Annotated in this window: 112 protein-coding genes (2 of these 112 only partly in view); 55 read left to right on the top strand and 57 right to left on the bottom strand. The window is 53.9% G+C overall.

The features are described from left to right. The 16 genes from CSC3H3_RS23135 to CSC3H3_RS23065 form a co-directional block, all read right to left on the bottom strand. On the bottom strand, positions 1 to 122 hold the beginning of the coding sequence (locus CSC3H3_RS23135; protein ID WP_217351150.1) for a cell wall hydrolase. Its footprint begins 391 nt before the window's first position; only the first 122 of its 513 coding nucleotides appear in the window; it begins with the start codon at positions 120 to 122; its stop codon lies beyond the left edge, outside the window. After that, entirely contained in the window at positions 115 to 390 is a 276-nt protein-coding gene (locus tag CSC3H3_RS23130; RefSeq protein ID WP_101267069.1) for a hypothetical protein, read from the bottom strand. Before CSC3H3_RS23130 ends, CSC3H3_RS23135 begins: the two co-directional genes overlap by 8 nt. Next, positions 390 to 1151, bottom strand: a complete 762-nt coding sequence (locus tag CSC3H3_RS23125) for a hypothetical protein (protein WP_101267071.1) — start codon at positions 1149 to 1151, stop codon at positions 390 to 392. The genes CSC3H3_RS23130 and CSC3H3_RS23125 overlap by 1 nt, the downstream gene beginning before the upstream one ends. Positions 1152 to 1159: 8 nt before the next feature. Beyond that, positions 1160 to 1528, bottom strand: coding sequence for a hypothetical protein (locus CSC3H3_RS23120; protein WP_101267072.1), 369 nt, complete (start codon positions 1526 to 1528; stop codon positions 1160 to 1162). Continuing rightward, complete coding sequence (locus CSC3H3_RS23115) at positions 1525 to 1941, bottom strand: hypothetical protein (protein WP_101267074.1); 417 nt, start codon at positions 1939 to 1941, stop codon at positions 1525 to 1527. Before CSC3H3_RS23115 ends, CSC3H3_RS23120 begins: the two co-directional genes overlap by 4 nt. Next, the gene (locus CSC3H3_RS23110) at positions 1920 to 2159 is read right to left on the bottom strand and encodes a hypothetical protein (protein ID WP_133125813.1); all 240 of its coding nucleotides are present in this window, start codon (positions 2157 to 2159) and stop codon (positions 1920 to 1922) included. The genes CSC3H3_RS23115 and CSC3H3_RS23110 overlap by 22 nt, the downstream gene beginning before the upstream one ends. A 9-nt stretch (positions 2160 to 2168) precedes the next feature. Then, positions 2169 to 2465 carry a hypothetical protein gene (locus CSC3H3_RS23105; RefSeq protein ID WP_101267078.1) on the bottom strand — a complete coding sequence of 99 codons (297 nt, stop codon included), beginning with the start codon at positions 2463 to 2465 and terminating at the stop codon, positions 2169 to 2171. Between the two features lie 50 nt (positions 2466 to 2515). Continuing rightward, the gene (locus tag CSC3H3_RS23100; protein WP_101267080.1) at positions 2516 to 3334 is read right to left on the bottom strand and encodes a major capsid protein P2; all 819 of its coding nucleotides are present in this window, start codon (positions 3332 to 3334) and stop codon (positions 2516 to 2518) included. 48 nt (positions 3335 to 3382) lie between these two features. Beyond that, complete coding sequence (locus tag CSC3H3_RS25125; RefSeq protein ID WP_256359944.1) at positions 3383 to 3505, bottom strand: hypothetical protein; 123 nt, start codon at positions 3503 to 3505, stop codon at positions 3383 to 3385. A 234-nt stretch (positions 3506 to 3739) separates the two neighbouring features. Then, the gene (locus CSC3H3_RS23095; protein WP_101267082.1) at positions 3740 to 4381 is read right to left on the bottom strand and encodes a helicase HerA domain-containing protein; all 642 of its coding nucleotides are present in this window, start codon (positions 4379 to 4381) and stop codon (positions 3740 to 3742) included. Continuing rightward, on the bottom strand, positions 4381 to 5088 hold the full coding sequence (locus CSC3H3_RS23090) for a hypothetical protein (RefSeq protein WP_157831997.1): 708 nt from the start codon (positions 5086 to 5088) through the stop codon (positions 4381 to 4383). Before CSC3H3_RS23090 ends, CSC3H3_RS23095 begins: the two co-directional genes overlap by 1 nt. A 294-nt stretch (positions 5089 to 5382) precedes the next feature. Continuing rightward, complete coding sequence (locus CSC3H3_RS23085) at positions 5383 to 6591, bottom strand: hypothetical protein (protein WP_101267085.1); 1209 nt, start codon at positions 6589 to 6591, stop codon at positions 5383 to 5385. A gap of 68 nt (positions 6592 to 6659) precedes the next feature. After that, positions 6660 to 7004, bottom strand: a complete 345-nt coding sequence (locus tag CSC3H3_RS23080) for a transcriptional regulator (protein ID WP_133125814.1) — start codon at positions 7002 to 7004, stop codon at positions 6660 to 6662. A gap of 8 nt (positions 7005 to 7012) precedes the next feature. Continuing rightward, on the bottom strand, positions 7013 to 7384 hold the full coding sequence (locus CSC3H3_RS23075) for a hypothetical protein (protein ID WP_101267089.1): 372 nt from the start codon (positions 7382 to 7384) through the stop codon (positions 7013 to 7015). Then, a complete protein-coding gene (locus CSC3H3_RS23070; RefSeq protein ID WP_101267091.1) occupies positions 7371 to 7751 on the bottom strand; it encodes a DUF736 family protein in 381 nt (126 codons plus the stop codon). Before CSC3H3_RS23070 ends, CSC3H3_RS23075 begins: the two co-directional genes overlap by 14 nt. A gap of 212 nt (positions 7752 to 7963) precedes the next feature. Further along, a complete protein-coding gene (locus tag CSC3H3_RS23065; RefSeq protein WP_101267093.1) occupies positions 7964 to 8170 on the bottom strand; it encodes a hypothetical protein in 207 nt (68 codons plus the stop codon). Between the two features lie 205 nt (positions 8171 to 8375). On the opposite strand from CSC3H3_RS23065, the gene CSC3H3_RS23060 reads away from it, so the two are divergent. Beyond that, positions 8376 to 8669: a hypothetical protein gene (locus CSC3H3_RS23060; RefSeq protein ID WP_101267094.1), complete on the top strand. Its 294-nt coding sequence runs from the start codon at positions 8376 to 8378 to the stop codon at positions 8667 to 8669. A gap of 227 nt (positions 8670 to 8896) precedes the next feature. Here CSC3H3_RS23060 and folD read toward each other — a convergent pair whose 3' ends face one another. From folD to CSC3H3_RS23035, 5 genes are read right to left on the bottom strand one after another with little or no spacing between them, the layout of a single operon-like run. Further along, positions 8897 to 9838 (bottom strand): bifunctional methylenetetrahydrofolate dehydrogenase/methenyltetrahydrofolate cyclohydrolase FolD, encoded by a 942-nt coding sequence (folD, locus tag CSC3H3_RS23055; RefSeq protein ID WP_101286703.1) that lies wholly within the window; start codon positions 9836 to 9838, stop codon positions 8897 to 8899. 2 nt (positions 9839 to 9840) lie between these two features. After that, positions 9841 to 10590 (bottom strand): amino acid ABC transporter ATP-binding protein, encoded by a 750-nt coding sequence (locus CSC3H3_RS23050; RefSeq protein WP_101267098.1) that lies wholly within the window; start codon positions 10588 to 10590, stop codon positions 9841 to 9843. A gap of 9 nt (positions 10591 to 10599) precedes the next feature. Next, positions 10600 to 11286, bottom strand: a complete 687-nt coding sequence (locus CSC3H3_RS23045) for an amino acid ABC transporter permease (RefSeq protein WP_101286702.1) — start codon at positions 11284 to 11286, stop codon at positions 10600 to 10602. After that, positions 11283 to 12041, bottom strand: coding sequence for an amino acid ABC transporter permease (locus CSC3H3_RS23040; RefSeq protein ID WP_101286701.1), 759 nt, complete (start codon positions 12039 to 12041; stop codon positions 11283 to 11285). The genes CSC3H3_RS23045 and CSC3H3_RS23040 overlap by 4 nt, the downstream gene beginning before the upstream one ends. 57 nt (positions 12042 to 12098) lie before the next feature. After that, positions 12099 to 12935 carry a transporter substrate-binding domain-containing protein gene (locus CSC3H3_RS23035; RefSeq protein ID WP_101286700.1) on the bottom strand — a complete coding sequence of 279 codons (837 nt, stop codon included), beginning with the start codon at positions 12933 to 12935 and terminating at the stop codon, positions 12099 to 12101. A gap of 195 nt (positions 12936 to 13130) precedes the next feature. Here CSC3H3_RS23035 and CSC3H3_RS23030 point away from each other — a divergent pair, with 195 nt between their 5' ends. The 7 genes from CSC3H3_RS23030 to purU all read left to right on the top strand — a co-directional run bounded on the left by CSC3H3_RS23030 (position 13131) and on the right by purU (position 21856). After that, positions 13131 to 14198 carry a LysR family transcriptional regulator gene (locus CSC3H3_RS23030; RefSeq protein WP_217351151.1) on the top strand — a complete coding sequence of 356 codons (1068 nt, stop codon included), beginning with the start codon at positions 13131 to 13133 and terminating at the stop codon, positions 14196 to 14198. Positions 14199 to 14510: 312 nt separating this feature from the next. Then, positions 14511 to 15911, top strand: coding sequence for an aspartate ammonia-lyase (locus CSC3H3_RS23025; protein ID WP_101286699.1), 1401 nt, complete (start codon positions 14511 to 14513; stop codon positions 15909 to 15911). After that, positions 15908 to 17164, top strand: coding sequence for a sarcosine oxidase subunit beta family protein (locus tag CSC3H3_RS23020; RefSeq protein WP_085594867.1), 1257 nt, complete (start codon positions 15908 to 15910; stop codon positions 17162 to 17164). The genes CSC3H3_RS23025 and CSC3H3_RS23020 overlap by 4 nt, the downstream gene beginning before the upstream one ends. Before the next feature lie 9 nt (positions 17165 to 17173). Continuing rightward, positions 17174 to 17440, top strand: coding sequence for a sarcosine oxidase subunit delta (locus CSC3H3_RS23015; RefSeq protein ID WP_172963485.1), 267 nt, complete (start codon positions 17174 to 17176; stop codon positions 17438 to 17440). Then, on the top strand, positions 17437 to 20400 hold the full coding sequence (locus CSC3H3_RS23010; protein WP_101286698.1) for a sarcosine oxidase subunit alpha family protein: 2964 nt from the start codon (positions 17437 to 17439) through the stop codon (positions 20398 to 20400). The genes CSC3H3_RS23015 and CSC3H3_RS23010 overlap by 4 nt, the downstream gene beginning before the upstream one ends. Beyond that, positions 20393 to 20926, top strand: a complete 534-nt coding sequence (locus CSC3H3_RS23005) for a sarcosine oxidase subunit gamma (RefSeq protein ID WP_101286697.1) — start codon at positions 20393 to 20395, stop codon at positions 20924 to 20926. Before CSC3H3_RS23010 ends, CSC3H3_RS23005 begins: the two co-directional genes overlap by 8 nt. A gap of 45 nt (positions 20927 to 20971) precedes the next feature. Next, on the top strand, positions 20972 to 21856 hold the full coding sequence (purU, locus tag CSC3H3_RS23000) for a formyltetrahydrofolate deformylase (protein WP_101286696.1): 885 nt from the start codon (positions 20972 to 20974) through the stop codon (positions 21854 to 21856). 86 nt (positions 21857 to 21942) lie between these two features. On the opposite strand, the gene CSC3H3_RS22995 is transcribed toward purU, so the two are convergent. The 9 genes from CSC3H3_RS22995 to CSC3H3_RS22955 form a co-directional block, all read right to left on the bottom strand. Beyond that, entirely contained in the window at positions 21943 to 22893 is a 951-nt protein-coding gene (locus tag CSC3H3_RS22995) for a bile acid:sodium symporter family protein (RefSeq protein WP_101286695.1), read from the bottom strand. 187 nt (positions 22894 to 23080) lie between these two features. Beyond that, a complete protein-coding gene (locus CSC3H3_RS22990) occupies positions 23081 to 23287 on the bottom strand; it encodes a hypothetical protein (RefSeq protein WP_101286694.1) in 207 nt (68 codons plus the stop codon). Positions 23288 to 23479: 192 nt separating this feature from the next. After that, entirely contained in the window at positions 23480 to 24994 is a 1515-nt protein-coding gene (locus CSC3H3_RS22985; RefSeq protein WP_101286693.1) for a GMC oxidoreductase, read from the bottom strand. 11 nt (positions 24995 to 25005) lie between these two features. Next, a complete protein-coding gene (locus tag CSC3H3_RS22980) occupies positions 25006 to 26103 on the bottom strand; it encodes an ABC transporter ATP-binding protein (RefSeq protein ID WP_101286692.1) in 1098 nt (365 codons plus the stop codon). A gap of 7 nt (positions 26104 to 26110) precedes the next feature. After that, positions 26111 to 26989 carry a carbohydrate ABC transporter permease gene (locus tag CSC3H3_RS22975; RefSeq protein WP_101267120.1) on the bottom strand — a complete coding sequence of 293 codons (879 nt, stop codon included), beginning with the start codon at positions 26987 to 26989 and terminating at the stop codon, positions 26111 to 26113. Beyond that, entirely contained in the window at positions 26979 to 27875 is an 897-nt protein-coding gene (locus CSC3H3_RS22970; RefSeq protein ID WP_085590192.1) for a carbohydrate ABC transporter permease, read from the bottom strand. The genes CSC3H3_RS22975 and CSC3H3_RS22970 overlap by 11 nt, the downstream gene beginning before the upstream one ends. A gap of 89 nt (positions 27876 to 27964) precedes the next feature. Continuing rightward, on the bottom strand, positions 27965 to 29218 hold the full coding sequence (locus CSC3H3_RS22965; protein ID WP_101286691.1) for an ABC transporter substrate-binding protein: 1254 nt from the start codon (positions 29216 to 29218) through the stop codon (positions 27965 to 27967). A gap of 85 nt (positions 29219 to 29303) precedes the next feature. Next, on the bottom strand, positions 29304 to 30611 hold the full coding sequence (hisD, locus tag CSC3H3_RS22960; RefSeq protein WP_101286690.1) for a histidinol dehydrogenase: 1308 nt from the start codon (positions 30609 to 30611) through the stop codon (positions 29304 to 29306). 135 nt (positions 30612 to 30746) lie between these two features. Next, positions 30747 to 32549 carry a thiamine pyrophosphate-binding protein gene (locus tag CSC3H3_RS22955; protein ID WP_101286689.1) on the bottom strand — a complete coding sequence of 601 codons (1803 nt, stop codon included), beginning with the start codon at positions 32547 to 32549 and terminating at the stop codon, positions 30747 to 30749. Positions 32550 to 32713: 164 nt separating this feature from the next. Here CSC3H3_RS22955 and CSC3H3_RS22950 point away from each other — a divergent pair, with 164 nt between their 5' ends. The 5 genes from CSC3H3_RS22950 (at position 32714) to CSC3H3_RS22930 (ending at position 37216) form a co-directional block, all read left to right on the top strand. Then, positions 32714 to 33547, top strand: a complete 834-nt coding sequence (locus CSC3H3_RS22950) for a helix-turn-helix domain-containing protein (RefSeq protein WP_085590184.1) — start codon at positions 32714 to 32716, stop codon at positions 33545 to 33547. 127 nt (positions 33548 to 33674) lie between these two features. Next, on the top strand, positions 33675 to 34370 hold the full coding sequence (locus CSC3H3_RS22945; protein ID WP_101286688.1) for a hypothetical protein: 696 nt from the start codon (positions 33675 to 33677) through the stop codon (positions 34368 to 34370). 66 nt (positions 34371 to 34436) lie between these two features. Further along, the gene (locus CSC3H3_RS22940) at positions 34437 to 35798 is read left to right on the top strand and encodes an aspartate ammonia-lyase (RefSeq protein WP_157831996.1); all 1362 of its coding nucleotides are present in this window, start codon (positions 34437 to 34439) and stop codon (positions 35796 to 35798) included. A gap of 12 nt (positions 35799 to 35810) precedes the next feature. Next, entirely contained in the window at positions 35811 to 36830 is a 1020-nt protein-coding gene (locus tag CSC3H3_RS22935) for a glycoside hydrolase family 3 N-terminal domain-containing protein (RefSeq protein WP_101286686.1), read from the top strand. Between the two features lie 2 nt (positions 36831 to 36832). After that, positions 36833 to 37216, top strand: coding sequence for a VOC family protein (locus tag CSC3H3_RS22930; RefSeq protein WP_101286685.1), 384 nt, complete (start codon positions 36833 to 36835; stop codon positions 37214 to 37216). Between the two features lie 56 nt (positions 37217 to 37272). On the opposite strand, the gene CSC3H3_RS22925 is transcribed toward CSC3H3_RS22930, so the two are convergent. Beyond that, a complete protein-coding gene (locus tag CSC3H3_RS22925; protein ID WP_101286883.1) occupies positions 37273 to 38865 on the bottom strand; it encodes a GMC family oxidoreductase in 1593 nt (530 codons plus the stop codon). Positions 38866 to 39229: 364 nt separating this feature from the next. Between CSC3H3_RS22925 and CSC3H3_RS22920 the strand changes: the two genes are divergently transcribed. Next, positions 39230 to 40111 (top strand): sugar phosphate isomerase/epimerase family protein, encoded by an 882-nt coding sequence (locus CSC3H3_RS22920; protein ID WP_101286684.1) that lies wholly within the window; start codon positions 39230 to 39232, stop codon positions 40109 to 40111. Here CSC3H3_RS22920 and CSC3H3_RS22915 read toward each other — a convergent pair whose 3' ends face one another. Together CSC3H3_RS22915 and CSC3H3_RS22910 are read right to left on the bottom strand one after the other, a co-directional pair. Next, positions 40112 to 40594: an Lrp/AsnC family transcriptional regulator gene (locus CSC3H3_RS22915; protein WP_101286683.1), complete on the bottom strand. Its 483-nt coding sequence runs from the start codon at positions 40592 to 40594 to the stop codon at positions 40112 to 40114. It lies immediately after the preceding gene. Between the two features lie 101 nt (positions 40595 to 40695). Further along, the gene (locus CSC3H3_RS22910) at positions 40696 to 41271 is read right to left on the bottom strand and encodes an amino acid synthesis family protein (protein WP_101286682.1); all 576 of its coding nucleotides are present in this window, start codon (positions 41269 to 41271) and stop codon (positions 40696 to 40698) included. 169 nt (positions 41272 to 41440) lie between these two features. Here CSC3H3_RS22910 and CSC3H3_RS22905 point away from each other — a divergent pair, with 169 nt between their 5' ends. From CSC3H3_RS22905 to CSC3H3_RS22865, 9 genes are all read left to right on the top strand, one after another. Further along, the gene (locus CSC3H3_RS22905) at positions 41441 to 43237 is read left to right on the top strand and encodes a helix-turn-helix domain-containing protein (RefSeq protein ID WP_101286882.1); all 1797 of its coding nucleotides are present in this window, start codon (positions 41441 to 41443) and stop codon (positions 43235 to 43237) included. 243 nt (positions 43238 to 43480) lie between these two features. Further along, a complete protein-coding gene (locus CSC3H3_RS22900) occupies positions 43481 to 44443 on the top strand; it encodes a flavin reductase (protein WP_101267142.1) in 963 nt (320 codons plus the stop codon). 31 nt (positions 44444 to 44474) lie between these two features. Further along, a complete protein-coding gene (locus tag CSC3H3_RS22895; protein ID WP_101286681.1) occupies positions 44475 to 45986 on the top strand; it encodes an aldehyde dehydrogenase in 1512 nt (503 codons plus the stop codon). 29 nt (positions 45987 to 46015) lie between these two features. Further along, a complete protein-coding gene (locus tag CSC3H3_RS22890; RefSeq protein ID WP_101286680.1) occupies positions 46016 to 47092 on the top strand; it encodes an LLM class flavin-dependent oxidoreductase in 1077 nt (358 codons plus the stop codon). A 2-nt stretch (positions 47093 to 47094) separates the two neighbouring features. Beyond that, complete coding sequence (locus tag CSC3H3_RS22885; protein ID WP_101286679.1) at positions 47095 to 47910, top strand: alpha/beta fold hydrolase; 816 nt, start codon at positions 47095 to 47097, stop codon at positions 47908 to 47910. Then, positions 47903 to 48295 carry a carboxymuconolactone decarboxylase family protein gene (locus CSC3H3_RS22880; RefSeq protein ID WP_101286678.1) on the top strand — a complete coding sequence of 131 codons (393 nt, stop codon included), beginning with the start codon at positions 47903 to 47905 and terminating at the stop codon, positions 48293 to 48295. The genes CSC3H3_RS22885 and CSC3H3_RS22880 overlap by 8 nt, the downstream gene beginning before the upstream one ends. Before the next feature lie 141 nt (positions 48296 to 48436). Next, entirely contained in the window at positions 48437 to 49270 is an 834-nt protein-coding gene (locus tag CSC3H3_RS22875; protein WP_101286677.1) for a transporter substrate-binding domain-containing protein, read from the top strand. Positions 49271 to 49330: 60 nt separating this feature from the next. Beyond that, on the top strand, positions 49331 to 50305 hold the full coding sequence (locus CSC3H3_RS22870; protein WP_101267152.1) for an amino acid ABC transporter permease: 975 nt from the start codon (positions 49331 to 49333) through the stop codon (positions 50303 to 50305). Next, on the top strand, positions 50302 to 51045 hold the full coding sequence (locus CSC3H3_RS22865) for an amino acid ABC transporter ATP-binding protein (protein ID WP_101286676.1): 744 nt from the start codon (positions 50302 to 50304) through the stop codon (positions 51043 to 51045). Before CSC3H3_RS22870 ends, CSC3H3_RS22865 begins: the two co-directional genes overlap by 4 nt. A gap of 235 nt (positions 51046 to 51280) precedes the next feature. Here the strand turns inward: CSC3H3_RS22865 and CSC3H3_RS22860 are convergent, their stop codons facing one another. Next, a complete protein-coding gene (locus CSC3H3_RS22860; RefSeq protein ID WP_101286675.1) occupies positions 51281 to 52261 on the bottom strand; it encodes an asparaginase in 981 nt (326 codons plus the stop codon). Positions 52262 to 52496: 235 nt separating this feature from the next. Between CSC3H3_RS22860 and CSC3H3_RS22855 the strand changes: the two genes are divergently transcribed. The 6 genes from CSC3H3_RS22855 to CSC3H3_RS22830 all read left to right on the top strand — a co-directional run bounded on the left by CSC3H3_RS22855 (position 52497) and on the right by CSC3H3_RS22830 (position 57658). Then, positions 52497 to 53126: a helix-turn-helix transcriptional regulator gene (locus CSC3H3_RS22855; protein ID WP_101286674.1), complete on the top strand. Its 630-nt coding sequence runs from the start codon at positions 52497 to 52499 to the stop codon at positions 53124 to 53126. A 223-nt stretch (positions 53127 to 53349) separates the two neighbouring features. Further along, the gene (locus CSC3H3_RS22850; protein WP_101286673.1) at positions 53350 to 54312 is read left to right on the top strand and encodes a threo-3-hydroxy-L-aspartate ammonia-lyase; all 963 of its coding nucleotides are present in this window, start codon (positions 53350 to 53352) and stop codon (positions 54310 to 54312) included. 108 nt (positions 54313 to 54420) lie between these two features. Further along, a complete protein-coding gene (locus CSC3H3_RS22845; RefSeq protein WP_101286672.1) occupies positions 54421 to 54852 on the top strand; it encodes a RidA family protein in 432 nt (143 codons plus the stop codon). Between the two features lie 232 nt (positions 54853 to 55084). Next, positions 55085 to 56416, top strand: a complete 1332-nt coding sequence (locus tag CSC3H3_RS22840; protein WP_245881406.1) for a dicarboxylate/amino acid:cation symporter — start codon at positions 55085 to 55087, stop codon at positions 56414 to 56416. An 82-nt stretch (positions 56417 to 56498) separates the two neighbouring features. Beyond that, complete coding sequence (locus CSC3H3_RS22835) at positions 56499 to 56966, top strand: YbaK/prolyl-tRNA synthetase associated domain-containing protein (protein WP_101286670.1); 468 nt, start codon at positions 56499 to 56501, stop codon at positions 56964 to 56966. Further along, the gene (locus CSC3H3_RS22830) at positions 56957 to 57658 is read left to right on the top strand and encodes an HAD family hydrolase (RefSeq protein WP_101286669.1); all 702 of its coding nucleotides are present in this window, start codon (positions 56957 to 56959) and stop codon (positions 57656 to 57658) included. Before CSC3H3_RS22835 ends, CSC3H3_RS22830 begins: the two co-directional genes overlap by 10 nt. A gap of 72 nt (positions 57659 to 57730) precedes the next feature. Here the strand turns inward: CSC3H3_RS22830 and CSC3H3_RS22825 are convergent, their stop codons facing one another. From CSC3H3_RS22825 to CSC3H3_RS22805, 5 genes are all read right to left on the bottom strand, one after another. After that, on the bottom strand, positions 57731 to 59140 hold the full coding sequence (locus tag CSC3H3_RS22825; protein ID WP_101284347.1) for a TRAP transporter large permease: 1410 nt from the start codon (positions 59138 to 59140) through the stop codon (positions 57731 to 57733). Positions 59141 to 59164: 24 nt separating this feature from the next. Continuing rightward, positions 59165 to 59737, bottom strand: coding sequence for a TRAP transporter small permease (locus CSC3H3_RS22820; protein WP_101271806.1), 573 nt, complete (start codon positions 59735 to 59737; stop codon positions 59165 to 59167). 37 nt (positions 59738 to 59774) lie between these two features. Then, positions 59775 to 60770 (bottom strand): TRAP transporter substrate-binding protein, encoded by a 996-nt coding sequence (locus CSC3H3_RS22815; protein ID WP_172963484.1) that lies wholly within the window; start codon positions 60768 to 60770, stop codon positions 59775 to 59777. A 195-nt stretch (positions 60771 to 60965) separates the two neighbouring features. Next, positions 60966 to 62327 (bottom strand): 3-carboxy-cis,cis-muconate cycloisomerase, encoded by a 1362-nt coding sequence (pcaB, locus tag CSC3H3_RS22810; protein ID WP_101286881.1) that lies wholly within the window; start codon positions 62325 to 62327, stop codon positions 60966 to 60968. Between the two features lie 2 nt (positions 62328 to 62329). Beyond that, positions 62330 to 63811 carry a class II fumarate hydratase gene (locus CSC3H3_RS22805; protein WP_157831995.1) on the bottom strand — a complete coding sequence of 494 codons (1482 nt, stop codon included), beginning with the start codon at positions 63809 to 63811 and terminating at the stop codon, positions 62330 to 62332. 174 nt (positions 63812 to 63985) lie between these two features. On the opposite strand from CSC3H3_RS22805, the gene CSC3H3_RS22800 reads away from it, so the two are divergent. Then, entirely contained in the window at positions 63986 to 64726 is a 741-nt protein-coding gene (locus tag CSC3H3_RS22800) for a GntR family transcriptional regulator (RefSeq protein ID WP_101286666.1), read from the top strand. Positions 64727 to 64850: 124 nt separating this feature from the next. Here the strand turns inward: CSC3H3_RS22800 and CSC3H3_RS22795 are convergent, their stop codons facing one another. After that, entirely contained in the window at positions 64851 to 65606 is a 756-nt protein-coding gene (locus CSC3H3_RS22795) for an SDR family oxidoreductase (protein WP_101286665.1), read from the bottom strand. A gap of 136 nt (positions 65607 to 65742) precedes the next feature. On the opposite strand from CSC3H3_RS22795, the gene CSC3H3_RS22790 reads away from it, so the two are divergent. After that, positions 65743 to 66636 carry an AraC family transcriptional regulator gene (locus tag CSC3H3_RS22790; RefSeq protein ID WP_101286664.1) on the top strand — a complete coding sequence of 298 codons (894 nt, stop codon included), beginning with the start codon at positions 65743 to 65745 and terminating at the stop codon, positions 66634 to 66636. A gap of 55 nt (positions 66637 to 66691) precedes the next feature. Here the strand turns inward: CSC3H3_RS22790 and CSC3H3_RS22785 are convergent, their stop codons facing one another. Then, positions 66692 to 67696 (bottom strand): GntR family transcriptional regulator, encoded by a 1005-nt coding sequence (locus CSC3H3_RS22785; protein WP_172963483.1) that lies wholly within the window; start codon positions 67694 to 67696, stop codon positions 66692 to 66694. 153 nt (positions 67697 to 67849) lie between these two features. On the opposite strand from CSC3H3_RS22785, the gene CSC3H3_RS22780 reads away from it, so the two are divergent. The 6 genes from CSC3H3_RS22780 to CSC3H3_RS22755 all read left to right on the top strand — a co-directional run bounded on the left by CSC3H3_RS22780 (position 67850) and on the right by CSC3H3_RS22755 (position 73696). Then, on the top strand, positions 67850 to 68839 hold the full coding sequence (locus CSC3H3_RS22780) for a sialic acid TRAP transporter substrate-binding protein SiaP (protein ID WP_101286662.1): 990 nt from the start codon (positions 67850 to 67852) through the stop codon (positions 68837 to 68839). Positions 68840 to 68908: 69 nt separating this feature from the next. After that, positions 68909 to 69436 carry a TRAP transporter small permease gene (locus CSC3H3_RS22775; RefSeq protein ID WP_101286661.1) on the top strand — a complete coding sequence of 176 codons (528 nt, stop codon included), beginning with the start codon at positions 68909 to 68911 and terminating at the stop codon, positions 69434 to 69436. Then, positions 69433 to 70710, top strand: coding sequence for a TRAP transporter large permease (locus CSC3H3_RS22770; RefSeq protein ID WP_101286660.1), 1278 nt, complete (start codon positions 69433 to 69435; stop codon positions 70708 to 70710). The genes CSC3H3_RS22775 and CSC3H3_RS22770 overlap by 4 nt, the downstream gene beginning before the upstream one ends. Positions 70711 to 70749: 39 nt before the next feature. Beyond that, a complete protein-coding gene (locus CSC3H3_RS22765) occupies positions 70750 to 71859 on the top strand; it encodes a mandelate racemase/muconate lactonizing enzyme family protein (RefSeq protein WP_101286659.1) in 1110 nt (369 codons plus the stop codon). Positions 71860 to 71873: 14 nt separating this feature from the next. Continuing rightward, on the top strand, positions 71874 to 72935 hold the full coding sequence (locus tag CSC3H3_RS22760) for a zinc-binding alcohol dehydrogenase family protein (RefSeq protein WP_245881405.1): 1062 nt from the start codon (positions 71874 to 71876) through the stop codon (positions 72933 to 72935). Continuing rightward, a complete protein-coding gene (locus CSC3H3_RS22755) occupies positions 72932 to 73696 on the top strand; it encodes an SDR family NAD(P)-dependent oxidoreductase (protein WP_101286658.1) in 765 nt (254 codons plus the stop codon). Before CSC3H3_RS22760 ends, CSC3H3_RS22755 begins: the two co-directional genes overlap by 4 nt. Before the next feature lie 56 nt (positions 73697 to 73752). On the opposite strand, the gene CSC3H3_RS22750 is transcribed toward CSC3H3_RS22755, so the two are convergent. Further along, positions 73753 to 74694, bottom strand: a complete 942-nt coding sequence (locus CSC3H3_RS22750; protein WP_101271584.1) for a LysR substrate-binding domain-containing protein — start codon at positions 74692 to 74694, stop codon at positions 73753 to 73755. A gap of 130 nt (positions 74695 to 74824) precedes the next feature. Here CSC3H3_RS22750 and CSC3H3_RS22745 point away from each other — a divergent pair, with 130 nt between their 5' ends. Then, complete coding sequence (locus CSC3H3_RS22745; RefSeq protein WP_101286657.1) at positions 74825 to 75853, top strand: zinc-dependent alcohol dehydrogenase family protein; 1029 nt, start codon at positions 74825 to 74827, stop codon at positions 75851 to 75853. An 82-nt stretch (positions 75854 to 75935) separates the two neighbouring features. Here CSC3H3_RS22745 and CSC3H3_RS22740 read toward each other — a convergent pair whose 3' ends face one another. Together CSC3H3_RS22740 and CSC3H3_RS22730 are read right to left on the bottom strand one after the other, a co-directional pair. After that, positions 75936 to 78098, bottom strand: a complete 2163-nt coding sequence (locus tag CSC3H3_RS22740; RefSeq protein ID WP_101286656.1) for a dihydroxy-acid dehydratase domain-containing protein — start codon at positions 78096 to 78098, stop codon at positions 75936 to 75938. A gap of 360 nt (positions 78099 to 78458) precedes the next feature. Further along, positions 78459 to 78845 carry a DUF983 domain-containing protein gene (locus CSC3H3_RS22730; RefSeq protein ID WP_101286654.1) on the bottom strand — a complete coding sequence of 129 codons (387 nt, stop codon included), beginning with the start codon at positions 78843 to 78845 and terminating at the stop codon, positions 78459 to 78461. A 265-nt stretch (positions 78846 to 79110) separates the two neighbouring features. On the opposite strand from CSC3H3_RS22730, the gene CSC3H3_RS22725 reads away from it, so the two are divergent. Further along, positions 79111 to 80490, top strand: a complete 1380-nt coding sequence (locus CSC3H3_RS22725; protein WP_101286653.1) for an aminotransferase-like domain-containing protein — start codon at positions 79111 to 79113, stop codon at positions 80488 to 80490. Between the two features lie 209 nt (positions 80491 to 80699). On the opposite strand, the gene CSC3H3_RS22720 is transcribed toward CSC3H3_RS22725, so the two are convergent. The 4 genes from CSC3H3_RS22720 to CSC3H3_RS22705 form a co-directional block, all read right to left on the bottom strand. Further along, positions 80700 to 81284: a nucleotidyltransferase family protein gene (locus CSC3H3_RS22720; protein WP_245881404.1), complete on the bottom strand. Its 585-nt coding sequence runs from the start codon at positions 81282 to 81284 to the stop codon at positions 80700 to 80702. Continuing rightward, a complete protein-coding gene (locus tag CSC3H3_RS22715; RefSeq protein ID WP_101286651.1) occupies positions 81284 to 82279 on the bottom strand; it encodes an XdhC family protein in 996 nt (331 codons plus the stop codon). The genes CSC3H3_RS22720 and CSC3H3_RS22715 overlap by 1 nt, the downstream gene beginning before the upstream one ends. A 68-nt stretch (positions 82280 to 82347) precedes the next feature. Beyond that, complete coding sequence (locus tag CSC3H3_RS22710; RefSeq protein ID WP_101286650.1) at positions 82348 to 84519, bottom strand: xanthine dehydrogenase family protein molybdopterin-binding subunit; 2172 nt, start codon at positions 84517 to 84519, stop codon at positions 82348 to 82350. A gap of 3 nt (positions 84520 to 84522) precedes the next feature. After that, a complete protein-coding gene (locus CSC3H3_RS22705; protein WP_101271599.1) occupies positions 84523 to 84984 on the bottom strand; it encodes a (2Fe-2S)-binding protein in 462 nt (153 codons plus the stop codon). A gap of 733 nt (positions 84985 to 85717) precedes the next feature. On the opposite strand from CSC3H3_RS22705, the gene CSC3H3_RS22695 reads away from it, so the two are divergent. Then, a complete protein-coding gene (locus tag CSC3H3_RS22695; protein WP_157831994.1) occupies positions 85718 to 87148 on the top strand; it encodes a GntR family transcriptional regulator in 1431 nt (476 codons plus the stop codon). 141 nt (positions 87149 to 87289) lie between these two features. Here CSC3H3_RS22695 and CSC3H3_RS22690 read toward each other — a convergent pair whose 3' ends face one another. Beyond that, positions 87290 to 88009, bottom strand: coding sequence for a DJ-1/PfpI family protein (locus tag CSC3H3_RS22690; RefSeq protein WP_101286647.1), 720 nt, complete (start codon positions 88007 to 88009; stop codon positions 87290 to 87292). A gap of 228 nt (positions 88010 to 88237) precedes the next feature. On the opposite strand from CSC3H3_RS22690, the gene CSC3H3_RS22685 reads away from it, so the two are divergent. Beyond that, positions 88238 to 88936, top strand: a complete 699-nt coding sequence (locus tag CSC3H3_RS22685) for a metal-dependent hydrolase (RefSeq protein WP_101271605.1) — start codon at positions 88238 to 88240, stop codon at positions 88934 to 88936. Between the two features lie 275 nt (positions 88937 to 89211). Here CSC3H3_RS22685 and CSC3H3_RS22680 read toward each other — a convergent pair whose 3' ends face one another. After that, positions 89212 to 89856, bottom strand: a complete 645-nt coding sequence (locus tag CSC3H3_RS22680) for a gamma-glutamylcyclotransferase (RefSeq protein WP_157831993.1) — start codon at positions 89854 to 89856, stop codon at positions 89212 to 89214. A 375-nt stretch (positions 89857 to 90231) separates the two neighbouring features. On the opposite strand from CSC3H3_RS22680, the gene CSC3H3_RS22675 reads away from it, so the two are divergent. The 3 genes from CSC3H3_RS22675 to CSC3H3_RS22665 all read left to right on the top strand — a co-directional run bounded on the left by CSC3H3_RS22675 (position 90232) and on the right by CSC3H3_RS22665 (position 93076). Beyond that, positions 90232 to 90909: a flavin reductase family protein gene (locus tag CSC3H3_RS22675; protein WP_101286645.1), complete on the top strand. Its 678-nt coding sequence runs from the start codon at positions 90232 to 90234 to the stop codon at positions 90907 to 90909. 180 nt (positions 90910 to 91089) lie between these two features. After that, positions 91090 to 92172 (top strand): bifunctional DNA-binding transcriptional regulator/O6-methylguanine-DNA methyltransferase Ada, encoded by a 1083-nt coding sequence (ada, locus tag CSC3H3_RS22670; RefSeq protein ID WP_101286644.1) that lies wholly within the window; start codon positions 91090 to 91092, stop codon positions 92170 to 92172. Between the two features lie 151 nt (positions 92173 to 92323). Next, the gene (locus CSC3H3_RS22665; protein ID WP_245881403.1) at positions 92324 to 93076 is read left to right on the top strand and encodes a 2OG-Fe(II) oxygenase; all 753 of its coding nucleotides are present in this window, start codon (positions 92324 to 92326) and stop codon (positions 93074 to 93076) included. Between the two features lie 119 nt (positions 93077 to 93195). On the opposite strand, the gene CSC3H3_RS22660 is transcribed toward CSC3H3_RS22665, so the two are convergent. From CSC3H3_RS22660 to CSC3H3_RS22640, 5 genes are read right to left on the bottom strand one after another with little or no spacing between them, the layout of a single operon-like run. Further along, positions 93196 to 93933, bottom strand: coding sequence for an amino acid ABC transporter ATP-binding protein (locus CSC3H3_RS22660; RefSeq protein ID WP_101286643.1), 738 nt, complete (start codon positions 93931 to 93933; stop codon positions 93196 to 93198). Then, entirely contained in the window at positions 93930 to 95027 is a 1098-nt protein-coding gene (locus CSC3H3_RS22655) for an amino acid ABC transporter permease (protein ID WP_101286642.1), read from the bottom strand. The genes CSC3H3_RS22660 and CSC3H3_RS22655 overlap by 4 nt, the downstream gene beginning before the upstream one ends. Before the next feature lie 4 nt (positions 95028 to 95031). Then, positions 95032 to 96174, bottom strand: a complete 1143-nt coding sequence (locus CSC3H3_RS22650; protein WP_101286641.1) for an amino acid ABC transporter permease — start codon at positions 96172 to 96174, stop codon at positions 95032 to 95034. Between the two features lie 3 nt (positions 96175 to 96177). Then, a complete protein-coding gene (locus CSC3H3_RS22645) occupies positions 96178 to 97203 on the bottom strand; it encodes an amino acid ABC transporter substrate-binding protein (RefSeq protein WP_101271628.1) in 1026 nt (341 codons plus the stop codon). Positions 97204 to 97256: 53 nt separating this feature from the next. Then, positions 97257 to 98420: a trans-sulfuration enzyme family protein gene (locus tag CSC3H3_RS22640; protein ID WP_101286640.1), complete on the bottom strand. Its 1164-nt coding sequence runs from the start codon at positions 98418 to 98420 to the stop codon at positions 97257 to 97259. A gap of 90 nt (positions 98421 to 98510) precedes the next feature. Between CSC3H3_RS22640 and CSC3H3_RS22635 the strand changes: the two genes are divergently transcribed. Further along, on the top strand, positions 98511 to 99386 hold the full coding sequence (locus CSC3H3_RS22635; protein ID WP_101286639.1) for a LysR substrate-binding domain-containing protein: 876 nt from the start codon (positions 98511 to 98513) through the stop codon (positions 99384 to 99386). A 22-nt stretch (positions 99387 to 99408) separates the two neighbouring features. Here CSC3H3_RS22635 and CSC3H3_RS22630 read toward each other — a convergent pair whose 3' ends face one another. Beyond that, complete coding sequence (locus tag CSC3H3_RS22630) at positions 99409 to 100260, bottom strand: LysR family transcriptional regulator (protein ID WP_101286638.1); 852 nt, start codon at positions 100258 to 100260, stop codon at positions 99409 to 99411. A gap of 104 nt (positions 100261 to 100364) precedes the next feature. Between CSC3H3_RS22630 and CSC3H3_RS22625 the strand changes: the two genes are divergently transcribed. From CSC3H3_RS22625 to CSC3H3_RS22615, 3 genes are all read left to right on the top strand, one after another. Beyond that, the gene (locus CSC3H3_RS22625; RefSeq protein ID WP_101286637.1) at positions 100365 to 101687 is read left to right on the top strand and encodes an aspartate aminotransferase family protein; all 1323 of its coding nucleotides are present in this window, start codon (positions 100365 to 100367) and stop codon (positions 101685 to 101687) included. Positions 101688 to 102318: 631 nt separating this feature from the next. Continuing rightward, positions 102319 to 104502 (top strand): catalase/peroxidase HPI, encoded by a 2184-nt coding sequence (gene katG / locus CSC3H3_RS22620; RefSeq protein WP_101286636.1) that lies wholly within the window; start codon positions 102319 to 102321, stop codon positions 104500 to 104502. A gap of 276 nt (positions 104503 to 104778) precedes the next feature. Further along, entirely contained in the window at positions 104779 to 105633 is an 855-nt protein-coding gene (locus tag CSC3H3_RS22615) for a DJ-1/PfpI family protein (RefSeq protein WP_101286635.1), read from the top strand. Between the two features lie 93 nt (positions 105634 to 105726). Here CSC3H3_RS22615 and CSC3H3_RS22610 read toward each other — a convergent pair whose 3' ends face one another. Beyond that, positions 105727 to 106785 (bottom strand): LacI family DNA-binding transcriptional regulator, encoded by a 1059-nt coding sequence (locus CSC3H3_RS22610; RefSeq protein ID WP_101286634.1) that lies wholly within the window; start codon positions 106783 to 106785, stop codon positions 105727 to 105729. A gap of 255 nt (positions 106786 to 107040) precedes the next feature. Here CSC3H3_RS22610 and CSC3H3_RS22605 point away from each other — a divergent pair, with 255 nt between their 5' ends. The 7 genes from CSC3H3_RS22605 to CSC3H3_RS22575 form a co-directional block, all read left to right on the top strand. Beyond that, positions 107041 to 108030 (top strand): autoinducer 2 ABC transporter substrate-binding protein, encoded by a 990-nt coding sequence (locus tag CSC3H3_RS22605; RefSeq protein WP_172963482.1) that lies wholly within the window; start codon positions 107041 to 107043, stop codon positions 108028 to 108030. 95 nt (positions 108031 to 108125) lie between these two features. Beyond that, positions 108126 to 109643, top strand: a complete 1518-nt coding sequence (locus CSC3H3_RS22600; protein ID WP_172963481.1) for a sugar ABC transporter ATP-binding protein — start codon at positions 108126 to 108128, stop codon at positions 109641 to 109643. Further along, positions 109636 to 110637 (top strand): ABC transporter permease, encoded by a 1002-nt coding sequence (locus CSC3H3_RS22595; protein ID WP_101286631.1) that lies wholly within the window; start codon positions 109636 to 109638, stop codon positions 110635 to 110637. Before CSC3H3_RS22600 ends, CSC3H3_RS22595 begins: the two co-directional genes overlap by 8 nt. Further along, on the top strand, positions 110634 to 111638 hold the full coding sequence (locus CSC3H3_RS22590) for an ABC transporter permease (RefSeq protein WP_101286630.1): 1005 nt from the start codon (positions 110634 to 110636) through the stop codon (positions 111636 to 111638). Before CSC3H3_RS22595 ends, CSC3H3_RS22590 begins: the two co-directional genes overlap by 4 nt. 4 nt (positions 111639 to 111642) lie before the next feature. Then, entirely contained in the window at positions 111643 to 112491 is an 849-nt protein-coding gene (locus CSC3H3_RS22585) for a sugar phosphate isomerase/epimerase family protein (RefSeq protein WP_101286629.1), read from the top strand. A 118-nt stretch (positions 112492 to 112609) separates the two neighbouring features. After that, positions 112610 to 114082, top strand: coding sequence for an FGGY family carbohydrate kinase (locus CSC3H3_RS22580; RefSeq protein WP_101286628.1), 1473 nt, complete (start codon positions 112610 to 112612; stop codon positions 114080 to 114082). Between the two features lie 33 nt (positions 114083 to 114115). After that, positions 114116 to 114494: the 5' portion of a class II aldolase/adducin family protein gene (locus CSC3H3_RS22575; protein WP_101286627.1), read on the top strand. It continues 320 nt past the right edge of the window; only the first 379 of its 699 coding nucleotides appear in the window; it begins with the start codon at positions 114116 to 114118; the stop codon falls past the right edge of the window.

Here is a 114494-nt window from a genome sequence, read left to right as displayed (position 1 = left end):
GCCACCCGTGACGGGCTTCCTACGTCATATTCAGACTGTTCGGTTGCGCCCGATCGGGCAGCCATGAAAGCCGCATAGGCCAGACCACCGGCACCGATCAGCAAAAGTGCATCCTTATTCATTGGGTGCGGCCTCCGGTTCGGGTTTTGGCAGGTCGATCATTTCGGTTTTGATGACCTTTTCAGTCCCATCGCCCAAGATTTCGGTTGTGACCTTGCGACCGTCGGGGAACTGATCAACACGGCCCCCGACCACATCGCCGGGACCGGGTGCGGCTGGCTCGAATACGGCCATGTCAGCTTTGACGCTGGCAACAATATCGGCAAGCGGGCGGTCATCGCCCTGCCCGCGCAACTGATAAGCCAACTGCATGATTTCAAAATTGGTCATTACAGGTAATCCCATGTAACACTCAAGCTGGCTGATCCACCTTGATTACCGAGGAAATACAGCCCATCGCCAGCGGGCAGATGAATAGGATCGCAGTGGTTGTAGCACTGCGTATAACTTGAATAAAAACTGTAGATTTGCCGCTTTGTTGCGTCCACCCAGCTTGCAGGCGCGGACGGCCCTGCAAAAATGCTGGCTCCGTTCCCCGCGCCGTTGTTTGCAACGACTGTTCTGATAATGACGCCAGACGTATTTACAGCCGGATCAATTAAGGTAACAGGAGACGATCCAACACCCTGAACGTACATAAAGGACGTGCCGATTTTGTGCTTGGGGGCATACAACATAAACATATTGCTGCCCTGCATAGCTTCATTAGCGCGTTTACTTAATTCACCAACTGCGTTCGCTACATCGACAGCGGCGGCACGCACAGCGCTAAAACTTGCACCACTATCAGGATCAGCAACGCGCAAAATGCCGGATGCTGTCAGGCGGTTATCGTTCACCTTTCCCATGGCCGTGGCGACTTGAAACGTCACCGGCGTATCGTTCGGGTTCAGCAACTGAATGCGTTTGAACTCGTAATCAAAATCGACACTGACCCCGGCGAAGAACGCTGAACTTGAGCCGTCATCAATGACGATTTCAAGGCCCGCGCTGGCTTCAAAACAGGTAACTGACCGCCCTGCCCGGTTAATGGTAAACAGTTCGCCCGGCTGGATCGTGCCTGTATAAGTCTGATAACGGCTAATGGTCATGTCTAAACCTATTTCTTAAAGATCGCGGGCAGGATGAAAGCCGCGCCAAGCACTGGCACACCGATTTTAATCAACAGTTCCAGCGTATTTGCAGTGTCGGACGTGTTTGCTTTGCGGACCGCTTCCAAGGCCGCGCCGACGGTCTTATTTGCATCGGAAAGCGCCCCGAAGGTGCCACCCACAACAACGCTGGTCAGGTCGATCACATCGGCGGCCACGTCTCCGGCAAAATCGAAGGCTTCCGGGCTGGTTGCGTCAATTGTGACCGTTGCGCCGCCACTGGCGGCAATCGACCCGTTGTCAGCCCCGGCCCGCTGGTCATAGTTCTGGCTGGTCGTGCTGCTTTTGCTGCTTGAATGACTTAGGCCCGCACTCATGTCAGAACCTTTCGCAATACCGTTTTAACAACGGTGTAATCCTGTTTTTTCATCTTATGCACCAAGCCGGGGCGGTGCGTTGGCACGTCCAAGGCCCGGCAGCCCAGCTTGCGCGCCCATGCTTCAAGGGCCGGCATACAGGTTTTGACCAGATCAACCCCGGCCAAATGGCTGTTCGCGCATTCGATGATAAAATATTTGCCGTCTCCACCCTGTTCGACCCGCACAAGCAGGGTGCCAATGCGTTCGCCGCGTGCCTGGACGGCAAGAACAGCGGCGCGACCGTTGGCAACATCATCGCGCAGACCATCAAGGCCAAGCGGGCTTTCGGGCAGGACAACGGGGCGGATATGCTCCGCCGCCGTTTGATCCCACTGTGACAGGCCGATTTTTATTTTTTCAGCAGCAGCCATGCCACTCCCCCCATAACAACCCAAGGCACGATGGATGCAATCATATTGACCGGCGTTTGTGCGGCCCCACCAACGGAAAACGGCGCATTATTGTAGGAATAAATATGCCCGCTTTCCGATGTGCTGCCCGCCGTGGCATGGCTGGTCGTGTCGATAAACGAACCGCCAGAACCGCCACCCACGCCGCCGCCGAACATGCTCATAAGTCCCTGAAACATGTTCGCCCCCTATTTTCGGGTGATTAAAATCATACCCGCCAGCAGTGCCACGCCAACGCCGATGTAAAGCCCAAGATTGGGATTACTGGTTTGCACTGGCGCAGCCGGATTTGACCAACCACTGTCATAGTTTTCACCACTGGCGTAGTTACTGGAATTGCTGGCGCTGTTCTCGCCACCAAAGGTATTTTGCCAATCGGAATAGGTCGAAAAGACCGCATCTTTTGCCTGTCCAAAATATTTAAACAGGTTGTCTAATGCGCCTTCCCAGCCCCCCGGACTGGTCTGATTGTCTTGTTCTGCCATGTGATCCCCCCAAGGCAAGCCGGAGTGCATTGCACCCCGGCCCATTCCGATTAGGCAGCGACAGTACCGCGCACTTCTTCGGTGTACAGATTGAAGTTACCCGTTGCCTCCATTTCCAAACGCAGCAGGAAAGATTCCAAAAGCATCGGCAGCATGTCGGAAAGCCGATCACTTTCCACCATGTCGATGTGGGTAAAGCCCGGCTGCCAGACCTTGCCGGTCTGGATGGCGGTTGCCTCGCCTACCACCCGGTCAAAATCGCGGATAATGCGCTGATTTGCTTCAAGCTGGACGCTCGAAATCTGATCCGTGCTGATATGCATTGCCAGCAGGTTGTAGGACGTACGCGGCAATTCCTGTAACTGGCGCGTGCCAAGGTTGCCCACGTTAAACGGATATTTCTTGATTGCGTAAAACTGACCCAGCGGCGTATTTGGCCCCATGCGGCCATAGACCACCAGACTGGGAGACGTCACACCGTCCTTGATGTCAATTTCAAGCGAAAGCGATTGAAGAAATTGAGTGCCAATGGCCGGAGCATCCTCGCCCGCCGCCGTGCGCTGTGACGGATTGGCAAACATCAGCGGCAAGGCACCGGCCTTAACCGTCTGGCCTTTATAGGCAAGGATCACGGCCAAATCAGCGGCGTCAACGCGGATGGTTTCCTGTCCGTCGATATACATGCGAATTTCGCCGATCACGTCGCCCAAGCTGGCAACCGGCACGTCAACAATGCCGCTGCCAAGGTCCGCACGGATGCGTAGCATAAGCTGATAGTAGGTAATGCCAAGCGGCAGATTGAAAGTGGCCGTCTGGCCCGCACCAATGCCCGAACCGTTCGGCATTTTCTTGAAAATTCGTGTGGTCATCGCCTTGCGGCTCCCCCTGTTTTCTTTTCGTTATCTGGCCTTGCCAGATCACATGTCGAAGCCGTCGGACGCCTGCTTAACAACAGAAATGCCGTAACCGACATTCATGATGTAACCGGCAACCAGAACCCCAAGGGCAACAAGGCCCACCGTCTTGATGTCTTTGGTCATTTTTCCCCCGAAAAGCCTTACACGTTGGCTTTGATGAATTTGTCGTAAATGACCATTGCAAGCACCGAAGTCGCAACAGTCACAGCGATTGATTTAACGTTCACGAGAACCCCCAACTTTGCGCCGAAAACAAAAAAGCCCGGCCGCCTGTTGACAACCGGGTTACGCCCAATTTTTCGGGAACTCAAATCTAGGTAACGTTACGTTACCTTACGTAGGAAAATTCATGGTTTTTCAGTTTTTTCCACGTGTTACTTTTCCATCCTTCCGCAACATAAAGTTATGAGGCTGTAACGCCTGCACTTCCTCTGGTTTTACAAACCCCAGTTGCTTTGCGGCTAATTTAATGTCCACATAGTCTTGTTGCGGTAAAATATATAATTCCGAACAATTTCCCCGAAATCTTTTATTTACCTCCGCAATTCTTTGCGATGCGCCAATCAATTCGACACCGTAATGCCGACCTTTTGAACACAACGTACCGAACCCCGATAAGTTTTTAGGCATAGTCGTAACAGGAAAGCATTCATGCATTTCCTCAACAACCAATGTTAGTTGACGATTATCAACACCTTCAAAAAAACGAATTTGGGCGAGCTTTGCCAGCTTCGACAATCTGTCCAGCGCTTCCATTTCATTATTGGCAGGTGGCACATAAGCCACTTTAAAAGATTTGCGCCAATTTCGAGCTATATATGCCCGCACATCGTCGATACGGCGCACCGTAAAAACCCCTTTGACCTCCTTATATTCGTCTTGAGGGTCAAAAATGATAACGCGCTTACGTTTCGCAATCAGCTTTTTAACCAAAGTTGATTTGCCGGACCCGGATCGACCAAACACGCCGATCCGTCCCGCATCTGACATAGCAACCATTACGCGGCGGGTGCCCAATCCACAGGATCACTGGCACCGGCCTGTTTTTCGCCCGCTGGCGCGTCATTGGCTGGTTTGGCGTCATTTGCCCCGGCAGGTTTCTTTTCAGCCCACAGCGCGGCATTTTGGGCTGCAATGCGCTTTTCGCGCAGTTCCTTTGCAACGCCCATGACTTTCGGCACCATAAACATGCCAATAACGGATAGGCGCTTGTACCAGACGCCGCCCGGCTGGATGATGAAATGCAGGCCCGGCGTTTCCAGACAGATTTCATACATTTCATCCGATGCAGCGCGGGCTTGCTGCATTTCAGTGATTTCGATTTTCAGCGATTTCACATAAGGCGGGATCAGCGACGTCAGGTTAAAGGCGGTGCAGAAGCCCACAAAAAACGCTTCTGGCCCGATAAATTCGCCCGGCGGCGCGCCTTCCCCCATTTCCCCGGCTTCTGTGTCGGTTTCGGTGGTAATGCCTTCCATGCCGCCAAAATCGTCCCCCTCTCCTTCAATCGGATCAACCGTGAAGGATGCCAAATGTTCGGCCCCGGCTGCAAAGTCCGGTTCAGGATCGGAAATATTCCCGGATTGCGTCAACCGCTCGGGGTTTATGGCCGTGCTGGATTTCAGGTTGTTCTTTGTCGTCTTGCTGGTCGTTGCCCCCGGCAACCATTCGTTTTGTTCGGTCATCATCAAAGCCCTTGCGTTCATGCGCTTTTTTGGCTTCCCAATAAGCGCGCAATTTCTGATTTGAAGCGACCCGTCCCCATTTTTCGTGATGCGAACACCCTTGACCGTTATTCATGTCGTTGGGTGTGCAAAAGTAATATGCGATCTGGTTTTTATTGGCCTTGATATGCACGGGGTTCCCACACCCCGAACAAGTACCAATTTCGATCACTGTCCCCGGATCAACCGTTGCCATTTTCCAAGGCTTCGATCCGTGCGGCCATGGTTTCCAGCAGTGCAACAGCATCCTGCAGGGCCAATTCAGCCTGTTGCGCCTTAGCAAATAACGGGGCTTTCTGCGCCTCCGCAATGCGCTGTTTGAGACGCTGCAATTGTTCGTTCATTAAGGATCACCCCATCTTCGTCATGGATTTCATACCGGCGAAAAACCTTTGTCATTTTGTCCTTAAATTCCTTGACACTCTCTCCTTTCACATTGTTGGCAATCATTTCGGAAATCAGTTTAGGCAGTTCGGCCAACCGATCTTTGCGGACCCCGGCCAGAACAGCAAAATTTGCAGATAAACCGATCATCATTGCGGAAATGGTTTGCCGTTGCTGTTCCTGCATGACCTGTTTGACAACGCCCGGCGTTGCATTGCTGGAATATTCAAACAGGTTTTCCCCGACGACGCGGCGGCAGCTTTCCCACATTTCGTCATCGGGTATCCGCGTTACGTTATCGGTTTCGTCCCACAATTCGGCCTTGTAACGTATACGTAGGAGCGCATGCGCATATATGTCACCTAATTTGGCGCGCAAATCAGCCCATGACGTAACGCCCCATTGATCCTTTAAATGTTTCTTCCCGGCGCGCAATTCTATGCGCCACATCTGATCCCCGGACGTTTCAAATTCGTCCCGGTCGATCCCCCAAATTTTCCACCATTCATCTTTGCGCTTGGCAACGATATCTCGGCGTTTGTCATAAATGCAGATTTGCCGCCCCGGCATTTTGCCAATGGTCAGCCCGGTACATTGACGTTTTTGCCAGTGCTGCCCGATTTCTTCCCCGTGCATGTCCGCCTTGGTTGTTCCATGGAGCGCGAAGCGATGCGGATCAAGCCGAAAATCACCGGGCATACGCCAATCCATCGCAAAATCAATACGGGCAATGGCTTCCTGCAAAACCGTCGCGCCTACTGCGTCAAGGTCCGCATACATGCGCGATATGGCCCCTTCAAAGCCATAGGCGGCCAATGTCGCGGACTTACAGGAAACCCGGATATTCCACCCTTCCCGCTTCTGTGATTTTGAAAAAAACCACGTAAAGCCAAGGTTGCCTGTATCTACCCGGAAGGTGTACCCGCCCCGCGCCCCTGTTTCTGCTACATGGCCTTTGAACAGTCCGACCTGTGCGAATGTTTCCTGTTTGGTTTCTTGTGCTGTCACCTTGGCAGCTTCAAACAATTCGACTGCCCGCAACGGAATGAAACCCTGAAACGTCACGTCCAAGCCATCAAAACCCGCATAGATTAAATCCATTTTTCCCGTTCCCAGTAGTCCGTTGTAATCAGAAGGGGGCGTGATACAAAAATGCCCCCTTGGGTTTTTCAAAAACTGGCGCGACCTGCTTTTTTGTCTTCTTCCCGCCAGACCGACGCCAAAGTACACATTTCGGAATACGCACCCGCGCCCGTCCCTTTCCGGTCAAACCGGGCGCGCATAAACAAATCAATCAAAACAGCGCCTCGCGCCTTTTTACGGTTGTTAAAGGCGGACCTGCATTCAGTAGAACAAAAAAGCCGATCACGGCCCTGTTTGGAGATGGCAATGCCGCATTCCTTGCATGCGTGTACAAGGGAGACGTCAGACGCGTTATCAGGCTTCTTAACCTTCGTTGCGCAAGAACTGTTTCCGCGCAATTCCTCACCTTCCTCACGGCTCATAGCGGACATTACGTCAATCACCGCTCAAACCCCGCTGTATAGCCCCACCGGGCAAACTCCATTGACCACATGCGATAATTGTTGAACTCACGCAGCCTGCGCACCTGGCCCCATAAACGGTTAAGCGTGGGCTGGGTTAGCAGCCTGCACATGGGCCATATTTCAAAGCTGTCGATCGGCGCACGATCTGCGAGCGTCATCTTTTCGCAAGCTGACAGCAGGTCAAAACCCCGATCACGCGGGAGGAAGGCTGCAAACTCGTTACCGTCCTCGTTCCATTCAACAAAGACATTCTGGCACCGTTGCAGGGCCTCTCCCATGCTCACCATGTGAATGGGCGGGGCCTTACGGTCCCGCCCTTGCTCGTTTGCCCTGTTAAGCGGCTGCATTGCCAACCGCCCGGCGCGGGCGCTCCCATTTGATTTCATACGTCCCGGCCTTCACTTCCCACGCTGTCAGGTTCAGCGACATGTGAAAGCTGGGATCGTCGAGTGTCATGGTCAGGAACTTTTTGCCTGCATTGTCCCCGCGCTTGATTTCCTTGATCCATGCCGCACCAATCTTAACGGCACCCCGGCGACCGGCCCCGAAAACGTCAAAAGCAGGGCGTCCCGGTCCGTTTTCATCACCAACGGGCGGCTTGCCGCTTTTCCAGTTTTCAGAGATTGCATGCAGTTCAATGTCAATTCCGAAGTCCAGCGTCTCAAACTTGCCGCTGGCGCTGGTGAACTTCTCATCAAAATTCAAAACATTCATCGGTCCATTTCCCTAATGTGATTGCAAATTGGCGCTTCGCGCAGAGGGTTTTCTTTGGGTTTAAAAGGGGGCGGCAGGTTTTCGTTGCTCACATCTGGCGCACTACCTTGTGGTGACTTACGGCACTGCCGCCCCGCTTGATGGAGAAGCGCAAAACGCCCCTTCCAAACCCCCGGTAATCTTGGCTCCCCAGCCTCAACCGGGCGAAACTGCTAACTGATTTGAGCCATTAGCTCTTTGTTTTCTTTGATTGTCTGAAAGGCGAGAACGACCCATCCGGGCGTTTCATCGTCAAAGTCTTCTGGACCGCTGTACTGCACATCGAAATTTTCAATGGCTTCTTCCAGCGCGATTGTATTGGCTTCAAGCTGACCAATAAGGACTTCAACGCTGCCCTGATTTTGCTTTGATTGCGTCATGGTCTGTTCCCTTTTCCCGTTTACCGTCCCATTTCCGGGATGGGGGCCAGCCGGGAAGCTAGCCCCCTTTGGGAAACGGGAAATACATACTACATACTACATAGTTCATGTATGCAGCATGCAATTACATAAGTGCAACTTGCCGTTGGTTGTCAAACAGTAAAATTCAGGCATACAATCTCTGCGGGAAACGGAGTTACGAACTATGAAGACAATTCAGAGTTACATTGACGACGCACGTCGCCATTCAAATCTGTCATCTAACAATGCGGTTTCGCGTGCGCTTGATATAACCAGCATCAATATGACCCGATATCACCGGGGCCACGGCCTGCCTGGCGATCAAATAATGATCAAATTAGCGGAGCTTGGCGGCAACGACCCTTACAAGGCTTTACTTGATCTTAATTACTGGCGCTCGAAAGGCACTAGTGCAGAGACTTACTATGTCTCGATGCATGACAATATTGATAAAGTAATGGGTGGCCTGAACGCTTAATCTGAAACGGCAAAAGTATGCCGTTTGGTATAGTATAAACCGTGAACAACTAAACACATGTATTAGACAGTTTCTTTATTATAGAGTTTTAATGCGTGGCAAAAGGCTAATAGGGCTGACCAAACAAAACAGCGGACATCCTCGTTCAGGAATGCCCGCTGTGCTTTTGTTTGAGATGGCAGTGCGGCACGTGCTGCCGCTTCCGTTTGGGCTTGCCTGATCCGGGGTCAGCTTGCTTCGCGAAATTCGCGTAACTGGCCGATGCCCTGGGCAAGGGTGAAGCCCGTTTCTTCGGGTTCCGGGCGCTGGTGGATGCGGCAATAGGCTGTCAGGGTGTTATAAAGCAGGCAGGCAATGGTCATGGGGCCAACACCGCCCGGCACGGGTGTAATCGCGCTGGCAATGGTGGTGGCAGATGCAAAATCAACATCACCGACCAGTATTGTTTTGCCATCCTGAATGATGCGGTTAATGCCCACATCAATAACCACGGCCCCCGGTTTTAACCAGTGGCCAGGGATCAACCCGGGTTTGCCAACGGCAACAACAACAATATCGGCCTGACGGCAATGATCGATCAGGTTTTCGGTGTAGCGGTGCGCAATGGTTACCGTGCAATCATCGGCCAGCAGCAATTGCGCCATTGGTTTGCCAACAATGTTGGACCGGCCAATGACCAGGGCATTTTTACCCTTCAACGTACCGAAATGTTCCCGCAACATCAGGGTGCAGCCCAGGGGTGTGCAGGGCAACATTGCCTTTTGCCCGCTTCCCAGAAGGCCGACATTGCGGGTGTGAAAACCATCCACATCCTTTTCCGGTGCAATGGCATTAATGACATTATCGCTGTTGATATGCGCAGGCAGCGGCAATTGCACCAGAATGCCGTGAATATTGGCATCGTGGTTAAGTTCCGTAATCAGCGAGAGCAATTCATCCTCGCCGATGGTGGCAGGCAGACGATGCTGAAAGGACGCCATGCCAGCTTCGCGGGTTTTGCGGCCTTTATTGCGCACGTAAACTTCGGAGGCCGGGTCTTCCCCCACCAGAATGGTGGCGAGGCCGGGCACACTGCCCTGCCCCGCATCCTGCTGGATTTGCCATACCTGTGCGCGAACAAAATCGTGAATGCGCTGGGCAAATTCCTTTCCGTCAATGATAGCTGCCATTGCTAGAGAACCTTGGAAAGGAATTCGGCCGTGCGCGGGTCGCTGGCCTGCGAGAAAAATTCTGCCGGTGGCGCATGTTCAACAATTACGCCCTTATCGGTGAAATAGACATGGTCTGCGGCCTCGCGGGCAAAGCCCATTTCATGGGTTACCAGAATGCAGGTCATGCCGTCCTCGGCCACCTTGCGAACGGCCGAAAGGACTTCTTTGACCATTTCCGGGTCCAGTGCGGCTGTAACCTCGTCAAACAGGATGACTTCGGGTTCCATGCAAAGCGCACGGGCAATGGCAACGCGCTGCTGCTGCCCGCCGGAAAGTTCGCCGGGATAGGAATTGGCTTTATCGGGCAGGCGCATGTCGGCCAGAAGCTTTTGCGCGCGGTCTTCAACTTCGCGGCGCGGTTGCTTGAGAACCTGGATCGGTGCCATGGCAACGTTTTCCAGCACGGTTTTGTGGGGAAACAGATTATATTGCTGAAACACCATGCCAACACGATGGCGCAGTTTGACCTGGTCAAGTTCCGGGTCGCTTACCGTGATGTCACCAACCTTGATGGTGCCCTTGTTAACCGGTGTCAGGCCGTTAATGGTGCGCAAAATCGTTGATTTGCCCGAGCCTGACGGGCCGATAATGGCAACAACCTCGCCTTTGCGGATATCCATATCAATGCCGCGCAGTACCTCGAAGGCACCAAAGGATTTGTGAACGCCCCGAAGGGAAATCAATGGCTGAGAATTTGGGGAAATAGTCATATCAGCACCTCATTTCGTGCGGAAGCGTCGTTCAAGCACCAGCGAGAGGCGATTGATCGGCCAGGTATAAAGAAAGAACATTGCCAGAAGCGCTGCATACATCGGGATCAGCACGCGGGAATCACTTTGTGCCTGCACGGCAGCCTGGGTGCGGCCCAGTGCCTCCTCTACCCCGACAATCATGGAAAGCGGCGTTGCGGTTAACAGCAAAGCATACAGGTTCATCCAGGGCGGGATCATTCGGGTCAGGCATTGCGGCAGGATGATGCGAAAAAGCGTTGCCTTGCGGCTATAGCCCAGTGCTTCGGCGGCTTCCCACTGTCCGCGCGGTACAGATTTAACCGCCCCGCGCACAATTTCCGAGAAATTGGCTGCCACCGGAAAGGAAAAGCCGATGGTGGCGCGAAGCCAGCTTGGCAGTTCAATGGTGATGCCTGCGATATTGACCTGATAGGGCATCAGGAAAATGCAGTAAAACAGCAAAACCAGCCACGGCGCATTGCGAAACAACTGAGTCAGCAATTTGGATGGCAGGCCGATTGTGAAATTGAGTGAAAGCTGGCCCAGCCCCAGAAAAGTCCCAACTGCTGTGCCAATCACAATGGCAAGCAGGCTCATCAGGATGTTCATTACAAAGCCCTGCAGGACGAACGGCATCCATTCAAGGGTCTGGAGATACAGGTTCGAAGTGGTCATTGGCTGTCTCCCAGACCAAAGCCCGGCAGGCGCATCGCGGCTTCCACCCGGTTGATGATAAAGACAACAGCCCCGGTCAGAACCAGATAGATGACGAGCATGACATTCATCATTTCGATGGTATTGAGAGAGTCTGACCAGATCTGGTTTGAAACATATAAAAGTTCAGCAACGCCAACGGCATAGGCAACTGTTGTGGCCTTGGTCAGGTCAACCAGGTTGTTTGCCAGCGATGCAAATGAAAACCTGAGCGCCAGCGGAACCGTGACAGCAAAAAAGGCCTGCCGGCGGTTATAGCCAAGGGCAAGGGCTGCTTCCTCGTAGGAGCCATGAACCGCCCCTACCCCGGCGCGGAATGTTTCAACGTTAAAAGCCCCGGCATAAAGCGACAGCGAAATCACCGCCCAGCTGAAACTGCCCAGCAGGGGTTCGGGCAGGCCCAGGTCGTTCTGACCGACCGGCATGATGCTGCCGATGGCAAAATAGAAAAAATACATCTGCACGATCAGCGGGGTGTTGCGAAAAAGGGCAACGTAACTGCGTACAAGAAAGCCGGAAAAACCCCGGCCCGATGTTAAAATGGCGGCACCGATTGCCCCGATAATGATCGAAAAAAAGGTGCTGGCGAGAATGAGCAAAACCGTGTTGCCCAGACCGGTGATGAAACGTTCAAAGTCAAACGCATCATAGAAAATAGTCAGATTGATCCCCGAATTCGCCAGTTCGCGGAAGAAAGTCTGAATGTCAGTAATCATATCCGATACTCTGCTGCGTCCGGCGTCCAAAGACGCCGGACCAATGCGGGCTTGCGATCAGTTGATGTGATCTTTCAGCGCTTCATGCATTTTGATCAGATAAGCGGAGTTTTTGATGCCATTATCGGCTTCAAGTTTAAGCAGCGTGCCATCGCGGTGCATCTGGGCAACCATGCCGGCAACAAAATAGCCAAAGGGTGAAAACTGGTCATCCTGGCGAACAGCCATACCCCAGGGGGTATCTGCCATTACCGGCAGCGGCATCTGGTAATCGGCCCATTGTTCTTTTGAAAGGCGGACATTGATCTGGTTGTCGTCTTCAAGAAGGCCGATGCAGCGTCCCTGTTTCATCGCAGCTTCGGTTTCGGCCGTGCCAGCAAAAGCCAGAATTTTAACGCCGAATTCTTCCTGTGCAGGTTTGTTATACCAGGCACCCTGTACGGCACATACGGTCTGGCCGGAAATCTGGTTCCATTCGGTTGCCTTGATGGTTTTGGGCAGCAATACCGAATAACCCGACGAATAATAGTTGGGATGCACAAACGACACGATCTTGCGACGATCGGCCGTATCGGATGCGGATGCGATCATAAGGTCGATCTGGCCCTGGGCGAGGAATTCAAACCGGTTGGCCGATGTTACCTTGACGAATTCTGCTTTGACCCCCAGCGCATCGGCGATTTTTTTGCCGATATCAACTTCCATCCCCTTGAAGCTGCCATCAGAGGCGCGATAGGACCAGGGAACATAATCGTCCTTGGTGCCGATTTTCAAAGTACCTGCTGCTTTGACGCGGCAAAGGGTGTCGTCTCCACATTCAAGTGACTGAGCGGACGCGGCCGTGCTGATGACTGCAACGCATGCGGCAAGCGCAAGTGCTTTTAGGTTGATCATGTTATACCCCTGATAATTCGTTGGTGATAAACGTGGCTTTAATCGCCGCGATCCGTTCTCTTGGCCGTTATTATTATGAGCGGAGAGAAATGCCTTTAACGGATTTGACTGTCCCTAAACTTGCCGGTTGCTTCAATTGGAATTCCTTAGTAGTAGTGGAATTACTGATTTTCATTAATACGGTTAAAGTTAATCATGCCCCTTCCCGATCTTCATGCCCTTGAAATTGCAGCAACTGTTATCGAAGAAGGCAGCATGAGCGCGGCTGCCGCCCAACTGGGCATGACGCAATCTGCCGTGTCGCAGGCAATGAAACGGGCCGAGGCACAGGTTGACGTTACCCTGGTCCATCGTAACCGTCGCCCCCTGGTGCCGACTGAGGCCGGGCGCGTTTTAGTGGCCCATATTCGCGAAATTGCCATTCGGGCGGAACGTGCAATCGAGGAAGTCAGGGCAACCGCCCTGCGGCCGGAACGGCAAAATTTGCGTTTGGGCATGGTCGATACATTTGCGTCCGCCGTTGGGCCGGTATTGATCCGCGATCTGATGGAAGGGTCGATTGCGCTACGTGTGACGGCCTTTTCCGGCCTTGCCAACGCCCATGCCGATGCCCTGATGCGCCATGAAATTGACGCAGCCATCACATCGGACCCGATGGATGAACTTGATGAATTAATGCGGTTTCCTTTGTTTCGTGAACCCTTTGTGCTGGTGGCACCCATTGCCTGGGGCGATACATTGCGCAACCGGCCCCTGCGCGATATTCTGATTGATCACCGCTTAATCCGCTATAGCGCGCGGTCGCATATGGGCATGCAGGTTGAGCGGCATTTGCGCCGCCTTCGCATCGAACATTCGCAAGTTTTATCCTTTGATACCTCGGATTCCCTGCTGGCGATGGTGGTGGGCGGCGTCGGTGTTGCCATTACCACACCCTTATGCCTGATCCAGGGTGGGTTGCACCTGCCGGGCCTGGCAGTATTGCCCCTGCCCAGCCCCGGTTTTTCACGCGAATTAACGCTGGTGACCCGCCGAGGCGAATTTGACACCCTTGGTCCCCGTATTGCGCAGGCGGCACGCGATATGTTGCTAAACCATACCGTGCCGCAAATTGTGGGCGAAATTCCCTGGCTTGCCAATATCTCGACTGAAATGGTCTGGCAGCCGCCGGTGCCCGATGAAATTGCCAGTCTGGCCGATTTGGCGCTGGATGCGGATATGGACGCGACGCCCGGGGCGGAAAACGACCAGGACGGGGATTAACCTGTTTGTCGGCCATCATTGCCAGATTGTTCCGCGTTCGGATGGGAACGACCGTTTTTCAGATTTGACAGGGTTTTCAAATCAATCCAGCCGGATGGTTTCAGTTAAATAGCTGAAATATATTGGTATTTCGACATTTTAACTGTGACGGAACTGATCGCAGATAACAGAAAATATCACTGCTTTTTCGCCATACTATTAATCCAAATTATGATGTTAAGTGAATTAACTTAAGTCTGGCTTATTTGATTCAAATCCCGTCCCGGCTTTGTCATGGTTCTGCGCATCGACAGTCCGAAGTCAGGGACCACCATGCCACATACAAGAACAGATACCGACAGCCTGGGATCGCGCCAAATACCGGAAGGTGCGCTGTACGGGGTTGCAACATTACGCGGGCAGGAAAATTTCAATATTTCCTTTCGCAAGCTGCGCGACGCCCCCGAACTTTTAAAGGCGTTAGCGCAGATCAAACAGGCATCCGCCGCGGCCAACCGCGATATTGGTGTGCTTCCGGCCGCGATTGCCAATGCCATTATTGAGGGGGCAACCGAAATTGCCGGTGGCGAACATGTCGAACAGTTTGTTGTCGATTTGCTGGAAGGGTCCGGTGGCACGTCGATCAATATGAATATGAATGAAGTGCTGGCGAACCGCGCACTTCAGAAACTGGGTAAGCCAGTTGGCTCCTACGATATCGTTCATCCCAACGACCATGTGAATAAGGGGCAGTCCACCAACGATGTGTTGCCTGCTGCGGTCAAACTGGCGATTTACGATAAATCCTATGCATTGATTGATGTTCTGGAACATCTGGCTGGTACGCTTTCGGATCGTGCCCGCGCATTTGATGATGTGTTGCGCATTGGCCGGACCTGTATGCAGGCCGCACAACCCATGCGCCTGGGCCAGGCATTTGGCGGGTATGCCGCGGCCATTCGCCGCCTGATCGCCAAATTGCGCATTGCGCGCAATGAAATGCTGGTTTTGCCGCTGGGCGGGACGGCCATTGGCACCGGGCTGGGGGCGGCAGCGGGTTATCGCAAGGCTGTTTATTATCACCTGAAGGCCATTGTCGGTGCCCATGTGTCGCCCGGCGAAGACATGTTTGATGCTATGCAAAATGCCGATGCCTTTGCAAGACTATCATCCGAAATTCGCATTTGTGCCGAGGTGATCGGCAAGATTGCATCAGACCTGATCATTCTGGCATCCGGCCCCAATAGTGGCGTTGGCGAGCTGCGCCTGCCATCGGTTCAGCCGGGGTCATCGATTATGCCGGGCAAGGTTAACCCGGTGTTGCCGATGATGATGCAGCAGGTTGCCTTTGCCGTTGTTGGCAATGATGCGGCGGTATCGCTGGCATCCCTTCAGGGGCAGTTGGAAATCAACCATTTTGAGCCGGTCATCGCCTCGCGCATGTTTGATTCAATCGAGCTTCTGGCCAATTCGACCCGCATTTTTGCCGATAAATGTATCGCCGGGATCGAAGCCGATACTGAACAGTCCCTTACCAATCTTCTTCAATCATCGGCTCTTGCCACCGTGTTCGTGCCCAAACTTGGTTATGCCGAGGTCGCACGACTGGTTCAGGAATCCGTTGCCAGCAAACGCCCCTTCATTGAACTGGCCATCGAGCGAGACCTTCTCACACATGACGAAGTCCTCAGGGTGGTTCGTGAAAGCACTGATTATCATGAGGAAATCGCATGAGCCGCTATTCTGCCCTGTCTATTTTGCGCCATGGACTAACGGGGAACAGACACTGGTCCCGCGCCTGGCGCGACCCGGTGCCAAAACCGGAATATGACGTAATCATTGTTGGCGGCGGCGGGCATGGCCTGGCAACGGCCTATTACCTGGCCAAGGAACATGGCATTCGCAATGTGGCCGTGTTGGAAAAAGGCTGGCTGGGCGGCGGCAATACCGGGCGAAACACCACCATTGTCCGTTCAAATTACATGATGCCCGGCAATACCATGTTTTATGAACGCTCCATGAAGCTGTGGGAAAATCTTAGCCAGGATCTGAACTACAATGTCATGATCTCGCAGCGCGGGCAGTATAATCTGTGCCATTCGCCTGGCCAGATGGATGCGGCACGGCGGCGCGGCAATATCATGCGGTCCAACGGCATTGATGCCGAACTGTTTGACCGTGCCGAAGTGATGCGACGCCTGCCCTATCTGGATTATTCGGCAAATGCCCGTTTCCCCATTCACGGGGCTATTTACCAGTCACGCGCCGGAACAGCCCGCCACGATGCCGTGGCATGGGGTTATGCCCGCGGGGCCGATCAGAATGGCGTTGATATCATCCAGCAATGCGAAGTGACCGGTTATTTGTGGGATCAGGACAGGATTGTGGGGGTTGAAACCAGTCGCGGGCCGATCCGGGCGAAAAAAGTTGCCCTGGCCGTGGCCGGGCATAGCGGGCATCTGGCGGCCAAGGCCGGCTTGCGCCTGCCAATTGAAACCCATGTTTTGCAGGCCTTTGTCACCGAACCGCTAAAGCCGCTGGTCGATAGCGTGATTTCGTTTGGTGCGGCGCATTTTTACATCAGCCAGTCTGACAAGGGGGGGCTGGTTCTGGGTGGTGACCTTGACGGGTTTAATTCCTATGCCCAGCGCGGCGGCCTGCCGATTGTGGAACATACCCTGCAAAGTGCGAAGGCCCTGATGCCGTCATTATCGCGGTTGCGCCTTTTGCGCCACTGGGCCGGGGTGATGGATATGAGCATGGATGGCTCGCCCATCATTTCGAAAATGCCGGTCGAGGGGCTGTGGCTGAATGGGGGTTGGTGTTACGGCGGCTTCAAGGCCACGCCAGCGTCGGGTTTTTGTTTTGCCTGGACAATTGCCAAAGGCGAACCCCACCCCGACAACGCCGAATTCACCCTGGACCGGTTCGCGCGCGGCTATCAGATCGACGAAAAGGGCGTTGGCCCGCAACCAAACGCGCATTGAGGTTTAATCATGCTGAGAATTCATTGCCCCATTTGCGGCTTACGCGACGAAACCGAATTTACCTATGGTGCCGATGCCACCGTGCAGCAGCCCGACATTGCCGAAACCGACCAGAAAGCATGGCTCGATTACGTTTTTATGCGTGACAACCCCCGTGGCCCGCACCGCGAATACTGGCATCACGTGGCGGGATGCCGCCAGTGGCTGGTGGTTGAACGCGATACCCTGACCCATGAAATGGGCCAAAGCTTTCTTGCCCGTGAGGTTTCCAAATGACATCGCGCAGACTTTCAGATGGCGGCCGCATTGACCGCAGCCAGAAATTTGCCGTCCGGTTTGGCGGTAAACAGTTTACGGCCTTTGGCGGCGATACACTGGCATCGGCCCTGCTGGCCGGGAACAAGGGCATTGTCGCCCGCAGTTTCAAATATCACCGCCCGCGCGGGATTATGGCGGCAGGTGCCGAAGAACCAAATGCCCTGGTGCATTTGCGCGATGGTGCCCGCCACGAACCCAACGCCCAGGCAACGCTGGTCGAAGCCTTTGCCGGTTTATCATCGACCCCGCAAAATGCCTGGCCCAGCCTTGAATTTGATATCGGCGCGCCCCTTGGCCTGATGTCGCGATTTTTTGGTGCCGGGTTTTATTACAAAACTTTTATTGGCCCGTTTCAGGGCACCGGGTTCTGGATGTTTTGCGAACGGTTCATTCGCAAGGCCGCCGGTATGGGCTTTGCCAAAACAATCGATGACCCCGACCATTACGAGAAGATCAACGCATTTTGCGACACCCTGATCATTGGTGCTGGCCCGTCGGGCCTGGCGGCAGCACTGGCTGCCGGGCGCAGGGGCGATAATGTGGTGCTGGTGGACCAGGACCATGTATTGGGCGGCAGTTTGCTTGATGAACAGGCGGGTTCCGCAAGTGATGCCTGGCTGGCACAAACGGTGGCAGAATTACGCGCCATGGATAATGTGCGCATTCTGACCCGCACAACCGCTTTTGGTGCCTATGATGGTGACGTATTTGGCCTGGTTGAACGCCTGCAGGACCATATGCAGGTGCCAGAAACGGGCAAACCGCGCCAGCGTTACTGGTTGTTGCGCGCGGGTAAAACCATTTTGGCAACGGGTGCGCTGGAACGCCCGCTGGTTTTTGCGGGCAATGATGTTCCTGGTGTCATGCTGGCGTCGGCCGTTCGCGAATATCTGAACCGCTATGCGGTTTTGTGCGGGCAGGAAATTGTTCTCGCTACCAATAATGACAGCGCCTATCAAACCGCGTTTGACCTGCGCGATGCCGGTGCAACGGTAACCATTTGCGATATGCGGGCAAATATTTCGCCCGTTCTGGTGCAAAAATCGGTGCGGGCGGGGATTACGGTGCTGGCGGGCCACGGTATTTTGCAGGCCCGGGGCAACAAATGTGTGACCGGTGCGCAAATTGTACCGGTTGATACGGCGGGCCACGCAACGGGCAGCACACGCATGATCAAATGCGATCTTATTGCTGTTTCGGGCGGCTGGGCCCCTGTGTTGCATTTATGGAGCCAGCGTTTCGGCAAGCCCGATTACCATAAAAACCTGGATGCGTTTTTGCCCCAGGCACAGCGTGAAACCATCACCTGTGTTGGTTCGCTGGTGGGGGCGGCAAACTGTCAGGAAGCCCTTGAACAGGGGCATGTTGCTGGCGGACAAACCGGTAATGCGCCGGAAATGGCCCTTTCTGAGACCTTCTGGGGTAATGACCTGTCACCCGTGACGATCATTACCAAACCGGATGGCACCACGCCGGGCAAAGCCTTTGTCGATTTCCAGCATGACGTCAAACTGGCAGACATCGACCAGGCCCATCTGGAAGGTTATGTCTCGGTCGAGCATTTGAAACGCTATACCACATCGGGCATGGCGACTGATCAGGGGAAAACATCGAATTTGAATGCGCTGTCGCGGATGGCGGCATTACGTAAAATGGATATCCCCGCTGTCGGGACAACACGGTTCCGCCCGCCCTTTACGCCGGTTACCATTGGCGCCATTGTCGGCCATGAACATGGCCTGCATTTCCACCCCACCCGCCTGTCGGTTATTCATGACTGGCACCGCGAAAATGGTGCCGAATTTACCGAAGCCGGTGCGTGGTTGCGCCCCTGGTATTACCCCGAAAATGGCGAGGATTTGCGCCGCGCCTATATCCGCGAGGCCGCCCATGTGCGCGAACATGTTGGCATTGTTGATGTGTCGACATTGGGCAAAATTGCGGTTCAGGGCCCAGATGCGGCCGAATTTTTAAACCGGGTTTATACCAACGGGTTTAAAACACTTGCCCTTGGACGCCTGCGATATGGCGTGATGCTGCGCGAGGATGGCTTTGTCCTTGATGATGGCGCAACAGCACGGCTGGGCGAGAATGACTATTTCATGTCCACCACCACGGCCAATGCAGCGAAAATTCTGGCAAAGGCCGAATTGCTGCTGGATACGGCTTGGCGGGATTTGAAGGTGCATGTCACCACCATTACCGACCAATGGGCGGCCTTTGCCATTGCAGGGCCAAAATCCCGGCAGTTGCTGGCCGATGTGACCGGTGCCGATTTAAGCCGCGATGCCCTGCCCAACAATCACTTTACCAATGTGGTTGTTAACGGTGTTAACTGTCGTCTTCATCGCATGAGCTATTCTGGCGAGCTGGCCTATGAAATTTATGTGCCTGCCAAATCGGGCCGGATGGTGTGGGAAAGCTTGATGGCGGCGGGCAAGGTGCATTCGTTAAAACCCTATGGCACCGAAGCCATGGGTGCCCTTCGCATCGAAAAAGGCCATGTTGCCGGTGCAGAAATTGAAGGCCGTACCACGATGCAGGATTTGGGGCTGGAAGGCCTGGCATCGGGTAAAAAACCGTTCCTGGGTGCGGTACTGCGCAAGCGCCCGCATCTTGAAAACCCGGACCGCCCCACCCTGGTCGGCTTGGAAATTATTGGCGATCAGGGCGCAAAGGCGGGGTCGCTTTTATTTGCCCAAACCGGCCCGACCGAAGGGCATGGTGAAGGCTGGGTATCGTCAACAACCTATTCCCCTGCCCTGAAGAAAAATATTGCCTTGGCACTGTTATCACGGGGTCGCACCCGGTTGGGTGAAACCATTCGTGTTGTCGATTTTGTCGGCAACAGCACCTTGCAGGCAAAGGTCGTCTCGCATCATTTCTTTGACCCCGAAGGGCTTCGTCAAAATGGTTAAACATAACAAATTGCCGGTCAATGGCACCATCAGCACAGGTGAAGCCGTAACCATCAGCGAGGTCGCAACCGGGCATATCACCCAGTTTGCCGGGTGGGACGGGTTTGAACCGGCGGTGAATGCTGCCCTGCAATCCTTTGGCCTGTCGCTGCCGGCCGATTATTGCACTGCCGTGCGCCATGAAAACAGCGTGTTATGGCGTATTGCGCCGAACCGTGTGCTGCTTCAGTCCGTTATGCCGGTCGATCACGCCAGTGGTGATGATATTGTTGTGCTGGATTTATCCGATGCGCGCCGGTGTGTGCGTCTTGAAGGGGTCGGTGCTGCGGGTTTGCTGGCCCGGGTGATGGCCATTGATTTTTCGGCTTCGGCCTTTCCGGTGGGAACGTTCGTTCAGGCGGGAATGCACCATGTTGGGGTGCTGGTGGATCGCAAGGGGGACCAAACCTTTGACCTGCTGATACCGACAACCTGGACCGTTTCGCTTTGTGATCTTTTGATCAGCCATTTTGGACATGCGGCCTGAGATTGCCAGCCTGCCAGCTAGCCAACCTCCTGGAAGGAGCATTTTGTGGATAATTTCGTCCTTACCGTTCAATGCCAGTCCCGTCGCGGGATCGTGGCGGCGATTGCCGGGTTTCTTGCCGATCATGGCTGCAACATTACGGATTCCGCGCAGTTTGATGACCCGCAAACGGAAAAGTTTTTCATGCGCATCACGTTTCGGTCCGAAACGGGGGCAAATCTTGAAGCCCTGCGCAGCAGTTTTGAAGACATAGCAACTGAATTTGACATTACCTTTGCGCTTAATAACAGCGCGCAACGGACCAAGGTTCTGTTGATGGTGTCAAATTTCGGTCATTGCCTGAATGACCTGTTATATCGCTGGCGCATCGGCGCGTTGCCAATTGATATTGTCGGGGTTGTATCGAACCACCTGACCTATCAAAAGCTGATTGTTAATCACGACATCCCCTTTCACCACATTCGGGTGACAAAGGAAAACAAACCACAGGCCGAACAGCGCCTGATGGAAATTGTCGAGGAATCAGAAGCCGAACTGATCGTACTTGCCCGCTATATGCAAATTCTGTCCGATCAGGTTTGCAAGAAAATGGAAGGTAGGGTGATCAATATCCACCATTCATTCCTGCCATCTTTCAAGGGTGCAAACCCTTATAAACAGGCATTTGTGCGTGGGGTAAAGCTGATTGGCGCAACAGCCCATTATGTGACGGCGGACCTTGATGAAGGCCCGATTATTGAACAGGATATTGTGCGCATTACCCATGCCCAGTCCCCCGAAGATTATGTCAGCCTGGGACGGGATATCGAGGCGCAGGTGCTGGCGCGGGCCATTCATGCCCATATCCATCAGCGCGCCTTTTTGAATGGCAATAAAACCATCGTTTTCCCGGCCAGCCCGGGAAGCTATGCATCGGAAAAAATGGGCTAACGACAGATACCGTTGCGGCACCATTCAAACGCCTTAAAAGATCAGGGCCGAAGGAATTAATCTTCCTTCGGCCGTTTTTCGTCAGATCAGAAATTATTGGCAGCGGGATTTTCAGCGCCCGTTTCAGCAACCGGTTCTTCAACCGGTTTGCGGCTCCAATACCCCGCCAGAAGCGAGCCGGAGATATTGTGCCAGACGCTAAACAGCGTGCCCGGGAGGGCCGAAACCGGGGTGAAAAACTTCATCGCCAATGCGGTCGCAAGGCCGGAATTTTGCAGGCCGACTTCAAAGGCAATGGTCCGGCAGATTTTGCGATCAAAACCCAGAAGGGCGGTTACGCCATAACCCAGTGCCAGACCAATGGCATTATGCAGGATCACGGCAAAGGCAACGATCAGGCCAACACTGGCAACCTTGTCGGCATTCAGGGCGACAACAATGGCAATGATCAGCAGGATGGCGAACATCGAAATATAGGGAAAAATCCCTTCGATTTTGCGAACCCATTTCGATGCGATTTCGTTAAGGACAACCCCAATGATAACAGGCACCAAAACAATTTTGACCAGCGACATCAGCATGGGCTGAACCGGCACATCAATGCTTTGCCCGGCCAAAAAGGCTACCAGAACCGGCGTCAGGAAAACACCGATAAGGGTTGAGGTCGCGGTCATGGAAATGGAAAGGGCGGTATCACCCTTTGCCAGATAACACATCACATTCGATGATGTGCCACCGGCGACACTGCCGACCAGAAGCATGCCAACGGTAAGGTCGTCATCAAAGCCAAACAGCTTTGCCACCAGCCAGGCGGCGACCGGCATGATCAGGAACTGCAAAATCACGCCAACCACCAGCGCCTTGCGGCTTTTGGCAACATTGGCAAAATCTTTTGCCGTCAATGTAAGACCCATGGCCAGCATGATAACTGTCAGCAATGGAACAATACCGGCACTTAACGATGTAAACGGGCCGGGTACGAAAAAAGCCAGTAATGAAAGCAATAATGCCCATACTGGAAAAAGTTGAAGGACCACGAACGTTTCTCCTGCGATGCGCGTTTTTGTTTATGAAAGGCAAGTCCCCCCCCGCCCGCACCCCTTTGCCGCGACCAGGACGTGGCCGTAAACGGGTGGTTTCCGATACCGGATATGACCGGAAAAGACAGGTTCCAGGCGGTCAATATTTTGACATCATCAGGTTTATTTTATAATCGGCCATCTGTCACAAATAATTATTGTTTTCGCCGTAAATAATTGAAATCCAAGAAGTGCTTTGCAGTAAAAACGCCATGGTTATTGCCATGCCAATGACCGGCGCAAATGTTGCCAAAGTCAATTGCACCGGGTTTGTTTTGCCAATGGCAATGTCCCCATACGGGAATGGTTCTGTGCGGCCCTGTGATGCAAAATGAATTGTTTTGACGCGCATTAATGGCCCGTCGCGGCGCAAAGAAGACCAGTCCGCGCCAATAACCGGGTGGGATGATTAACGGCAGCGGACTGGCAAGGTCACCCGGTGTTGTGCTGGGTGAGGGAGAGGTTGGATACGGTACTTAAAGCCCTTTTTCCGCTCGCCCGTTTGAGCCGGACGGTGTGGCGATGTTGGCGGGATATCCGGTGGTCAGGGTTTGTTAGCCAATAGTTGCTGCGAAATTGCTTTGCCCGCTTTCAGGGCCAGGGCGGCAATTGTCAGCGCCGGGTTTACGGCGGCAGATGTTGGCAAAACAGACGCATCCGTAATCCACAGGTTGGCAATGTCGTGCGACTGGCAATCTGGATTGACGACCGATAAATGTGGGTCTATCCCCAGCCGTGCCGTACCACATTGATGTGACGTGGTTTTGCGCCCGAAGGTGCGAATGGCAACAATCGGAAAACCTGCACGTTTCATCACCTTTTTTGTCTGGGCAATCAGTTGCTGATGCGCTTGCATGTTGGATCGCTGCCAATCGACAACAATGTCATTACCGCGGATCATGACACGACTTTGCGGGTTGGGCAGGTCTTCACTGGTCAGGAACCAGCCAAAGGCACGCCCGGCAATCGCCTTCGCCAGAAAGGCCGGCAAGATTGGCACCTGTGCCTTCAGGATGTTGCCGGTAATGCGGCCCAGGCATTGCACATTGCCCAGCGGCCCCGTTCCTGCCGGGCTGTTATTATAGAAATCATTGAAACACAGTGTTTTTTGGTAAACGCAATCGTTTTTCAAAAACGGGTCCATCGTGATCATGGCACTGGTGTTGTGGTTCATGAAATTGCGCCCGACCTGGTCCGAACTGTTGGCCAAACCAGCAGGATGCACGGTATTGGCCGAACGTAACAGCAAGGCAGCCGTTTGTACGGCCCCGGCGGCAACGGCGATGTGTTTTGCAAAAAGGCGTTCTTCGCGCCCATCACGGGTGACCAAAACCGAGGTAGCGGTTTGGCCGCTGTCATCGGTTTCAATACGTGTTACCCGGGCATTGGGCCAAAGTTCGACATTGGGATGTTTTAACGCCTGTGCCAGCGGTCCCGATTGCGCATCGATCTTGCCTTTACCGGTATTGGGAAAAGCATCCCAGCCAGTTTTACCTTCGGCAAGCCAGGTTTTGATATCGATCGCAAGCGGCAGGCTGGCGGGTGTAACGCCAGCTTTTTCCAGGCGTTGACGAATGTGCGCCATGGCCGGTTCGTCGGGCACAGCGGAAAATGGAAAATCACGAGCGCGCGGCGGGTCGGTCGGGTCCTGGCCCAGGGCACCACGCACCGAAAACAGGTTTTCGGCTTCATCGTACCATGGGGCAAGGTCATCATAGCTGATTGGCCAGCCCGGTGATTGGCCTTCAGGATGTGGCCGGGGGGTGAAATCCTGTTTGCGGTAACGATACATTACCGCGCCATAGAATTTGGAATTTCCCCCGACATAATAATAGTTTCCGGGCAAAAACCGTTCACCATCGGTCGCCAGCCATTCTTCATCGGATTGATAAAAACCTTTCTGAAAAATGGCGACATCATCGCGGGCTTCCGGGGTATGTTGCAAATGGGGGCCGCGTTCCAGGATCAGGATTTTGGCACCTGTGGGGGCCAGGGACGACGCCAGCGTCGCCCCGCCAATCCCCGAACCGATAATGATGATGTCGCGAGAAACGGTCATGCCAGGTCGCCTTAATCGATGCGTTGTTCAGTCTGGGGATCAAACAGTACGATTTTTGCTGCATCAATACCCAATGATACCACCTGCCCGCTTTTCAGGGTTTGTGGCGGGACACGCGCGGTAACATCGGCACCACCAAGGGTGAACATCGCCAGGGCATCAGGCCCGGTTGGTTCAACCACCTCGATGGTGACACTGGCATTTGCATCGGCATTTGTATTGACCGAAAAACCTTCCGGGCGAATACCAACCAGTACATCCTTGCCGGCATATTTGGCCTTTGCCGCGTCGCTTAGGGGAATATTTGTCATCAGGGCGTCTTCGCCATTGGTTTGACGCACGCGGATAACGGGGGTGTCATTGCTTGCCGCCATGGTGCCAGGCACGATATTCATGGCAGGCGAGCCGACGAACTTTGCCACATAAACATTTGCCGGGCGTTCATAAACGATTTGCGGTTCATCAAGCTGTTGAACGATACCGTCTTTCATCACGGCCACACGGGTTGCCAGGGTCATCGCCTCGATCTGGTCGTGGGTGACATAGACGATGGTGGTGCCAAGCCGTTGATGTAACCGTTTGATTTCGGTGCGCATATCGACGCGCAATTTGGCATCAAGGTTTGACAGTGGTTCGTCAAACAAAAACAGTTTGGGATTGCGCACCAACGCCCGGCCCATTGCCACACGCTGGCGCTGCCCACCCGAAAGCTGCGATGGTTTGCGGTCCAGCAAATGATCGATCTGCAAAAGTTCGACGGCGGCCTGGGTCGCCTTTTCGCGATCAGCCTTGGCGATTTTGCGAATTTTCATGCCAAATTCGATGTTTTCGCGCACCGTCATCGTCGGATACAGGGCATAGGATTGAAACACCATTGCGATGTCGCGGTCCTTGGGCATCAAATCATTTACACCCTGCCCGCCAATGCGAATTTCGCCTTCGGTAATTTCTTCCAACCCGGCAATCAGACTTAGCAGGGTTGACTTGCCACAGCCCGACGGCCCCAGAAGTACCAGAAAATCCCCTGCCTCGATCGAGATGCTGACTTCCTTGAGAACCTCGAGATGGCCATAGCTTTTTCGTACGCGATCAATTTCCAGAGTAGCCATTTTTCAATCAGCCTTTCACTGCGCCTGCTGTAAGCCCGCGAACGAAAAAGCGGCCAGCAACGATATAGACAAAAAGTGTGGGAAGAGCGGCGATCATGGCTGCGGCCATATCGACATTGTATTGTTTGCGGCCCATCGTCACATTGACGATGTTGTTAAGCGCCACCGTAATGGGTGTGTTTTCACCCGCAGTAAATGACACCCCGAACAGGAAATCATTCCAGATCTGGGTGAACTGCCAGATGCATGACACCACCAGAATGGGAAGCGCAGCAGGCAGCATGATCGAAAAGAAAATGCGAAAGAAACCCGCGCCGTCGATTTGGGCGGCTTTTGTCAGTTCATCGGGGATGGTGATGAAATAATTGCGGAAAAACAGCGTTGTGAAGCACACGCCATAAACCGTATGCACCAGTACCAGCCCGGAAATGCTGCCTGAAAGTTTCAGTATTCCCAAAATTTGTGCCATGGGCAGCAATACCGCCTGATAGGGCAGAAAACACCCAAATAACAGCAGGCCAAATACGACATTGTGATAGGGAAAACGCCACTTTGTCAGAACATACCCGTTGATCGCACCAAGGCCGGTCGAAAGGGCCACAGCGGGCACCACCATCATCAGCGAATTGATGAAATAGGGTTTAAGCCCAGTGCAGGCTGTACCAATGCAGGCTTCGCCCCATGCCTTGGCCCAGGCATCAAAAGTGATGGCCTGCGGAAGGCCGATAAATGACCCTGAATAAATCTCATCAAGCGATTTCAGCGACGTTGTTACCATGACCCAAAGGGGCATCAGATAGACGCTGGCAATGGCGATCAGGCTGCCATAAATGATGAATTTGCCGATGATGACAGACTTGCGGGCAGAGCCGGTTTTAGTCGGCATGGCGGCTCTCCTTCAATTCGGAATAAAGATAGGGAATGATGATGGCAGCCACGGTCATCAGCATCATGATTGCGCTTGCGGCCCCTACCCCCATCTGGTTGCGGCGGAATGTCGCGGAAAACATGAATGTCGAGGGTACTTCGGTAGCGCTGCCCGGTCCGCCATTGGTCATCGCCAGGACCAGGTCAAAATTTTTGATCGCGATATAGCTAAGCAACACAATGACCGATAGAAATGCCGGGCGCAGCATGGGGATAATGATGCTGCGGTAAATTTTGGGCAGGGATGCGCCCTCGATCTGCGCGGCTTTGATTACGGAGTTATCAATGCCGCGCAAACCGGCAAGGAAAATCGCCATGGCAAAACCCGACGATTGCCAGACAGCGGCAATGACGATGGTGTAAATGGCAAAATTGGGCCGGGTGATCCAGTCAAAGACAAAGCTTTCCCAGCCCAGGCTGCGCACCACTTTTTCAATGCCAAGATCAGGGTTTAAAATCCATTTCCAGGCCGTTCCCGTCACAATGAAGGAAAGCGACATGGGATACAGATACACCGCACGCAACGCGCCCTCGGCCCGGATATTCTGATCCAGCAGAATGGCGATGATCAGGCCTGTTCCCACCGTAATGGCAAGAAACAGAAAACTGAACAGGAACAGGTTGATAACAGCCGTGTGCCAGCGCGGTGTGGACCACAGGCGGATATATTGTTCAAGACCGACAAAGTCGTAGTGGGGCACCATGCGCGATGATGAAAGCGATATCCAGCCTGTCCAGACCATGAACAGATAAACGCCAACCAGAACCATCACCATACTGGGTGTCAAAACCAGGCGGGGTAACCATTTCGCCAACCGGTCCGTAAGATGTGTGTTTCGAAACATGTATTCCTCGCCGGGAAATCGTGGAAATCGTGGGGGGATACGGGGTGCCGGGCCTGTGAAACGGTCACAGACCCGGCTGTTAAGCGTGCTTAGCGTGCGTTGTCGATGCCATCGACAAGCATTTCCACAGCTTCGTCCGAGGACATTTCCGTAACGAAGAACCGGGCAGCAACATCGCCAAAGACGGCGGCAAATTGCGGCTGGCTGGCAAAGCCATGTGTTGCAGCGCCCAGCATGGCGCCGTCATTGATGGCTTCGGTGCGTTCCTTGAAACCTTTCTGGGCGCAGGCATCAAAATCATCGACCGAAACGTCGCTACGTGCAGGGATCGATCCTTTGATTTTGTTAAAATCGCGCTGGACTTTCGGGTCCATGATGACTTGTGCCAGGGCGTCCTGGCCTTTGGTCACGTTTTCATCATTGATGTAAAACATGCCAAAACTGTCGATCAGAAACAGGAAGGACGGGGTTTTGCTGGGTGTGGCAAAACACAGGAAATCGGTATCGGGTTTCAGGCCCTTTGCCAGAAATTCGCCCTTCGCCCAGTCGCCCATCACCTGCATGGCAGCCTGGCCGTTAATGACCATGCCTGTTGCAACGGCCCAGTCCCGGCCATTAAAGCCATCATCAACAAGGCCGCGTACTTCGCGAAGCGTGTCAAAGATATGTTTCATCGTGTCGCTGGAAAGGGCGTCATCATCCAGGTCGACCATCGCCTTTTTATAAAATTCCGGTCCGCCGATATCGGCAACAAGGGAATCAAATACCACCTGGATCTGCCAGGGTTCATCGCCAATCGCCAGCGGGATGATCCCGGCTTCTTTCAGCTTTTTGCCATCTGCAATCAGGTCTTCCCAGGATTGCGGCTGTTCAATACCGACCTTGTCGAAAACCTTTTTGTTGGCCCAAACCCAGTTCTGGCGGTGCATATTGATGGGCACGGCAAAAAAGCCGTCATTTGATTCAACAAATGGCAAAACCTGCGGGGCGATGGCCTTTTGCCAGCCATTGGCGGTTGCCATGTCGTTCATATTGCGCAAAACGCCTTCGCTGGCCCAATCCAGCCCTTCATAGCCGAGAAACTGCATTGCTGCGGGCGGGTTGCCAGCCGCAAGGCGCGTGCGCAGGGCCTGCTGGGCATTGGCGCCCGACATGCCACCAACCGCGCTGTCCTGCCAGCCAAATCCTTTTTCAGCCAGTGCATTACGAATAACGTTCAGGGCCGCGACTTCACTTTCCGATACCCAGTGGTGCAAAACTTCGATCTTGGTTTCGGCATGGGATGGCAGTGACGAGGCCGCAACAAGCAGGCCCGCCACAAAGGCGGATTTGAATTTGTTCATCAGAAACTCCCTGATTTGAAAGATTGATCGTGGAAAAATCCCGGACCGGCGGCTTTGTGCTCGTCTCGGTCCGGATAACGTGACGTTAGCCGTCTACAGCCGCGCCGTATCCGATATTGCGACCCCCAAAACGGCGAACACGGATGTTGGCCTGCTCGGCATGGCCGATGAAGCCTTCCATGTGGCAAAGACGTGACCCGTAAGCCCCGATTTTGGCCGATGCCTCGTCGGTCAGAATGCGCTGATAGGTGCAGGTCTTAAGGAATTTTCCGACCCAAAGCCCGCCGGTGTAACGTGCGGCCTTAAGGGTTGGTAAGGTGTGGTTGGTGCCAATGACCTTGTCACCAAAGGCAACATTGGTACGTTCGCCCAAAAACAGCGCGCCGTAATTGGTCATGTTTTCCAGGAAATAATCAGGGTCGCTGGTCATGACCTGCACATGTTCGGATGCGATGCGGTCGCCTTCCTGCACCATTTCTTCAAGGGTATCGCAAACGATGATTTCACCGTAATCCTGCCAGGCCTTTGCAGCGATTTCCGCAGTCGGCAGGATTTGCAACAGGCGGTCAATCTGCTCAAGGGTATCGCGGGCCAGTTTTTCGGAATTCGTGATCATGACTGCCGGTGAATTGGTGCCATGTTCGGCCTGTCCCAACAAATCAGTTGCGCAAATCTCGCCATCAACAGTTTCATCGGCAATAACCAGTGTTTCGGTCGGCCCAGCGAACAGATCGATGCCGACCTTGCCAAACAAAAGGCGTTTGGCTTCGGCGACATAGGCATTACCGGGACCTGCCAGCATATCGACCGGTTTGATGGTTTCGGTGCCATAGCCCATGGCAGCAATGGCCTGCACGCCACCCAGGCAATAAATCTCATCGGCACCCGCCAGATGCTGTGCCGCGACGATTTTCTGGGCGATTTCACCCTTGAAGGGCGGCGCGCAGGTAATAACGCGTTTGCAGCCTGCGACCTTTGCGGTCAGCACCGTCATATGGGCAGATGCCAGCAGCGGATATTTCCCGCCCGGTACATAACAGCCAACATTTTCAATTGGCACATTCTTATGGCCCAAAACCACACCAGGGAGTGTTTCAACTTCAAGGTCGGTCATGGTTTCGCGCTGCAAACGGGCAAAATTGCCAACCTGTTCCTGGGCAAAATCCAGATCGTGGCGTTCCTGTTTGCTCAGCCCGTCAACACAGGCGGCAATTTCGGCATCGCTAAGCCGGTAACTGTCGCGATCAAGCTCGTCAAATCGGATGCTCAGTTCCCGAACCGCGCGGTCGCCACCCTCGGCCACCTCGGCCAGAAGTTTTTCAACGGCCTTGGTTACGGCGGGGTCTGTTTGGTCGCTGTTTTGAAGGCGTGCGGTTTTAAAATGCCTGATCATGCAAATATCTACCCTTTCGGGTGACGCATCGCATTCACCCGCTGTGCAAATTTATGGTTTGGAGAAGATGTGTGGTGGTCGCTGTGCGTTGGGTGGGGAGGGGTTTATTGCGCCCCTTCTCTGCCCGACTTGCGATTACAGATGCTGTTCTTTTTTGCGCATCTCGTTGTAGGCGGCCTGTTCTTTTTCGTAGTAGGCCGGTGACGGGAAATCCCACCAGCCGGTTGCAAACGGCCCTGCCGCATCGCGCGAGACGATGACTTCGACCAATGCCGGGCCATTGCAGTCCAGTGCGGCTTTCAGGCTGCTTTCAAGGTCTTCGTCCTTTTCAACCTTCCAGGCCTGCAGGCCAAAGGCACGTGCTGTTGCCGTCAGATCAGCCGAATATGGCGCGCCATTGCCGGCATGATGGTTAAATTCCGATGCGATATGGCGGCCCATGAATTTGCGCTGTCCACCCCGGATCGACATGTAACCCTGGTTGTTAAGCACCAGGAACACAACATTGATCCCGTTCATGACGGCGGTTCCCATTTCGGGCAGCGACATCATGAAATCACCATCACCAACAATGGCCACAACCTGCTGGTCCGGGCAGGCCAGTTTGGCGCCCATGGCGGCGGGAACAGCCCAGCCCATCGGCGAAAATGACCCCGATGTGATATGGGTACGCGGTTCGTAAACCGGGAAGCTTTGCTTGACCGACCCTTGCGTATTGCCCGAGCCGACAACAACAATGCCGTTGCGGTCCAGCACATTACGCAGGGCGCGAAGCGGGCGTTGCGATGTGAACGGGGTTTCGCGACTGTTTTCACGCGGGGAAACCTGTGCTTCCCAGTCGGCCTTGGCCTGTTTGACATCGGCAAGGAAGGCTTCGTTTTCGATGCGGGCCTGTGCTGCATTTTCGGCCGGGATCAGGGCCAGCATCGCTTCAAGTGCGATTTTGGCATCGGCGACAACGCCGACGTCGGTCGGATAGGTTTTGCCAATTTCGCGGGGGTCCAGGTCAATATGGACCAGTTTCCCCGGCGGGATCGAAAAACTGACACCCTGGGCATAGGATGATGCCGACCAGTCGGTAAAGCGGCAACCAACGGACAAGATAACATCGGCAGAAGATGTGATTTTGTTGCCACATGTGGTGCCGGTTTGGCCAACTGCACCAATGAACAGGTCGTGGTCCTCGGAAATGGCACCTTTACCGTTCCAGGTGATGGAAACAGCCGCCCCCAGGCGTTCGGCCAGTTCGGTCAATGCCTTTGATGCGTTGGCGGTAATGGCCCCGCCGCCTGCAACAATGACCGGCCGTTTGGCCGATTGCAGCAGTTTGACGGCGGCTTCAATTGCGGCCGGGTCCGGGTGGGCAATGCCGATCGGAAGGCGGCTTTGCAACGGATGGATCGTTACATCTGCGGCTTCAACCTGCACATCCATCGGCACTTCAACATGGACCGGACCGGGGCGACCCGTCATCATTTCGTTGAAGGCGCGATGCATGATGGTTGGCAATACTTCGACCGAATTTGCCTGCCAGGCGCGTTTGGTTACCTGTTCGGTAATGCGGGGAAAGGCGTTGTCCTGCTGGCGTTCAAGCTCCTGCATCGTGCCGTGACCATGCATGTAGGTTTGCGGCGAACCCGACACATAAAAAACCGACGTTGAGTCACAATAGGCCGTTGCCAGACCAATGATGGTATTGGTTGCACCCGGCCCGACCGAGGTTGAACAGGCCATCGGCTTGCCACAAGCGCGGTAATAGCCATCCGCCATGTGGACGGCACTCTGTTCATGCATGACCTGGATGAACGGAATTTCCGATCCTTCCTGCAGGAAGGCATCAAAAAGGGACCAGATGCCATGCCCCGGAACCCCGGCAACATATTCTACGCCATATTCCTTGAGCGCCTTGGCAACGACTTGACCGCCCGTAAGTTTCATAATCTTTGCTTCCCTGCTTGTGTTACGCCCTTTGAGCAAGTGGCGTATCTGCGTTGTTGCTGATCAAAATCTTGCAGGCTTGACAGGGTCCGGGCAATTTCGCATATGATAGATTGATGACGCAAATTGACGCACATTGTGCGAAGTAGTGAGAGGCCAAAGATTTGCTACCGCAACATGAAACAACGGCCCGCCTGGCGGCATTTTCGGCCAATCTTCGCCTGTTATGTGACCGTCAGGGCTCCATTTCGCACATATGTCGCAAGGTCGGCATCAACCGGCAGCAATTCAACAAATATCTGTCGGGCAAACATCTGCCGTCATCGGGGAATATCCGCATCATCGCCAATTTCTTTGGCCTCAGCCCCGAAGTTCTGTTTTCCGAACCCGAACATTTTCGCGCACTGGTGGATGGCAATTTTTTTGATGTGCTGGACAATTTGCGCCGCGCGCCACAGGTGCTGAGCTTTCTTGATACGGTTGCTGTCTCAAGCAAAGTGGATATGGGCGAATATGTCGGCTGTTATGACCGCTACCAGTATTCGTCGATCTATTCGCGCAAAATTTTGCGTTCCGCCTTTTGCATTTTCCAGAATGGTGATTTCCTCAATCACTATTATGTCGAACGGTTTCCCAGTTACGATAACCCGAAGAAAACCGAATATATTTTTAAATATCATGGCTTTACCTTTCCGGTAGAAGACCGGGTTTTCTGCATTGATTTTGAATCGGTGCAGCGAAACGAATTTACCTTTGGTATTTTCTCCAGCGTGCAACGCAGCGCCAAACGGTTCATGTTCGGCATTGTCAGTGGTGTGGCGGCAACCATGTTTCGCCAGCCTTTTTCGACCCGGGCCGTTTTGCATTACCGCCGCCCCGGCCTTCTTAGCCGTGAAGAACTGCAAAGCACAACCACCCTTGATATGAACGACAATTCGATTCCGCGCGAAGCACGCGAATATCTGGGCGAAGCGCCTGATATGATCAAACCCAGCTAGTTTTTACGCAATCAGGGCCAATTTCTGCTTCAAAGTGCGTCATAATTGCGTTTGTCGCGAACTGGCCTGCGTCGAAATAAGATGGTTTGCTATCGGCAACTTAACGGAAACCGACAGGCATCGAATTATGACGAACGAAGTCCGCAACCTCGCCTTTCACGACGAATTCATCACGGCACAGCTTATTGATAATCCTTGTGATTATCATGTTGAAGACGGGGTTGTGATCAACCTGTCAACTGCCCCGATGATTACGGGTACGGATCACCCGGCGATTGTCCCGGCATGGAAATCGACCTGGCTTAAGGGCGGTGTGATCAAGTCTGGTGAACGTGCGGCCGTGATCAAGGTCGTCAAACGCACCAATCTGGGCGGTGTTGGCCTGCGTGGTTGGGACTGGCTGGGAAACCGCATTCGCAGTTTTCCGCGTGATACACCGCTTTATATTTCTCCGCAGGACCATATTGGTAGCGTTATTACCGACCCGTTCGTGTTTACCAACGAACGGCGCGATTCATCGGCACCGCAGGAATTTGACCTGAAACTTAATCTGTGGTGGTCGCCGGGTGATACGGATTGCTTCATTCATAATGAACATCCGTTTCTGGAAGTTCATACGCAAATTCATGGCCTTGGCCGTATGCAAAAATTCGCCACCCGCGATGAAAACACGCTTTATGAAGATGTTTTAATGCCTGCTGGCTATTCGCATGATCCGTTTTGCCGGGTTACAGGTGAAAATGAATGGACCTATCCCTGGCACCGCTATTACGCCGATACCGATTCCATCTGGCTGGCAATCGAACTGCATCCCAGGGGCTGATTCCCCGTTGTGATCATTGTGGCAGGGTCAGCATGGCCCTGCCGATAACAAATGCAGGAAACGGTGATGGAGCCAGATCCAACCTGGGTGCGCCTGGAAACCGATGCACTGGGCAGCCGCAAAATTCCGCGTGATGCGCTTTATGGTATTCACAGCCTGCGTGCGTCGGAAAATTTCAATGTTTCGGGCACAACGCTGGCCAGTTTGCGCCCGCTGGTTAAGGCCTTTGCATTGGTTAAAAAGGCCGCAGCCATTGCCAATAACCGGCTGGGCCTGCTGACTGATGAAAAGGCTGATGTGATTGGCCGGGTATGCGACGAACTTTTGGCAGGCCAGCATGCCCGGCATTTGATTGTTGATGTGTTTCAAGGCGGGGGTGGTACCTCCAGCCATATGAATTTAAACGAAATCATCGCCAATCGCGGGCTGGAATTGCTGGGTTATTCCTGCGGCAATTACGAACATTTGCACCCGGTTGATGATGTCAACCTGTCGCAGTCCACGACCGATGTGCACAGCACAGCCTTGCGCATTGCCCTGTTGTTTGAACTGGTCGAACTGGAAAATGCCGTTTCCGGCCTTGCCGAAAGTTTTGCCGCGAAAGGCCGTGCTTTCAAGGATGATTTAAAACTGGCACGCACCCATTTGATGGATGCCGTACCTATGAAGATAGGCGAGGAATTTACCGCCTTTTCGCATGTTCTGTTACATGACCTTGAAAACACGCTGGCGATGCGCGCCGGGCTTTCGCAGATCAATTTGGGCGGCACCATTGCCGGATCATCACTAAGTGATCAGCCAGCATTTACCCATGCAGTGATTGGCGAACTTGAAGCACTTACCAGCCTGTCGCTGATGCCCGCCCATGATCTGGTCGCGGCGGCATGGAATATGTCCGATCTTGTCGGGCTTTCGGCGGGGTTAAAGCGCCAGGCGATTACCCTATCGAAGATTTGCAATGATTTGCGCCTGCTTGCCAGCGGGCCAAATGGGGGCATTGGCGAATTGTCGCTTCCGCCGGTGCAGGCCGGTTCACCGCAAATTCCCGGTAAAATAAACCCGGTGATCCCCGAAATGGTTAACCAGGTTGCCTTTCATATAATTGGCAGCGACGTTGCCATCAGCTTGGCCGCCGAAGCCGGGCAATTGCAGCGCAACCCGTTTGAACCGATGCTGGCCTATGCATTGCTGGGCGCAACGGGCATGCTGGCAAAGGCAATGAAAACACTGGCAAAGCAATGCATTGAAGGGTTGATGGTTAACCTTGGCCGGTCGCGCAATATGCTGGAGCATCCCCAAACCATTGAAAACGGGCTGGTCCCCTTTATCGGGTTGAAGGATGCCCACGTACTGGCGCAATCCATTAGTGCTGATACGCCCCTTTCCGATCTTTTGGCGCCATATCTGGCCCGTAAACCCAAATCCTGAAACGAGGACCCCATGAGCCAGCTTGTCCTGGATGCCAATGCCGTTTTATTGCCCGCAATCGATAATCTGGAACTGACACCTGCCCTGGAACAATATTTTGCCGAAGGGGGTAAAACCCTGCTTTTGGGGGAAAATCGCGCTGAATATGTTGGCCGCAAAATGTCGGAAACGCGGTGTCAGTCCGAAACGGCGGTCGATTTTGCGGCCTATGCCGCGCTGATCCATCAAAAGGCAGGTGGTGCGATTATTGCCCTTGATCAGGAACCCGCCGGGATTTTGCGCCTGCATGGTATGGTACCGCAAATACCGGGACGTGACGCACTTTTGACCATGCCCGATGAAGAAATTTACGCATCCGCATTTGCAATGGCAAAGGCCGCCCGTGCGTTGGGTGTGACGATGTTTTTATCACCTGTCGTTGATGTGATAACCGGCAATAATCCATGGCTTCAGGGCCGCACGCTGGCCGATGACCCAGCAAATACCATCCGTATCGTCAGCGCCTTTATCAAGGGGGTTGAGGCGGCAGGAATTATCACCGTGGCAAAGCATTTCCCCGGCCACCCCGATATGGATGGTGACCCGGCAACGGATATTGCTACCGTGATCGCCAGCAAGGATGACATTGACCGGGCAATATCGGTTTTTGCCGGGGTTATTGCCGCTGGCCCGCGCGCGATCATGACCGGCCCTGCCCTTGTTCCGGCGATGGATGCGGATATGCCATCTTCATTATCCGAACCAACAATTTCGGCGTTGAAAAAACTGGATTTTGCCGGGCTTGTCGTGAGTGACGATCTTGATGCACCCGCCACCCTGCGCGACCGGTTTGATGTACCCGGTGCGGCGATTGAGGCCTTAAAGGCCGGGTCTGATTTACTGCTGTTATCAGCCGCCAATGATTTGCGCGCGTTAAATACCCGTATCTGTCAGGCCGTTGAAAATGGCGACCTGCCAGCCCAGCGATTGGCCGATGCCGCAAACCGTGTGCGCAAGCTGGCCGGTCAGGTAACTGCGCAAACGGTCGTTTGATCATGGCCCATATCGAACATGTTGCGTTATGGACGCGGGACCTGTCAGCATCGGCCGAATTTTGGCAGCATTATTTCGGGGCGCAACTATCACCGGTTTATAGCAGCCAGAACCGCCCCGGTTATCAATCCATTTTCGTCAGCCTGGAAAAAGACACCCGGATCGAGCTGATGACCGGGCCGTGGGTGCATCAGATTCAGGAATTTGAATTTGAAGACTGGTCGCATATCGCCATTTCGCTGGGCAGTGAACTGGCTGTTAACGACAAGGCAGTCGAGCTTGCCCGCGCCGGATTTGACGTTAAAGGACCACGCCATACGGGGGATGGCTATTACGAGGCGGTATTTATTGCACCGGGAAATATCCTGGTTGAAATACTGGTCTGAATTTCAGGGCACTGCGCCAACATGCGATAGCATCCGGTGACGCAGTGCCTTTTACACTAGATAGCTTTCTCACCCAAAATCAGATCAGAAACCTTTTCGCCGATCATGATGCAAACTGCATTTGGGTTCCCCGAAATCAGGTTGGGCATGATGGAGGCATCGGCGACCCGTAGCCCTTCAATCCCGCGAACTTTAAGGTCAGGTGTGACAACGGCCATGTCGTCTTGCCCCATTTTGCAGGTTCCGGCGGGGTGCAGGGCGGCATGGGCCGTGTTTTGGCAAAATGTTCTGAAATCAGCCCGCGTGCGAATTTTCATGTCTGGCACATGGCGCTGTTGTAGATATTTGCGAATGGCAGGTTGTTCCATAATTTCAATGGCAAACAGGCCCCCATCCGTTAGCGTTTCCAGATCATACGGATCGGCAAAATAATTGGGTGCAATGCGTGGTGGTGTTTGCGGGTCGGCCGATTGCAATGTCACCTCGCCGCGCGATCGCGGGCGGATCTGGCCCAGATTAATGGTGCAGCCATTGCCGCCCGGCACGGCGTCGACACCTTCTTCAATTCCGGCGCCAACAACCATGAAATATTGCATGTCGGGCATGGCTTCGGCCCGGTTTGCCCACCAGAAGCCACCCCCTTCTATCAGGTTCGAGGATGCAGGACCGCCTTTGAACAACAGGTAATTCAAACCTGCCAAGGCCTTCCAGTGCAGCTTTTTGTACTTGTCGTAACTATGTGGCCCATTCAGCTGATAGATCAGCGACATTTCAATATGATCCTGCAGGTTCTGCCCGACACCGGGGATATCGGCCACAACCTTGATGCCGTGTTTTTCAAGGGTACGCGCCGCACCAAACCCCGATGTCATCAACAATTTGGGGCTGGCAATGGCACCGGCGGAAATGATCACTTCGTGACGGGCGCGCATGATGCGGGTTTTGCCGTTCATGACATATTCAACACCTGTGGCACGGCCATTTTCACAAATGATTTTGCAAATGCGCGCGCCTGTTTGAACCGTCAGGTTTTTACGGTTGCGTGCCGGTTTCAGATAGGCGGTTGCCGCACTGCTGCGCCGCCCATTGCGCGCGGTGATCTGATAAAGCCCACACCCCGCCGGATTGCCTGAATTAAAATCAGGGTTAAAGGGCATGCCATTTTGCTGGCACGCCAAAAGCCAGGCGCGGGTTAAGGGGTGGATATGATCGATATCGGAAACGCCAAGCGGCCCTTCGGTGCCGTGGGCATCGTTGCAAAAGCGGTTGTTGTTTTCGGCCTTTTTGAAATAGGGCAAAACATCATCATAGCCCCAGCCTTCCGCTCCGGCCTGCGCCCAACCGTCATAATCGGCCGGGTTGCCGCGAATATAAATCATGGCATTTACCGAACTGCCACCCCCCAGCACACTGGCCTGCACCATTGTCGGGTCATCATCGCGGGCCTGATCGGCGGTTGGTTGCCAGTTATAGCGTTTTAACAGGCGGCCTTGCGCGGTTTTGTAATAGGCACCGGGAATATGGATATAGGGGTTATAATCGCGCGGGCCTTCTTCAAGCAGGGTAACGGTGCAATCCGGGTTTTCCGAGAGGCGCGAAGCAATCACACAGCCTGTCGAGCCGCCACCAACAATAATATAATCCGCCATTTTCATTCGCCGTTCCCCTATTTGTACCGGCCTGCAACACGCAATTAGGCGCACCTATCTCGCCGCAGGTATCGGGTGAAATTATCAGGGATCTGAATGCATTCAATTTCGCAGGGCAACATCCATTGGCGCAATTTGACGCACGGCTTGCGACAATTTTGTCTCCACCAACATTGTTCGCGCATTTAAAGCCACGATGCGCCGTCGGGATGGGGCTGTGAAACAGGAATTTTGCACGGTTGCGTCAGTTTGCGCTTTATAAAAACCGGTTGCGCAATTGCCTGTTGGCCGGTTTCGCCGAAAAATCGCTGCAGGTTTAACGGCTGGCGGGTGCTGGCCATGTGCATCAAAGGGAATTTCGACCATGTCCGCAAACGTGCAGAAACTGATCCTTCATCCAACCGTCGCCCGACATGCGACCTTTGTTATGGATACTGTCATTGCACGCCAGGTCGGATTTGACGGGCTGGAACTTTCGGCAACGAAACTGGATGCATTTTTGGCCGCTGGCCTGACACAGGATGACTTGCGATCTTACCTGGATGGCCTTGATTGCCCCGGCCTTGGCTATCTAGCCGATATTGAACGCAGTGATGCAACGGCAGCCAGCCTGTTTGCGGATGCGGAAAAGCTTTTTAAAATGGCGGCAATGGCCGGTGCCAAGGGCGTGCAGGTGTTAACCGGCCCGCTTGATGTGCAACAGGTTATTGATTGCCAAAATCAGCCAGCCCTGCGACGCGATCATGCGTTTCTACGGCTGGATCACAAAGACCAGATCGCCCTTTGTGCCGCCAATTTGCAAAAACTGGCAGACCTTGCTGCTCCCTATGGGTTGGTGTTGTATCTTGAGGCACTGGGCTGGTCACCGGTTAATTGCCTTGCCGACCAGTTGGAAATTATTGACCGTGCTGCGCGTGATAATGTGCGTATCGTGATTGATTACTGGCATTGCCATGTTTCGGGTGACACACCCGATATGGTTGCCAAGATTGATAAATCATTGATTTACGGGGTGCATTTTTGTGATTCAAACCCCTATCCGGGGGGCATTCCGATCGAGCCTGTTTTGCGCGATGTGCCAATTGGCAAGGGTGCGATCAACCTTAAACACTGGACCGATGCAGTCAAAGCAACCGGTTATCAGGGCTGGTGGAGTGCCGAGCTTTTTTGTCTGCGCCAGCACCAGCAGGACAGCCTTGTCATCGCGCGGGACCTGTATGATTTAATGGTTGAACATATTCGCTGACTACCGCGACAGGCCGGCATCCTGAAGCGGTATAAACGGGCTGGTTTTGATTTTTTTGGTCACGATATAGGTGAAATACTGATCAATGCCGATTTCGGCACATAACAGCCGATCTATCAGGCGTTGATAGCCATCAACATCCGCGCACAGCACCTTGAACAGGTAATCCAGCCCGCCGCCAAGGGCAAAGCATTCAACGATTTCCGGTATTTGGCAGATGTAATCTTCAAACTGGCGAAAATCGCAGTGTCGATGCTGCCGAAGTTTGATTTCGGTGAGAACAATGGTTTGCCGGGCGAAAAAGGCCGGGTTGATATGGGCGTGGTAGCCGGAAATAACGCCATGATCCTCGAGCCTTTTAAGGCGTTCCCAGCACGGACTGGGTGAAAGATTTACGGCCTCGGCCAGCTTGACCTTGGTTATGCGCCCTTCGCGCTGCAGAACGGACAAAATTTTCAGATCAAGATCGTCAAGACGGATCATAGGTTGCTGCCCTGTGCGCGGGCTTTAGGTCGCCCGATGGTCAACAGGCCGGTAATACGTCGCACCTGACGGTGTATACCGGCCTGCAAAATGCGGTTAGATCAGGCTTCGAGTTCAGCCAGATCCTGGAAACGGTCCGCAATGCGGGCATGTGGCCGGCCATTATCGGCCGCACCTATGGCCACCATGATTTCATCGGGGCCAGGGGCATCCGCGATCTGGAAATTTGCGGTCAGGAAATGGGAGCGTTTGCCAGTTTCGCTTTTATGCATCATCGGCAATGCCATAAGGGCACCGGGCGCATTGCGGGTATTGGTAAATTCCAGATAATTGGTGCCGCCAATGGCTTCGCGAAACGGGTTGCCAAATCGCAGGGTGTGGATCATGGCCGATGCATGTTCGATCTCGCCATTTATGCCAACGGCAGCGGATTTTCCGCAGGCCTCGATTTTTTCACCAGGCATTTGTACCAGCAGGCGGTTGGTCATCTGATGGCTGAGATCCATGGCGATATCGAGGATTTCCGGGCGCAGATTTTCAACAAATCCCCTGCCCGCCCACGGATTTTTAATGATGGCCGCCACCACCACAATATTGGTCGGGCGTGGGACTTCCCGCCCGCCTTCAAGATGGGTTTCTTCCAGAAATGTACAAATTTTACGAATGCCCAGCGACATGGTGCCTAAACCCTGATTGGTTGAAATTTCGGCTATCGTAAAATTGGTTGATAATTTTTCTTCCTTTGAATCAAGGAAGTCGACGTGAATTTTTCCTTATAAAAAATGTAGACCGCCACGCATTCGATGCACATGATTAACCAATCGGTTCGTAATGGCAGGTTTAATTTTGGATCAGACATCACGGATATTGTCGCTTCGCGACGTCGCCAGCCAGATCAATAGTGGCGGCGACCTTGAAACGATCCTGCATCAGCTTATTGCCGGGGCGTGCCGCCATGCGCATTGGGCGCTGGGTTCGATCATGGCGATTGATGCTGCACATGGTTATGCCCATGTTTTGGCGCGCTATGATCCGACATTGCTGCAACGCCCGCTTCCCAATAAATGGGAACTGGCAATGAGCCCGTCATTGATTGCCCTGCAGCGCAACGAGCCGGTCTATATTCGTGATGCCCGCGAGTCAGAAGAATTTCCCGGTTATCGCAAAGAAGCATTCGAGCGCGATTATCGCACTGTCCTTGTCATGCCGATGAATTGCGAGGATTTTGAAGGCCGCCCGATGGTTTTAAGCGTAATTGCCCGTCAGGTAACCGAGGTTAGCGAGCTTGACCTGGCTTTTTTAGGCATGATCACGCATTTGGGGACAATCGCAGTTGAACGTGAACACCGTTTCCATGCGGCCCGCCAGTCTGCCGAAAGTTTGCAACAGGTATTGGGTGCGCACAGCACGCTTTTGCGCCATGTGCTAAGCGACGGGTCGGTTTATTCATTATCAAAAATGCTGGCCGATATGGTGCCTGCGCCATTGGTGGTGGTTGATTTCACCACCAATCAGGTGATTGCGGGTAAATCGCCTGCCCGGACGGAATATGATGATGATGCCTGGCAAAAGGCGGCCTCATCAACATTGGCACCACAGCTTTTGAAATTCAGCCGTGAACAGACCGAACACGCCGATGATGAAAAAACCAGCCTGTTTCTGCGTGATGACCGGCACCATCTGACCCTGCCTGTACAGGTCGCCGCCCTGATTGTTGATCAGCAAACTGTCGGCGCGCTGGTTATTTTCAGCGATCAGCCTGCTTTTACCGACCTTGAAAAGCTGCTGCTTGAAAGCGGGTGTTTCGCGCTTAGCGTACAAATGATGCGCAGCGTGATCCGGTTTCGGTCCGAAACACGCACCCGTGCGGAACTGTTTTTTGATGTGGTCGAAGCGCGCTGGAAAAAGGCCGATGATGTCTATCAGCGGGCGCAACGGCTGGGGTTGGATTTTAAAAATGCGCAACAGCTTGTTGTAATCGACTTTCCCAAAAACGAAGCCAGCTACGATGGTGATACAGTCGATGTGGAACGTGTTGTTTCGCGCATCACCCAGCAACAATCGATCAATGCGGGCATGGTGGCAATTGAGGGTGGTTTTGTTTGCTTGATTCCGGAACAGGCCGGTTTGGGCCGTGAAAAACTGGCAAAGCTGACCAAACGCATAGCCGATGACCTGGCCCATCATTTTGACGAGGCCCCACTGGTTCTGGCCAGTGAAACCTGTTCGTCGCTGGGGGATTATCCGGCAATCTGGGAACGTTGCGGCCGTATGATCCGTATTGCGCGGTCGTTTGGCTCGACCGGCGCCATTTCCAGCGACGGGTTTGGACCGCTGCCCATGCTGGTCGCGGCATCCGATGCCCAGGATGTCAAAAGTTTCGTGCATGAAAGCATTGGTGAAATCGCCCGGCATGACCGCGAAAATGGCACGCCCTATCTTGAAACCCTGTCGATGTTTTTGCGGGAAGGCTGCCGCAACCAGGCCTGTGCCGATACCATGGGCCTGCATGTTACCACCTTGCGCTATCGCCTGACGCGGATGCAGGAACTGTTTGGCATCGACCTTGAAACAGCCAATAGCCGCTTTGCTATTGAACTTGCCATTCGCCTGTATGATGTGATGCATAATTCGCGAAACTAGTATTGCGGTCGTACCTTTCTTTTCGGTCTTTCCACATTCATTTCACTGCCCTGCTGATGCCTTGCACGCCAGCGGGGTTTTTCGTGTGTTGATATATGGTCTTTGCTGTTGGCCCGGCCGGTGAATGCAGTTTTACATCGAAACAAATAAAAAATAGTCGCTATCATCCTGTGATTATAAGGAAGATGGTGTGCCGCCGTGCAGATAGCCTCAATCCCATCATGGAGAGAGGAGATCCAAGGCATGGCAAACGCAACTGCCCGCGCTGATAGCGCGATTGATGGCAAAATGCTGCGAAACGCGTTTGGAACGTTTGTTACCGGCATTACGGTGGTAACCACGCTGGATGCCGATGGCTCCCCGCGCGGAATGACGGCAAATTCATTTACATCGGTGTCGCTGGACCCGCCGCTTTTGCTGGTATGCATTTCGAAATCGGCATCCAGTCATCCGGTTTTTACCAGTGCCGGGCGGTTTGCCGTCAATATCCTGCATGAAGACCAGACCGATATTTCCAATGTCTTTGCATCGCGCGCCGAAGACAAATTCCAGTCCGTCACTTACAGCACCATGCATACCGGTGCCCCGGTATTAAGCGACTGCCTTAGCTGGTTTGACTGTTCGACTTTTAGCCAGGCCGATGCCGGCGATCACACCATTCTGATTGGTCAGGTCCGGGCATTTGGCACAACGCCGGTGGCACCGCTTGGTTTTTGCCGGGGCAAATATGTCAGCGTCAAGGACCCGCTACCGGCGGGCTGGCTGGAGCCCAATGGCATGCTGATCGGTTACCTGATCGAAGCTGGTGACCGCCTTTTGATGCGTTCTGACGGCAAGGGTGGCTGGGTATTGCCAACCGCAAAACGCCTGCGAACGGATCGGCAACTGGAACTGGCCGGGGATAGCGCCCTAAGCCTGATCCCGGAAAACACGTTTTTATATTCCGTTTTTGATGTCGCCGATAATGACCCGGGCCACCTTGTTTATCGCGCGCGCCTTGCTGGCGACTGGAGCGAAAGCACCCTGCCCGGCGACATGAAACTGTTTCCGGTGAACGACCTGCCGTTTGACCAGATCCCCACCCACGAATTGCGATCAACACTGCGCCGTTATGTGCGCGAACGGCAAAGCAATCAATTTGGGATCTACATGGATTCTGGTGATGGCGGCCGTGTCGCCATGATCGAAGGCGACCTGCAAGCCTGAACATTCCACCCTGACAGACAAGAGCAAGCCCATGAAAACCACCCTTCAGTCCCTGGAAGGTTCACGCCAGAACCTTTTCATCGATGGCCAGTTCGTCGCCCCGAAAAACGGCAAATATATTCCCAGTTACGACCCGACCACGGGTAAACCCTGGTACGAATTTGCCCAGGGCGACCAGGATGATGTTGAAGCCGCGGTTAAGGCCGCCAACCAGGCATTCCGCAACCCGGCCTGGCGCCGTATGACCCAGACGGACCGTGGCCGCCTGCTGCGTCGATTGTCGCAACTGATTGCCGATCATGCCGATAGCCTGGCGGAAATTGAAACCCGCGATAACGGCAAGCTGATCAAGGAAATGCGCGCCCAGATGGCCGCCCTGCCCGATACCTATGATTATTTTGCCGGCATGGCTGACAAGCTGCAGGGGGAAACCATCCCGGTCAACAAGCTGGATATGCTGAATTACAACACGCGTGAACCGCTGGGTGTTGTGGGCATGATCACGCCGTGGAATTCGCCGTTGATGCTGTTAACCGGCACGCTGGCACCCTGCCTTGCCATTGGCAATACCGTGGTGATCAAACCATCCGAACACGCAACGGCATCTACCCTTGCCCTGGCCGAACTGATTGTTGAGGCGGGCTTCCCCGCCGGTGTGGTTAACGTTGTGACAGGTACTGGTGCGAGTGCGGGCGAAGCCCTGACCCGCCATTCTGACATTGCCAAATATGTCTTTACCGGCAGTACCGACACCGGTCGCCGCATTGCCGGTAATGCCGCCCAGAACCTTGTACCCTGTTCCATGGAGCTGGGCGGCAAATCCCCGCATGTTGTGTTTGCCGATGTTGAAATTGAAAATGCGGTCAATGGCATTGTGTCGGGCGTTTTTGCCGCTGCCGGGCAAACCTGCGTTGCCGGTTCGCGCTGCTTTGTCGAGGCATCGGTTTATGATCGCTTTGTCGAAGCCCTGGTTGAACGCACCCGCCATATTCAGATCGGCCATCCCATGAATGCCGAAACCGATATTGGCCCGCTGGCCCTGGCCGATCAGCTTTCAAAGGTTGAACATTACGTATCATCAGGTGTTAGCGAAGGGGCAACAGTGGCCGTTGGCGGCAAACGCCCGTGGGCACATGAACAGTCCGGTGGCTGGTATTTTGAACCCACCGTCATGACCGATGCCAGCAACAATATGGCCTTCATGCGTGATGAAATCTTTGGGCCGGTCGTTGGCGTTATGCCGTTCCGGTCCGAAGAAGAAATGATCACGCTGGCAAATGACACCCGTTACGGTCTGGCATCGGGCATCTGGACGCAAAATATCGACCGCGCCCTTCGGTTCGCCAATCAGGTCGATGCTGGCACGGTTTGGATCAATACCTATCGCAGTTCGTCATTTATGTCGGCGAATGGCGGCTTCAAGCAGAGCGGTTATGGTCGCCGGGGTGGCTTTGAAGTCATGCGCGAATTCTCCCGTCTGAAAAACATCATCATCGACTATTCCGGCGTCATGCAGGACCCGTTTGTCATGCGTCTCAAATAATCCGTACCCTTGGGGAAAGGCTGATTATCATGAAGTTTTCCGTATCCTTGACGATGGAACGTTTTTCACCCGACGTTCCCATGACCAAAGTCAAAAACGACCTGCTGGAACTGGCACAGATTGCCGATGAGGGTGGATTTGAAACCATCTGGACGGCTGAACATCACACGCTGGAATGCACCATTTCGCCCAACCCGTTTCAAACGCTGGTCTGGCTGGCGCAGCATACCAAAAACATCCGCCTTGGCACATCAACACTGGTGGCACCTTACTGGTCACCGATCCGCCTGGCCGGGGAAGCCGCCCTTTGTGACCATTTAACCGATGGCCGCCTGGAATTTGGCATTGCGCGCGGGTCCTATCAATATGAATTTGACCGTATGGCAGGCGGCATGCCCCAGCAGGAAGGTGTTGCCTATCTGAAGGAAATTGTCCCGGCAGTAAAAAAACTGTGGACCGGTGATTACGCCCATGACGGGCATTACTGGAAATTCCCGATTACCGCTGCTGTGCCCAAACCGGTGCAAAACCCGCACCCGCCCATTTGGGTGGCCGCGCGTGACCCCGGCACGTTTGACTGGGCCATTGCCAATGGTGCCAACATCATGTCAACGCCGCTATCCATGCCGGCTGCGGAAATTGCGGTGCTGGGCGAAAAATTTGCCAAGGCCGTTTCCGATCACCCCGAAGTACCACGCCCGCGTTTCATGATGCAGCGCCGCACCTGTGTTTATGACAATCCCGAGGACTGGAAGATTGCCGTTCAGCACAGCATTGATTATGGCCGTGCCTTTGAAAACCTGATGCAAAATCTGGGCGGAGTCAAAGACGGTTTCCCCGAAGCCGTGCCGTTCGAGGCCGTAAAGGGCAAGGAAAACTACAATCCGGAAAATATCCGCAAGAACCTTTTGTTCGGCACCCCTGACGAGGTGATTGAAAAGCTGCTTGATTACGAAGCCGCCGGGGTTGACCAATATTGCCTGGGCCTGACCTTTAACCTGCCGTTTGAATTGCGCAAACGCACGCTGGAACTGTTTATTCGCGATATTATTCCGTTCTTTGCCGCGCGCGAAAAAGAACGCGACCGCGCGATGGCAGGCGCATAAGCATGGCGCAGAGCGCACAACATACCGTGGGGGATGTCACCCTGAACTACCGGATCGAAGGGTCCGGTAGCATCCCGCTGGTTTGCATTCACGGCGTCGGATCACGGCTGGAGGCATGGGAAAATGTTGTCAGCCAGCTAAAGGATGATTTCGTTATCCTGACCTTTGATCTGCGCGGGCATGGTCGTTCCAGCAGGGTGCGCGGGCGTTATGAAATTGATGATTTCGTCAATGAAACGCTGGCACTGGCCGATAAGGCCGGATTTGCACAGTTTCACCTTGCCGGGTTTTCGCTGGGCGGCATGATCGCCCAGCGCCTGGCCCTGACCCATCAGGACAGGCTGCGCAAACTGATATTGCTTTCAACCGTTGCCGGGCGCACCCCCGAAGAACGCGAACGCGTGCTGGAACGTCTTGATGCCCTGCGCAATGGTAAACCGGCCCAACACCATGATGCATCATTGTCGCGCTGGCTGACCGAAGCTTTCCAGCAGGCTAACCCGGAACTGATTGAACGGTTGCGCAAATTTGACAGTGAAAACGACCAGGACTGTTATGCCGCGGCTTACCGCGTGCTGGCTGAAACCGATTTTGGCGGTTTTCTTGATCAAATCCGTAAACCAACCCTGATTGTAACCGGGCAGGATGACCAGGGGTCAAACCCGCGCATGGCCGAATATATGCATGCCCGCATCCCCGGTTCGCGCCTCGAAATTTTGCCGGGTCTTCGCCATTCCATATTGATCGAGGCGCCGGCCCTGGTCGCCAGTCTGATGCGCGATTTCCTGCAAACAAAGGAAGCAAACAGCCATGACTGATTCAAAACTTAAAACCAGTGGCGAACAGGTTCGCCGCAAGGTGCTGGGCGATACCTATGTTGACCGGGCAATGAAGGATCAAGACCCGTTCGGCCAGCCTTTGCAGGACGTATTGAACGAATATTGCTGGGGCATGGCCTGGACAAATGATGGCCTGGATTTGAAACAGCGCAGCCTTTTGAATTTGGGCATGCTCGCTGCGAGCAACCGGATGCATGAATTTGGCATTCATTTTCGCGGTGCCATTCGCAATGGGCTGAGTGAGAAGGAACTGCAGGCAGCCCTTATTCAGATTGCTGTTTATTGCGGTATTCCCGCAGGTGTCGAGGCATTTCGCGTGGCGAAATCGGTACGCCGGGAAATGAAAGAAAACGGGGAACAATAACCCCGACGGAGGAACGGCCGCGTCATCCGCCCTGCCCCACGGGACAAGACGCAAAATCTGCCACCAATAAGTTTCGCTAAATAACAGGCCGAAACGCCGTTTCGGTCAATCAGGTAGGATCAAACAGAGGGAATTGAACCTATGAAGAAAGTAATTGGAATGACTGCATCTGCACTGGTGCTTGCCATGTCTTTCATGGCGGGTTCCGCGCAGGCAGGGGCTGTCCTGGACCGGATCATGGCCAACAAAACGCTTACCGTTGCAACCGATGCCAACTGGGCACCCCAGTCATTTGTCAATGACCAGAACGAACTGGATGGTTTTGACGTTGATGTTGCCAAGGGCATTGGCAAATATCTGGGTGTTGACGTTAAATTTGTAACGCCGGGCTGGGATATTATCACTGCGGGTCACTGGCAGGGCCGCTGGGATATGCATGTTGGTTCTATGACGCCGACCAAGGAACGCGAAAAGGTTTTCGATTTCCCCGCTGTCTATTACTACACGCCCGCTGCCGTTGCCGTGCACAAGGACAGCAAGGCAACCAAACTTTCCGATCTTGATGGCAAGGTTGTTGGCGCAACGACCACATCCACCTTTGAAGCCTATGCCAACCATGATCTGGTTCTCGATGCAGCAGGTGCGCCTGCCTTCACCTATCAGTTCACGCCGGGCCAGGTAAAATCCTATGCCAATTCGTCAACCGCCTTTGATGATTTGCGCCTGGGCGATGGCACGCGCCTTGATGCGGTTTTATCCTCCCTTCCCAGTATTCTTGATGCGCAAAAGGCCGGTTATCCGATCCGCCAGCTTGGCGATCCGGTATTTTACGAACCGCTTGCCGTTGCCATCGAACATGGCGACCCCGAACTGAAAGAAAAAATCGCCGCGGCCATTGCCGATATGAAGGCCGACGGAACGCTCGGTAAAATTTCCGTCAAATGGTACGGCGTCGATTACACAACAACAAAATAAATCAAAACAGTTGGCGGCTTTCGGCCCGAAGGCCGCCATTTTGCCACAGGGGGCTTCCTGATGCTTTATCCGGATACTGTTGAATCCGACATACTTGTGCATAAGCCATGGTTTATCGCCACCATGTTTGTTGTGGTGATTGCCTTTTTCATGGCGTTCAATCTGACCGGAACCACCATGGGCGAATTGATGCGCCCGGTTATTGGCGACCCGGCCCAAAGCGGGCTTTACGGGCGTTTTGCCATTGCCGTTGTGCTTTCGGTTCTGTTCTGTCTGAATATTGTCATCATTGGCTTCCTTCCCTTGGTGGCGCAAATCGGCATTGTCTGGCTTGAATTGCTGCTGCTGTTTCTGGCTTTCTTTGAAACCTTTGATCTCAGCCTTGAATTTATCGGCCAAAAACTGCCCTTCATGCTTACTCAGGGCTTGCTGACCACGCTTTATGTGTCGGCCATTTCCATCATGATTGCGTCGGTCATTGCCATTATTGGCGCGGTCGCCAAGCTATCAAACAATGGCTTTGCCTATGCGATTGCCAGTTTTTACACATCCTTTTTTCGCGGCCTGCCGCTTTTGATGCAAATTTACCTGATCTATCTGGGTCTGCCGCAACTTGGTTACATCATTGATGCGGTGCCTGCTGGCATCATTGCGCTATCGCTTTGTTATGGTGCCTATATGACGGAAATTTTCCGTTCCGGCATCCAAAGCATTGATCGCGGCCAATGGGAAGCGGCCCGTTCGATCGGTTTTGGTTTTGGCATTACCATGCGCAAAATCATCCTGCCCCAGGCCCTGCCCGTGATCATTCCGCCCACCGGCAACCAGTTTATTTCCATGCTGAAGGACAGTTCGCTGGTTTCCGTGATCGGGGTTTGGGAATTGATGTTTCTGGCCCGCACCCTGGGGCAGAAAACCTTCAATCATATGGAAATGCTGATTTCGGCAGCGGTGATTTACTGGATCATGTCGATCGTTCTTGAACTTGTTCAGTCCCGCATTGAAAAGCACTTCGCCAGGAGCAAAGTACGATGAGCACGGAAACCATCATCGAAGCCAAAAATGTCTGCAAATGGTATGGTGCTTTTCAGGTGTTAAACGACATCAACCTGGAGGTCCACAAAGGCGAACGCATTGTGGTATGCGGCCCGTCCGGGTCTGGGAAATCAACGCTTATTCGCTGTTTTAACCGGCTGGAAGCGCACCAGAAAGGCGAAATCCGGGTGAATGGCATCACCTTGCATAACAAAATGCGTGACGTTGGCGATGTGCGCAAAAATGTCGGCATGGTGTTTCAGCATTTCAACCTGTTCCCGCATATGACGGTGCTGATGAACTGCATGATCGGCCCGATGTGGATCAAGGGTGTATCAAAGGAAGAAGCCCGCAAAACCGCTCTGCAATATCTTGAGCGTGTGCGCATCCCCGAACAGGCCAACAAATTCCCCATTCAGCTTTCCGGCGGCCAGCAGCAGCGTGTTGCCATTGCCCGGTCGCTTTGTATGAACCCGGCTGTCATGCTGTTTGATGAACCTACGTCGGCGCTGGACCCTGAAATGGTGTCCGAGGTCCTCGAAACCATGACGTCACTTGCCAGCGATGGCATGACGATGGTGTGCGTTACCCATGAAATGGCCTTTGCCCGCGCCGTGGCTGACCGCATCATTTTCATGGATGCAGGCCAGATCGTTGAAGAAGGCGAACCGAACGCATTTTTCACCAATCCGCAAAATGATCGCGCCCGCCAGTTTTTAAACCAGATTCTGAAACACTAGCCTTCCGTGTTTCAGTTATCGTGTGGATATAAGCGGCCATCCTGCCCCGATTGCCACCCCGCCAAGCGGTCAGGTTCCTGCAAACCCGGTATCCATACGACCAAACGGCACCCTGATGCGGGTGCCGTTTGGCTTTTTTCGCGTATGTGATATTTGCCCTTCAATGTGCCTTGCAACGGCATAACATTATTTCATGTTATACATTCATATATTGCAACAAACATTTGAAATAATGTTATTTTTGATCTTTCGATATCAGCTTTAACAGCAAGGCGATCCGTGCCTTTACCGGCGACAGATCAATGCTGATTGGCAACTTTTCGCTGAGTGAAGGAATGATATGCCCGGCGATGCAGCGTGTTGCGACCAGCACTTCAATCCCGGCATCGCGCGCGGCAAGCCCGGCCTGTTCCAGGCTTTGATGCAGGCTGCCATTACCTGTTGCGCCCAGGATAATCCCGGCCGCGGCATCGGTGTGGTTTTCCTGGTGTTCGCGGATCAGCGCGTTGACGATTTCACCGCGCGTACCAGCGTGGCTTAGCACGATATCGACACGCGGCCAGTTATCCGCTGGCGGCAATGAAATGGCTGTGCTGACGTGTGCTTCCTGTGGCCATTGGCGCACCAGGCGTACCCGACCTTCTTCAACATAGCCAATCGGCCCGGCATCACCGGAATTAAAGGCATTAAGGCGATAAGGGTGCGTTTTGCTGATTTCTTTGGCACCGTGTATTTCGCTGGCGCACACAATCATCACGCCGGTTGCATCCGGGCTTGATGCAACGGTGATGGCGTCGCGCAGGTTTTGGGGGCCGTCCGGGTTGGTTGATGTTGCCGGGCGCATGGCGCAGGTCATGACAACCGGTTTGGTGGCATTCAGTGTGGAATGCAGGAAAAACGATGTTTCTTCGATGGTGTCGGTGCCGTGTGTAATGATCAGGGCGGCAACATCATCCTGTGCCAGCCAGTATTGGCAGCGCTCATGCAGGCTGCGCCAGGTTGCAAAATCCATATCCTTGCTGTCGATCTGGGCGACCTGCTCGACATGCAATTCAAACCCGTCCGGGGCAGAAAAACCATCCAGCAATGCGGTTACCGGCACGGTGCCCGCCGTGTAACCAACATTGGCGCCCGCCTTGGCCGACGACCCGGCAATGGTCCCCCCGGTGCCCAGAACAACAATACGGCGCGACTGATCAGATATGGGATTATTCATGGTTTATTCCTTATTGACCGGGATTTTGGCGACCGCGCATCGAGACGATAACGTTCGTCGCACCCGTTATAACGGCTATCCTCCGCCCGGCAGATATAGCGTTGTTTTGGGCGATGTATAGAAACGATTTTCGGATCATTGCGCGTTTTTGCGATTTCTTGTGGTTTTGATGTATTGACAATTTTTATAATTTTAGACAAATTGTCAAAACCTAATCACAACAGGTTCCATTACCATGACAAAACGTACGCCAGAACAGCGCTTGCTGCTTGAACAGATCAAACAGGTTGCCGATGGCCTTGCCCGCACCTTTGCGCCCTTTTGCGAAATTGTCGTGCATGACCTGCTTGATCCGTCCCACGCCGTTCTGGCAATCCACAACAATCTTTCTGGCCGCGAAATTGGCGATCCCGCGACCGAGCTTGGCCTTGCGCGTATTCTTGACCCCGAATTTGAACAGGTCATTGCCAATTACCCGAACAATTTTGCCGATGGACGGCAGGTTAAAAGTACGTCGGTTGGCATCAAGGATTCTGAGGGCAAATATATCGCGGCCCTTTGCATGAATATCGACCTGACGGTGTTTCAGGGTTTTCAGGGCATGTTAAACCAGTTCGTCGCCATCGAGGCCGATGCCCCCGCCAAGGAAAGTTTTGATCCCGCCGGGTCAGATGCCATTCGCGCCCGGATTGACCAGTTCGCCGCCAAACTCGCCACCACCCCACGCGCGTTAAAAGCCAGCGATCGCCGCGCGCTTGTGCAGGAGCTGAAAGCTGCGGGTCTGCTGGATTTACGCCGTTCGATGGAGATTGTTGCCGGCCATCTTGGGGTGTCCCGCGCATCTGTTTATGGCTATGCAAAATAACCGGGGCTTTCGCCTGCCTCTGGCAGGCCTGTGCCCCATAACATGCCTTAAGCTGAGCATGGCTGTGTCGCGAAAACACGGCAAAGCCATGTGAACAAGACCTGACATTACCGCCTGTTTCCGCAAGGAAAAAAGATCGTTTCCGGCACCGTTGCCGGTCGCCCGCCAAAAGCGCGGGCCCTAAAGTCATGCATAAAAACTGACAGCCCAGGAGAGGACTTCAATGACCAGCCTTCCCACATTCGAGGATGTTTGCGCGGCTGCCGCCCGCATAAAGGGCCATGCCCATCAAACCCCGGTCATGACATCACGTACCGTAAATGCCGAATTCGGTGCCGAGGTATTTTTCAAATGCGAAAACCTGCAACGCACCGGGGCATTTAAATTTCGCGGTGCCTTTAACGCCCTGTCGCAGTTTACGGCGGCCCAGCGCAAGGCTGGCGTTGTTGTTTATTCGTCGGGCAATCACGCGCAGGGCATTGCCCTGTCGGCACGGTTGCTTGATATTCCGGCAACCATTGTTATGCCCCACGATGCACCCGCCGCCAAGGTTGCAGCAACCCGTGGCTATGGCGGCAATGTCGTCATTTATGACCGCTACACCGAAGACCGCGAACAGATTGGCCGTGATCTGGCCGAAAAGCATGGCATGACATTAATCCCGCCTTATGACCACCCCGATATTCTGTGCGGACAGGGAACGGCGGCCAAGGAACTGTTTGACGAAGTCGGCCCCCTTGATGCGTTTTTTGTACCGCTTGGGGGTGGTGGCCTGTTATCGGGCAGTGCCCTTTCAACCCGGGCGTTGTCACCTGATTGCGACCTTTATGGTGTTGAACCCGCAGCGGGAAATGACGGCCAGCAATCCTTTCAAACCGGTTCCATCGTTCATATCGACACACCCCAAACCATCGCCGATGGTGCCCAGACCCAGCATCTGGGCAATGTGACCTTCCCGATCATCAAACGCGATGTTCGCGATATTCTGACCGTTCCGGATGCCGATCTGGTGGATTGCATGAGTTTCATGGCAACGCGCATGAAACTGTATGTCGAACCGACCGGGTGCCTTGGCTTTGCCGCGGCACGGCAGATGAAGGCCGATCTGAAAGGCAAGCGCATTGGCGTGCTTGTAAGTGGCGGCAATGTCGATCTGTCGCGCTTTGTAAGCCTGCTTTCGGCGTAATTTCCCGCCGTTTTTGACGGCCCTTAAACATCCTTGATGCGACCCAACCATCAACCCGCCGGGTTGAGGGAACGCGATAACTTTGCCCATTTTCACCACGGAACCAGCATGAACACTCTCGCCCGAAACGACGATATCCGCTGTCTTAACAGCCAGGATATCACCCGCCCGGCGGGCCATTATTCCCATATCTGCGTGGCGGCCGGTCAGGTTTTCATATCCGGCCAGTTGCCCATATTGCCCGATGGCACGGCGTTAACCGGTAAATCCTTTCACCAACAGGCCACCCGTACGCTGGCAAATCTGGATGCCTGCCTGGCCTGCGCCGGTATAACCCGCGAAAGGCTGCTTCAGGTACGCATCTATGTAACCGATATCAAATATTGGCCGCAATTTAACGACCTGTATGCCAGCTGGATTGGCGACCATCGCCCGGCGCGCGCGGTTGCATCGGTACCCGAACTGCATTTCGGCCTTGATATCGAGATCGAGGCGATTGCTCTTGCCTCGCCAGAAAACGCGCCAGCCGCAGCGCCCTAACGCGCGCACAGCCCATTATTTTCAGAACGATAACGAATAAAGCTGCGGTGTTTCGGCCCATGGCAACACCACCAGTTTATCTGCAATGCGCCCTGCATGATCAGGGGGCATGGCGCATTGCAGCTTCCCTCGATGGTTTTCAAACGCCTGTTTGGCGCGGTTTTTCGCCCCAAACGGTGGAATGCCATCGAAAACGAAGCCCGGAACAGCCGGGGATCATCAGGAGATAAAAATGACAACAAATCCCTCATCTTCGACCACCCGCCGGGGACCTTTCGGTTTCTGGACAGGTATGCAGCTCTGGAAACAGATATTCATCGCGCTGGCACTTGGGCTGGTGCTTGGCGTAGTTCTTAACCGGACAGGCAATGCCGGCTTTGCCGATGGCATCAAACCGATTGGCGATCTTTTCATTCGCGGCATCAAAATGCTGACCGTCCCGCTGATTTTTGTTTCGCTGGTCAGCGGGGTGACATCGTTGCAGGATCTGGCAACGATGGGCCGTCTGGGCATTAAAACCTTTGTGCTGTATCTGGGCACAACGGCCATTGCAATTTGTATTGGCCTGGGTCTTGCCGTTTTGTTCAAACCGGGCATTGGTGTTGATATTGGCGCTGGCGCGGCCAAACATGCAGCAGCCGCAACAACCGAACCCGGCATTACCGATACCCTGTTGGGTCTGGTGCCGACCAACCCAATCGAGGCCTTTGCCAATGGCAATGTGCTACAAATCATTGTTTTTGCCATTTTACTTGGCATGGCAATTGTGCTTGCCGGGGATGCGGCCAAACCGGTGAAACGGTTTTTCGATGCCGCCGCCGAAGTCATGTACAAGCTGACATCGATCATTATTTCCTTTGCCCCTTATGGCGTATTTGCACTGATGACCTGGGTTGCAGGCAGCTATGGGCTGGACCTTCTGGCATCCCTGGCCAAAGTCATTGCCATTATTTATGTCGGTTGTGTCATTCATGCCCTGCTGGTTTATGGCGGTATGATCCGCTTTATCGGGCGGCTTAACCCGGTACGTTTTTTTCAGGGCAGCATCGAACAGATCATTGTTGCCTTCACCAGCACTTCAAGCTCGGGCACGCTTCCGGTCACGATGATGTCCACGGAGCGCAATCTGGGCGTTTCACGCCGGGTTTCCAGCTTTGTCCTGCCATTAGGCGCAACCATCAATATGGATGGTGTCGCCCTTTATCAGGGTGTTGTCGCGGTTTTCATCGCCCAGGCCTACGGTATTGACCTTACCACCAGCCAGTTTTTGACCATCGCGCTGACATCGACGCTGGCCTCTATCGGCACAGCGGGTGTTCCCGGGGCTGGACTGGTCATGACATCAATGGTCCTGTCATCGGTTGGCCTGCCGCTGGAAGGCATTGCGATTATCGCCGGCATTGACCGTATCCTTGATATGGCGCGAACATCGCTAAATGTGACGGGTGATTGCGCTGTTGCCTGCCTGGTTGCCCGCAGCGAAGGTGAACTTGACCAGATCGCCTATGACACGCCCCATGTCCTGAAGGCTGAAACAATTTTCACAAGCCAGGAAAAGGCCTAAAACAGAAACCAGCCGATGGTGCGCGGGGAAGGATAAGTCCCCGCGCATCCGGCAATTGTTTGAATGCAGGAATTATTTTGCCATGTTTAACCAGCTAAGTGCGCTTTTGGAAACAGGTGGGACACGTTTTCGCAGGATCGAACACGCCCCCGAGGGCCGGTCTGCCGAAGTGGCCGCCATTCGCGGCACCGCCCCCGGTCAGGGGGCAAAGGCCATGTTATGCAAAAGCAAAGGCACGCCCGAAATTTATGTTCTTGCCGTTCTACCTGGCGATCAGAAGCTGGATTTTCGCAAGGTCGCATCGGCGGCGGGCTTAAAAAAGGTCACATTGGCATCCCCCGAAGAAGCCACCCGTGAAACCGGTTGCAAAATTGGCGCGATCCCGCCTTTTTCATTTTCATCCCGCATTATGCTGTTGGCTGACCCGGCCCTGATTGAGGCCTATGACGAAATTGCCTTTAATGCCGGGCGGCTTGATTGTTCTATCATTATGAATGCGGCCGATTATGTGCGCATCGCCCAGCCAAAATTACAATCCATATGCGCCTGAACAATATTGCCGGTCTGTCATTTGACCTTGATGATACGTTATGGCCATTCAATGCCGCTGTCCTGAAGGCCGAGGCAGCCCTTTATCAATGGCTGCAGCATCAAGCCCCGGCAACAGCCGGTATTTTAAGCGGGCCGGAACAATTGCGCCAGTTTCGCAATAATCTGGCCGTCACCTGCCCGGCCATGGCGCATGACCCTGCCCTGTTACGCCGAACATCCATTCGCAATATTCTGATGGCGGCAGGTGAAAACCCCGATCTTGCCGATCCCGGATATGATCTTTTTTATGCCGAACGCCAAAAGGTAACATTTTTTGACGATGCCCTTCCCGCACTGAAATATTTAAGCCGACATTATCCATTGGCAGCCATTTCCAACGGCAATGCGGACCTGGCGGCAATTGGCATTGACCATTTCTTTGAGGCCCGGTTTTTTGCCCATCAGCTTGGCATTGCCAAACCCGATGCCCGCATTTTCCATGCCAGCGCCGTGGCCCTGAATATAGCACCATCGAATATGTTGCATGTGGGCGATGATGTTGAACTTGATGTGCGCGGCGCACTTTTGGCCGGGTGCAAGGCCGCATGGCTTGTGCGCGATAGGGCGCAGGATGCATTGGCAGGCGCAGATGACGTGTCAGATACCCTGATCATTCAAAACCTGCATCAGTTGTGCGATATGCTGGGTTAAGGCCAAATTTGAAAAAAAAAGGGGCATCCTGTTGCCAGAACGCCCCTTTGATTTGATATGCGGGTTGCAACCCTAGTAGTTCATCACCTTTTCCGGGCCCATCAGCAGGGTCGGAAGCCATGTGGAAATGGCGGGGATATAGGTGATGATGATCAGGAAGACCAGAAGGATCATCAGCCACGGGAAGGCTGCGCGCACCACTTTAAGCAACGGCATGCCTGTTATGCCCGATGTGACAAACAGGTTCAGCCCCACCGGCGGCGTGATCATGCCGATTTCCATATTCACCACCATGATGATGCCTAGATGGATCGGATCGATCCCCAGCTTCATCGCAATCGGGAACAGGATCGGCGCCATGATCATCAGGATGGCGGACGGTTCCATGAAGTTACCGGCAACCAGCAGGATGATATTGACGACAATCAGGAAACCCCAGGCCGGAAGGCCCCAGCCAATGATGGCTTCGGCGATGGTGTGCGGGATGCGTTCGGTCGTCAGCACATGGGCAAACAGCATGGCATTGGCAATGATGAACATCAGCATGATGGTCACTTTGCCGGCTTCAAGCAGAACGTGGCGGATGTCCTTGTCAAACGGCAACAGAACAATCGCCTTGCCCATCAGGCCCAGATTGCGTGAGGCAACCGCGCCAAAGCTGGTATTGCCACCAGCGGGCATCCAGGGCTGGTCCTTGATCGGACCCATGTCGCGGTAAAACAACACCGCAACAAGCATGGCATAGAACGAGGCAACGGCCGCGGCTTCGGTCGGGGTGAAGGCCCCACCATAAATGCCACCCATGATCAGAATGACCAGGAACAGGCCGCCCGATGCGGAAAGCAGGCTGCCGCCCCATTCGCCGAGGCTGGGTCGGTCCTGTTTGGGCAGGTTTTTAACCTTGGCGACCACAAAAATCGCCAGCATCAGCATGATGCCCACCATCAGGCCGGGAATAACCCCGCCCAGGAACATGCGGCCAACCGACACCTGGGTTGCCGCGGCATACACCACCATCACGATCGATGGCGGAATAAGAATGCCCAGCGTCCCGGCGTTACAGATCACACCGGCGGCAAAGTTTTGCGGATAGCCCGAACGGACCATGCCCCCGATCACGATGGAGCCAATGGCCACCACCGTTGCCGGGGAGGAGCCGGAGACGGCCGCAAACAGCATACAGGCCAGAACCGATGCCATTGCCAGCCCGCCGGGGAACCAGCCCACGGAATTGACGGCAAAATTGATCAGGCGGCGGGCCACCCCACCGGTCGACAGGAAGGTGGAGGCCAGAATGAAATAGGGAATGGCGAGAAGGGTGTAATGCTCCATCCCGCTGAAAAGTTTTTCTGCCAGGGTTGCCAGGCTGTCATTGCCAAAAAGCAGGATGGTTGCCAGCGAGGACACACCCAGCGACAGGGCGATGGGGGCACCAAACGCCATTAGGGCAAAAAGCAGAACAAACAGGAATGCAATGGTCATGGGGAAGCGATTCCTCTTTGGCGCTTAGGATGCGGAACGGGATGACCCGCCCTTTGCATCGTCATTGACATCGGCCTGACCGCCAAGCTGGTCGATGGCTTCGCGGGCTTCGTCAGCCAGGGTAAAGCCGGTCTGCTTGCCGGTAATGATCCGCCAGGCAACCTGTGCAAGACGGAATGCCAGCAGCGCACCGCCCACCGGCATGATCAGATAGACCACCCAGAGCATCAGCGGGGAATCTTCGGCTTCCATTTCCAGCATGTGGTTAAAGGCGACCAGTTCCCAGCCCCCTTTGGTAATCCAGAAGCAGTAAAGCAGGCCTGCTGCAACAATGATCAGGCCGATAATGCGCTGCAGGGTTGCCGGAAACAGTTTCACCAGCGCATCAACACCAATATGACTGCCAATCTTGACCCCGTAGGACATGCCAAACAGGATCAGCCAGGCAAACAGGAACTGAGTCATTTCCAGCGCCCAGGTAATGCCGGAATTGAACACATACCGGGCAATGACATTGGCGAAGGTAAGTGTAGTCATGGCGGCAAGCAGGAGGGCTATGAAGCCCTCCTCCAGCCGGGTAACGACCGTCGAGATCATCGTGAACGGTCCCTTATCCAGAAAGATTTACAGGGAATTACTTGTTGCAGGCTGCGGCAGCGTCGATCAGGTCCTGACCAATTTCACCAGAGAACTGATCCCAGACCGGTTTCATCGCCGACTGCCAGTCCTTGAACTGCGCATCGGTCAGTTCAACCAGCTCTGTTTCGCCAGATTGCAGGGTTTTTTCACGCTGTTCCATGTTCAGTTCGGCGGCAAGATCATTTCCATATTTCGTGGCATCATCCATTGCCTGGGTCAGACCGGCGCGCATTTCAGGGTCAAGGCCCTTCCACCATTTGTCCGACGTGATCACCATGTAATCAAGAAGCCCGTGGTTGGATTCCGTGGTGTATTTCTGAACTTCGTAGAACTTCTGCGAATACATGTTTGACCAGGTGTTTTCCTGACCATCAACAACACCCGTCTGAAGGGCGGTGTAGGTTTCAGCAAAGGCCATTTTCTGGGGAACGGCACCAACTGCCTCAAACTGTGCGGCCAGCACATCGGATGTCTGAATACGGAATTTAAGGCCCTTGGCATCTGTCGGTTCACGCAGCGGCGTATTGGCCGAAAGCTGCTTTAAGCCATTATGCCAATAGCTGACACCCAGCATGCCCTTGTCGGTCATGGAATTGAAAAGGCCCCTGCCCTTGTCGCTATCCTGGAAGCAGGAAACGGCATCCATATCCTTGAACAGGAACGGCAAATCAAAGATCTGCAGCTTTTTCGTCCATTTGTTAAGCTTGCCCAGTGCCGGTGCCCCGAACTGCACATCACCGCGCAAAATGGCCGAAAGAACCTTGTTATCGTCAAATAACTGGGAATTCGGGTATATTTCGACCTTTACCTTGTCGCCAAGGATTTCTTCGGCACGTTTCTTAAAATATTCGGCCGCTTTGCCCTTGGGCGTATCGGGCGCTACACCATGGGAAAACTTGATCACTTCCTGTGCGGATGCATCAAGTCCCAAGCCCAGAACCGTTGCCATTGCTACACCGGCGAGAAGAAGATTTCGGTTAAAAAGACGCATTTTCATACTCCCTGAAGGTTATTTGTTTCTGGTCGTTCCGGCCCTGCCCTGAATGATTGCCAAGGGCCGGGTTTTCTTGCAGTTTTCGCCCTGTTATGCCCCGTTTTACCCAGGACAAGGCAAAGCAGGACGGTTCACTTGCCACTTGGCAAATGCTGGTTGGGCGATATTTGCGGGTTATGGGGCCTTGACGGGCTAGTGAGTGCCCGACAAAACCCGATCCACCATTTTCCCAGCCGATCCCAGATAATTTTCCGGGTCGGTCAGGTGTTGTAAGTCCTGCGGGCCAAGATGGCGGGTAATCTCGCCATCCTGCGCAAGGGCATCGTAAAGCGATGTGTCCTTTTCAGCTGCCATGCGGCAGGCCGCATAAACCAGATCATGCGATGTTTGCCGCCCGGCAAAGGGGGCAAGCGCCATCATCACGGCTTCGGCCACGATCAGGCCGCGCGAAACCCCCAGATTTTGGCGCATCCGTGCCGGGTAAACCTCCAGCCCACCCAGCATGAAAATGGCCTGCGCCAGTGCGCCTGATGTCAGTGCGAAACTTTCGGGAATGGCCGACCATTCCAGATGCCAGGGGCCGGTTGCCCGTTCAAAATCATGTGCCATGGCATCAAGCATAAGACCGGCATGCTGGCGCACCATTTTGGCCGCCGCGATCATTAATTCACACGAAATGGGGTTGCGTTTTTGCGGCATGGTGCTTGAGGCACCACGATGTTTTTCAAACGGTTCGGCAACTTCGCCCAGTTCCGTTGTCATCATGATGGAAATATCAACCGCGATCTTGCCGAGGCTGCCACAAATCAGCGCCATAAGCTGCACGGCCTCGGTCACGCCATCGCGGCTGGAATGCCAGGTAATTTCGGGCACACCAAGGCCCAGTTCCCCTGCAAGCCCGGCCTGCACGGCAAGGCCGTGATCCCCCAATGATGCCAGCGTGCCGCTGGCACCGGAAAACTGGACTACCAACAGGCGCGGCTTTAATTGTGCCAGCCGTTCCGAATGGCGTTTCAAACTGGAAAGCCACACTGCGGCCTTGTAGCCAAATGTAATGGGCAAGGCATGTTGCAGGTGGGTGCGCCCCGCCATTGCCGTGTCACGATATGTCCGGGCAAGGTGGGCCAGTGCCGCCATCGTTTCATCAAGCTGGCGTTCAATCAGGGCAAGGCCATCACGCATTTGCAGGATGGTCGCGCAATCCATGATGTCCTGGGTTGTGGCCCCCCAATGCAAATACCGCCCGGCATCACCGGCATGTGCCGCAAGCTGTTCGACAATTGGCAAAATGGGATAACCGACAATTTCGGTTTCATGTTTCAGGCGGGCCAAATCAAATTCGTGATTTGCGGCAGCATTGGCAATGCCATCGGCTGCTTCTTGCGGGATCACACCCTGTTTGGCCTCGGCCCGGGCAAGGGCGACTTCAACCTCGACACAGCGGGCGATATAGGCGCGGTAATTGAAAATATCGCGCATGGCATCATCGACAAAGCTGTGCCCGAAAAGCGGGGAATCCACCAGCGAACTTTGGGTCATTCCGGTAAACTGCATCATCACAAACCCCCGCCAGCTTTGCGGGCCTGAAGGATGGTTGCGCCTTGCTGATCAGCGTCCAGATCGCCATTTTCATCCGCATCCGTCTTTGACCGGTCTAGATCATCGGGGTTTAAGGCCTGCCTTAGATGATGGTCAAATTCCGCCCCGCTTAAAATGCCGTCGCGTTCAAGGATATCACGCATGGGAATACCGCTATCCCAGCATTCACGCGTCAGGCGGGCGGCCATGTCATAGCCAATCACCGGCCCCAAAATGGCCCCAAGGACCGGCGATTTTGCCAGTGATGCGCCTAGTGCTGCGCGGTCCGCGCCCAACCCGTCAATACAGCCCCTTGCCAGCACCTTTTGCGCATCGGCCAGCAGATAAATGGAATTTAGCGTTTCATTCAAGATCAGGGGTTTGCAGGTATTGAGCTGCAACACGCTGGAATTATTGGCTGCCAATACGGCCGCACTGTTGCCAATAACACGCATGCAAACCTGAATAACCGCCTCGCACACCGTGGCATTGCGTTTTGCCGGCATGATGGAGGATGAAAGCCCGTCATCTGGCAGGGTCATGGATGGGGTGCCACCCAAACTGGATGTCAGAAGGCGAATATCGGTACAGGTTTTGATCAGGGCGGATGCCAGGGTATTTAAACTGCCACACAGGCCTGCAAAAACATCGTGCGATGCCATCAAATAGCTGGGTGCCTGGCTGGCACGAAGGGGCTGGCCAACAAAGGCGGAAAGGTCTTTGGCAACCAGGCTGGCAAATTCGGGATTGCCATTAACGCCACTGCCGCTTGCCGTACCGCCCTGGGGCAGTTCGCATAATTCCTGCGCCTGTTTTTCAATGCGTTCCAGTGCGGTTTCCACCTGGTGCTGCCAGGCGCGAAATTCCATGCCCAACGTAACGGGTAATGCATCCTGCAAGTGCGTCATGCCCAGTTTGGCATGGTGGTGAAATTCATCGGCACGCTTGGCAAGGCTTGTGACCAGTGTTTTCCCGGCAGGCACAAGAATGTTAAAAACAGCCCGCAACACACTGATATGCATGATGGTTGGAAAGGTATCGTTTGATGATTGCCCCTTATTGACATGGTCATTGGGGTGCACCGGTTTACGCGCGCCAAGGGCATGACCCAGCATTTCATTGGCGCGATTGGCGATCACTTCGTTGGCATTCATATTGGTCTGGGTGCCGGACCCGGTTTGCCAGACCATCACGGGAAACTGCCGATCAAAGCGGCCCTGCTGCATTTCGGTGGCAGCGGCAATAATGGCATTGCCCAATTGTTCGGGCAGCAGGCCCAGCGCCATATTGGCACGGGCGGCAGCAACTTTTTGCGCCCCGAAACAATGGATCACATCATCGGGCAGGCATTCATTGCCAATGGCAAACAGGTGGCGGGAACGTTCTGTCTGCGGGCCCCAATATGCCTCTGCCGGGATTGCAACCTCCCCATAAGCATCCGCTTCCATACGGTTATTCATTATTCTGACCTTCACATCGCGAGAAGCATTTTGTATCATTGTTCGGTTATTTGTTCGAATGTACGGACAAATGATTGTTCGAATGTACGTACATTGTCAAATATAAATTTGTGTGCTTTTCGCAAAAACCAGCGCGCCATTTTCACCAGAACGCGAAGAAAGGACGACAAGTAGTTGGTTAAAAAACAAAGTCAGCCAAAATACCGGATCGTCGAAGACTACCTCAGGGCCCGAATTTCATCAGGCGAATTCCCCGTAGACAGCCTGCTTCCGACCGAGGAAAACCTGTGTGCGCGTTTTGGTGTCAGCCGGGCGACGGTGCGAACCGCCCTTTCCAATATTCAGGCAGACGGGTTGATCGTGCGCAGTGCCGCCATCGGATCACGCGTGGTTAATGCCGTGCGCAACCAGTCTTTTCAGGCAGGTTGGAGCTCGGTTGAGGACCTGCTGCAATATACCAAGTCGATCCGGCTTAATATCATTTCGATCCGTGAAATTGTGGTTGATGCCGATATGGCCGACGAGGTTGGATTCCCGGTTGGCCGAAGCCTGGTTCGGGTTGAGGGCATTCGCTGGAACCAGGAAGAAACCGAAGAACCGATTTGCCATGTCGAGGTTTATTTTGACGCGCTTTATAACGGCGTTGTCGATAAAATCCCCGATGCGCGCCGCCCGATCGCCGATCTGGTCGAAGAACAATATCAGGTCCGGATAGAGGCCATCCGCCAGGAGGTTTCCGCACGCCTGCTTTCGCCGGAAACCGCTGAAATGTTGCAGGCCAAGGAAAATGGCCCGTCGCTTTTGATCAAGCGCTGGTATTTTGACCACGCCAATAACATCTTCCAGATGTCGCGCAGCGAATATCCGGCTGAACGGTTTCGATATGTCCTTGATTTTGGCCGATCCCACGACTGATCAGTGTTTCATTTCCGGTTTACCAACGCTTGCAGGCTGACAGGCCTTTGATCGCCTGCCAGCCCGAAGCCAGCATATCAGGGGTTAAATCCCAGGTCGGGGTTGGGGAGTAACCGGGAAAGCGTCAGATATTCTGACCGCCGGAAACCTCGATACGCTGGGCATTTATCCAGCGATTGCCATCCCCTAGCAGGTTGGCAATCATGGGGCCGATATCATCGGGCACACCAACGCGGCCCAGTGCGGTCATATCGGCGAAAACCTTGTTCAAGTCCGGCATGTCGCGAACGGCACCACCCAGAAAATCGGTTTCAATGGCGCCAGGTGCCACCGTATTCACCGCAATGCCGCGTGCCCCCAGTTCCTTTGCCAGATAAAGGCTGAGGATTTCAACAGCGCCTTTGACTGCGGAATAGGCCGAAAAACCCGGATAGGAAACCCGCGTCAAACCCGATGACAGATTGACAATACGCCCGCCATCGGCCAGCAGCGGCAACAACGCCTGGGTCAGAAAGAAAACCCCTTTGAAATGCACATTCACCAGCCGGTCGAACTGTTCTTCGGTGGTATCGGTGATGGCCGCCATCTCGCCATGCCCGGCATTATTAACAAGATGGTCAAAACTGTCGCGCTGCCAGTTTTTTCGCAATGCGCCGGTCAGTTGTTCAACAAAGGTGCCAAAACCGGCAACATTGCCAACATCAAGCTGAAGGGCAACAGCCTTGCGACCCAGTGCTGTAATTTCGGCAATAACGGCATTGGCGTCGCTTTCGCGGCTTTGATAGGTGATGATGACATCATTGCCGCTGCGCGCAATGGCAAGGGCAGTGTTGCGGCCAAGGCCACGGCTGGCACCGGTAACAAGTGCAATCTTTGACATCGGGGTCTCCATCGTCTGGTTGGGATGCGTTCTTCTACGCCCGATCCCCCTGCCCGTCGTTGCCGGAACCTCCTGTTGGTTAGCCTATTCCTCCAATCGTATTTACGGTGTGCCAAAACCGGCGTAAGCTTTGCCCATGACAGATACATTGCTTCATACCGTTCGGGCCTTTACGCAATCACATGCCAATGCCGCCGGCCTTGCCCAAACCCCCATTGCAGGGTTAACCACCATTTGCGCCGGCAAGCCTGGCGGGCTTGATTATGCCATTTCCCGCCCGCTGGTCTGTCTGGTGCTGCAAGGCAGCAAACAGGTCACCATGGGCGCGCAAATTGTGACATTGCGCGCTGGCGATACATTGCTGATTACGGCTGATGTCCCCACCGTCAGCCAGATCATTCAGGCCAGCGCCGATCAACCTTATCTGTCCCTGGTGCTTGACCTTGACCATGCGGTGATTGCCGATCTGGTTTTGCAAATGGACCAACAGGGGAACGGCAATGACAGTGCCGTTCAGGTAACACCGACCGAACCCGATGTTGCCGATTGCGCCCATCGGCTTTTTAAAATTTGCGACCGGCCGGCAACCATTGCAATGCTGTATCCGCAACTGGTGCGCGAACTGCATTACTGGTTGCTTAGCGGTGCGCTTGGCCCCGCCATTCGTCAGCTTGGCTGGCCCGAAAGCCACACCCGGCGCATTGCCCGGGCCATTGCCCTGTTGCGATCAAATTATCATGAAACCATCGCGGCAGACAGGCTTGCCGCTGTTGCGGGCATGAGTCCGTCGTCGTTTTATCATCACTTTCGCGCTGTAACCGCGCTATCGCCGCTGCAATTTCAAAAACAGCTTCGCCTGATCGAGGCGCGCCGTATGGTCATGTCCGAAGGCATGACAGCAAGCAGTGCCGCCTATGCTGTTGGTTATGAAAGTGTTTCCCAATTTACCCGCGAATATCGCCGCATGTTCGGCCTGCCCCCGGCACAGGACCGTGATGCGCAGCTTTCCGGCCCCCGCGCAGCCGAATAAGGCAGGGAAATATCGTGCAAAGCAAATGGAGCAAGCTGCCGTTATTTATTGCGGTTTACAGCGGCACCAGAAAATCCGGCCGGTTTTTAAGGTGATGATCTCGCAAATCCGAAAGGCGGCGAAGGGTCGTTTCCTGTGCGCGGGCCAGGTGTTGCGACAACAGGGTTGCGGCCCTATCGGCCCTGTTTGCCTTCAGTTCAAAGGCAATTGCCAGATGCTCGTCAATCGTGCTTTCAACGATTTCATAGGACTGGGTCGCAACAAAGGAAATATGGGTTGATATCAGCGGCAACTGGCTGCGCCGGATGGCATCGACCATCGGCCTGTTTTCGCTATTCAGCACGATATCGACATGCAAATCCTTTTCAAGTTGCAGGATATCTTCTGTTGTTACCTGTTCGATCCGGCCCCGTGCATTTTCCAGCCGGGTAATCATTTTTGCCAGTGCAGTTTTGTTTAAATGTGCTGCCGCATCCGCCAGGGCTAGGGGTTCCAGCGCACAACGCATGGCGTAATGGTCGCGAATATCCTTGCCGGTCATCGGTCCGGCCTGCCAGCGGCCATTGGGTAATTGCGTTACCAGCCCGACCCGTTCAATCCGGCTTAAAAATTCGCGTGCAATGGTCCGGCTAACACCGTAATGCCCGGCAAAACGCGCCTCGCTGATGCGATAGGCGCCAAATACCAGGGCGGATGCCACGGTAAGTTCGGCCTCGTCAAAAATGCGCATTCGCCAGTTGCGATTTCCCAGAATTTCCAAAAGGTCCGGGTCCAGCGACAGTTCCAGATCGGCAAATTTTGGGATGGTATCGCCACTGGTGCCCGCACCGACATTGGTCCCCGTACCCGGGCGCAAATATCCCTGCCCGGTGGCATTTTCCAGCAGGTTTTCATCGGCCAGCCGCGCCAGGGCCGCGCGCACCGGCACCCGGCCAACATCAAGCAAACGCGCCACATCCGTTTCGCGAACGCGCACACCGCAGGGGATATTTCCCTGCTCGATATTCGTTTTCAGGATTTTGTAAACCGCATCATTGATGCGTGGCGGTTCGGTTTTCATCCGGCTCCTCATTTTGCAGGATTTATCCCCTGCCGGGATGTGTTTCGTCAATTCCTTAAAAATGTATATTGCGCTCAATATCCATTTTTGTTAGGTGTCGTAAATAACAACAAAAACAAACCGTCAATCCGACACCATCGGGAGGAAACCGAAATGTCCCTGTCTTTTGGAAAATTCATACCGGCTGCAACCTTTGCCGCCACCCTTGCCTTTGGCGCATTCAATGCCGCAAATGCCACAACGGTTTTGAAATTTGCCCACATCTATGATGAATCAACGCCCTATCACAAAGTCCTGCTCGAAGCCGCCGACGAGATTAAAAAACAGACCGATGACCGCTATGAAATGCAGGTTTTCCCCTCTTCTTCGCTGGGCAATGAAGAGGCAATCAATGAAGGACTTTCGCTGGGTACGGTTGACCTGATCTATACCGGCCCGGCATTTATGGCGCAAAGCTATCCGGAAATCGGCGTGCTGGATTATCCCTTTGTCTTTCGGGATTTTGACCATTGGCAGGCCTTCTGGAACAGTGATCTGCGTGATGAAATGGCCAAGGGTTACCAGGATGCGACAGGCAATATTCTGGTCACGCATACCTATTACGGCACCCGTCAGGTCACATCAAACAAGCCGATTTTAAAACCCGAAGATATGAAAGGTCTTAAAATCCGCGTGCCCAATGCCCCGGCCTATACCCTGTTTCCCAATGCAGTTGGTGCCAACCCGACCCCGATGGCCTTCTCGGAAGTTTACCTTGGCCTGCAGCAGGGTGTGGTCGATGCCCAGGAAAACCCGCTGCCCACCATCAAGGCCGCGCAGTTTTACGAAGTCCAAAGCGATATCAGCCTGACCAGCCACACCACGGCAACCCTGACCACGATCATGTCAGGCGTCACCAATGACGAGTTGTCAGATGAAGACCGCAAAATCATTTTCGACATCCTGAAAAAGGCCGCCGCCAAGGCCACTGGCGAAGTGCGTGATCAGGAAGCATCGCTGGTTCAGTGGTTCAAGGACAAGGGTGTGAACGTTCATGAAGTGGACCGCAAACCGTTCATGGATGTGGTTCAGCCGCTTTTGCAGGGGGCAAACATGCCCTGGTCGCCTGACACCTTCAAACGTCTGGAAGCCATCGGCCAGTAAATCGCTTTCGCGGCGGGCAGCATGCGTGCGCTGCCCGTCCCTTCCGGTCAGGATATGTGAAGGTGCAAAATGAATGACCTTTCGCACGACCAGAAAATTGCCGAGGAAATCACCTCGCAAATAGATGCCCAGCAAACCGAAATCAGTGACATTTCCTGGTGGGACACCCCGGTTTTTATGGTGTTCTGGGCGCTTGTTCTTGTCGTTTTCTTGCAGTTCTTTTCGCGATACGCGCTTAACAGTTCCATCCCCTGGACCGAAGAAGTCGCCCGTTACCTGTTAATCGTGGTGACATTTTCCGGGGCTGTTATTTGCGCACGCAAAAAAAGCCAGATCTATCTGGATTTCTTCCATCTTTACATTCCCAAGGTGGCATCGCGCGCCCTGTTTTTCCTGATGGATATGATCACGGCGGCCTTTTTTGCCTATGCGGCCTGGTCGGGCGCATCCCTTGCGCAACGCATGGGCCATCAGCGCATGATCAGCATTGATATGCAGCGCGGTTACCTGTTCTGGACCATTGTGGTTTGCCTTGCCATCGCGGCAATCGTGACATTTGCGCGCGGCATCCACGACCTGCGGAGGCACCCGTCATGAGCCTTGGCATCATGTTTGTTGTGCTGGCGGTTTTGCTGGTTTGTGGGGCCCCTGTTGCGGTTGCCCTGGCCGGATCATCGCTGGTTTATCTGTTCATTGCCGGTATGCCGCCCATCAGCATGCTTCACAATATGATCAATGGGGTGAACAGCTTTCCGCTGCTTGCCGTGCCGTTTTTCATTATGGTCGGCCACCTTATGAATACCGGTGGCATTACCGTACGCATTTTCAATTTTGCCCGCGCACTGGTCGGCTGGCTGCCCGGCGGGCTTGGTCATGTCAATGTGGGTGCCAGCGTAATTTTTGCCGGCATGTCAGGTGCGGCCGTGGCTGATGCCGGTGGCCTTGGCAATGTTGAAATCAAGGCCATGCGTGATGCTGGCTATGAAACCGGGTTTGCCGTTGGCATCACTGCCGCATCATCCACCATTGGCCCCATTATTCCACCATCGCTGCCACTGGTTCTTTATGGCGTGATTGCCCAGGTATCGATTGGGCAGCTGTTTTTGGCCGGTGTTGTGCCTGGTCTTTTAATGGCAATTGCCCTGATGGTTATGGTTGCCTGGTATTCACACCGTCGCAAATACCCCAAAGACCGTGCCTTTTCACTGACAAACCTTGGCCGCGCCAGCAAGGACGCCTTCCTGCCCATGATGACGCCTGTCATCATCATTGGCGGTATTTCAACCGGCCTTTTCACCCCGACCGAGGCCGCGGTTGCCGCGGTTGCCTATTCACTGATACTGGGTCTTGCGATTTATCGCACGCTGACCATGCGCCATTTGTTGCGTGTAACGATGGATACGGTTGAAACAACGGCAGCAATTATGCTGATTGTTGGCGCAGCAGCCGTTTTTGCCTGGATTTTAACGGCAAATCAGGCCGCCCAGCATTTGGGCAGCTTTGTTCTTGGGTTCACCGATAACCGCTATATCGTTATTTTTCTGATGATGGTTCTGGTCCTGATTGTCGGCTGTTTCATGGAAACAATTGCCGCGATCACCATTCTGGTCCCGGTTTTGTTGCCCATTGCGCATACAGTCGGCATTGACCCGGTTCATCTGGGGATCATCGTCATCCTGAACTTGATGTTAGGGCTGTTAACACCGCCGGTCGGCATGGTGCTTTATGTGCTCTCGCGGGTATCGGGCGTGCGCTTTGAAGAATGCGTGCGCGCAACCGCCCCCTTCCTTGTTCCGCTGCTGATCGTGCTGATGCTGCTGGCTTTCATTCCCCAGCTCAGCCTGATGCTGCCAACCCTGCTTTATCGCTGATTTCCCGCCAAATACCGCCATTTCAAAGGAACTGGTAAATTGAAAATTACGGCTGTCAAAACCTTCATCATGCATGTTCCGGTCACACGTAATGGTGTGTCGGACAGTACCCATAACCTTACCCATTGGGGTGCCCCCGGGGTTATTATTGAAACCGATGCCGGCATCACCGGTTATGGTTATTCGGGCACGCATGCGCATTTGCCCAGCGACCGGCTGATTACCCAGTGCATTGAAACCTGCTTTGCCGATTTGATCATGGGGCGCAACCCGCTGGAGGTTACGGCCCTGTGGCGTGAAATGGAACGTTTCCCGCCCGTCCAATGGGTTGGTCGCGGGGGTATTTCGCATCTGGCACTTGGTGCGATTGATGTGGCCCTTTGGGATATCAAATCAAAGGCGTCCAATATGCCGCTTTGGCAGGAAATGGGCGGCAAAGCGCGCAAAATTCGCGCCTATAACACCGATGGCGGCTGGCTGAACTGGTCGCTGGAAACACTGGTAGATGATTGCCGCCGTCTTGTTGAAAAGGATGGCTATACCGGCGTTAAAATCAAGGTTGGCAGCCCCAGCCTTAGCACCGATATCAAACGCCTTGAAGCAGTCCGCAAGGCAATTGGCCCGGATGTGACCCTGGCGGTTGATGCCAATGGCCTGATGGACCTGCCAACTGCCATGCGTTTTGGCAAATATCTGGCCGATGCCGATGTGATGTGGTTTGAAGAACCGCTTTGGTATGACGATGTGATCAGCCACAAACGTTTGGCCGAAAGCATTTCCACCCCGATCGCCTTGGGCGAGCAGCTTTATCTGCCGCACAATTTTGCAACCTTCTTTGATGCCGGTGCGCTTCACTACGCCCAGCCCGATGTGGCCCGCCTTGGCGGCATCACACCCTGGATCCAGGTTGCCGATATGGCCCTTAATTACGGCCTGCCGGTGGTGTCGCATGTTGGCGATATGATGCAAACCCACATCCATACGGCAATTGGCCACCCTTCCAACAACATGCTGGAATATATCCCCTGGCTGCGCGAATGCTTTACCGACCCGGCAACCGTTGAAGACGGATATTTCCTTGTTCCCCAACAGCCCGGTGCTGGCACCACGCTCCGCGATGATGCGCTGGACCGGTTTGGTGTTGCCTAAGGCGGGGATGGATCATGACTGAACAAATGAAGGCAATCTGCATTACCGCGCCTGATGACATCACCCTAACCCGCCGGGACAAACCAGTTCCGGCGGCCGGGGAAATCCGGGTAAAGCTGCATTATGTCGGCTATTGCGGATCGGACCTTAGTAGCTATCAGGGCCGCAACCCGATGGTGGGTTTCCCCCGCGTTCCTGGCCACGAGCTTTCGGGTGTTATTGATGCACTGGGCACGGGTGTTTCGGGCAATTTTGCCATTGGGCAACGCGTAACCATCCTGCCCTATTTCAACTGCGGCACCTGTTTTGCCTGCCGGCAAAACCGCCCCAATGCCTGCCTGAATAATCAGACCATGGGCGTACAGCGCGAAGGTGCAATGGCTGAATTTTGCTGTGTGCCACAGGCGCATGTCATTCCGGTGCATAATCTTTCACAACGCGATACCGCACTGATCGAGCCACTTGCCATTGGCTTTCACGCCGTTGAACGGGCCCGGATCCAGCCGGGTGAAAATGTTGCCGTTCTGGGTGTGGGTATGATCGGTCTTGGCATTGTTCTGGCGGCACAACGCAAGGGTGCCCATGTTATTGCCGTGGATATTTCCGCCCACAAACTGGAAATCGCCCGTCAGCTTGGTGCGCGTGAAACCATTAATGGCACAAACGAGGATGTAACCACGCGCCTTTCCGCCCTGACCGGCGGTGATGGCCCATCCGTTCTGCTGGAAGCCGCAGGCAGCCCGCATACTTTTCGCCAGGCAGTAGACGCCGCATCGCAATGCGCACGGGTTGTGTATGTTGGCTACACCAAAGTCCCGGTCGAGTTTGAAACCCGCCTGTTTGTTTCCAAGGAAATCGAAATTCTCGGCTCTCGCGGTGCCACGCGCGACGATTTTGAAACGGTTACCCGCTTCCTCGAAGACAACCCTGCCTGTGCAGATATCATTATTTCACGCATTGTCTCCATTGATCAGGCCGATCAGGCCATGCGGGACTGGGCGGCCAACCCCGGCGCCATTACCAAAATTCTGGTCAGTTTGTTAGACCCGGAAAACAATGATGGAGCAACAGCATGACAGTGAAAGCGTTTTCACTTTCCGGCCATCGCGCCCTGATTACCGGGGGCAGTGGTGGCTTGGGCAAGGCCATTGCCAGCTGTTTTTTACAGTCCGGGGCCGAGGTCATTTTAACCGGTACCAGTGAAGCCAAACTGGCAAGCGTGCAGAATGCACTGGGCGGCATGGTTGAAACCATCTGCTTTGATGTAACCGACACTGCCAACAGCCGTGATTTCGCCCAAAAGGTTGAAGACCGGTTTGGGGCGATATCACTGCTGGTCAATAATGCTGGCAACACCGTGAAAAAGCCGATTGATGACATGGGGGTGGATGATTTCACCAATGTCATGAACACCCATGTCACTGGTGCCTTTGCGCTTAGCCAGGCATTTTTGCCACAAATCCGTCAGGCAAACGGGCGTGGCTCCATACTTTTTACCGCATCGATGGCATCGTTTTTGGGTATTCCCCATGTCATTGGCTATTCGGCGGCAAAGGCGGCCTATGTCGGGCTGGTGCGTGCGCTGGCGACCGAACTGGCACCCGATGGCGTACGCATAAATGGCGTTGCACCTGGCTGGATCAGAACCGACCTTTTTGAAAAAGCCACGCAGACCGACCCGGCCCGCTTCGCCAAAATCCGCGCCCGCATCCCGATGGATTGTTTCGGCGACCCCGAAGATATCGGCTGGGCAATGACCTATCTTGCCTCCCCCGCCGCCAAATATGTCACTGGCGAAATCCTGGTTGTTGATGGCGGCGCCCTGCACGGATTTTAGGCGTTTGCCGTAGATATTGTCCTAGTTACGTCTTAGTCATCCAATGCGCTGACCTATTACCGGCCTGTTCCATCAAACTTCTCCCACGGTGGGACAGGCTGAAAGCATCGTACAAGTTCGTCTATCGTTACGCGAATTTTCGGTAGCATTTCAGCGGTTTTCAACCAGATCAGGTTGATGGGTCTGTCTTCGGCGTGAAGGTTGGTGCCGGTTTGTTGTAACCGCCCTGCTTTGATATGTTCGCTTACCAGCCAATATGGCAAACACGCCAACCCGGCCCCGGCGAGAACTGCACTTAACATACCTTCGCCATGACTGATCAGGTGCCGTGGTTTTAGCGGTGCCTTTATCACGGCCCCGGTATTGTCCCGTAATCGCCAGGGTAATACCCGCCCCTCACGCAATTCGCCGATCAATGCGTGACTGGGCAAATCAATGGCATCAGTCACAGCGCCATGAAGAGCCAGATATGTCGGCGCTGCACATATCACAGATGTCTGAACGCCAATTTTTCGCATCATCAAACCGGCATCATCCGCCATGTCGCCAATCCTGATAGCAAGGTCGATTTCCTCGTCGACCAGATCGACATATTGGTCGGTAAACCGTGCATCCAGCGTAAGCTGCGGCAAGTTTTTTAGCAGGTCCACCATCAGCGGTAAAATCCAGCGCGGACCAAAAGATGACGGCAGGCTGACCCGCAATGTACCGGATGCCACCATTCGCCGGGCTGAAAGGGTTGTTTCCGCAGCTTCCAGATCGGCAAGTATCCGGATACAGGTGGCGTAAAAGGCACGGCCTTCATCGGTTAAACCAAGGTGCCGTGTGGTACGGTTTAAAAGCTGCACGCCCAGTCGTTCTTCCAGACGGGCAACACTTTTGGCAACGGCCGACTTGGACAGTCCCATATGTGCCGCTGCGGCTGTAAAGCTGCCCTGATCAACCGCACTAACGAAGGCCGTAATCCCGGTCAGGTGTGAATGTGGCTGAATCCCCATCTATTGACGACCTTTATTCGCAAATATGAAGAATTTAATGAGAAACATTTTCTATTAGATTGTCAATAGACTGGCCACAGGCACTGAAACGCAGTGCAAATAAGTTTGCAAACGCAAAAAGGAATTGGCCATGTCAGATTTGATGGAACGTTGGGAAACGCCCGGCTTTGGTGTTTCCAACCTTAAGAAAGTAACCCGTTCCCGCCCCGTACCAGGATATGGGGAAATCCTTATCCGGGTGGAAGCGGTATCGCTGAATTACCGTGATACAGAAGTCCTTGAAAGCCGTATGTATCTCGAACCTGAATTTCCCTTTACGCCGGCATCGGACATGTTCGGCACGGTCATTGAAACAGGTGAAGGTGTTACACGCTTTGCTGTTGGGGATCAGGCCGTTTCGATGTGCATTACGAACTGGATCGATGGCGAGGCTCTGGATTGGAGCGTCGCCCCGCCACTTGGCGGCACCATACCGGGGATTTTGGCGCAATATGTTGTTTTGCCTGCGGACTGGTGTGTTCATGCCCCAAAGTCTTTAACTGCGATAGAGGCATCGACATTACCTATCGCCGCCCTTACTGCATGGATGGCAGTTTGCGAACTTGCACCATCGCGCAGTGATCAAACCGTACTGATTCAGGGTACCGGTGGTGTGTCGCTTTTTGCAGCACAATTCGGGTTGGCGGCGGGTGCAAATGTTATTGTAACCACCAGCAGCGACCAAAAAGCCGAACAGCTTCGCAAATTGGGCGTTAAGGCAGATAACATCATCGATCGGTCCATTACGCCAGACTGGCCCGCAGCCGTTATGGAACTTACCGATGGTCGCGGTGCAGACAATATCGTCGAAGTGGTTGGCGGCGAAAATATTCGCAAGTCGCTGGATGCCGTGCGCCAGGGAGGCCGGATTGCATTGATCGGCTTTATGGAATCATATGACATGTCGATGTCAATTCTTCCAGTTTTGGGCAAGCGCGTAACGATTGAAGGAATTTCCGTTGGGCCCCGCCGGGCCATGGAAGACATGATACGTGCGATTGACCGTCACAAAATAAAGCCGGTTATCGACCGCGTTTATGATTTTGACGAAGTTCCCGCCGCCTTCCAGCACCTTAACAGCGGGCCATTTGGCAAGGTTGTTATCAAGGTTGCGTCCTGATCCCGGCGATGCCATGTGACCCCAACCCATCTTACTTCCTCGCAGCCCGCCATTTTTGCGGGCTGTTGGCATATGTACCCGTTTATCGCCAGGAATGAACGGCTCGGCGGTCAACGGTTTCGGGGACAATACCCCGTCCGGCATCGGAGACATGTTCCATCACGTTACAGGCGGCGATATCAAGCTGGCGTGTCAGCATGCGCTGGTGGCGCTGTTCGAACAGGTCTTTGCGATCAGGCATATGGGTTGGGTTACCGGTTATTTCCTGCCCGTGCAGGAAGGCATCACATTCCAACCAGTCCAGCGTCAGGAGGGTCAGGTCAAGGCGCAGAATATCGCCATTGCGCAAATGGCCAATTCCACCACCGGCAAAGGCTTCGGGCACCATATGGCCGATACAGGCCCCCTTGGTAACGCCGGAATAACGGCCATCCGTGATCAGCATGCTTGATGCCTCAAGAATGCGGTGATGGCGCAGGTTTTGCGACGGCGAGAACATTTCCGGCATACCATAGGCCTGCGGCCCCTGCCCGCCAATTACGAAGGCAAAAGACAAATGCCCCTGGGCCAGCATATCGCGCACCGCCATATCCGGCGTCACATCACCGCCATTGCGCGTAACAATGGCGCGGATCAGTTCAGGCGTGACGCCTTCAGTATTCATCAAGCGGTCAACCAGGTCGGGCGCAGCAAAATCGGCGTTACATACATGTTCGTTTTCGTAATAGCGCACGATAAAAACATGATCATTGAAATGCGACAGCAAATGGTCGCTCATGCCCGATGTTTTAACCGCGCAATTTTCAAAGAAACTGCCGGTAATCACATCCACACCGGATCGCTGGCGCACGGGTGTGGCCCGGATCACCGATTTATCCCCCAGCGACAGATCAACCGGGTAATCAAGATCGGCAATACGTTCTGCCCAGCTTTTGCCAAGGATGGTCGGCGCGTCAAGATCCATGGCAACGCCAAGATCAGCCAATACGCGATAGATGCTTTCCATGCCGCGGTTTTGCCCCTCGGCCATTTGCTGCGCAAGCACATAGGTATCGCGGTTTTCCGTCAGGCTATGGGCAAAAATTTCGGGTACTGGCGTTTCAATGCGCACGGCCTGATAATCATCAATCGTGATGTCAAAACCGGCATGGCGCATCATGAAGGGCAAATGCAGCAGCATGTTGCTGCTGGACCCCGTGGCATTATGCACCCGGACAAAATTGGCAAAATTCGCCTTCAGCAAATTGCCAATCGCATATTCAGGGCGGTTAAAAACGGAAAACAGGGTATCGACGCCACTGGCAACCGCGTCATAGGGCGGAACATCGGTTAACAGTTCAAGAGCTGGCGGTGTCAGGCCAAAGGCCGCCAGCATGGTGCGTGATGAATTGCCCGTGCCGTTGAAGGCGCAAATGCCACCTTTGGAATCACAGGTTGCGGCGGCCAGTTCATCAAGAATACGGCGTTCCATTGCCCCGTCAATCAGACCCAGCAACCGGGCGCGTTCGAGCAGGCCGGCAAAGGCCTCGTCCGAGGTGCATTGCAGAATATAGCGCATATTTTCGCGAATATCGCCGCCAAGGTCATCATGCCCCGCGCCATCCGCATCACGGGCGACCTTTTCGAGCAGGCGGCGCGTTCCTTCGGGAATTTCACCGCCCTTTAAAACATGGGCCGGCGCAAATACGGCCCAGACCGGCGCCTGATCACCCCGATGGGCACGTGCGCGGTCCGCCGCGGCAAGCCCCGCCACAACAGCCGAGGGGGATTTATCACACCCGGCAATGACATAGGCCGCATGGTAACTGTGCCCTTCAAAGGTGATATTAACCGCCGTTGCCGTGGTATTGCGCGATGCCAGCGAATAGCTTTGACCAATATTGTTTTGTGCTGTGCCATCGCAAATAACCGGCACATGAAACAAAAACGGCACGCCGCCCTGTTCCCAAATGCGAAGGGCAGCCATCAAGGCGTGTGGCCGGTCCAGCAAATGGGCCGGATGATCCGGTGCACCGGCAATGATCGCAACACGCGGCCGGTTTTCCACCAACCGACCAACAACATCGCGAATTTCGGGAAGGGTGAATGCAAGCTTTTTGGCAAGGACCGGGTTTTCATTCACCGCATCGCGCAAAAGCCGCACCACCGTTATCGGCTGATTGGCCAGTCCCTGAATACAATCACGGTAAGGATTGGCCTTTTCATCGATAATGACGGGTTCATTGGCGGCAATGGGCTGGGGCATGGCGGGACGATACTCAACTGATTACGGGGCGCGTAACGGGAAAGCATACATGGCCTTTCAGGGATGCCTGTTCCCGCTCACGCCCAAAGTAATATATCAGTTCTTGCTGCCGATAAAGCGCTGTGACGTTTACCAGGATGACCAGCTTTCAATGAGCAGCGGTCACGCACAGCATGTCCCGCTATCATCCACAAGCGAACCGGCCTTTCCAGCGGAACAGCCAGCGCAACAGCGCCCCAACCGTCGTTAACGTCCTGCCTGTAACCTATCCTGCGTCTGCCAGCACCAGTTCAGGAATAGCGACGAAAACTGGCGGGCATTCGGCGCGGACATCTGATGATCAACGCCGCACACCCGGCGTCAGCTTTCATCCATTACGCGTTTGCCTTCAGTGGCCTTGTAGTAATACTGGCTGGCGATCAGCCATCCCTTAAGCGGGCGAAGCGGTGGAATACAGGTCAGCAGCAGGAATGGCAGGGTCGTGACCAGATGCACCCAATAGGGTGCCTGATAGGCAAGCTCGATCCAAAGCCCCATGATCAGTGATGGCACGCAGGCAAAGCAGATCACGAAAAAGGCAGGGCCATCGGCCGGGTCGGCAAAGGAAAAATCCAGATCGCAATAATCGCATTCATCCGCGATTTTAAGGAAACCATCAAACAGGTGCCCCTGGCCACAACGCGGACACCGCCCGCGAATGCCGACCCCAAGCGGGCGAAGCGGTGGCCATTCATCATCATTAAGCATGATCCGATCTCCATGACGTATTTATCGGTGTATGGACAATGTATGGATATGTGCTATATAGCATCCTGCATGATCCAGCGCGGCTGTTTTCCTGATTGGGGAAATTTTCAACATCTCAATAAAAACAATGATATAAAAGACATTATTAATAAATTTTTCGCCCATTCCAAACAAACGGCAGTGGTCATATCACAAATAATCTGCTTATTGTATGCCTAAATATCGCAACGCACACATACAATAAATCCATACAATGAGGGATCGCATGTGGAACCCGTGGGTTAAGGATAATGCCCGGCTGAAATATATCGGTATCGTTGATGCGCTAGAGGAGGACATTAACAATGGCCTTGTCGCGCAGGGCGAGCGCCTGCCCTCGCAGCGGGTCATTGCCGAGGCCGTCGGCGTTGATTTAACCACCGTTACCAGAGCCTTCAACGAAGCGCGCAGGCGCCACCTGGTGGATGCCAGCCCCGGGCGCGGCACCTTCATTCGCAAGGGTGTGGAAGTTACCGGCGTGGTAAGCGACCGCCTGCCCCTTGTTGATATGAGCATGAATACCCCACCCCAACTTGCGCAGATGGATTTTCGCCGGCTGTTTGCACAGGGCATGTCCGACATTCTGTCAAACGAAACGGGCGTGTTGAATTTGCAGTATCAGGAAAGCAGCGGGTCGGAATTTGATCGCAAAGTGGCCTCAGACTGGCTTTCCGCCCGGATTGGCCAGATAGAGCCGGAACAGGTCTTGTTAACGGCCGGGGCGCAAAACGCGCTTTATGCCCTGTGCGACCTGTTGATGCAGCGCGGTGATGTGCTGGTGGCAGGAAATATGACCTATCCGGGCTTGAAGGCTGTTGCCCTGCAACGCGGGTTAAACCTTGTGGGGCTTGCCATGGATCATCAGGGTATAATTCCCGATGCCTTTGAAAAAGCCTGCATCGAGCATGCACCCAAGGCCATTTATCTGGTCCCGACCATCGATAACCCAACAACCGCGACCCTGCCGCTGGATCGCCGCGCAACAATTGCCCGCATTGCCCGCAAACACAATGTCGCAATCATCGAGGATGACCCCTACTGGCCCCTGCTGGAAAGCGGCGAAATTCGCGCCATGGCCGGGATTGCCAGCGACATCACATGGCATATTGCCACCCTGTCAAAATGTGCTACTCCGTCCTTAAGGGTTGCCTATGTTGTTGCCCCCGATGGCGCACAGGCACAAAGACTGTCGGCCATTTTGCGCACAACCATCCTGATGGCACCGCCACTGATGTCCGCGCTTGCCAGCCGCTGGATTGTCGAAGGCATGTTAAAAGAACTGACCAGCGCCATCATTGCCGAAAACACTGCCCGGCAGGCCCTTGCCTCGCGCGAACTTGGCCAGCCCTTTCTGGCAAACCCCAGGGGGCATCATATCTGGCTGGAACTGCCGTCACACTGGCAGGCCGATGATTTCGCCCGTCAGGCAGAACTGGCAGGGGTTGCGGTGGTGCCGGCATCGGCCTTTGCCATTGGTCAAAGCAGCGTAAATGCTGTGCGCGTTTCCCTTGGTGTCAGCCCGGACCGCGAAACGCTGGCGGGCGGCCTGCGGTTATTGGCACAACTGCAGCAGCCCGGCATCACGACAACAAGGGCAATTGTTTAAGACGCACACAAGGCAAGGTTTAACTTTAAATGTATGCATACAAGTCATTGAAATAACATACTATTTCAGCAAAACAGAACGCCGGATTCTAGACCGAAAACCGCATTGTTCCATATAGTGAACGATGATTCTGGGGTGATTCAGGCCCTAAAACGCGCGCTTGCAGGCCCGCGCTACCCACACGACTGGCACCATCTGCCCCCTGAAGATCAGGTTGAAGGCTGGTCTAGCCGGTCAAGGTCGGAACGGTAATCGATGTCAAAGCTGGCATCATCCATGGGGACTGACAGCAGCGAAGCGGCATGTTTTTGTAAAATGCTTTTCGCCCCCTCCTGCCCCGCCAATGCTGCGAGATCATTAAATAACGACTTCGGAAAAATGGCGGGTACACCGTTTTTGTTGCCATAATGGCTGGCAATGATGTGCTGCCCGTCAAAGGCCGCGCATAGTTTTTGGTAATGCAGGGTTTGCAGCTTTGCCTGATCGGCAAGGGCGATCAAAACGCCGTCATAATCCCCTGACCGGCAAATGGCATGTATACCTGCGGCAATAGACGACCCCATGCCGGTTTGCCAATCCTCATTGACCACATATGGCTGGGCTACTGGAAGATGCGGGGCAATTTCACCGGCAAACGCCCCCAGCACCACATGCAGGTGGTTATCGCCCAAAACAGGCAATAGCTGATCAATGGCATGGCAAATCATCGGCTTTCCATCAATCAGCGCCAGTTGCTTGCGCCCGCCAAAACGGGCACTTTCGCCAGCCGCCAGGATAATCCCCGCCAGCTTCATTATTCTGCCGCCAGCGATAGGCCGGGCATTTGCATCATGTCATGCAGGGCCTTGTGGATACCTGATAGCATTGAAAGCGCAATGGCTTCGGGTAATTCACCCCCCAACGGCAGGCCTGCCGGGCTTTGTACCTGAAATGGCAATTGGGTACGGGTCATGCCAATATCATTCAGCACCTGTTCAAACCGGTGTGCCGGGCCCAATGCCGAAACGTGGCGCACGGTACTTTTGGTTAAAATTGCCAATGCCTTGGCATCGATTGAAATGCTGTGCGACATTAAAATCGCGGCATCAACGCGGCTGCTGGTGGCATATTCCGCCAGGCTGTCATCGATTGAACGCAGGATCGCGCGGACATTGGGGAAATGTTCGATCCGGGCATTGGCTGCGCGCGGGTCGGCCAGGCTGACCTGCCAGCCCATTTCCTGTGCAATCCGGGTGACCGGGCGGGCGTCAATGCCGCCCCCTACCAGCAGAATATGCGGTTCAGGCCGGATCGGAATGATCAGTGTTTCACCGTCATCGCGCATTTCAATATGGGCGCGATTGCCAATCACATTTTCATCGGCCAGAAACCGGCCCGACGGTTGATCAATCTTCTGGATGTAATAACCGCTTTCGCGCGCCTGCAACGCATCATAAAAGGCGGCAAGGCCCAGGTCATTTTCGGCGGTAATCGGCTGCAGCATGATATAAACCGTGCCACCACACCCAACACCCAGACGAAACGACAGATCGTCTTCGTCATTGCCATCATAGACAAGCTTGACCGTTTTGCCCGTAACCATGGCGCGCCGGGCATTACGGATAATATCGGCTTCCAGGCAACCACCACTTAGCAGGCCAAACTGCTGCCCCTGCCCGCTGATCATCATCATCGCACCTGCCTTGCGATAGGCGGAACCTTGGGTTTTATAAACCGTGCCCAATACCCATTCGGTCGCAGTGGCGTTTTCGCGCCAGGCGCGCAGCATATCGGATAACTGATTGCTCATTTCATGCCCCTTAACAGGAAGGAAATGCCCGAAGGCCGGCCCTTAAACCGGCCTTCGGAAATATCGCCTTACACGAAGTCGAAACCGGCCTTCGTCATTGGCAGATCAAAGATCCGCTTGCCGGTTGTTGCAAAAATTGCATTCGCAAGGGCTGGACCAGTCGGCGGAACGCCCGGTTCGCCAACGCCGGTCGGTGCATTGTTGGATTCAACAATGCCTACCTCGACAGCTGGCATTTCGGCATTGCGCAGCAATTCATAGTCCGGGAAGTTGGACTGCTCGACTTCACCTTCGGAAAGCGTGATCTGATCGCGCATGATGGCCGCCAGGGCAAAGCCCGCCCCGCCTTCCATCTGTGCCTTGATCACATCGGGGTTGATGGCAACGCCACATTCAACCGCCATGTAAAGCTTGTCGACATGAACGCTGGTTTCATCGCTGACCGTAATGTCGGCAACAACCGCCACGCAGGTATTAAACGAGAAATGGCAGGCAAAGCCGCGCTTGTCACCCTTCTTCCAGCCCGACATGTCACGCACCAGCTTGATGGCATTGATCATGCGAGCCTGGTTGGCACCGCTAGGGTCAAGCATGGCAAGGCGCAATTCAATCGGGTCCTGCCCGGTTTCATGGGCCAGCATGTCCATCAGGGTTTCCATCGCATAGGCGGTGTGGGTATTGCCCACCGAACGCCACCACAAAATCGGCACCGGGGTTTGGAAATCGCTCAGGCCGATGCCAAAATTCGGCACGGTATAAAGGCTTTCGGAAACGCCTTCGACCGATGTCGGATCGACATTGTCCTTGATCATGCCTTCAAAAAGCGATCCCTTCATGATCGATTTTACGGCAAGGCGATGATCCCAGGCGACGATTTTGCCACTGTCATCAAGGCCGATTTTGGCGCGATGCGCCGCCATCGGGCGATAATAACCGCCACGAATGTCGTCTTCGCGGCTCCAGACCAGTTTGACCGGCACCTTGCGGCCCATAAGGTCAAATGCCATTGCTGCTTCGGCGTTATAATCGGCCTGCGGGTTGGCACGTCGGCCAAACGACCCACCGGCATAAAGGGTGCGAACCTCAACCAGTGACGGGTCAAGTTTCAGGATACCGGCAACGGTCGGAACCGTCAGGGCTGGCATCTGGCAACCATCATGCACACGCACACCTTTGCCGACCGGCTCGATGGTGCAGTTAAGGGCTTCAAGCGGGGCGTGAACCAGGAACGGGAAGGTAAATTCCGCATCAATGGTTTTGGCTGCCCCTTTCAGAAGCGGTGCCACATCATCAAGGCTGGCTTCGTGGTTGGCGTTAAATTGCGGGGCATCAAGCAGCGCCTTGTGATCTTCGATCATTTTGTCGGTGCTGCGGGTTTCCGCCTTGGAGAAATCCCACTCGATGCTTAGCGCATCGCGGGCCTGAAAGGCAGCCCAGGTGTTTTTGCCATAGGCAACAACGCCAGCTTTGTTCGGCAAAACCTGTGCGGCAATAAAACCACCCACTTTTTTGGCTTCGCTGTCATCAAAGCTGGTGACAGTCCCGCCAAATTTCGGGGCGCGATAAATCGCGGCATAAACCATACCCGGCAGGTTCACATCCATGGCGAAAATGGCGGTGCCGTCGGTTTTGCTGTTATTATCCTTGCGGTGCAGGGATGCATCACCAATCAGGCGGAACTGGTCCGGAGTTTTTACCGTCGGTTTTTCAACCGGTGTCAAAGTCGTGGCGATGGCAATGAATTCACCATAATGGCCCGATTTACCGCCCGATTTCAGAACGCTTTTTTCAATGGTGATGCTTGATGGGTCCACACCCCAGCTTTGTGCTGCAGCACGGATCAGCAAATCACGGGCAGCGGCCCCGGCTTCGCGATACTGCATATAGGAGTTCGCAATCGAGGTCGAACCGCCGGTACCCTGAATGCTGAAAAACAGGTTGGCGTATTTTTTGTTATCGGCTGCGGCAAATTCGGTTTTGACCCGCGACCAATCGGCATCCAGTTCTTCGGCGACAAGGGTCGTCAGGCCGGTTGTGGTGCCCTGCCCCATTTCAAAATGCTTGATAACAACGCTCAGCGTGCCATCGGCATCTATTTTAACAAACGGGTTAAAATCGGTCATCGGCGCCTCGGAGGCGGTCGCCGCCAAAGCACCCTTTGCATTAACACCAACCAGCAATGCCGTGGTCGTTGCCGCCGAACCGATCAGAAACCCGCGACGTGAAACATTGACGTTCATGGATCAGGCCTCCAGCTTTTCAGATGCAAGTTTGACGGCTTCGTTGATGCGCACATAGGTCACACAACGACAGGCATTACCGTTCATATATTCCTTGATTTCATCGTCTGTCGGCTTGGGATTTTCGCTTAGCAAACCAATGGCCGACATGATCTGGCCGGACTGGCACCAGCCGCACTGGACCACATCCTTTTCGCGCCATGCAGCCTGAACAGCCTCGGCGACTTTGTTCTGCGCACCTTCGATGGTGGTGATTTCGCTATCGCCCAGATCTTCGATAAAGGTCTGGCAGGAACGGGTCGGGCTGCCATCAACATGCACCGTGCAGGCGCCACAATAGGCCACACCACACCCAAATTTGGTGCCGGTCATCTGCAGACCGTCACGCAGAACCCACAGGAGCGGCGTACCGGGTTCCGCGTCAACGGTCCGGGTTTCTCCATTAATTTTAAGCTGATACTGCACTGCTCTCTCCATCAATGCTGAAAGTTTCGGGACTTTTCCAGCTTCTGAAAGTCATCGTCTGTTTCCGGTTGCCCGGTCTTCTGGCCAGTGCCCTGGCCTTCTGCGGGGCAGCACATTTTCAGAAAAAATTGATCCTGCCGGGTTTTAACCGCCCGGCGATACGCCATCCTGCCATGCAAGGATTTTCGGGCCTGTGCCCGCCCGGCATCCACGCAATGCCCGGGCTTTCCTTCACAACTGGCATGTGATGCCGTCAACCTCCCTGATTGGCCACCTGTTTTTATTCCTGTTATCAAAAGGTTACTGACATCACCGCCAAAAGCGGCAATGCCGGGATTAAAACAATTCTAGCAAAGAAATTTGAACTTCGATTGCCAGATACAAGCTAGATCTTGCCTAATCCCACATTCCGCGATGAATTTTTTGGGAGATTGTGCAAGCCCGCCATTCGCGCAAGGTAGCGCGCGTTCTGAGCAAATGTCAGGCAATCGCCCTTTCGCAAGTCCCCACCTTACCCGGACGAAACAATGCATCGGGCTGCACGTCGGCCCGCAAAGCCCCGAGCACCGCTGATAACCTGACCTCAAACATCGCCGCCGTTAACAAAAATTCAGACATAAATATGACAATAAAGATTGCCATCTGCGCTTTACCGGGACATAGTGATGCCAGAAAAATGATGTTGCGAAATGGCAGTTTGGCAGATTGCAAAGATGCAGGGTGGCTTGGGAAAATGCATGACCACACCCGCCTTAAAATGCAGGAGCATATGGGTTTGATTACGGGGAAAACAGCTGGCGAGATTGTTTTTAGCGTCAAAAAGGCGGTGCAGGATGGCACCCTGATACATGACCAACCCCTGCCGCCGATCCGCATGCTTGCCGCAAAGCTGGGGGTTAACCGCAATACAGTCGCCGCTGCCTATCGCACCCTTTCCGAACAGGGCTTGCTGGCGGGCAAGGGCCGCCAGGGCAGCCGCATACATATTGCAAATCAACCGGGCCAATCCGTTCAACAATCGCGTCCGCTACAGCAGCCATTGCAGGCACATACCGGGGCACTGTCGGCGACCCAGCCCCTTCGTATGCAACCATCTGCTTTGGCAGCACCGCATTACAAGGATCTGGCGTGGGGCAACCCGGATCAAAGCATGTTACCCGATATTGCAGGTTTGCTGGGCGATGCGCCCTATCACGCCCATAAATATGAAGATGCACCAGATAACCCCACCCTGATTGATCTGTTCTGCCAAGGGTGGCAAAGCGATGATTTACCCGTTGGCGAGGTATGGCTGGCATCGGGGACCTTTGATGCGATTGATACCATTTTACGCCGGTTTGTGGTGCCAGGCGAAAAGGTTGCCATTGAAGACCCCTGCTTCATGACAACGCGGGGTCTGGTACAACAGGCCGGTTACACGCCCCAACCTATGCCGGTTGATGATGAAGGGGTTACGCCACAGGGCCTGAAAGATGCGCTGATTGCCGGTGCAAAGGCCGTGATCCTGACGCCACGCGCGCAAAACCCGTTTGGTGGTTCCTGGAGCATGGAACGCCAGCGCGACCTGATCGCGATTTTGGATAATTACCCGGATGTCGTGGTTGTCGAGGATGATTTTTTCGCGGCCCTGTCATCCGCTCCTGCCCGCAGTGCAATCGGGTGCGAACGTGAAAAATGGGCGATGATCCGATCGGTTTCCAAATCCCTGGGCCAGGATTTACGCCTTGCCGCCGTGAATTCCAGTATCGCTGTGCATCGTGCCTGCGCATCATTGAATGCATTTAAAAATCGATGGGTTAGCGGATTTTTACAATCCATCACCTTAAGCATATTACAAAGCCCGGATTACCCTGGCCTCATTGAAAAGGCGCGACACGTTTATGCACAGCGCCGCGAAACAACCCTGCAGGAACTGACCCGTCAGGGCATTGCCGCGCATGGCAGTGATGGCATCAATGTGTGGATCCCGGTCAGTGATGAAGCACAGATCATGCGCCGCCTGTTTGATCACGGTTGGTCCGTGCGCCAGGGCAGTGTTTTCCGCCTGCAATCGGCACCGGGCATTCGCATCACAACGGCTGCCATGCTACCAGACCATGCCGCCGAATTTGCCCGTACCCTGGCCTATATCCTGCAGCATGACAGGATCGAAAGGGGCGCGTAAACGCCCCTTCTTCAAGTTTGTTTATCTCTATTATATCAAATCTTTAATTCAGATATTTAGCGTTAATTGACGCAGCCAGGCAGCGACAAAACCGTCCTGTTGCAGCAAGCGGAAAGAAGGCTTTCCCGCCCCAAAACCCGTTCACCCGGCATTCCGGCCATAGGGAATTTGCTGCTGTGATGCCACCCTTTTCGCAGTTTCGATGCGTTTGGCGGTCAGGCCCTGCATTTTGTTGCGGGCACGGCCCAAAATATCGGCAGGGGCGCGTTCGGGCGTGCCAGAATCAAACGGGGGTTCAGGCTGATATTGCATATAAAGCTGAATTTCCATTGCCGCCGCGGCACCGCGTAAATCGGCAACCAGTTGCAGTGCCCCGTCAATGCCCGATGTAACCCCACCGGCAAACAAAAATTTACCGTCACGCACCACCCTGTCACGCAGGGTAATGGCCCCAAAATGGGGTAAAACATCCAGTGCCGCCCAATGGGTTGTCGCCCGTCGCCCCACCAGCAGGCCTGCCGCCCCACATAAAAGGGTACCGGTACAAACCGAAAAAACACATGTGGCATTTTCTGCCTGGCGACGAATGAAACCAAGGACCTCTTCATCATCCATCAGGGCTTCCTGCCCCGGCCCACCGGGCACATGCAAAATGTCGAGCATCGGCATTTCAGCCAGGGTTTTATCGGCCAGCAGGCGCAACCCGCAGGTATCGGCTACCGGCCCTGCCGTTTTGGCACCGATATGGAATGTCGCATTCGGCACGCGGCTTAGTACCTCGAACGGACCGGTGAAGTCGATCTGGTCCATGCCATCAAAAATCAGCGAACCGATGGTCAAAGGCTGGTCTGGCGCAATCATGGGAACCTCCCTTTTCAGGCATTGATGCAAAGTACGATCATTGAACAGCACCGGCAATGAATCAAGACATAAATAGAACAAAAATAAAAAGGTGATATTTTGTCTTAAAATGTCTGTACGGGATTTTCCTTAAAATCGCCGCTCAAACATATTATTCTAGCGCCATAACCGTTACGGTTCTGTGGGTGTTACCATATGCCCCACAGGCATAAGAACTGGAGAAAGCACATGAAACTGACATGGTACGGCCACTCCGCCTTCAAGCTTGAATTCGCTTCCACTTCCATCCTTTTTGACCCATTTTTGTCTGGAAACCCGCTTTTTACCGGGAATGTTGACGATGTCGCCAAGGGTGTAACCCACATTCTGTTGACCCATGGTCATGGCGATCATTTGGGGGACACTGCTGATATCGCCAAAAAGACTGGCGCGCAGGTCGTTTCCAACCCGGAAATTTGCGATTATCTGGGCACCAAAGGGGTTAGCAATGTAAACCCCGGCAATACCGGCGGCGGCATTGATTGCGATGATTTCCGCGTCGTCTTTACCCAGGCGCATCATTCATCGGGCATCATGGAAAACGGGACCAATATTTATCTTGGCAATCCCAACGGCCTGATCGTGAAGCCAAAGGATGGCCCCAGCGTCTATCATATGGGCGATACGGACATTTTCTCGGACATGGCATTGATCCAGGAATTCCACAGCCCTGATATCGGGCTGGTGCCGATTGGCGACCGTTTCACCATGAATGGTGAAATCGCAGCAACGGCCGTGCGTCGCTATTTTGAATTTGGCAAGGTCATCCCGTGCCATTACGGCACATTTGGCCTGCTTGATGCCACAGCAGACAAATTCACCCATGGCCTGCAGGGTTCTGGCGTAACCGTCCTGACACCGAAACCGGGTGACAGCATCGACCTTTAAAGTTGGTGTTATAGCCTTTTCAAGCCCCCTGTCCGATCCGGTGGGGGGCTTTTTTATGCCAAATGCGGTGCCGGATTTATGGTGAGTTACGTCATGTTTCCGCCCTTGCGGATGGCGGATAAGGCAATGATCGCCTTCAATTTCCCCTTTAACGGGCACCTGATTATATTCCGCCCCATTCATGATCAAAACCAAAAGGCAAAACCACGTGATTGATCGGGGTTCAACAGGTTTGGATGATGTCTGTTGAACGGGTGCTTATCCCCAAGCGGAAATCAAACCTGACCAGCGCATTGCAAAGCAGACGTTACAAGCACACCGATCTTTTCCTGGTGAGCATCATGAATTTGACGCTCTCGCAAAGCCGCTAATGTCCGAAACAGATAATCGGCCGCACTGCCCCAGCTTCCTGCTGCCGTTGCCAAGCGGCGGATAATGGCGGGTGTTGAAAGGTCACCGGCATAGTTGCGATGGGAAGGATCAATTACAAAGGTCATTGCATTGGCAACTGGATGACCATCCTGATCCGTTATTTCGACCCATTTGGGGATATATCCGCCCAGCAACATCTCGCGGCTCCACAGGATCGAAAGTTCCGACTGCACATCCTTTTGCGCAATCCGATAGGCAATACCCAGACAATCCCCGCCATGATCAAGGCCCAGCGCCAACCCCGGCAGGGCCGCCGTTCCGCGCCCTGCCGTCATCGACAGGCAAAATAACCGATGCCAGCCCGATAATCGGGCAACACATTGATCCATGGTTTTAATCGCCGGGTTCCAGATCAGCGAGCCATAGGCAAAAACACAGATATCACCTGCCGGACGATATTTCAGAAACGCATTTAATGATGCCGCGCGCTCTGCCTCTGATGATAGCCAGATTGCCGGGTCATCCTGCCGCGCAAGCAACATTCCCATGCCTTTTACCAGCATATTGCGGTCTAGCACCGGCAGGTTTGTTTCGTGTTGGCTGGCGTGACTACCGCGCGGCATGAACGCGCATGGCGCGGAACGGGCCAGACCACAATGGGATTGCGGGGGGGATGAATGCGGGCATCGGTTCCTCCTGGGTAACGTTTGAACGCCACCTTAGGGAGGCCGCTTGCACCCCTCACTCCGTTCCCTGCCCTGATATCGAAATTAGGAAATTGCGCATAAATACAGTCACTTCGGGCCTCGGGACCGCTACAGCGTCCAAATAGGAAGTCCGTTTGATTCAAAAACAAGAACCGGAGTGCATGGGCAATGCGGGGCCGCTATCTCAAAGCGCACACGCAATAAGGAGCATTTAAAATGCATGTTATTTCCAGCCCCTCCATTCTTTATTTCGGCACGCCGGTTGCCCTGATCAGCACGGAAAATGAAGACGGCACGTTTAACCTTGCCCCCATGTCATCGGTTTTCTGGATTGGCTGGCGCTGCCATTTGGGCCTGCAGGCGATTTCCAAAACCGTGGAAAATATGCGCCGTACCGGGCAAATGGTGATCAACCTTGCATCGCCCGCGCAAGTCGGCGCGGTGGACCGCATCGCACGGACAACCGGTTCCAACCCGGTACCGGACGATAAAATCAAGCGCGGTTATTACCATGTCAAAAACAAGTTCGAGACCGCAGGGCTAACCCCGGTGCCGTCAGAAACAGTCACACCGCCGCGCGCCGCAGAGTGCCCGGTTCAGATGGAAGCCGTTCTTGAACATGAACACGGTTATGATCAGGACGGTCCATTGGGGGGATATATTGCCATTCTGGAAGCCCGCATCACCCGCATTCATGTGGACGAAACCATTTTGATGGAAGGCAATCCCAACCGGATCGACCCGGATAAATGGAGCCCCCTGATCATGAATTTCCAGGAGTTTTACGGGCTGGGGCCAAAGCTTCATACCTCCCGCCTGGGCGAGATTGCAGAAGAGCTTTATCGCACACCCGACTTTGACCGGGCGCATCAAACACGTCTGTTGGCAGATTGATTTTATGTTTGCTGCGCGGGGCTAACCCATTGGTTTCGCGCAGCAAACGAACCGGAACGGCATAGCAGGAAAACTTCGTTCGATTTAAAAACAATAACCGGAGTGCCGCAGATGCAGTTCAGCAGGATAATCGGCGGAATATCAGTTATTCTTTCTGACACCATATAGAAAGTACGGACAATGAACGACGCACACGGCAAAATACATTTGATACCGGTTGCCGAAGACCCGCGATGGGCGCGCATTCTTGTGCGCGACAAATCAGCAGATGGTCAGTTTTGGTATTCCGTGACCACGACCGGGGTTTATTGCCGGCCGTCCTGTCCGTCACGCAAGGCCAATCCCAAAAATGTGCTGCTGCACGATACCCTGGCCCATGCCAGGGCAACCGGGTTTCGGCCCTGTAAACGCTGCAACCCCGATGGATCATCGCAAGATGGCGAAAATGTTGCCCTGGTGGCGCGCGCCTGCAGAATGATCGAGGAATGTGAAGAACAGCCATCGCTTGATGATCTGGCAAATGCAGTTGGGCTTAGCCCCAGCTATTTTCACCGGATTTTCAAAGCAATAACCGGCCTGACACCAAAGGATTACGCATCGGCCCATCGCGCCCAAAAGGTGCGCGACGGCCTGTCATCGGGTGCCAGCATTACCGAAACATTTTATGATGCCGGTTTTAATTCCAGCGGCCGGTTTTATGAAAAAGCGACCAGCATTTTAGGTATGACACCATCGCAATATCGTGCCGGTGGGGCCAATGAAGAAATTCGCTTTGCCATTGGCGAAACCAGCCTTGGTACGATTTTGGTGGCATCCAGCACAAAGGGGATCGCCACGATCCTGCTGGGTGATGACCCCGATGAATTGCTGCGTAACCTACAGGATCGCTTTCCAAAAGCACAGCTTATTGGGGCGGACGAAGATTACGAAGCCACCATTGCCAAGGTTGTTGGTTTTGTCGAACATCCGGGCATAGGGCTTGACCTGCCGCTTGATGTGCGCGGTACGGCATTTCAGCAACGTGTCTGGCTGGCATTGCAGGAAATTCCGGTTGGGACAACCGCCTCGTATGCCGAAATCGCCCGGCATATCGGATCGCCCAAATCGGTGCGTGCGGTGGCCGGTGCCTGCGCCGCAAACAATATTGCCGTTGCCATCCCCTGCCACCGGGTTGTGCGCACCGATGGTGCCCTGTCGGGATATGCGTGGGGGGTGGAACGCAAACGTGCCCTGCTGGCGCGCGAAGCCATCCACGCGGCTTGAATTATTGGCGATTAACCCGGCGATCCGAACCTCAAAACCAGGAAGATCGTGACATCGCCATAACCTTATTACCTAGCATCTCCGCCGCCATTTGGCGGTGTGGCAAACATGTTGCCTGCAAAAATGCAGACAAAACGGAAAGACCATCCCCGTGACAGATTATGAAACCGACAAATCCGCATTGGCAGACGATGCGCCAGACGTCAGAACCCGCATCGATGCCTATGACTGGGCCGCAATAAACGAGGAAATGAATAATTTTGGCTGCACCACCCTGCCAAAATTATTGTCTGACAGCGAATGTAATGCGCTGGCAGCGCTTTATCCCGATGAAAAGCATTTTCGCAGCCATGTAATCATGGCCCGGCATGGATTTGGCAAAGGAGAATATCGATATTTCAATTACCCCCTGCCAAACCTGATCGGGGAATTACGCACAGCCCTTTATCCCCGCTTTAGCGGCCTTGCCAATGCATGGAACAAAAGCATGGGCATTGAACAATCCTATCCTGACCGCCATGCGGATTATCTGGCGCAATGCCATCAGGCCGGCCAGAAACGCCCCACCCCGCTATTATTGCAATATGTGGCGGGTGATTTTAACTGCCTGCATCAGGACCTTTATGGCGATCTGGTTTTTCCCATACAGGTCGCCATCCTGCTATCCGAACCGGGACACGATTTTACCGGCGGCGAATTTTGCCTGACCGAACAGCGCCCGCGCATGCAAAGCCGGGTTGACGTTATTCCCCTGCAAAAAGGCGATGCCGTCGTCTTTGCCGTGCGCAACCGGCCTGTGCGTGGCACAAAAGGCACCTACCGGGTTAATTTGCGCCATGGTGTCAGCCGGGTGCGCAGCGGAATGCGCCACACCGTTGGCATTATTTTCCATGATGCAAGTTAACAAAAAACACGACGGTAGATTGATCAAACCTGTGATATGGCTGTCCGATTTGGAATTCAAATACGTATCTGTTTGATCTTCCGAACCGCTGGTTTCGGTCCGTCTGCTTCTTTAAACAATCAAGCCTTTACCAGGCGTGATAAAAACCGCTGGCTTCTTTCATCCTGCGGGTTGTCAAAAAAGGCATCAGGTGTTGCGGTTTCCACAATTTCGCCTGCCTCCATATAAACAACGCGGTCGGCCACCCGGCGGGCAAAACCCATTTCGTGGGTGACCACCACCATCGTCATTCCGCCTTCGGCAAGGGCCACCATGGTATCAAGCACCTCGCCAATCATTTCAGGGTCAAGGGCGGATGTCGGCTCGTCGAACAGCATGATTTTCGGTTCCATGCACAGGGCACGGGCAATGGCCGCACGCTGTTGCTGCCCACCTGATAACTGACCGGGAAACTTGGCCGCCTGGCTTAAAATCTGAACGCGGTCAAGGTAATCACGGGCACGGTCTTCGGCCTCCTTGCGGCTGGTTTTGCGCGACAGGATTTGAGGCAGCGCACAGTTTTCCAACACGGTTAAATGCGGAAACAGGTTAAAATGCTGAAACACCATGCCTGCTTCGCGGCGGATTTCATCGAGATCGCGCAAATTATCGCCAAGTTCGATCCCGCGGATCGTAACCCGGCCGGAATCATGGGATTCCAGTTTGTTAAGACAGCGAATCAGCGTGGATTTACCTGACCCTGACGGCCCGCAAATCACCACGCGTTCACGTTCGGACACGCAAAAATCAACATCGCGCAGCGCATGATAGGCACCGTAATATTTGTTCAGGCCCTGAACATCAATGGCATGGGTCATGAATGGTTCCTTGCATTTATGCCGGCTTCAAGATGGCGGGAATAGGCCGCAATGCCGTAACAGATGACAAAATAGATCCCGGCGACAAACAGGTAGGCCTCGGTCGAGGGGCCGGGCCAGGCCGGGTCGGTGGCGGCACTGCGTGCGGCACTTAACATGTCAAAAACACCCACGATCAAAACCAGCGCGGTATTCTTGACCATCACAATTGCGGTATTGGTCAGCGGTGGAATAACCTTCTGGATCGCCTGTGGCAAAACGATATGCCAGACCATTTTCCAGTAAGGAATGCCCAGCGCCTGCGAGGCCTCTATCTGGCCTGATGGCAGGCCCTGCAGCCCCCCGCGAATGACTTCGGCAAGGTAGGCGGCGGCAAAAACCGTCAGCGCGGCCAATGTGCGACCCAGCTTGTCAATCGTCCAATCCGGCGGCAGGAAAAGCGGCAGCAAAATTGCAGCCACAAATAACAGGCCCACCAGCGGCAAACCCCGCACGATTTCGATAATGAAAATCGAAACATTGCGAATAACCGGCAAAGACCCGCGCCGCCCCAGGGCAAGGACAATGGCAAACGGAAACGCCAGCCCCAGTGACAATACCGCCAGCAAAAGTGTTACCGGCAGGCCACCCCATTTTGACGTTGGCACATAGGCAAGGCCCAAAATGCCCCCATTCATCAAAACCAGCATGGCACCAATACCCAGCGCCCACAGCACCAATAGCCGCCCGCCCCACATTCTGGGTGATAAAGTTGCCAGAACCAGCACCAAAATCAGACCAATCACGATCATGGCGCGCCATTGTTCTTCGGGGGGATACAGGCCAAACAGAATGAATTGCAGTTTGGCCGAAATAAATGCCCAGCAGGCACCACCTTCGCGGCATTCCGCTGGTGATGCCACCTGCCAGTGCGCATCTAAAACCGCCCACTGAAAGGCCGGTATCAGGGCAATAACAATACCGATTGATACCAACGTCAGCAAAATTGACAGCCAGTCGCCAAACATTAACTGCAACAGCCGCGCGAAGGGAGAAAGACGTTGTTGCTGCAAATGATGGGGCCGTATTTTTGAAGTTGCGTGTGTTTTTGCCATGGAATTAGCGCTCCACCAATGCAATGCGGGCGTTAAACCAGTTCATGAAAAGCGATACCGTCAGGGAAACCGTCAGGAATACACCCAGCATCACCATGATGCTTTCAAGCGCCTGCCCCGTCTGATTGATGACGGTATTTACCACCAGCCCCAGTTCGGGATAGCCAACAGCAACCGCCAGCGTGGTGTTTTTCACGGTAGAAAGATATTGCGAGGTCATAGGGGGCACGATGATGCGCAATGCCTGGGGCAGAATGATGCGAAACATGATCTGCCTGTCCCACAGGCCAAGGGCACGGCCCCCCTCCCACTGGCCTTTGCCAACCGCCTCGATCCCGCCACGGATGATTTCGCCGGTAAAGGCCGTGGTATAAAGGGCAAGCCCCACAACAATTGCCGCAAATTCAGGCGAAAGATACATCCCTCCGCGAAAATTAAGACCATGCAAAACCGGGCTTTCAAGATGCAGCGGCACATCGGCCAGCCAGCCAATTATCACCGTGCCCACCAGCCAAATCCCGACAAAGGATGGAATGCGCCGCACCAGGGATACATCACGAAAACGGCGGTTCCCCAGCCAGATGGTAACAAGCAGCAGTACAATTGATGCCGCAATTACCCATCCGCCCCCGGCCCCCATCACCAGACCAGGGGCATAAACCCCGCGCAGGGATAAAAACACACCTGGCAATGGTTCAAACGCATCGCGCGGGGCGGGAAAAACCGACGTTGCCAAACCATAGAAAAACAGCAACTGCACAATCAGCGGAATGTTGCGAAAAAGCGTGACATACCCAACCGCCAACCGCGATAAAAGCGGGTGTTTTGCCAGTTGCGCCAGGGCCAGGAACAACCCGCCCGCCGTTGCCAGAACCAGCGTGATGACGGATAGCCAGAGCGTGTTGGCCACCCCAACCACAAAAGCCCACAAAAAGCTATCTGACGGGGTGTAATGCACCACACTTTCCGAAATCGGGAAGCGCGCCGGATGGGCCAGAAAATCAAACCCCGTGCGAATACCGCGTTCGGCCAGATTGGTGATTGTGTTGCCCGCGATCCAGTACAGAAGCCCCAGCAGAGCGCCCAAAAGGGCGATCTGCATGATCCAGCTTCGGAACCGGTCCGAATACCAAAGGGACTGTAACATGGCTTATTGAAACGCCAGAGGAAGCATCATACCGCCATCCTTGAACAGGGCATTATAGCCACGTTCAAGTTTCAACGGGCTGTCCTTGCCCACATTGCGATCAAAAATCTCGCCGTAATTGCCCAGCGCCTTGATAATCTGATAGGCAAAATCATCCTTCAGGCCAAGGGATGTGCCATTGCCGGGGTCAACACCCAGAAAACGCACAATACGCGGGTCCTTGCTTTGCAGCATGTCATCGACATTGGCCTGGGTAATGCCAAAATTTTCTGCCGCGATCAGGGCCTGAATGGACCAGCGGACAATATCCATCCATTGATCATCGCCCTGCCGTACCGCCGGTGTCAGGGCATCGACATAGGGGGTGGCAGGAAAGATGATATAATCATCAGGGTTTTTGGCCATGCTGGCCCGTGTTGATGCCAGTGCCCCGGCATCTGTGATCAGCGCATCGCACCGGCCCGAGAAAAATGCCTGCCGGGCAGCAGATGTATTATCAAAAACAACCGGTTGCAGGTCGAGTTTGTGTTTGGTTGACACATCATTGACGACAACTTCGGTTGTTGACCCAGTTTGCACACAAACCGATGCCCCGGCCATGTCCTCAACCCGCGTGATGCCAAGGGATTTGGGCATCATGAAGCCGGTAAATTCATAATAATTCGGCTGGGTAAAGTTGATGCCATTGGCATCGCGCTGCAATGTCCAGGTCAGGGTGCGGGGCAGAATATCAATTTCCCCGGTTTGAAGGGCGGGAATGCGCTGCTGCCCGGAAAGCGGCACAAAATCAACCGCATCCTTATCGCCCAGCACGGCAACGGCAACCGCCCGGCAGGTTTCAATGTCCAGCCCGCGCCAGTATCCGTTATCATCAGGTGCGCCAAAACCTGGCGTCCCCTGGCTGGCCCCGCAAATCAGCCGGCCACGTTCCTTTACGGTTTCAAGGGTGGTTGCCGCCTGGGCCGACATGGCAAACAGCATGCCCGCCACAGGCAGGCAAAGTGCCGCCAGTTTCAGTTTATATCCCATCTGTACCTCCTGATATTTTCATTAATGCCCGCTTTTTGCGGGGCGTTTTGCCTTCAGCCCGCGGCAAGAAGGCCAAAAAACGCATGCAGATCCGCCCGCAAATCTTCCGGGTCTTCCAGCCCGATGCTTAAACGCAAAATAATGCGTTCGTTTCGCGGATGCGGCGTGGTGCGATGACCGGTAACAGTCATCGGTGCAATCAGGCTTCGCGTTCCTCCCCAGGACGCACCGATTGCAAAAATCCTTAACCCGTTCAAAGCATCATCCAGCCGGCCTTCCCAGTCTTTGGGCAGCACAACTGAAAACAGGCCGCTGGCCCCGGTAAAATCACGCTGCCAAAGGGCGTGGCCCGGGCTTTCGGGTAATATCGGTGAAAGGACTTCGACCGGGTATTTCGCGTCTATTTCGCGGGCAAGGTCACTTGCCACCCGGCCGGAATGTTCAACACGTACGGCCATGGTTTCAAGGCCGCGCAAAACCAGCGAAATGGCATCGGGGGCGGTATGAAAACCCAGCATACGCATCACATCACGCAGGCCTTTGCGCAAATCCAGCCGGGCCACCGTGACCGACCCCATCAGAATATCGGAATGCCCACCGGGATATTTGGTCAGCGCCTGCATTGAAAAATCAACACCATGTGCCAGTGGCTTGAACAAAAGTGGCGTTGCCCAGGTATTATCGATGCCCGTTAAAATGCCTCTGGCGCGTGCACAGGCAACAATGGCGGGCACATCCTCGATCTCCATGGTGGTGGACCCGGGGCTTTCCATCCAGATCAGGCGGGTTTCCGGCGTGATATATTCATCAATGCCACTGCCAATTCCCGGCGGATAGGTTGACCAGGTCATACCCAGCGGGGCGAGAAAATTCTGGCAAAAACCATTCACCGGCGGATAAGCCGTTTCCGCGATCAAGACATGATCCCCGGGTTTGAGAACACTCAGGAACACCACGGCAATTGCTGCCTGCCCCGATGGCACCACAACAGTTTTAAGCCCGCCTTCCAGTGCGGTTAGCTGTGCTTCAAGAACACGCTGGGTTGGCGTGCCATGCATGCCATAGGAATAACTGTCCAGCTCGCGCTGACCGCGCGTGGCATAGGCTTGGGCATTGTCAAAAACAATGGTCGAGGCGCGCTGCGTTGCCACGCAAAGAGACGAAAATTCCTCTTCTGCGACGGCGGGGTGATGAACGCTCAGGGTAAAATCACGCATAAAACTCTCCGGTTGGGTTTCAAAGAGAGTTGCACGATCACCCTAGTAAATATACTGATGGTTCATCATTACTCTATGTGGAAATGTTATATGAAATACCGGCAGGTCGAAGCGTTTCACGCCCTGATGATTTCTGGATCAACGGTGCGGGCCGCCGAAATTATGGGCATTACCCAGCCCGCCGTATCCCGCCTGATTGCCGATCTGGAACATTCGGTGCGCTTTACCCTGTTTGACCGTATCCGCGGTCGGCTGGTTGCCACGCCCGAGGCCCGCCTGTTTTTTCGCGAGGTTGATGAAAGCTTTCGCGGGCTGGACCGCCTGCGTGCAGCCGCAGCTGGCATTCGCGATTATGGCGAGGGAACATTGCGCATTGGCTGTTTTGCCGCGGGCAGCGTTAGTCTGGTTCCCGCCGCGATCCGCGCCTTTCGGGCCAAACACCCCGATATCCGCCTGACATTCCACGTCAAATCATCGGCCGATATTCGTAATGGTATTGTGGACGGGCAATATGATATCGGCCTTGCCGCCGATGAAATTGATAATTCCGGCATCGATAGCCAGGTATTTTGCAGCTATGCCGGTGTTATCGCCATGCCAAAGGACCATCCCCTTGCAGGTCACAAGGTAATTACCCCAACGGACCTTGCCGATATTGCCCTGCTGGGGCTGGTCGCCGAAGACCGCGCCCGCCAGCGCCTTGATGCGTTATTGGGGGCCGAGGGTATAAACCCCAACTATGCGCTGGAAACGCCAAATTCCGCCACCATCTGCGCACTTGCCGAAGATGGCAATGCCGTGGGCCTCGTCAATCCAATGGTGACAGGGCATTATGCCGGGCGCAATGTGGTGTTTCGCCCGTTTGAACCCAATGTCATTTTCCGCTCGCTGCTGCTTTATCCGGCCAATGTTCAAAAATCACGCTTGATCCGCGAATTTAGCGGTATTTTGCTTGCTCAGCGTTAATCAGTCACCTTTAAAGTGATCATTAAATATCTGATAAATATGATTTTATGAATTCACCGAATGTTTCAACAATGGGCGGCGGCTTCAAGGCGGCATAGGCCAGGGTAATGCCGATATCGGGCAAGGCAGGCAGGTTTTCCTGCAAAACAAAAAGGTCCGGTGGCACGGCAGCACGGGTAACAACGCTTATCGCCTCGCCCGACCGGGTTACGGCCAACAGGCCCGCCAGACTGTTACTGGCAAAGGCAATACGATAGGCCCGCCCGACACGGTCCATCGCGCCAATGGCGGCTTCATGGTCCAGCGTACCGGGGGCTGATAGTGCAAGGGGCAAAACCTCGCGCCCGATAATGGCCGGTTCCGGGCTGTTGCCCACCCAGACGAATGATTCAGGGCGAATGATTTGCGCCCGGTCGGCATCTTCGGGCACGGATAACAGGGCAAGGTCAATTTGACGGCGTTGCAAAAGGCGCCGCAATTCCACCGTGCCAGCGCACACCACTTCAATTTCGATCCCGCCATGCAGGCTGGCAAACCGGCGCAGCAAACCAGGGAAAAACGCCGTCATGTAATCTTCCGGGCAACCGATGCTGATCGCCCCATGCAGGGCCGTTCCCGAAATGGCGGCAACGGCCTCGTCATGCGCCCCCAAAATGCGTTCGGCATAGGATAACATGCGAATACCCGCTGCCGTCAGCTCCACCCCTGCCCCGGTGCGGCGCAAAACCGGCTGGCCAACCGCATCCTCCAGCCGTTGCATTTGCATGCTTACGGCGGATTGTGTCCGCCCAATTTGCTGGGCGGCTTCACTGATCGATCCGGCACGGGAAACCGCGACAAAGCTGCGCAGCAGGAAAATTTCAAGATCAAGCATCTCACATCAATTTTATTGATATCCATTTTCTATATTATGAATTTGGCTGAAACCAATTGCCAAGGCAAGATGCATCATCAGCCAACTAACAGAAAGCCGTTCTGATGAGCACCGCGAAAACCGATAATCCCAATCTTGATCCCGCTTTGTGGTCGGCTGTTTCCGATCATGTCATGCGTTATGGCCCGCAATTTGAAAAACGCATCATCAGCCGTGCTTCGGGCAGCTATGTTTATGATCTGGCCAATGATCCGATCCTGGATTTCACCTCAGGGCAAATGAGCGCGGTTCTCGGCCACTCCCACCCTGAAATCGTTAAAACCGTTCAGGATAATATCAGTCAGCTTGACCATCTTTTCAGCGGCATGCTCTCGCGCCCCGTGATCGAGCTGTCGCGCCGTCTTGGCTCTGTCACGCCGGGCCTTGAAAAGGTATTGCTGCTTTCAACCGGGGGCGAGTCCAACGAGGCAGCCATCCGTCTGGCAAAGATCGTCACCGGCAAACACGAAATCGTTGCCTTTTCCAAAAGCTGGCACGGCATGACCGGTGCGGCTGCCGCTGCAACCTATAGTGCTGCGCGCAAGGGCTATGGCCCGGTTTCCGTCGGGTCTTTTGCCATTCCCGCCCCGCATGCCTATCGCCCGCGCTTTACCCATGCCGATGGCTCGCTGGACTGGCAAACCGAACTTGATGATGCCTTTAATTTGGTCGACAGCCAATCTACCGGCAATCTGGCGGCTTTCATTGCCGAACCCATCCTGTCATCGGGTGGCATCATTGATTTGCCGGTGGGTTATCTGGCCGCGCTCAAGAAGAAATGCGAAGAACGCGGTATGCTTCTAATCCTGGACGAGGCCCAGACGGGCATGGGCCGCACCGGCCACATGTTTGCCTTTGAACGGGATGGTGTCACACCCGATATTCTGACATTGTCAAAAACCCTTGGCGCGGGCCTGCCGCTTTCGGCTGTGCTGACCAGCACCGAAATCGAACAAAAAGCCCATGATCGTGGCTTTATTTTCCTGACCACCCATGTATCCGACCCTCTGCCTGCCGCTGTTGGCCTGACGGTGATGGATGTTATCGCGCGTGAAAACCTGATCGAACGGGCCAAAACTGCCGGCCAGCGGTTGCGAAACGGGCTTGAAGCCCTCAAGCAGCGATTTGACTGCATTGGCGATGTGCGCGGACGCGGACTATTGCTTGGGCTTGAAATCGTTACAGACCGGCAAAGCCGCATCCCTGACCTTGCCATGGGCGACCGGATTGGCGAAGAAGCACTCGCACGCGGGCTGAGCATGAATATCGTCAAGGTTCCGGCGATGGGGGCCGTCTTCCGCATCGCCCCGCCCCTGACCATTTCGGATGATGATATCGACCGTGGCCTTGAAATCATGGCTGAGGCCATTGCCGCAGCTCAACGCTGATTTCAGGTTTCATCGCTTATCATCCAGGCCCGCCTTCCCCCGGCGGGCCTTTTTCATGCCTGCCTGTCGCAAAAATTTGTTTTTGCCTACCACATTCCTGCCAGACTTTTCCCTAACATGGTGAAACGTCACGATCTTTGACGATAAAATCAGCCCGCATCCAGTCATCAAACTTGCGCAAAATTTCCGCAGGAACGCGCGAAAAAACCACCAAAACCTGCCGAAAACGTCTGCCCGTTCTGTTTCTGGTTGTGCATTGCAATGAACCAAATCTGATCCCGGCCTTAACAATTAATCGATAAAAACTATCGAAAAATAAAAAAATACCTATTTCACCTATAACAACGATCCACGTTAGATTTTTCCTTATCAGAAATCACCACTGCAAACTGACCCGCAGGACGCCATAAACGTAAAATATTAGTTGAACATTAACTTGGACATGAACGCCTGGCGCACATATCCTGATTTGTAAGACACGCGTTTAAAACATCCCTGATCGCCAAGGGTGATCGCCAAAACCAAATCCGGGACTACGCCCCGATCTGTATCCCGAACGCCATCTGGTTTTGTCCTTCAGTCTGATTGGGTCAATAAGCTGCAAACATCTCAGCCACTAAGGGAGAGAGAAATGGACGGAAAACCAACAGCAGGAAAATGCCCGGTAATGCATGGCGGCCAGACCGCCCTGGGCACCACGGTCATGGACTGGTGGCCCAATGCGCTGAATTTCGACATTCTTCATCAGCATGACGCCAAGACCAGCCCGTTCGGTCAGGATTTTGACTATCACGAAGAACTTAAAAAACTTGACGTCGAGGCCCTGAAAAACGACCTCCGTAAGTTGATGACTGAAAGCCAGGATTGGTGGCCAGCCGACTGGGGCAGCTATGTTGGCATGTTTGCCCGTGTCGCCTGGCACGCAGCAGGGTCCTATCGCCTGGCCGATGGCCGTGGTGGTGGTGGTACCGGCAACCAGCGTTTCGCACCGCTCAATTCCTGGCCTGATAACGTCAATACCGACAAAGGCCGCCGTCTGCTCTGGCCGATCAAAAAGAAATACGGCAACAAAATTTCCTGGGCTGACCTGATCATTCTTTCGGGCACCATTGCCTATGAAGTTGCCGGTCTGAAAACCTTTGGTTTTGCCTTTGGCCGCAAGGATATCTGGCATCCGGAAAAGGATATTTACTGGGGTGCTGAAAAAGAATGGCTGGCACCAAGTGATGGCCGTTATGGCGATGTTGCCAAACCCGAAACCATGGAAAACCCGCTTGCCGCCGTGCAGATGGGCCTGATCTATGTGAACCCGGAAGGTGTTAACGGCCAGCCGGACCCGATGAAAACCGCCGCCCAGGTGCGTGAGACCTTTGCCCGTATGGCAATGGATGACGAAGAAACCGCAGCCCTGACCGCCGGCGGCCACACCATTGGCAAAAGTCACGGCAATGGCGATGCCGCCAATCTCAGCGCGGAACCCGAAGCAGCCGACGTCACCGCACAGGGCATGGGCTGGATGAACACCAAGGGTCGTGGCATTGGCCGTGATACCGTTGTTTCCGGCATTGAAGGTGCCTGGACCAAAAACCCGACCCAGTGGGATATGGGCTGGTTTGACCTGCTGTTTGGCTATGAATGGGAACTCACCAAAAGCCCGGCTGGCGCATGGCAGTGGAAGCCGATCGATATCAAGGAAGAAGACATGCCCGTCGACGTTGAAGACCCGTCGATCCGCTGCATGCCGATGATGACCGATGCCGACATGGCAATGAAGGTAGACCCGGCCTATAACGCCATCTGCCAGAAATTCATCAAGGACCCGGAATATTTCTCGGAAACCTTTGCCCGTGCATGGTTCAAACTGACCCACCGTGACATGGGACCGAAGGCCCGTTATTTCGGCCCGGATGTGCCAAGTGAAGACCTGATCTGGCAGGACCCGGTACCCAGCGTGGATTACACCCTGTCGGACAGCGAAATTGCCGATCTCAAGGCAAAATTGCTGAATTCCGGGCTAACCAGTGCCGAACTGATCAACACCGCCTGGGATAGTGCACGCACCTATCGTGGGTCGGACATGCGCGGTGGTGCCAATGGTGCCCGTATCCGCCTGGCGCCGCAAAAGGACTGGGAAGGCAACGAACCGGAACGTCTGGCAAAGGTTCTGAAGACCCTTGAAAATATCCAGGCTGGCCTTGCCAAGAAAGTTTCTCTCGCCGATCTGATCGTGCTTGGCGGTACTGCCGCGGTTGAAAAGGCCGCACAGGCGGCTGGCGTTAATGTCACCGTTCCGTTTGCACCGGGCCGTGGCGATGCCAGCGATGACATGACCGATGCCGACAGCTTCGACGCCCTCGAACCGCTGGCAGATGGCTTCCGTAACTGGATGAAAAAGGACTATGTCGTTTCAGCCGAAGAAATGCTGCTCGACCGTGCCCAGCTTCTCGGCCTGACCGCACCTGAAATGACGGTTCTGGTTGGCGGTATGCGTGCCCTTGACATCAACCATGGTGGCAGCAAGCATGGCGTCTTCACTGACCGTCCAGGTACGTTGACGAACGACTTCTTTGTTAATCTGACGGATATGGCCAATAGCTGGAAACCGGCGGGTCAAAACCTCTATAACATCGTCGATCGGAAGACCGGCAACACCAAATGGACAGCGACCCGCGTCGATCTGGTTTTCGGTTCCAACTCGATCCTGCGCTCCTATGCCGAAGTTTATGCCCAGGACGATAACCTTGAAAAATTCGTCAAGGATTTCGTCGCCGCCTGGACCAAGGTCATGAATGCAGACCGGTTTGATCTTGCCTGATTGACCCCAAAACGGCCTCAACGCCACGCCCCTTGCAGCCATGCGCTGCAAGGGGTTTTCTTTTATAATCCAACAGTCAGCCAGCCATTGGCAACGTACCCGCCATCAATGCCAGTGCTCCCCCAAACCATAGTAAATATCTTCCAAAACAGATGCTTTTTTAGAATTGATTGATAAATCACATTGTCCCGCAACCGGTGCCAGTGCGAAGTGGCAATCAAACCTTGCCAATTGGCGTGGATATCGACCCGCCCTTATCGCTGCCCGGAGGATAAAATGGAAAACCCGGTAAACCGCCGCACCTTTATGACACTTGCCGCCGCCACGGGGGTTGCCGCCACCCTGCCCGCAACCTTCCCGATCACGGCTGGCGCCCAGACGCCAACACCATCACCGGTCGCCACGCCAGACCTGCATCCCGGCCCCATGCGGCAATTACCGGCCGACGCCCCAACGGTTGCCATTCTGGTGCATCCCCACATGGTAGCACTTGATCTGATCGGCCCGATGACGGTTTTAAATATCCTGCGCTGTAAAATTCATCTGGTCTGGAAAGACTTGACCCCGGTTCCAACTGAACTGGGTATCAGTATTCCGCCTACAACGACCTTCGCCGATTGTCCCCGCGATCTTGATGTTTTGTTGGTACCCGGCGGCACCATGGGGACAATCAAATATATGAATGATCCCGAGGTCCTGGAATTCCTCACCGATCGGGGCAACCACGCAAAATGGCTTTCGGCCTTTTGCACCGGGTCCATCACACTGGCCGCAACCGGCCTTTTGAACGGGTATAAGGCAACCGGTTACTGGTCGCTAACAAGGTTTTTACCGCTTATGGGCGCAACGCATATTGATGACCGCGTTGTGGTAGATCGCAACCGTATTACCGCGGCTGGCGCCACAGCAGGCATTGATTGCGCCCTTGTCATCGCGACCAAACTCAAAGGCGAAGAAGCCGCCCGCCGGGTGGCGCTCACCCTCGAATACAGCCCCAAACCGCCCTTTAAAAACGGTACCCCCGCCGAAGCCGGCCCGGAACGCACCCAAACCGCCCTAGATCGCCGCAAGGGCATGGACCACCAGGTCGAAGAACAGGTGCTCATCGCCCAAAAACGTTTGGGGCTTTGAAATTAGGAACCGTCAGCCACAAGGTATTGAAATAGGCTCGAAGTTGGCACACTGACCTTGGCTGGCACAGTACAGCATATTCGGGGCATGTCTTTAAGGCATGTCCCGAATGGAATCCAATGGTCCGGTCAGTGCGTTGCGCGGGGCAACAAATTGCGGCGGAATCAAATAAGTATGCGGTGTCATTTGGCCGCTATCAATCAGTTGAAACGCACGATCAATCATCTGCTCGACATCCTGTCGAATCATGGTCACGCGAAACGGTAAAAAAGATCCAAACGGGTCATAGTCAAAACAGCCAACGACAAGATCAGCGAAGGTTTCCGCCGGATACTGCGCCATAAAGCGCAACAGTCCTTCGTAGTTGATCGTAGAGTTTACAAAAAGCCCGCGCGGCAATTTGCCATGCTGGTGATAAAATTCTTCAAACGCTTTTTGGGCATTTGTCGGCGAATAGCCTGTCGGGATGATGCACTCGTCCACATGCGCGCCAAAACAATCGGTCTTCACATCCTTAAAGCCACGCTCGCGTTCCCGACTATTGTGGTCATCCCGCCCACCAAACATATAAAGTTCTGATGCCTGTAAAGGATTACTTTCGGAAAAACCGTCAATAATTGAACGGGTCAAATCCACTGCACCTGCGTAGTTATCCGTAATCACGGACGGGCCACTACGCCCCGGCAAATCGATATTTATGTGTTTAAGCCCAGCTGACTCACAAAGACCATGTATCCCATCCGGGTCTGTTGCCCCTGCAATCAATAATGTATCAACGGAATAGGAAATGAGCGTCTCTACGGTTCGTAGTTCCTCATACGGATCGCGGCAGGTGCTGACCACGATTGGACATTGGCCCCGGTTGCGCACATACGAATCAAATGTCTGCGCCATGGATGAAAAATAGCGATTATCGTGCACCGGCAATAACAGCGCGACCAAGCCAGATTTCGAACTGCGCAGTCCCCGCGCCTGCATGTTAGCCGTATAATTCTGCTCGCGCGCCAGTTCAAGAATGCGCTCTGCCGTGCTTTCCTTGATTCGCCGGCGGCGCCACGTACCATTTAAAACAGCGCTGACCGTCGATGCGGAACTGCCAGAAATGACCGATAGATCATAAATCGTCGCCTTTTTTTTGCTCGGTGTTCTCATTTTTTCCTCCGGCGAACGGTATACGACCACATTCGCCTTGACGGAAGAAAAAAACTGTCGAATAGTATTTGCACCATCGATTGTGCAAATTTGCAATAACGATTGTGCAGACACAAAACTCAAAAAATGCAGTCGATAGGTGTGAAAAATCGGCCTCGAACCGGTTTATTCGCAAAAAAACACGTTAAACGCCAATCCAAAGCTGATTCTGCGATTGGAGTGGCGATTTAGCACATGTGTCTGGGAGGAAAATTGATGAAAAAGTTTCTTTGCGCTGCTTTTGCGGCGACCCTTACTGTTGCCGCCTCGGCATCTTCATTCGCGGCCGATACCGGCAAAGTCGGTATCGTGGTTAAAATCGGCGGCATCCCCTGGTTTAATGCCATGAATGCCGGTATCGATGAACAGTCTGCCAAGCTTGGCGTTGATGCCAAAATGATCGGCCCAACCAGTGCGGACCCTGCCCTCCAGGTCCGCGCCATCGAAGATCTGATTGCGCAGGGCGTCAAGGTCATCGGTGTTGTACCAAACGATGCCAGCGTACTTGAACCTGTCCTGAAAAAAGCACAAGACAATAATATCATTGTCTTAACCCATGAATCCCCGAATCAAAAGGGTGCAACGTGGGATTTTGAACTTGCCTCTACCCAGGGCTTTGGCGAAGCCCATGCCAAACTTCTTGCTGAAAAAATGGGGGGTAAAGGCGAATATGCAGTTTTTGTCGGGTCACTTACCGTCCCGCTGCATAACGCATGGGCTGATGCTGCCATCAAATACATCCAGGAAAACTATCCGGATATGAAACTGGTTGGCGACCGTTATGGCGTTGCCGAAGACGTTGATAAAAGCCGAAGCACTGCACTTGACTTGATGTCGGCACATCCCGAACTGCGCGGCTTTATCGGATTTGGCAGCCAGGGCCCCATCGGCGCTGGACGCGCAATCCAGGAACGTCGCATGGCCGGAAAGGTCTTTGTTGTCGGGCCAAGCTCGCCGGGTCAAAGCCGTCGCCTTATCAAGGACGGCGTGTTGACCGGTGGCTTTATGTGGAATCCGAAACAGGCTGGTGAAGTTTTCGTCACGCTTGCCGACAAGCTGATGAAGGGCGAAGAAATCAAAGACGGCGAGACCATCGAGGGCCTCGGCGTCGTGCATCCGGATTACCAAAACCACAATATCATTGTTGATCAGCTTGTCGAAATCAACAAGGACACCGTGGATAAACTCGCCGCCATGGGCCTGTAAACCTCAAAGGGTTCTCCCTGATGCCGCCAGTTTCACCTTGTTAATACCAAAAGGCTGGCGGCATTTCCCAACCCCTCAAATTTATGGACCAATCCATGTCGGCACATGCCAGCTTGAATGTGTCTGGCACGGCACCGGTATTGTCATTGCGAAATATCAGCAAAACATTCGGTGGCGTAAAGGCACTCGACAACGTCAATTTTGAAGTCCTACCAGGTGAAGTGCACTGCCTCGCCGGTGAAAATGGATCAGGTAAAAGCACCCTGATCAAAGTCATCACCGGTGTTCACCGGCCCGAGACAGGGGCAGAAATCACCTATAATGGGCACACATATACGCATATGTCGCCTGTAACGGCGCAGGCCGAGGGCATACAGGTTATTTGGCAGGATTTAGCACTGTTTCCGGAAATGACCGTTGCCGAAAACATCGCCTTCCAAACGGTATTGGGTCGACGACCGCGTCTTGTCAGCTATCAAAAAATGCGCGACATCGCGATCAAGGCCCTCTCGCGCCTTGGCATTACAATGGATATAGACAAGCCACTTCGCGATTTTCCGATTGCCCAACGCCAGATCGTTGCAATCGCCCGCGCTCTGCACGGGGACGCAAAACTTGTATTCATGGACGAACCAACAGCGTCACTAACCCAATCCGAGACGGACTATCTTCTTGATATTGTCCGCATGCTATCTGCTTCAGGCGTTGCCGTTGTGTTTGTCAGCCATCGTTTGGCCGAAGTATTGGAAATATCAGACCGCCTTACTGTTCTGCGCGACGGCAAACTGGAAGGTGTGTATCCGACAACGGATATGACTCAATCGCGCATCACAGAACTGATGACAGGCAAGACATTTGACAACACGGTACGTGCTGTCCAGAAGCCAAATGCAGAAACCGTGATCGAGCTTCAAGGATTAAGCCGAAACGGAGAATTCAATGACGTTACCTTTACTGTCAAAAAAGGTGAAACCGTTGGCATAACCGGATTATTAGGTGCCGGGCGGACTGAACTGGCGCAAACCCTGTTTGGAATGCGCAAACCTGCAAGTGGCGATATCATTCTTGACGGGCAAAAAGTAAATTTCGCCAATAATCGCCAGGCCATTGATGCTGGTATCGCCTACCTCTCGGAAGACCGCTTGTCGCTTGGACTACTACAACCACAGTGCATTGCCGATAACCTCGTTATCGCGTCTCTTGACAGTATCCGGAATGGTTTGTTTCTGTCGGAACGGAGAAAACGCGATGTCGTTGCAAAATGGTGCCGCGATCTTGGGGTAAAAATCGGCCTTCCGGAAGATGCGATCTCAACACTTTCAGGCGGTAACCAGCAAAAAGTCGCGATTGCCAAATGGCTCGCCACCAAGCCAAAGCTTCTGATTCTTGATGCCCCAACTGTCGGCGTTGATGTGGGCGCACGCAAAGGTATTTTTGACATTGTCGCCAGACTAGCGCAAAGCGGTCTTGCGATCATCCTGATTTCAGACGAAGTACCCGAAGTTTATTTCAATGCGGATCGTGTGCTTCACATGGTCAATGGCCGGGTTGAGGGTTGCTTTTATCCAAACGAGTGCTCCCTTCAGGAAATCGAGGCGGCCGTCTATGCGTAAGCTTGTCAATTCACATGCGACAGAAGTTGCCCTGCTCGGCGTCATGCTCGTGATCGGCATGGTCCTCTCGCTGGCGACAGACCGTTTTTTCACACTGGGCAATCTGTTCGATTTGTTAAACACCAGTGCGGTCAACATCATCTTTGCAGTCGGGCTGTTGGTCGTGCTCATCTCCGGTGGTATCGACATCTCATTTGCTGTCGCCGCATCCGCCGTCCAGTACATTACAGCTCTCGCCCTGGGTTGGATTGGCGGCGGGAATTGGGCGATTGGCCTGATCATTGCCGGAAGCATCGGCATCCTGTTTGGAATGTTCAACGCATTCTTCATCCACTATTTCCGGATCATCTCCATCGTTGTCACCATTGCCACATTTAATATCTATTTTGGCATGCTCATGTTTCTGACGAGTGGGGTTTCAATCTATGATTTACCCGACTGGCTGGTAACGCCGGTTATCCTGTTTGAACATCAATCAACCGATGGCACTTGGTCCGAAATCACTTTACCGACCTTAATCATGCTCGGTTGTGTCATTGCGACCTGGTTTCTGATCAGCAGAACAACGACGGGCCGTCAAATTATTGCCTTTGGTGATAACCCGGAAGGCGCACGACGCTTTGGCATCAATATCGCTGCCATGCAATTTATTGCTTTTGGCTGGCTGGGTCTGATGTCTGGTATCGCTGGTCTCGTTCAGGCTCATTATGTGCAGGAAGTTGTCCCGAACGCCCTCTATGGCCGGGAACTTGATGTGCTTGCTGCTGTTGTTCTTGGAGGTGCCCGGCTTGGTGGCGGACGCGGCACAGTACTGGGTTGCGTTCTCGGCGTCCTGCTAATCTCAACTACCCAGAACAGCCTTAATTTGATGGGTGTTTCATCCTACGCCTTCAAAATGATCATTGGTGCAATCATTCTTGCCGCGATCACCCTTTCCAATTCCGGCATCGAACGCCTTCTTCCTACATTATCAAAAAAGGGAGAAGCGAAATGAGCCCCCAAATCAAACGCCTGCAATCATATATCGGACCGGAAATGGCAGGTCCACTCGCGGCCCTGATTGCTGTTATCATCATTTTCGGGTTTGCCAGTCCAAGATTCCTAAGCAGCGCAACATTCGGCTCCGTTGCCTTTCAGCTCCCTGAATTAGGGCTACTCAGCCTGGCAATGATGCTTCCCATCCTCACGGGTGGGCTTAATCTTGCTGTTACCTTTACAGCCAATATTGCCGGCCTCACCCTTGCCTGGACGTTGCTTTATTTCGGGGGTGCTGATGCGGGTCCTGGCGCATTTATAGCGGGCTGTTTCCTTGCCCTGGCAGTTGGCGCATTAAGCGGCCTTATCATCGGCATTGTCGTTGCCTACACAAAGGCACACCCAATTCTTGTATCTCTCTCAATGATGATATTTGTGCGGGGATTGGGCGAGTTTCTAACACGTGGCGGTGACATTTCCGGTTTCCCTGCCTTCATCCAGCCTCTAGGCCATGGCAGTGTCGCCGGAATACCCATTCCCCTCCTCGTGCTCTGCGCAGGCGTTGCCGTATGGCATATCGTTTTGCAAAAAACAAAACTTGGTTTCAACACCTATATGATCGGCTCAAATATCGAAGCCGTCCGATATTCCGGCATCAACACCCGCAAAGTTGTTATCCTTGTTTACACGCTTTCGGGCGCGATGTGTGCCGTTGCAGGTATCATCATGCTTTCACGTTTCAACTCTGTCCGTGTCGGACATGGTGAAAGCTATCTGCTGATCACGGTCCTGGCCTGTTTCCTGGGGGGCGTAAACCCTTTTGGCGGCTTCGGAAAAGTCATTCCGGTCTTCGTCGCTCTGATCGTACTTCAACTTCTCTCTTCCGGCCTGAACCTGATTGGCGCCAATCAACATTTGGCGACCGCTGTATGGGGCATTCTTCTGCTGTCCGTCATGGTTCTGCGCTGGGTCGCAACGCATCTCACATTTATCAATCATAAGAAAAGTCAGGGAAGATAAAATCATGCAAGGATTTGGCGTTCATACAAGTATGTGGACCATGAACTGGGACCGCGCAGGTGCTGAAAAAGCCATCAAGGCGGCAGCCCTTTATAAAATGGATTTTGTTGAAATCGCCTTGCTTAATGCGCCGGCAGTTGATGCCCCGCATAGCCGCAAACTGCTTCAGGAAAACAATCTGCGTGCTGTTTGCTCGTTGGGCTTACCCGAGCAGGCATGGGCATCCGTCCGCCCCGATGCCGCCATTGATTACTTAAACATTGCCATCAAAAAAACGGCCGAAATTGGTGCAGAAGCGCTATCTGGCGTTATTTATGGTGGCATTGGTGAACGTACCGGCGTACCGCCAACGCAACAGGAATACGACAATATCGCCCGTGTTCTCGACGCAGCTGCAAAACTTGCCAAACAATACAATATCGAACTGGGTATCGAAGCCGTTAACCGTTATGAAAACCACCTGATCAACACTGCCCGTCAGGCTGTTGATATGATTGAACGTGTGGGCGCAGGCAATATTTTTGTTCACCTTGATACCTATCACATGAATATCGAGGAAAAAGGTGCCGCCACAGGCATTATCGAAGCCGGCAAGCACCTTAAATACATTCATCTTTCCGAAAGCGACCGGGGCACGCCTGGTTATGGCAACTGCCCCTGGAACGAAGTCTATGCCGCACTCGCGGCGATTAATTTCAAAGGCGGTCTCGCCATGGAAAGCTTTATCAATATGCCTCCTGAGGTCGCTTACGGGCTGGCGGTCTGGCGCCCGGTTGCAAAAGACGAAGCCGAAGTAATGGGTAACGGTCTGCCGTTTCTTCGGCACAAGGCCGAACAATACGGCCTGATCTAAACGTCAATTAACAGCTCCAAAACGTCATCAACACCGGCACAGCTTTGCGTCGGTGAACAGAGGTTCCTTGCCTTTTTTCACCGACGCACCCGCTCAGCTCCGCCGGGGGATTTTTAAAATGCCAAACACTGACATCGCAAAGCACAACGGTCTTGCCACTGTTGCTGTCATTGATATCGGCAAAACGAATATCAAGCTCAGTGCTGTAACTGCCCAGGGCAAAGTCCTTGAAACTTATAGCATCACAAACACAACCCTCCCGGCGCCACCCTGGCGGCATCACGACCTGGCAGGGATAGGCGCATGGATATGCGAAACACTGGCTATTTTATGCCGCCAACATCAAGCTATCGAACGAATTGTTACATCCGGTCATGGCTCCAGCGGCATCCTCGTCGGCGACCTGGATAACCCGGCAGACCCGGAACTGTCGACCGGCGCTGTCTTGCCCATGATTGACTATGAACAAACTGTACCAGTCGAGATAAACGACCATTATGCCGCGCTGGCCGGCGATTATTTCGACCGCGGCAGCGCGATCATGATGGGGGCAACCCACCAGGCACGCCAACTTTACTGGATGGAAAAAACACACCCAAAACAATTCCAGAATGCGAAATGGTTTCTGGGCATGCCTCAATATTGGGGGTGGCGCCTTGGCGGGGCTGCTGTTTCCGAAGTTACCTATCTCGGTGCGCAGTCACAACTCTGGAATACTGTTCGCAAGTCATGGTCCCCTATTGTAGCGCATCAAAAATGGGAACATCTCATGGCGCCCTTTGCCCCGGCCTGGCAGGTTATCGGGCGGATCCAGCCTGAGCTAGCAAAGCGTTTCAACTTTCCAAAACCCCTTGAAATACTCGCCGGCATCCATGATAGCAGTGCAAATTTTTACCGATATCAGGCGGCAGGCTGGGGCGACGCAACGGTCATATCCACTGGAACCTGGATTGTCGGGTTAAGTCGCAATACGCCGCCCGAAGACCTCAAAGAACATCATGGCATGACATTGAATGCCGATGTATTTGGTCGGCCAATCGGCGGGGTTCTGACAATGGGCGGTAAGGAATATGCCCATCTGATGGCTCTCGAACAAGCGCCTCACATGCCGGCATCCCCCCGCCAACTGTCCGCAATTATTAAAGGCGGCATTATGGCGCTTCCCTCCTTCGGCAAAGAAGAAGGCCTGTTCCCGGGTAGTGCTGGCAACGGACGCATCACCAATCTGGTAAATTCTTTATCAAAAGAACCGGGATTTTATAGCTCTCTCGCAGTTCTTTATGCGGCCCTTCTAACTGTTGAGTGCCTTGATGCGCTGAAATGTCATGACCGTGTTGTTCTCGATGGCAGTTTTCTCAATGACCCGCTTTATGCATCGCTGGTCGCGGCCATGCGCCCTGATGCCGGGACATTCTATAACCTTGATACATACGGTGTTGCATCCGGTGCAGCCCTTCTTGCAACACACGAACAAACTTCCAGCCAGCCCCAAGTTTCATTGCAACAGCCAGAGCAGTTCGCGTGTCCCGAACTCATCGCCTATGCCCGCAAATGGCGACAGCAGGCACACACAAAACCTGACAATACCTAAACATCCCTTTGCAAAAGAATGAAGGATATAACCATGACCAGTTCATCCCCAGATATGTCACTATTACGGACCGAGATGCTTGATATCTGCCGCAGAATGAATTCCACTGGGATCAATCAGGGGACAGCAGGTAACATTTCGGTGCGCACCGATCAGGGCTTTTTGATTACACCATCGTCCCTCCCCTACGACACGATGACACCGGACGATCTCGTGGAAATGGATTTTAACGGCACCTATATCGGCCGCCGCCCGTCGTCTGAATGGCGGTTCCATCGCGATATCTTAAAAGAACGCACCGACATCAATGTCGTTCTGCATTGCCACTCGATCTATGCAACAACACTTGCCTGCCACCATAAAACAATCCCGTCATTCCACTATATGACAGGCGTTGCCGGCGGCACCGACA

Origin of the sequence: Thalassospira marina (assembly GCF_002844375.1) — a bacterium.
GTDB lineage: Bacteria > Pseudomonadota > Alphaproteobacteria > Rhodospirillales > Thalassospiraceae > Thalassospira > Thalassospira marina.
This window is presented reverse-complemented; position numbering and strand designations above follow the sequence as displayed.

Coding starts and splice junctions, on each gene's coding strand:
- CSC3H3_RS23020 (WP_085594867.1), top strand. CDS start 15,908: ATGAGCCGCTATTCTGCCCTGTCTATTTTGCGCCATGGACTAACGGGG.
- CSC3H3_RS23065 (WP_101267093.1), bottom strand. CDS start 8,170: ATGACGCAATCAAAGCAAAATCAGGGCAGCGTTGAAGTCCTTATTGGT.
- CSC3H3_RS23100 (WP_101267080.1), bottom strand. CDS start 3,334: ATGACCACACGAATTTTCAAGAAAATGCCGAACGGTTCGGGCATTGGT.
- CSC3H3_RS22990 (WP_101286694.1), bottom strand. CDS start 23,287: ATGCGCGTCAAAACAATTCATTTTGCATCACAGGGCCGCACAGAACCA.
- CSC3H3_RS22680 (WP_157831993.1), bottom strand. CDS start 89,856: ATGGGAATGTTGCTTGCGCGGCAGGATGACCCGGCAATCTGGCTATCA.
- CSC3H3_RS22730 (WP_101286654.1), bottom strand. CDS start 78,845: ATGCTTAATGATGATGAATGGCCACCGCTTCGCCCGCTTGGGGTCGGC.
- CSC3H3_RS22595 (WP_101286631.1), top strand. CDS start 109,636: ATGCGTAAGCTTGTCAATTCACATGCGACAGAAGTTGCCCTGCTCGGC.
- CSC3H3_RS22710 (WP_101286650.1), bottom strand. CDS start 84,519: ATGAACGTCAATGTTTCACGTCGCGGGTTTCTGATCGGTTCGGCGGCA.
- CSC3H3_RS22910 (WP_101286682.1), bottom strand. CDS start 41,271: ATGTCGCTGGGCATTCGTAAAATTTGTACATTTCTGGAAGAAACCCAT.
- CSC3H3_RS22975 (WP_101267120.1), bottom strand. CDS start 26,989: ATGCCGACTAAAACCGGCTCTGCCCGCAAGTCTGTCATCATCGGCAAA.
- CSC3H3_RS22630 (WP_101286638.1), bottom strand. CDS start 100,260: ATGCTTGATCTTGAAATTTTCCTGCTGCGCAGCTTTGTCGCGGTTTCC.
- CSC3H3_RS22660 (WP_101286643.1), bottom strand. CDS start 93,933: ATGACCCATGCCATTGATGTTCAGGGCCTGAACAAATATTACGGTGCC.
- CSC3H3_RS22695 (WP_157831994.1), top strand. CDS start 85,718: ATGCATGACCACACCCGCCTTAAAATGCAGGAGCATATGGGTTTGATT.
- CSC3H3_RS22635 (WP_101286639.1), top strand. CDS start 98,511: ATGAAATACCGGCAGGTCGAAGCGTTTCACGCCCTGATGATTTCTGGA.
- CSC3H3_RS23050 (WP_101267098.1), bottom strand. CDS start 10,590: ATGACTATTTCCCCAAATTCTCAGCCATTGATTTCCCTTCGGGGCGTT.
- CSC3H3_RS23030 (WP_217351151.1), top strand. CDS start 13,131: ATGCCCCTTCCCGATCTTCATGCCCTTGAAATTGCAGCAACTGTTATC.
- CSC3H3_RS22645 (WP_101271628.1), bottom strand. CDS start 97,203: ATGGGATATAAACTGAAACTGGCGGCACTTTGCCTGCCTGTGGCGGGC.
- CSC3H3_RS22805 (WP_157831995.1), bottom strand. CDS start 63,811: ATGAATAACCGTATGGAAGCGGATGCTTATGGGGAGGTTGCAATCCCG.
- CSC3H3_RS22870 (WP_101267152.1), top strand. CDS start 49,331: ATGCTTTATCCGGATACTGTTGAATCCGACATACTTGTGCATAAGCCA.
- CSC3H3_RS22755 (WP_101286658.1), top strand. CDS start 72,932: ATGACAGTGAAAGCGTTTTCACTTTCCGGCCATCGCGCCCTGATTACC.
- CSC3H3_RS23025 (WP_101286699.1), top strand. CDS start 14,511: ATGCCACATACAAGAACAGATACCGACAGCCTGGGATCGCGCCAAATA.
- CSC3H3_RS22920 (WP_101286684.1), top strand. CDS start 39,230: ATGTCCGCAAACGTGCAGAAACTGATCCTTCATCCAACCGTCGCCCGA.
- CSC3H3_RS23040 (WP_101286701.1), bottom strand. CDS start 12,041: ATGATTACTGACATTCAGACTTTCTTCCGCGAACTGGCGAATTCGGGG.
- CSC3H3_RS22845 (WP_101286672.1), top strand. CDS start 54,421: ATGAACACTCTCGCCCGAAACGACGATATCCGCTGTCTTAACAGCCAG.
- CSC3H3_RS22865 (WP_101286676.1), top strand. CDS start 50,302: ATGAGCACGGAAACCATCATCGAAGCCAAAAATGTCTGCAAATGGTAT.
- CSC3H3_RS22855 (WP_101286674.1), top strand. CDS start 52,497: ATGACAAAACGTACGCCAGAACAGCGCTTGCTGCTTGAACAGATCAAA.
- katG (WP_101286636.1), top strand. CDS start 102,319: ATGGACGGAAAACCAACAGCAGGAAAATGCCCGGTAATGCATGGCGGC.
- CSC3H3_RS22590 (WP_101286630.1), top strand. CDS start 110,634: ATGAGCCCCCAAATCAAACGCCTGCAATCATATATCGGACCGGAAATG.
- CSC3H3_RS22760 (WP_245881405.1), top strand. CDS start 71,874: ATGACTGAACAAATGAAGGCAATCTGCATTACCGCGCCTGATGACATC.
- CSC3H3_RS23085 (WP_101267085.1), bottom strand. CDS start 6,591: ATGGATTTAATCTATGCGGGTTTTGATGGCTTGGACGTGACGTTTCAG.
- CSC3H3_RS22725 (WP_101286653.1), top strand. CDS start 79,111: ATGTGGAACCCGTGGGTTAAGGATAATGCCCGGCTGAAATATATCGGT.
- folD (WP_101286703.1), bottom strand. CDS start 9,838: ATGGCAGCTATCATTGACGGAAAGGAATTTGCCCAGCGCATTCACGAT.
- CSC3H3_RS22820 (WP_101271806.1), bottom strand. CDS start 59,737: ATGATCTCGACGGTCGTTACCCGGCTGGAGGAGGGCTTCATAGCCCTC.
- CSC3H3_RS23125 (WP_101267071.1), bottom strand. CDS start 1,151: ATGACCATTAGCCGTTATCAGACTTATACAGGCACGATCCAGCCGGGC.
- CSC3H3_RS22970 (WP_085590192.1), bottom strand. CDS start 27,875: ATGTTTCGAAACACACATCTTACGGACCGGTTGGCGAAATGGTTACCC.
- CSC3H3_RS22610 (WP_101286634.1), bottom strand. CDS start 106,785: ATGAGAACACCGAGCAAAAAAAAGGCGACGATTTATGATCTATCGGTC.
- CSC3H3_RS23090 (WP_157831997.1), bottom strand. CDS start 5,088: ATGAACGCAAGGGCTTTGATGATGACCGAACAAAACGAATGGTTGCCG.
- CSC3H3_RS22775 (WP_101286661.1), top strand. CDS start 68,909: ATGAATGACCTTTCGCACGACCAGAAAATTGCCGAGGAAATCACCTCG.
- CSC3H3_RS22715 (WP_101286651.1), bottom strand. CDS start 82,279: ATGAGCAATCAGTTATCCGATATGCTGCGCGCCTGGCGCGAAAACGCC.
- CSC3H3_RS22785 (WP_172963483.1), bottom strand. CDS start 67,696: ATGAAAACCGAACCGCCACGCATCAATGATGCGGTTTACAAAATCCTG.
- CSC3H3_RS22925 (WP_101286883.1), bottom strand. CDS start 38,865: ATGGCGGATTATATTATTGTTGGTGGCGGCTCGACAGGCTGTGTGATT.
- CSC3H3_RS22915 (WP_101286683.1), bottom strand. CDS start 40,594: ATGATCCGTCTTGACGATCTTGATCTGAAAATTTTGTCCGTTCTGCAG.
- CSC3H3_RS22740 (WP_101286656.1), bottom strand. CDS start 78,098: ATGCCCCAGCCCATTGCCGCCAATGAACCCGTCATTATCGATGAAAAG.
- CSC3H3_RS23005 (WP_101286697.1), top strand. CDS start 20,393: ATGGTTAAACATAACAAATTGCCGGTCAATGGCACCATCAGCACAGGT.
- CSC3H3_RS22685 (WP_101271605.1), top strand. CDS start 88,238: ATGAAACTGACATGGTACGGCCACTCCGCCTTCAAGCTTGAATTCGCT.
- CSC3H3_RS23010 (WP_101286698.1), top strand. CDS start 17,437: ATGACATCGCGCAGACTTTCAGATGGCGGCCGCATTGACCGCAGCCAG.
- CSC3H3_RS22815 (WP_172963484.1), bottom strand. CDS start 60,770: ATGCGTCTTTTTAACCGAAATCTTCTTCTCGCCGGTGTAGCAATGGCA.
- CSC3H3_RS22825 (WP_101284347.1), bottom strand. CDS start 59,140: ATGACCATTGCATTCCTGTTTGTTCTGCTTTTTGCCCTAATGGCGTTT.
- CSC3H3_RS22770 (WP_101286660.1), top strand. CDS start 69,433: ATGAGCCTTGGCATCATGTTTGTTGTGCTGGCGGTTTTGCTGGTTTGT.
- CSC3H3_RS22675 (WP_101286645.1), top strand. CDS start 90,232: ATGCATGTTATTTCCAGCCCCTCCATTCTTTATTTCGGCACGCCGGTT.
- CSC3H3_RS22835 (WP_101286670.1), top strand. CDS start 56,499: ATGTTTAACCAGCTAAGTGCGCTTTTGGAAACAGGTGGGACACGTTTT.
- CSC3H3_RS22980 (WP_101286692.1), bottom strand. CDS start 26,103: ATGGCTACTCTGGAAATTGATCGCGTACGAAAAAGCTATGGCCATCTC.
- CSC3H3_RS22585 (WP_101286629.1), top strand. CDS start 111,643: ATGCAAGGATTTGGCGTTCATACAAGTATGTGGACCATGAACTGGGAC.
- CSC3H3_RS22885 (WP_101286679.1), top strand. CDS start 47,095: ATGGCGCAGAGCGCACAACATACCGTGGGGGATGTCACCCTGAACTAC.
- CSC3H3_RS23015 (WP_172963485.1), top strand. CDS start 17,174: ATGCTGAGAATTCATTGCCCCATTTGCGGCTTACGCGACGAAACCGAA.
- CSC3H3_RS22795 (WP_101286665.1), bottom strand. CDS start 65,606: ATGTCAAAGATTGCACTTGTTACCGGTGCCAGCCGTGGCCTTGGCCGC.
- CSC3H3_RS22605 (WP_172963482.1), top strand. CDS start 107,041: ATGAAAAAGTTTCTTTGCGCTGCTTTTGCGGCGACCCTTACTGTTGCC.
- CSC3H3_RS22745 (WP_101286657.1), top strand. CDS start 74,825: ATGTCAGATTTGATGGAACGTTGGGAAACGCCCGGCTTTGGTGTTTCC.
- CSC3H3_RS22955 (WP_101286689.1), bottom strand. CDS start 32,549: ATGAAACTTACGGGCGGTCAAGTCGTTGCCAAGGCGCTCAAGGAATAT.
- CSC3H3_RS25125 (WP_256359944.1), bottom strand. CDS start 3,505: ATGACCAAAGACATCAAGACGGTGGGCCTTGTTGCCCTTGGGGTTCTG.
- CSC3H3_RS22900 (WP_101267142.1), top strand. CDS start 43,481: ATGGCAAACGCAACTGCCCGCGCTGATAGCGCGATTGATGGCAAAATG.
- CSC3H3_RS22650 (WP_101286641.1), bottom strand. CDS start 96,174: ATGTTACAGTCCCTTTGGTATTCGGACCGGTTCCGAAGCTGGATCATG.
- CSC3H3_RS22930 (WP_101286685.1), top strand. CDS start 36,833: ATGGCCCATATCGAACATGTTGCGTTATGGACGCGGGACCTGTCAGCA.
- hisD (WP_101286690.1), bottom strand. CDS start 30,611: ATGATCAGGCATTTTAAAACCGCACGCCTTCAAAACAGCGACCAAACA.
- CSC3H3_RS22790 (WP_101286664.1), top strand. CDS start 65,743: ATGACAGATACATTGCTTCATACCGTTCGGGCCTTTACGCAATCACAT.
- CSC3H3_RS23105 (WP_101267078.1), bottom strand. CDS start 2,465: ATGGCAGAACAAGACAATCAGACCAGTCCGGGGGGCTGGGAAGGCGCA.
- CSC3H3_RS23075 (WP_101267089.1), bottom strand. CDS start 7,384: ATGCAGCCGCTTAACAGGGCAAACGAGCAAGGGCGGGACCGTAAGGCC.
- CSC3H3_RS23110 (WP_133125813.1), bottom strand. CDS start 2,159: ATGTTTCAGGGACTTATGAGCATGTTCGGCGGCGGCGTGGGTGGCGGT.
- CSC3H3_RS22880 (WP_101286678.1), top strand. CDS start 47,903: ATGACTGATTCAAAACTTAAAACCAGTGGCGAACAGGTTCGCCGCAAG.
- CSC3H3_RS22655 (WP_101286642.1), bottom strand. CDS start 95,027: ATGGCAAAAACACACGCAACTTCAAAAATACGGCCCCATCATTTGCAG.
- CSC3H3_RS22890 (WP_101286680.1), top strand. CDS start 46,016: ATGAAGTTTTCCGTATCCTTGACGATGGAACGTTTTTCACCCGACGTT.
- CSC3H3_RS22860 (WP_101286675.1), bottom strand. CDS start 52,261: ATGAATAATCCCATATCTGATCAGTCGCGCCGTATTGTTGTTCTGGGC.
- CSC3H3_RS22875 (WP_101286677.1), top strand. CDS start 48,437: ATGAAGAAAGTAATTGGAATGACTGCATCTGCACTGGTGCTTGCCATG.
- CSC3H3_RS23045 (WP_101286702.1), bottom strand. CDS start 11,286: ATGACCACTTCGAACCTGTATCTCCAGACCCTTGAATGGATGCCGTTC.
- CSC3H3_RS22750 (WP_101271584.1), bottom strand. CDS start 74,694: ATGGGGATTCAGCCACATTCACACCTGACCGGGATTACGGCCTTCGTT.
- CSC3H3_RS22720 (WP_245881404.1), bottom strand. CDS start 81,284: ATGAAGCTGGCGGGGATTATCCTGGCGGCTGGCGAAAGTGCCCGTTTT.
- CSC3H3_RS23060 (WP_101267094.1), top strand. CDS start 8,376: ATGAAGACAATTCAGAGTTACATTGACGACGCACGTCGCCATTCAAAT.
- CSC3H3_RS22615 (WP_101286635.1), top strand. CDS start 104,779: ATGGAAAACCCGGTAAACCGCCGCACCTTTATGACACTTGCCGCCGCC.
- CSC3H3_RS23080 (WP_133125814.1), bottom strand. CDS start 7,004: ATGTCCGCTATGAGCCGTGAGGAAGGTGAGGAATTGCGCGGAAACAGT.
- CSC3H3_RS22580 (WP_101286628.1), top strand. CDS start 112,610: ATGCCAAACACTGACATCGCAAAGCACAACGGTCTTGCCACTGTTGCT.
- CSC3H3_RS22600 (WP_172963481.1), top strand. CDS start 108,126: ATGTCGGCACATGCCAGCTTGAATGTGTCTGGCACGGCACCGGTATTG.
- CSC3H3_RS22830 (WP_101286669.1), top strand. CDS start 56,957: ATGCGCCTGAACAATATTGCCGGTCTGTCATTTGACCTTGATGATACG.
- CSC3H3_RS22640 (WP_101286640.1), bottom strand. CDS start 98,420: ATGCGTGATTTTACCCTGAGCGTTCATCACCCCGCCGTCGCAGAAGAG.
- CSC3H3_RS23095 (WP_101267082.1), bottom strand. CDS start 4,381: ATGGTTGCTATGTCAGATGCGGGACGGATCGGCGTGTTTGGTCGATCC.
- CSC3H3_RS22965 (WP_101286691.1), bottom strand. CDS start 29,218: ATGAACAAATTCAAATCCGCCTTTGTGGCGGGCCTGCTTGTTGCGGCC.
- CSC3H3_RS23115 (WP_101267074.1), bottom strand. CDS start 1,941: ATGGCTGCTGCTGAAAAAATAAAAATCGGCCTGTCACAGTGGGATCAA.
- CSC3H3_RS22945 (WP_101286688.1), top strand. CDS start 33,675: ATGACGAACGAAGTCCGCAACCTCGCCTTTCACGACGAATTCATCACG.
- CSC3H3_RS22940 (WP_157831996.1), top strand. CDS start 34,437: ATGGAGCCAGATCCAACCTGGGTGCGCCTGGAAACCGATGCACTGGGC.
- CSC3H3_RS23070 (WP_101267091.1), bottom strand. CDS start 7,751: ATGAATGTTTTGAATTTTGATGAGAAGTTCACCAGCGCCAGCGGCAAG.
- CSC3H3_RS22690 (WP_101286647.1), bottom strand. CDS start 88,009: ATGATTGCGCCAGACCAGCCTTTGACCATCGGTTCGCTGATTTTTGAT.
- CSC3H3_RS23035 (WP_101286700.1), bottom strand. CDS start 12,935: ATGATCAACCTAAAAGCACTTGCGCTTGCCGCATGCGTTGCAGTCATC.
- pcaB (WP_101286881.1), bottom strand. CDS start 62,327: ATGCAGTTTACCGGAATGACCCAAAGTTCGCTGGTGGATTCCCCGCTT.
- ada (WP_101286644.1), top strand. CDS start 91,090: ATGAACGACGCACACGGCAAAATACATTTGATACCGGTTGCCGAAGAC.
- CSC3H3_RS22935 (WP_101286686.1), top strand. CDS start 35,811: ATGAGCCAGCTTGTCCTGGATGCCAATGCCGTTTTATTGCCCGCAATC.
- CSC3H3_RS22850 (WP_101286673.1), top strand. CDS start 53,350: ATGACCAGCCTTCCCACATTCGAGGATGTTTGCGCGGCTGCCGCCCGC.
- CSC3H3_RS22625 (WP_101286637.1), top strand. CDS start 100,365: ATGAGCACCGCGAAAACCGATAATCCCAATCTTGATCCCGCTTTGTGG.
- CSC3H3_RS23130 (WP_101267069.1), bottom strand. CDS start 390: ATGACCAATTTTGAAATCATGCAGTTGGCTTATCAGTTGCGCGGGCAG.
- CSC3H3_RS22840 (WP_245881406.1), top strand. CDS start 55,085: ATGACAACAAATCCCTCATCTTCGACCACCCGCCGGGGACCTTTCGGT.
- CSC3H3_RS22985 (WP_101286693.1), bottom strand. CDS start 24,994: ATGACCGTTTCTCGCGACATCATCATTATCGGTTCGGGGATTGGCGGG.
- CSC3H3_RS22780 (WP_101286662.1), top strand. CDS start 67,850: ATGTCCCTGTCTTTTGGAAAATTCATACCGGCTGCAACCTTTGCCGCC.
- CSC3H3_RS22895 (WP_101286681.1), top strand. CDS start 44,475: ATGAAAACCACCCTTCAGTCCCTGGAAGGTTCACGCCAGAACCTTTTC.
- CSC3H3_RS23120 (WP_101267072.1), bottom strand. CDS start 1,528: ATGAGTGCGGGCCTAAGTCATTCAAGCAGCAAAAGCAGCACGACCAGC.